This window comes from Paucibacter hankyongi, assembly GCF_037482915.1.
In the GTDB taxonomy this organism is placed as follows: Bacteria; Pseudomonadota; Gammaproteobacteria; order Burkholderiales; family Burkholderiaceae_C; genus Paucibacter_A; species Paucibacter_A hankyongi.
This window is the reverse complement of sequence record NZ_JBBHJX010000012.1, coordinates 1-114,689: the sequence shown is the minus strand read 5'-3', so window position 1 is coordinate 114,689 and position 114,689 is coordinate 1. Positions and strand designations below refer to the sequence as shown.

The window sequence follows — 114,689 nt, the reverse complement described above, 5'->3', positions numbered from 1 at the left end:
TGAGCGACATCAAGGGCAGCGCCCGCGGGCTCGCTTGACCCAGCTCATTGGGTTGGGTCAAGCTTTGCTCAGCGCCGCCAGCTATTGCTTGCAGACACTGCCGCTAGTGAATATTCTGCCGCACAACACTAAATATGGAGTTTTCGTTCATGCAAATCAGCAAACGCTGCGGCCGCCTGGTGGCCTTCGATGCGAGCAAGATCGCGCAGGCCTTGGCCGCTGCCGGGGCCGCCAGCGCCGAGTTGGATCTGCCCGCCGCTCAGCGCTTGTGCGAGCAGGCGGTGCTGCCCAAGCTGTGGGCGCAGTGTGCCGCCTTGGCCGCACAACCAGCTGACGCAGTTCAGGCAGCGCTGAATGTGGAGCAGATCCAGGACGCCGTCGAGCAGGCCTTGTTCGAGGCCGGCCTACGCAGCACCTTGCGCGGCTATGTGGTCTACCGCGAGCAGCACGCCAAATTGCGCGGCGCACGCCAGACCCTGGTCGATGTGCAAGACACCATGGACGAGTACCTGCAGCAGCGCGATTGGCGCATCAAGGCCAATGCCAACCAGGGTTGGAGTCTGGGTGGCCTGATCCTCAACGTCTCGGGCAAGGTGGTGGCCAATTACTGGTTGGACCAGGTCTACCCGCCTGAGGTCGGCCAGGCCCACCGCGCGGCCGACTTGCACATCCATGACCTCGACATGCTGAGCGGCTACTGCGCCGGCTGGTCGCTGCGCACGCTGCTGAACGAGGGGCTCAACGGCGTCGCCGGCAAGGTCGAGTCGGGCCCACCCCAGCACCTGTCCAGCGCGGTCGGCCAGATCGTCAACTTCCTCGGCACGCTGCAAAACGAATGGGCCGGTGCCCAGGCCTTCAGCAGCTTCGACACCTATCTGGCGCCCTATGTGCGCAAAGACGGCCTCGGCTACGCGCAGGTTCGCCAGTGCATGCAGGAGCTGGTCTACAACCTCAATGTGCCGTCGCGCTGGGGCACGCAGACGCCTTTCACCAACCTGACCTTCGACTGGACCTGCCCGGATGATCTGCGCGAGCAGGTGCCGCAGATCGCCGGGCGCGAGATGGGCTTTTGCTACGGCGAGCTGCAGGCCGAGATGGACCTGATCAACCGCGCCTATATCGACGTGATGATGGCCGGCGACGCCAAGGGCCGGGCCTTCACCTTCCCGATTCCGACCTACAACATCACCAAGGATTTCGACTGGCACAGCGCCAATGCCGAGGCATTGTTCGAGATGACCGCGCGTTACGGCCTGCCCTACTTCCAGAACTTTCTCAACTCCGAGCTGACCCCGAATATGGTGCGCTCGATGTGCTGCCGCCTGCAGCTGGACCTGCGCGAGCTGCTCAAGCGTGGCAACGGCCTGTTCGGCTCGGCCGAGCAGACCGGCTCGCTGGGCGTTGTCACCATCAACTGCGCTCGCTTGGGCCATCTGCATGCCGGTGACGAGGCCGGCCTGCTGGCCCGGCTGGATCAGTTGCTGGACTTGGGCCGCGACAGCCTGGAGATCAAGCGCAAGCTGATCCAGCGCCTGATCGACGAGGGATTGTTCCCCTACACCAAGCGCTATCTGGGCACCTTGCGCAACCATTTCTCGACGCTGGGCGTGAACGGCATCAACGAGATGATCCGCAACTTCAGCGCCGACGCGGACGACATCACCACGCCCGCCGGCCACGCGCTGGCGCTGCGCCTGCTCGACCATGTGCGCGCGCGCATGGTCGAGTTCCAGGAACAGACCGGCCACCTCTACAACCTGGAGGCCACGCCGGCTGAAGGCACGACCTACCGCTTCGCCAAGGAAGACAAAAAACGCTACCCCGCCATCCTGCAGGCCGGCACGCTGGAGCAGCCCTACTACACCAACAGCTCGCAGCTGCCGGTCGGCTTCACCGACGACCCATTCGAGGCGCTGGAGCGCCAAGACGAGCTGCAGCGCAAATACACCGGCGGCACCGTGCTGCATCTGTATATGAACGAGGCGCTGAGCAGCGCTAGCGCCTGCCGTGAGCTGGTGCGGCGCTCGCTCTCGCGCTTCAAGCTGCCTTACATCACCATCACGCCGACCTTCTCGATCTGCCCCACGCATGGCTATTTGAGCGGCAAACACGAGTTCTGCCCGCGCTGCGATGCCGAGGCGCTGGCGCGCAAGAGTCAGAGCGCCAAGCCCTTGGAATCAGCTTCCCCTGTCCCTACTCACTGAAAGAAAGACCTCAAGCATGAACAAGCTCACCCGACTCAAGCCAAGCCCGATCGACGGCCAGCCCCTGCTGCGCGAAGACGAACGCCAGCGATGCGAAGTCTGGACCCGCGTGATGGGCTACCACCGCCCCGTCGCCTCCTTCAATACTGGCAAGCAGGGCGAGTTCCAGCAGCGCTTGCATTTTCAGGAAGGCGAACTGGGGCAAGCCGGTCAGCCGCGGGTGCCACTGACGCTTTGCCGGTGAGCCCTGCAGCGCTGGGCGTGGCCGGCCTGACCCCGTTCAGCAGCGTGGACTACCCCGGCCAGCTCGCGGCCGTGGTCTTCATCGCCGGCTGCCCGTGGCGCTGCGGCTATTGCCATAACCCCGATATGCAGCGGCGCAGCGCCGCAGGTCTGAGCTGGCCGGACTTGCTCGCCTGGTTGCAGCGCCGCATCGGCTTGCTGGACGCCGTGGTCTTCAGCGGCGGCGAGGCGACGCTCGACCCGGCGCTGCCTCAGGCGCTGGCCGACACCAGGGCGCTCGGCTTCAAGATCGGCCTGCACACGGCCGGCATGCTGCCACAGCGTCTGCCACCACTGCTGCCTCTGCTGGACTGGGTCGGTTTGGACATCAAGGCGCCGCTGGACGACGCGGCGCTGTTGGGCCGAATTACCGGCCTGCGCAGCGCCGCAGCCGCCCAGCGTGCCGCTGCGGCCGTGCGGGCCAGCCTGACGCTGTTGAGCGGGGCAGGCATCGCCTTCGAGTGCCGTAGCACCGTGCATCCGCTGCTGCACGATGACACGGCACTGCAAGCGATGGCGACTCAGCTCCAGCGCGCCGGCATCCCGCACTGGGCGCTGCAGATCGCCCGGCCCGAGGGCTGCGCAAGGCCGCTGCCGCCGGTGGCAGATAACTACCCGGCTGCGGCACTGCTGGCCGAGCTCAAAAAAGCTTTGCCTGGCCTGGCCTTGCGCCGCAGCTGAATGGCGGCTTGACCCTGGTCACATTTTTTGACGTGAATCAAACAAACGAAAACCCGGCAATTTGGAACCGCCAAAAGGCTAGCAGCACGGGCCCTTCTTGTCCCTGTTCAAGGCCTTGCACCTGCCATCGGTGGTCAACTAGGCGCTCGCGAAACATCGGGGCGCTTGCCCCTCGCGCGCCGGTCCGCACAAGCGGCATCGACGCTGCCCTGGCTCAGTCTCTAGGAGACATTACGCATGACCCCAAGCACCCAAACGCAGCCCAAGCCAAGTTCAGTTCAAGGCCTGCCGACCCACTTGAATCTGGACCTGGACAAGGGCGGTGTATCGCCGCTTTCCAGGACTTTCGCTCCGGCCTCGCTGGCACAGGCCTTGCAGCAGGCTTGGCCAGGTTTGGCCGATGATGGCGACGCGCTGCACGCTATGGCATTTTTAGGCCGCAGCCACCGTATCCGCCAACGCGGACTGCTGTTCAAGGACGGCGTCGGCAATGCAGACGCCAGCCTGTGGCTGCTGGTGCGCGGCAAGTTGAGCCTGGGACGGCGAGATGCCAAAAACACCTGGCGACAGGGGCGATCTTTACAGGGCGGGCAATGGATAGACCTTGCCAGTGCCTGGCCACGCGCCCCCTACCCTGAAACCGCCTTGGCGATAACGCCGGTGCTGGCGCATGAATTCCCGGCACGCGCGGTGCTGAGCCTATGCCTAGTCCATCCGCTGCTGCTGACCCTGCTCACCGACAGCCTGGGGCACATGGCCTGCGAGGCGATGGCATCGCGCCAAGCCATGAGCACGCAGGACTTCCCTACCCGTCTGGCTGAGTGGTTGTTGAAGCAACTCAAACTCAAGGGCGAGGGCGACTGCCTGAATCTGGGCCTGCTCAAACGCGATCTGGCGGCCCAATTGGGCGTGACCCCGGAAACCTTGTCGCGGACCTTGCGTCAGTTCCAGCAGCAAGGCCTGATTGAAATGCACCATCGTGAGCTGCGTTTTCTTGCGCCCGAGCGACTGGCTGCGCTGGGCGCGCGCCAAGGCGCGCAGGTCTAGGAGCGTCGATTTGCTCCCGTTTTGACCAGCCACACCATGGTTAAGCCGAACAGCAGCAAGGACAGCGCATGGCCGACGCCGGCCAGGCTCAGCAGGCCCGGGTGACCGCTCAGCCACGCCAGCGTGCGCAGCAGCAAGCTGAGCCCCATCACGCCCAAGGGCAGCAGTGCCCAGCGGCTGTGACGCGGCGACAGGCCAGCCAAGGCCGGCAACATCAGCGGGGCATGGCCGAACACCATGGCGAAGACAAAGCCCAGCCACAGCAAATGCCAAGCCACACCGCCGGCATGCCCCTGGCCCAGCAGGCCCGCCAGCGCCGCTGCCAGCAGCCAGACATAGCCCAACAACAGGCAGATCGCCGTATGACCCGCCCAGCCGGGCATGCGCCATTGCAGCCTGGCCAGGTCGAAGCGCAAGAGCCACAGAGCCAGCAAACCGAGCACCGACCAGCCCAGGCGGGCCGCCAACTCGGGTTGCGGCCCCATCAACAGGGCCACGCCAAGCAACAGGCCCCAGGCCCACAGAAAAACCTGCGCGGCCCAATGCGGCAGCGGGCGCAAACGCATCAACTCGCGCCGCTCACCCACAATAGTCAGCACCAGGAACAAGCTCCAGCCCCAGCGCGCTTGGCCCGCCTCACCCAAGGCAAAAGCCAGCGCCGCCCACAGCAGGGCGACGGCCCCGCTGGCCTCGACGGCGAGCGGCAACGAGACCGCACGATAACGCGCCGCCCACAGATACAGGCCGAGCAGCCCCAGGGCCGCCAGCACCCAAGCCCAGGCCGCCCAAGTCCACAGACCCAGCGCGGCCAGCAGGCCTGCCGCGCCTGAGCACAGCGGTACCCAGACGCCCCGGCGCAGAGCCACCGCGCGCTCCAGGCTGATCAAGCTGGCGAAGAAGCCTGCCATCATGAAAACGCCATGGCCCCCCAGGGCTTGCCCCCCCAGATCGGTGCTGATGGTGCCGAGGCGTTGCAGGCCGCCGAACAGACCAGCCAGCAGATTCGACAAAGCCAGCAGCAGGCAAAGCAGCAGCCAATACCGTGGCAGGGCCTGAGGCTGCCGCGCCCTCACGGCAACGGCCCGTCGACCCAGCCCAATCGGGCGCGCAGGGCGGGGGCCATGCGCTGAGGCGTCCAGACAATGGACCAGTCCATATCGACCTCGACACGCCAATCCTGAGGCAGCAGGCGTTCGATCGCGCAGCCGGCCTCGTCCATGATCTGGTCGGCCATCGGGCAGGTGGCGCTGGTCGGGATCAGCAGCAGCGAGGCCAGTTGCGGCCCCAGCACAAGCGACTCGACCAAGCCGAGGTCGACGATGTTCTCGCCGATCTCGGGATCGGCCACGCCGCGCAGCGCATGCAGCAGTTGCTCGCGCAGCGCTTGTGGATCATCAGTCATCAGGAGTCACTCCTTGTTTGCGTCTTCATCAAGAACATCATTTGGCCCGCCCGCGCCCGAGCAAGAGCCAAGGCCCATACCGCAGCGCCCAGGCCAGGGCCAGCAGCGCGAAGCCGAGTGCGGCGGCCTGCACCACCGGAGTCAAGGCCTGCAGCCCAGCCGAAACAGCCAGCGCTGCGGCCAAGCGACCCAGCGTCAACAATTGCAACAAGGCCTGCATCAGCCACAAGCCCGCATCGACGGCTACGCTGCGCCCATGCTGTACGGCACTGACACGGCTGACCATGGCCAAGAGCGTCGTGCCCATAAACCCGAGACTCAGCGCATGTAGCGCAGCCATGCCCAGCAGACCCGGTCGGCCCGCCCACGCTGCCAGTTGCGCCAGCGCTTCCAGTAGCAAGCTCAGGCCCAGCCAGAGGTAGCCCATATAGAGCTGAGCGACCAGCGGGGTGCGCCGCGCTGCGGCCAGTTCGGGCCGCAGCGCATCACGAAAAACCAGGGCGGCGAGCAAGGCCAGCGCGCCTGCCGCCAGCAGGCGGACCGGTGCGGGCAACGGCCAGGCGAACAACGCAGCCAGGTCCAGTCCGCAACGCAGCAGCAGGCTCAGCAGCAGGCCTGTCAGCAAGCCTGGCGCGCGCTTGCCCTGCTCATGCACAAAGGGCGTCAACCGCTGCATAGCCAGCAAAAAGATCGCGCCAACACCCAGCCACAAACCGAGGCGGTGCGCGACCTGCAGCCCTAGCGGCTGATTGATCAGCAAGGCCAGCGCCGCCAGCAGTTGGCACAAGCCTATCCAGGTAAGGCCGGCGGCGATGCCCCAGGCATGCAGCGAGTGACGCGCGCCGGGGCGGGCGCAGCGGCGCAGCAGCCCCAAGGCAAGGCCCAACAACAGCAGGCCCGGCAGAGCAGCAGCCAGGCTGGCCAGGCCGCGCCAGCTGTGCGCATCGGCCAGCAGCAGGCTCAGCCAAGCCAGCACGACCATGGCGGCAGGCAGACGCAGCCGCCGACCATCGACCGGCCCCTGGTCCAGCCAGCGCGGCAGGCTGGTGAGGGCAAAGCCGGCGATGAACAAGGGCATGAAGCCCAGGCTCATCAGCCAACCATGCAGGGTCGAGGCCGACAGCAGGCCGGGTGAATGCTGCAAGTGCAAGGGCAACAACTGCGCGACCCACCAAAGTGCACTGAACAGCCACAGCGCCGCTGCGGCGGCAAACAGCGGGCGATGCGGGCTCATCATCAGCGCGGCACGTAGAACACCGCCTTGCTGCGGAAGCGGCTGCCTGGGTGGTCCAGATCTTCCGCCACAAAGTACACCGTATGGATGCCCGGCTGATGGTCGGCCTGTGGCGGCAGGCGCAGCTGTACCGGTAGCGCGCCGATAGCGGCCGGTGCCAGCCGCAGTTCGGAGCCGCCCTTGGCCAGCAAGGCCAGGCCAGGCAGGCCAACGGCCTGCAGGCTCAGGCGCAGCGGCCTCTCGGTGCGGTTGATCAACTGCAGTCGGTAGACGTTCTCGATCAGACCGTCCTCGACCTGCCTAGCCATGGTGTTGCGGTCCTTGACCACATCGATCAGCAAGTCGCTGCGTTGCTGCAAGCTGAAGGCGAAACCAGCGCTGAGCAGCAGCAGGGCCGCGCCGTACAGCAAGACACGCGGGCGCAGCACCCGGGCCAACATCTGCGAGCGCTTCCAGTGATGGGTGATGCCGTTCTCGGTGGCATAGCGGATCAGGCCGCGTGGCGAGCCGACCTTGTCCATCACCTGGTCGCACACGTCGATGCAGGCGGCGCAACCGATGCACTCGTTTTGCAAGCCCTCGCGGATGTCGATACCGGTCGGGCAGACCTGTACGCACAAGCTGCAGTCCACGCAATCTGCGGACTGTCCGGCCAACAAATCGCCCCCCTTGCGCGACCGCGCGCCACGCGGCTCGCCGCGGGCGGCGTCGTAGCTGATGATCAAGGAATCGGCATCGATCAGCGCACCCTGGAAGCGCGCGTACGGGCAAATGTATTTGCACATCTGCTCGCGCAGAAAGCCCGCATTGCCATAGGTGGCACCGGCGTAAAACAAGATCCAGAAGCTGGGCCAGGCGGTCAATTGCCAGTCGAACACTTGTTGACTCATTTCGCGAATCGGCACGAAGTAGCCCACAAAGCTGAAACCGGTCAACAAGGACAGGGCCAGCCAGCCGCCATGCTTGGCCGATTTGCGCGCCAGCTTCGACGCGTTCCAGGGCGCCCGGTCCAGGCGCATGCGGGCCTGACGGTCGCCCTCGGTATGGCGCTCAATCCAAAGAAACAGCTCGGTGTAGACGGTCTGCGGGCAGCTGTAGCCACACCACAGGCGCCCGGCCACGGCGGTGAAGAAGAACAGCGCCAGAGCGCTGAGCACCAGCAAGGCGGCCAGGTAGATGAAGTCCTGCGGGTAGAGCACCAGGCCCAGCACATAAAAGCGCCCTGCTTCCAGATCGAACAACAGCGCTTGGCGGCCGTTCCACTGCAGCCAGGGCATGCCATAAAAGAACAGCTGCGTCAGCGCCACCATCAGCCAGCGCCAGTTGGCAAAGCGCCCGCTGACCGAGCGCGGATAGACCTTGGCCTCGGCGACGTAAAGCGGAATCACTCGCTGGGCTGTGCCGCCACCGGGTGCGGCGGGATGTTCAAAACGGGTCATGAGGCTTGAGTGTAAGTCGGCCAGCTGCGGCAGGCCCGGGCAGGCCCAGCACGGGCAGGCTCGCGGCCAGCCCCGGCGGCACCATCTGGGGAGGACTGAGCAGGTCTGCCAAGCTGTAGCGGTCGAGTTGTTCAAGAAATGCGGCCAAGGCGTCGTTGAAGATGCCGGTGAGCCGACAGCGTCCTGTGAGGCCGCAAGCATTGCCGCTGCCGAGGCACTCCACCAGATAAAAGTCAGGCTCGATCGCGCGCACCAAGTCGCCTAGCATCAGCTCGTCTGGTGCCAGGGCCAGCCGCATGCCACCTCCCTTGCCGCGCACCGTGGTGGTCCAGCCACCCAGACCCAGCTGATGGGTAATCTTGGTCAGATGGGCTTCGGAAATACCGTAGGCCTGGGCGATTTCGGCTGTGGTGCAAAGCCGCTCCGGGCGCTGACCGAGATAGATCAGCATGCGCAGCGCATAGTCGGTCATTGTGGTCAGGCGCATCGTGAGTCCTCAGGCGGCGTCAAGTGTTCGGGATGATGGCAAGCAGGTCTGTGCCACAAGCCGACCTCGGCGCGTGCACTCAACCCGGCAGGCCGTCAGTTCGCGGGCGCATCAGTATCGGGCCGTAACGCCACAAATACAGGGCAAAGGCCAGGGCCCAGAGCGCCGCCGACAGCCACACCGCTTGCAGCAAGGCGGCCGGCACGAGCAGCGGCAAGAACACACGCAGCAAGGCGGCCGCGAGCATGGCCAGATAGGCGGCTTTCTCAATTGGCCCGGCCCTCAAAGGGCGCCCCGTGTGACCCAGCGCGGTGCGCGTGATCATGCCCAGCGTCATCAGGCCGATCAGCCCCACCGTCAGCGCATGGGTGGCCGCAGCCGCGGGCAGCCAATCCAATGCCGCCGCCGCGCGCAGGGCCAGATGTATCAACAGCCAGGCATAGGCCACGTGCAAGACCCAGACCAAGGGGTTGCCCAGCGTCTTCCAAGGTTGCCACAGGGCAAAGCGCCAGCTGTGCGCGAGGAGCGCCGGCAGCAGGGCAAGCAACAGCACAGCACCGCTCAGCCCCGCTGCATCGAACGCGGCCAAGAGCAGCACGCTGCCCAGCGCGGCGCGCTCCACACGCGGGTCACGGCGTGCGTTCATGCCAGGCACGCCGTTATTGGAGAACATCGGCAGCACACGGCCTGCCATAACGGCAATCATGAAAAGCAGCACATCCAGCGCCAAAGGCAAGCCCAGGCCATTGAGCAAGGCGCTCGGCAAAGGCCGCCAAGCCAGCTGCGTCAAGTGCAGCGCGGCCGAGGCAAGACCCATCGCCAGCAACAGTCCGACGAAGAAGTAATTGCGCCGGTTATCACCAGCGGCCAGCGCACGCCACAGCCCCCAGGCCGCCAACCAAGCGAAGACGATGTTAGCGAGCAGCGAAGCCCAGACCCAAGGTGTCAGTACCAGCACACGGGCCAGCACCCAGAGCGCCGCCAAGGCCATCAAGGGCCGTCCGCTGGGCGTGTGCTGCCCCGACCAATTGCGTCCAGCGGTGAAAAGAAAGCCGATCACGATGGCCACGGCGTAGCCAAACACCATTTCGTGGGCGTGCCAGGCGGCGCCGCGCAGGCCCACCTTGCTCAGCAAGCCACTGAATTGCAGGGCCCACAAGGGCACCGACAGCAAAGCCAAGCCGGCCGCCAGCAGATAAAAGGGCCGAAAACCCAGGTCCCAAAGGGCCAGGCCCGCCGGCCCGCGCCGCCGCCGCGGCTCTTGCAATTGCACGAAAACCTTGGCCATCGTCAGCTCCGAATCGGTCTATCTATTTTCTTGATCAATTCGCGCCGCAGCAGCCGCAGCAGCTCTTGGCGGCCGCGCGCCGGGCTATGCGCACGCGCCACTGCTGCGGGCCGGCCTCCAGGGTTTCCCAATCAAACTGGCCGGGCCACTGGGCCTGAAGCTGCTGCTGCAGCGGAAGCGGCTCATGGTCACTGTGCAGCTCGAAGGCGGCCCCCACGATCAGACTTTCAAATTGGCTGAAGATCAAACCGTGGCGTTGTGGCGGCGGAATCAGGCGCACATCAATGACGGTGCAGGCAGGGCTCGAAGCGCTCGAAGCGCCATTCGTCACGGTGTTCATGCAGGGGCTCCCTTAAGTTGCATTTAATATGAAACTTATTATGACGACACCGAAAATTAAAAGCAATATTTAAAATGCATGTTCAACTAGACTTGCGTCGGCCAGCATGTTGGCGCTGACCAGGAACTGAGCCACCGCTCCGACATTTGAGTGAGCCGTCTCTGGTGACCAATACTTCAGTGCCTATGAGGGCCATCAGTCAGTCTGCATGGCTCAACGGAATGTCGGCAGTGGTGCGAAAAGTGGCTTAATTGGACGTCAGCGCCAACAAACGGCGGCTTACGGTCGCCGGCACGGTGCCCATACCCGAGCATGGTGGATTCGTTTGCGTGCGCCAATGCGGAGCTGCCGGATCAGCTGCGCGAATATCTGGGCCGTGCCGGTGCCGAGAGTCTGGCTAAGGCCGGCATGGCCTTGCAAAACTTGAAGGGTCTGGCGGACATGCTCGGCGCCGCGGCCTTGGCGAGCAAGGCTAGCGCGTGCGAAAGCGCCGTGAAACACGGACAACCGCCGAACGTTGTTTGGGTCGATGATTTAGAGTTGGTTATCCAGGCTTGCTGCGCGGCTTTGCAAGCCTGGCCAGCGAAATCGGTGCATTGCCGGGTACACAAGATTTGACGCGCTCACGTTATGCGCACAGCGAATCGGTCTGAGGCTGGCCGATGTCGGCGAAATTCAGTTGAAAGTGGGGCAAACGCCGGCCACCGACTTGTCGCGCCTGGACCAGCAAGTCGGCCAATTGTCGAGCCGAGCCAAGGCTGCCAAAGCGCCGTAAATCGGCCGCTTCTCGTGCCCGCCGGCGCCGCTTGATCCGCTATGCTGACCTCCGGCCGCTTGGCCGCTTGGCCGCTTGGCCGCTTGGCCGCTTGGCCGCTTGGATGACATGACAGGAGACCTCAATGAGCGATGCGACTTTGTTTGAAAAACTCGGCGGTGCGGCGGCAGTGGATGCTGCGGTGGATATTTTCTACCGCAAGGTGCTGATGGATGCCAGCATCTCGGCCTACTTTGAGTCGGTCGATATGGAAAAGCAAAGGGCCAAGCAAAAGGCCTTCCTGACAATGGTTTTTGGCGGTCCCACTGACTATACGGGCAAGGACATGCGAACTGCCCATGCGCCGCTGGTGCAGCGCGGCCTCAACGATGCGCATTTCGATGCGGTGGCCGGTCATTTGCAGGCCACGCTGGAGCAGCTTGGTGTGGCGCCCGAGCTGACCGCGCAGGTGATGGCGCTGGCCGGCAGCACGCGCAACGACGTGCTCGGGCGCTGAAGGGCGCGGAGCCAGATGGTCATGGCCTTGCGTCTTGACGGCGTCGAGTACGCCGTCGCCGCGGGAGAAAAAGTCCTCGACACCTTGCTGCGTCATGGTGTCGAGCTGCCTCATGCCTGCCGGCGCGGGGTCTGCCAGGCCTGCTTGTTGCGCAGTCTGGATGACGTTCCCGGCCTCGCCGAAGCGCAGCAAGGCCTGCGCGACACCTTGCGCCAACAGGGTTTTTTCATGGCCTGCCAATGCCCGGCCGAACAAGCGCTGAACCTGGCCCTGCCGCAAAGCAGCGAGCTGTTTCAGCCGGCCCGCGTCAGCTACAGTGAAGCGCTCAGCGCGAACGTGCAATGTATCCGCCTGCAGCCCTCGTTGGCGCTGCCGCATCAGGCCGGGCAATTTTTGAATTTGCGTCGCCACGATGGGCTGGTACGCAGCTACTCGATCGCCAGCGTGCCGGCGCTTGACCCTTATGTGGAGCTGCATGTGCAGCGGCGCCAGGGCGGGGAGATGTCACAGTGGTTGGCCGATGGCTTGCAAGTCGGGGTGAACATCGAGATCGCCGGCCCCAATGGCAACTGCTTCTATCTGCCCGGCCGGTCGCAGCAGCCCTTGCTGATGATAGGTACCGGCACCGGCGTGGCGCCGCTGCTGGGTATCGCCCGAAGCGCCTTGTCGAGCGGCCACCAGGGGCCGATTGAGCTTTACCATGGCAGCAGCGCAGCGGCCGGCCTTTATTGCCAAGCCCAGCTGTTGGACTTGGCCGCAAGGTATGACAATTTTCGGGTCCACTTTTGTGTTTCCGGCGAGGCCGCACGGCAGCCTTGCGAAAGCGGCCGCGCGCTCGACATCGCGCTGCGCGGCCATCCCGAGTTGAGCGGCTTCCGGGTCTTTTTGTGCGGCGCGCCGGAGATGGTCAACAGCGCCAAGAAAATGGCTTATCTGCATGGTGCCGCGATGCAGGATATTTACGCCGATCCGTTCGAGAACAAGGACCTGCGGCGGCTCGCTCGCCACTGAGAAAATCAGTGATGGAGTTTTTTAGTCGGTGATGACTTTGCCAAGCTTGAGGCTGCCGTGGCGGGCGCGGTGCCGCTTGCCAAGCTGCAGGCTTCGCCGTCCCAATGGCCGCAGGCCGCCCGCTAATGTCTGGGCTTGCTCTTGCTGAAGGCCGAGGCCCGCTGGTTGCACGCCGACCTCGATGTGGCCGAAGCGCAGGCCCGCGAGCTGATACAGCAGGCGCTCAGCCTGTCCGATGGTTGTATGCGTCTGGTGAACCCATCTTGAATGAGCCCGTCCGGTCTGTAAGGATCACGTCCACTTAGCAATAGATGGACATGATGGCAACAGAGAAGATCGTTAGACGGCGGCAATACAGCGCTGAGCTCAAGGCCCGGGTCGTGGCCGAATGCAATGAGGCAGGAGCCTCTGTGGCCAGGGTGGCGATGTCGCACGGCATCAACGCCAACATCGTGCATGGCTGGCGCCAACTACAGCGTGAAGCCAGTCCGTCGGTTCCCTCGAATTCAAGCGGGTTCATTCCGGTGTCGCTTGCCTCTCCGCCGGCGTCCGCTGTCAGTGGCGACATTCGGGTCGAGCTGCGCAGAGGCGCCATTGCCATGACGATAAATTGGCCAACATCGGCCGCAGCCGAGTTCGCCGTCTGGACACGAGAGTTGCTGCGTTGATCCGCATCGACGCTGTGTGGATGGCCGTCGAGCCGATGGACATGCGGGCCGGCACCGAGACTGCATTGGCGCGCGTGGTGAAGGTCTTCGGCGCCGCCCACCCCCACACGGCCTACCTCTTCGCCAACGCCCGTGCCAATCGCATGAAGGTGCTGGTGCACGATGGCGTCGGCGTCTGGTTGGCCGCCCGGCGCCTCAACCGGGGCAAGTTTGTCTGGCCCCATAACGTGGAAGGTATGCTGAGTCTGAGTCGCGTGCAACTGGATGCCTTGGTGCTGGGCCTGCCTTGGCAGATGATGGGCGAGGCTGGGATCATCCGCGTGCTGTAGTGCAATTGCTGTAAATGCCGATGCCTGGGGCCATCGAAGCGGGCAACATCCATTCCCGTGATCCACGAAACCCAGCTTGACACCCTGACACCCGCGCAGTTGCGCGAGTTGACGGCGCGACTGCTGAGCGAATTGCGCTACAAGCAGGCCACCATCGACAAGCTCACCCACGAGAACGCGGTGCTCAAGCGAATGAAGTTCGCCGCCAGCAGCGAGGTGTTCCAGGGCGACCAACGCAGCTTGCTCGAAGACGCGGTCGATGAAGACTTGGAGGCGGTGCAAAGCGAGCTGCAACAGCTCGCCAGCAAGCCCACAACACCTGCCGGCAGAGCTGCCGCGCCGCGAGTTCCGCCACGAACCCGACAGCACCCGCTGCACTTGCGGCTGCCAGATGAAACGCATCGGCGAGGACGTCGCCGAGAAGCTGGACTACGCCCCTGGCGTGTTCACGGTCGAGCGTCACATCCGCGGCAAGTGGGCCTGCGCCCAGTGCGAGCGGCTGGTGCAAGCGCCGGTCGAAGCGCATGTGATCGACAAAGGCATTCCGACCGCCGGCCTACTCGCGCAGGTGCTGGTCGCCAAATACGCTGACCATCAGCCGCTGTACAGGCAAGAAGGCATCTATGCCCGCAGCGGCGTGACACTGCCGCGCTCGACCTTGGCAGCCTGGGTCGGCGCATGCGGTGTGCAGTTGCAGCCGCTGGTGGACGCGCTCAAGGCCGAGATGCTCAGCCACGAGGTGCTGCATGCGGATGAAACGCCGGTGGCCATGCTTGATCCCGGTGCCGGCAAAACGCACCGGGCCTATCTGTGGAGCTACTGCACGGGCCAATTCGAAGACAGTCGCATCGTCGTCTACGACTTCGCCGAGAGCCGGGCCGGCACGCACGCGATGGAGTTCCTGGGGCACCCTGGCGAGAAGGCATGGCGCGGTGCGCTGGTATGTGACAACTACTCGGGCTACAAGGCCCTGCTCGCCAAGGGTGTGACGGAGGTGGGTTGCATGGCCCACGCAAGGCGCAAGTTCTATGAGCTCTGGGCCAACCACCGCAGCGAGATCGCCGAGCAGGCGCTGAGCCACTTCGGCCAGCTGTATGAGATTGAGCGTGAAGTGCGGGCCGCATCGCCCGAACAGCGTTTGCAGACCCGACAAGCCCAAGCCAACCCGGTCGTCGATGCCTTGCACCGCTGGCTTGCGCTGCACCGGCAGAAAGTGCCCGACGGTTCAGCCACAGCCAAGGCCATCGACTACAGCCTCAAACGCTGGGTGGCGCTAACGCGTTACCTTGATGACGCCATGCTGCCCATTGACAACAATTGGGTCGAGAACCGAATCCGGCCAGTGGCGCTTGGGCGCTCGAACTGGCTCTTCGCCGGCAGCCTGCGAGCGGGGAAGAGAGCGGCGGCCGTGATGAGTTTGATCCAGTCAGCAAAGCTCAATGGTGTGGAGCCGTGGGCATACCTGAAGGACGTGCTGACCAGGTTGCCAACACAGCCGGCCAGTCGAGTCGCGGAGCTGCTGCCGCATCGCTGGATTCAGCCCAAGTAATTCGGGCGCCCACCTGCTGGGCGGCCCGTCAAGATGACTTGCCTGGACGCATACCGATGGTTTGCTGATGACCGACGCCCATCTGCTGCTGGCGCATATCGCGGGTGATCGCGGTGACCCGGCGGGGCGATGCGCCGAGCTGGACATCACGGCGGCCATGAGCGTCGGCAGCGGGCACCGTGCTGGCGCCCACTCTGCGCATCCGAATGACAAGAACTGGCCGGGACCGTGAGGCCGCATCATCGCCCGTAAGGCGACGTTGACCAAAACGGTCGGCGAACCGAACGTCAGTGTTGCGGCGCCTGTTTGAACTGTCGGTCTGGAGCAGGCCCGGACATTTCGAGGGCACTGACTGCGTGGCAACTCGCCCAAAGCGGGCATTGCCAATTAATCAACGTATCTAAGCGACTTGTCACAAGCGGTCGCTCGCGACCGGCAGCTAACCGACATCGCCAGCGGCGGCATCGAATTCAGTCTTTGCCACTGCATTTCTACCCGGTCCAGCGCGAAAATATGAGCCGTATCTAAGTCCGCATCCTCCACCGCGCGCAGCTCTGCAAGCTTTACATCAAACTCGCGCACAGCATTTTCAAACTGCTTGAGTTCCACTGACCCATCCCGGCTTGCACGGTGCGCAAGTAGCGCCACGTGCTGCGAAAGCATGCGCAGCCGCCCAGCCGCCTCGACTTGCCGGGTCACCTCCGCCAAGGCATTGAACTCACGCGATACAACCCATATCAATGAGACCGTGGAGATAGCGAACCCTCCCACGATGACTAGCAGCAGCGTTCGCAGACTGGTACGCGGAAGATGTGACAACGGAGCGGGTTATGGCCCCGGATCTTCAGTGGTGTCGGTTGTCAACGCCTGCCCCTAAGGAGGCATAACGCCAGATCGCTTGGTCTTTTTTTGGAGAAAGACCTTGATCTCCTTGTCGGACCGCCGAATATGTAGCGACAACCAGTCCCGCAAGACCGCAGACAACTGCGAAGCGACAGTGATACTGCCAGATTCATATTTTGCGCGAAGTACACGCAGCTGGTCGGCAAATTTCGCATGACCAACTTTGTGCCGTTCTAGGTTTGGAAAGCGCAGTGCCTCCATGATCTGCTCTTCGCGTTGTAGATGCTCTTTGGTATAGGTGATCAGTTCATTCATCAATTTCTCAACCACCTCTTGTCCACGCCCCTCGCTGGTTGCCGTGTGCAACTCATTTACCAAATTGACCAACTTCATGTGGTCGTCGTCGATCGGCCCCTCATCAATGACCATGTCATCGGCCCACTCAAAATAAGCCATTCCAGTCTCCCTTCAAACGATTGGTAGAGACGGAGAAACGTGCTACCGACCTATCGCAGCGCGCTGTCCGAGTCTGAACACGCTGACCGCCTGCACCAGCGTTTTGGCCTGATGATCCAGAGACTGCGCCGCAGCGGCAGCCTCTTCCACCAACGCAGCATTTTGTTGTGTGACGGTGTCCATTTGGCCAATGGCCTGGTTAACTTGTTCAATACCCAATGTTTGGTCCTGACTGGCGCTGGTGACTTCGCCCATCAGGTCCGCCACACGCCTGACGTGAACAACAATTTCATCCATGGTGCTACCAGCTTGCTCGACAAGCTTGCAACCTTCACTGACATTGCCTACCGATGTGGTGATAAGGATTTTTATCTCTTTCGCCGCCTCAGCAGAGCGGCCAGCCAAAGAGCGCACTTCGGCCGCGACCACGGCAAAACCGCGCCCCTGCTCGCCCGCTCGTGCAGCCTCAACCGCCGCGTTGAGCGCCAGAATATTGGTTTGGAACGCGATGCTGTCTATCACACCGATGATATCGGCAATCTTTTTAGAAGAGACGTTGATGGCCTCCATCGTGTGGACCACCTGCCCTACAACCGTTCCACCCCTTGCAGCTACCTGGGCTGCAGATTCCGCCAGTTGGTTGGCGTGCTTTCCTGATTCAAAGTTCTGTTTGACCGTAGAGGCCAGTTCATGCATAGACGCTGCAGTTTGCTCCAGTGCGCTGGCCTGTTCTTCGGTGCGAGACGAAAGGTCCATATTGCCGCCTGCAATTTCGTAGGTGGCGGTAGCCATCGATTCCGTACCGCTGCGCACCTGGTTCACAATATTGATCAGGCTGTCGTTCATATCCTGCAGGGACTGCAGCAACTGACCGCATTCATCCTTTGAATAGACCTGTACTTCGGTCGTGAGATCTCCGGACGCCACTGTGCGCGCAATATGCACCGCTTCCTGAATTGGTTGTGTAATGGAGCGCGTGGTGAACCAAGCAAAGCCAACCCCCACCACTAAACCAGAGAAACACAGCATGCTCAGCAGAACAGTGGCCGAGTCGATTCGATCGCGGACCTCGGTGCTACTGTTAACTACAATTTTCTTTTGCAACTCGGTAAGTGCAACGATGGGCTGTTGCATTGCGTCCAATGCCGGCAGAGTTTCGCTGTTCATGGTCGCGATGGCAGCCTCTCTTTGCCCATCTTCAATTTGCTTTGCAACTTTGGAAAATGATGTCTCGTACCACTTGCGCTGCTCGACCAGCGTCGCCAGCAAAGCCTTGCCCTCGGGCAAATAGACAAGCTGCGTTAAGGTTTCGAGTGCAGCGCTGATGGTTTTCTTGTTGACATCAATGGACTGCTTGATCTTCGCAGTCTGGGCAGGGTCACTGGCAATCAGCAACTCCATCGTATTGCGCGCATTCGCTCGTGTCGTTGCATTGATGACATTGGCTGCCTCTGACTTAACCCAGTCCTTTTCAATGATGCGACTGTTGACTGTGTTGACTTCGGCGAAGCGCAGCAGGCTCACTCCCGCTATAGCGACCATCATCAAGAGCAGTACACCAAAGCCAATGGCCAAGCGGAAGCCGATTTTAAGGTTCGTGAAAGAACGCATTGCAGATTCCCTTGGTTGGGCCGCCTGATAGGGCGGTTCCGTTGTGCAGCAATTCAAGGCTACGGGGTTCAACCTAGTTGGGGTTAGATCTTTAGAGCTACCGCTAACACCCGCGACAACTATCCCATCCTCACTCGACTTGCGGTTGTCCTGCATCAATATGGCCGCATTCCTTGCGTCATGGGGGGATCAGTGCCGGCAGCAACGAACAAAACCTGGGGGTCAGCCAGATCGGTGAGGCATTGGCTCAAATAGACTAAGCAACCCAGCACAACGCAGAAGTTGAAGAAGAAACGGCGACAGTAGCGCCCAGCTTGAAAGGCTATCTGCTTAAAACGGTCAGCGTTGAAAGACTGCTCACAAGTTGTGAGCGTGGGGTTGCCAAAGACCGCATTTGGGTTGAACGCGCGAATTCAATGAGTCGGAATGAATACCCGCAACGGGCACAGAGCTGCCTAACAGCTCTGTGCCGTGCACAAGAGGGACTTTGTGCGGTCGACCAGCTTCTAAGCACGCAACAAAGCTGTCACTCGGCGGGCGGGTGGTTACCTGCCTAGTTCTGCTTTCTGGCATATCGTTGAATTCACACTGCCGGCCATTTGCGGTCGCTCCCGAAAGTCCCCTTTGCGGTTGCCCCGCGCTGTGGAGCAAAGGGCTCGGACGAGCCGCCGGGCGCCCATAGGACTGTGCGCGGCGCCGCCGCCCAGCTTGTGCATCCGAGCGAAATCCGCGGCCGTGGGGGATGCTCACTTGGCTCATTAGTTACCAACGGTGTGAAGACCGTCGCCCGCTTACATCTGGCCTGGCGAAACAATGGCACAGAGGTGCTCGGCGCACTGCCCAAAACTCCTGTCGTTGAATGGATCGGCAGGTCGCGAGCGCTGGCGACCTGCCTTCGCGAGCAACGGCTGGTTCAGGCAGCTCGCCGTCGGATTGACATTGCTGCGTCTGCGCCGCGGCCGAAAACCTCACAGATGGGACAAGCCGGCCTGTGGGTCTTCAAAATCTGGCGCGACATCGCGCCACCCTTTGGCTTCAAAAAGCTGCGTTGCTCGTAGGAGTCACGTGGCTGTGCAAATAGGCCAGTGAGATATCCGATCAGCACCTGGATGCCTCGACCCACCACTTCCATGTTGAAGGCAAGCATGGATGGCTGTGGGTCGTCGAAGCCCCGCAGATAGCTGCCGTTGCGTTCACGCTCATCGCGTGGCACCGACTCGGCCGCGAGTCTGTCAGGGCTGATGTGCGCGCTGCACCATAGGCACGGCGTTCCCGGCCGCACGAGATTGATCCTACCGATCTCGTTTGCAACGGCCCCTGTAGCGGCCACCGAGAACTGAACACCCAGGTCCAGCAGCGGGATCATGTACTGTTGGCAAAGCTGATTTAGGTAGGCGCGAGAGGTTGTGTTGTCTGTGCAAACGACGATGACATCGCAGCCAATGAGATAGGCCAGCGCTTCATCGTGCTCGACATGTTGCAGCAGGGCATCGACCTTCGCGTCCGGCGCGTGAGCGAGCACATAGTCGCGCGCAATATGGACCTTAGGTCGTCTTTGCGCATCTGCCGGCACGGCGAAGGGGATGCGCGGAAGATTGGTGTCGTCCAGCAGTTCATCGTCAACCAAGGTGAGCCGCCGCACACCATGATGGACGAGCGCCAGTGACGCGAGGCTGCCGGTCCCGCCGAGTCCAATAACAGCGCACGAAACCGCGCTGACCATGCGCTGACCTTGGGCGCCTAGAAGCAGCGCCTGGCGTGCAAAACGGCGTTCGTCCAGAAGCCGACTCGGGACAAACTCACGCCAATGAACGTCGTCAACGACTACGACAGAGCCTAGCTCAACCGCCGCACCTTGCCTCGGGTAGACCAAACCAACGCATTCGTTAACACCGGCATTCCACACGAGCGCGAGATGTTCGGCTTGTGATGCTCGCCGGTGGAAGAAGGCGAAGGACCGCCGGTTGCCCATGTGATCTGCTTGAGAGAACCCGACACCCGCTTCGGTCATAGGGTGCAAGTGCGCCATCACGATCACCCGGTTTGCTTCTCTTGCCCTTTGTGCAACGCGTGCCATGGCTAGCGGCGTCACCGATGCGATGTCCTCGCCTTGGGCGGCATAGTCGGCACGATCAACATCGACGATTTCGTCGACAAGGTAAATCACTGCGTCTCGTGCCTGCACCCGACGGCAGGTAAGAAACGCGACACTTTCGGCTGGCATTGCCGCCCGCAGCAAGGCTGCGAGGCGGCGATGATGGTCAGCGCGCATACGAAGCACGTAGTTCATCATCGCCTCCGCTTAGTTTGCCTGGCCCAGGCGCATGCGCGCGAACCGCAAGTGGGACAACAGCCCGTCAGTGGCCGGGTTCCACCGGTGACCCGGCGGGTAGTGCCAAGAGAAGCGCTGCCAGGTTTCTCCCGCATACATCTCAATCTGGTCGGCGTTTTGCGGCGAGCGCCCGTCAGCAAGCGCCAGTCCCGGCGTCACCCAGAACATGTCCATCGCCGCAAGCGGGTACCCCTGAGGCGCGTGGAACAGAATGTCCGTGACGGTGCGGTTCCAGTGCGACGGCAGCTCCAAAGCCCTGACAATGACGAGCGACCGAGTGCCGTCGTCAATGCGCTCGACCGTGCCGCAGCGTTCGCGCAGCAGGTCGAGGTCGGCTTCGAGCTTTGTGTCGAAGCCGACATTGCCGCAAGGGCTGGTGTAGAAGCGATCGTCTTCCTGCACAAGAACCCTCATGCCCGGCGTGATCTGCGCATCCGGGACATCCTTCAGCTCGACGAACACACCGTCCCCGGACTCGAAGTCGGGGTCCAGCGCAGCAAGCTGCTCGAACGTCAGTTTTGCTTGATGCAGGAGTTTGTCGGGAGCCAACTCTTGCTCGTTGACCACCGGCGAGAGTGGCTTGCGCAGGCACGGGTTGTCGTCTGCGGGGCAGGGACCTTCACCGATGGAGAAGCGTTCGCGTCCATTGATGATGATCTGGTCGTCGACGCGCAACGGGATGTCGCGGTCGTCTGCCAGTTCCAGCAGCAGGTGCTGCCGTGCCGAATCGACATCGGCCAGGTTGTAGATTGCGGCTCCGGCAACGAGGCCACGCGAGGTATCAAAGCGGTTTCCCGCCACATGAATAACGGTGTGCATAGGGTTTCCTATAGCGCGAGTTCATACCGGCACCCTTATGGATGCCAAGGATTTCGCTTGACGCTTGGGGCCAAGTGCCGCACACTTTTGGCTCTCACACCGGCGTGGCAACATGTCGACCCCAAGGCAAGCATTCGTGCTTGCCTTTTTCTTTATGGGCTCATAGCTGTACTCCTTCAGTCGAAGAGTCCGAAGCCGGACGCTTTGGGTGGGATGACGCCGTCTTTGACCAGACGGTCGAGGCGGTACGTTGCGGCCTGGACGCTGGTTCCGCACAGTTGTGCAAGGTCAGACGCCGATGCGACGGAACTACAGGCCTCGACCGGCATCATGATTGCCGCGGTAAGCGCCTTGGCCTGCCATTCGCTGTCCTCGCAGAACTTGTGCTGGCCGACTGGCCCGCGCTGCAGAGTTACTGCGTGCTCCAACACGATGTGGGACAACTCGTGGACGACCGTGCTGCGCGAAAAGACCTTCTCCTCGGTCACACCGTCATAGACATCCTCTCGCAGAACGATCAGGCGCCTCTCTGGAATGGTGAACGCGGCACAGTCTTCAAGGCTGCCGGTTTCTTCCGACCGGTATTCATAGCCCGCCTTCCGCAGCGTGATCTCGAGCGTTCGCCAAGCGTCAATGCGGAACCCGCCCGACCCCTGGACAGTCGGCAGGAGCGACCGCAATCGCACGGCCACATCCTCGAGCTTGGCGTAGCTCATGGGCGCCACCTTGTACCCGGAAGGGGTCCGGGATTGGCTTTCGTTACCGAGGATCATTTGCGTTTGCCCTCTGGATATTTCGAGTCCAACCAGTCGTTGATCTCCTTGCTCGGCTGCGACCCTGACTGCAGGCGTCGCGCGAACGCGGCAACGAGGCTGCGGGCATCTGGCTGCAGGTCTGCCACATTGACAACTTCCTTGGACCGCTCCGCCGCTTGCCGCAGGCTCTGCAGATCCGCATCGGACGCGACGCCCCGGAAAAACTGGAGGGCCGCGTCCACGTACTTGTCGGCGAGGGTCTTCTCGCCATATTCGATGCCGCTGAGGTACGACGAACTTATGCCCATTGCCTCAGCCATGGACTTCATTGAGACGTCGTGACGCATCCTCAGCAAGCGGACTGTTTCTCCGAACGGGGTGAGTTTCATGTGCGAGTGCTCCTTCGTGTGTGCCGGCAATCCGGCCGTGGTGCGTTCGCCCTATTTGGCGAACTATTTCACCGGAGTGTACACGACTTCCCTAAAAAGTAAACTCTTCGCGGCGGCGTTTGGCCGTTTGCCTCACAGGCCATCGTCATCCTCGTCCAAGTCCGTCGCCCTGATTTCCTGCGCGCGCTGGTAGAGCGCGGTGTAGCGGGCCTGCTGGACCCACCCCTTATCAAGCAGCGCCTTAGTGGCGTGATACGGGTTCAGCAGCAGCACGAACTGGCAGGGGCCGGCTAGACCGGGCGCGAAGTCGATGAAGCCCAAGTCTTTGAGCACGCGCAGGTGCTCGCGCCAGGTTGTTACATTGCGCTCGCCGACGTAGCCTGCCTCCGTGGCCGCAGCAGCTTCGACCTCGATCTTCACCATTCCCTCGTCGAACACGCGGCACCACAAGACCAGGTACGCCTTTCCTGCTGGAACCGACTTGCCGGTGGTCACGCGTTTGGAGGCATCGGCTATCAGCTCCATGAACAGGGGCATCGTCCTCGGAATGGTCGTAAACCCATCACGGTCCGCCCGAAGCCATAAGTGTTCGTCGGTGATATGCGGCCAAAGCTGCTTGCGCATGGCGAGCGTCGCCTTCTGCGCCTTGGAGAGGCGTTTCTTTGCTGCGCGTTCTGTGAGAACAGGGGCGATCCGCTTGATCGGCGTGGGCGCTGCGGTCAGCGCGACCGCTGCCCTCTTGGCACGTGGAGTTGGCGCCGTAGCCTTGGTGATTGTCGGCATGATGATTTCCTGCTGTTCGAAGTCTGTTGACGTGTCGTTGTGACTCGCCGATGGATAAACTTTGACAGAAATTCCTTTCAAATCAAATACTTACGCTTCAATAATCCGGTAGTCACTTGCCCTCCGGCACGCAAGCCGCGCCGTGTATTTCGCGAGAACATTACAACTCACATTCTGAGTTGTCGAAGATGCCGACACCGATCGCCTGCAAGGCCAGCAATCACGCCACTTTCCAGAAAACCGTGGTGCTCACGGTGCTCAGCGTACTCGCCGTGCTCAGCGTGCTCTCGGTGCTCCTGGGTATTGCCAAAGGGGCCGCCGTCCCGAAGAGTGGTGGCTGATTTCTGGCTCAGCAAAATCATCTCCGTAGGCCGGGACGGCGCATCCACGAAGCGAGACTAGGATCAAGTCTTCTCAGTGGGTGCCACTAGCCAACCTTGGTAAATCAGGCTCGCAAGGCCAAGGTCAGGCCTTTGGCCGCGATCTGCAGCGAAACTGCCCTCCCTGCCGCAAGCTGGCGTACGCGAAGGCCTGCTAGCTAGCCGTGCTCCGCGCTTCATCGCCTTGAGCGCTGCCCGCCGATGTGGCGAGGTGCCTCCAACGGGTGACTAGGTTTGGGCCCGACCGGCAGCTTTGTTACGGCGGGATCAGGACAGTGGATGTCTCTTCAGGGTCGCTAGCGCGAGTTCAGTGCATCAAGCAGCAGTCATTCAACAGGCTTGACCGGTCGATCTGTCGCCCGTACGGCTGTATGACTGCAACGACTTCGACACCGGACATTCAATCCGCTGAGTTGCTAAGTTTGCCGATGACTGCTTTGTGCAGCGCATCGTGAAGCCGTTTACCGGCAGCGTATGACTGCAAACGCTGCAAAGCTGCCGCCCACTCGCGTCGACCTGATTGCCTGCAGCTGGATCAGCTCCTAGCAGGCGTGAGCGTTTGGCTCGCAGACCAAATGACAAGACGGCGGGCGCCGCGCGTCATCGCGACATACAGATTCGCGGGTGTCATCTGCTCCGGGCTCACCAGGCGGGCCAGGCCGCGCTACTGATTTGGTCTTGATCTGGAAAACCACCGGCCGTCACAGCGGCTTCAGCAGCTCAGCGATGTCCAAGTCCAAAGCGGCGGCCAGTTGTTCGATGTTGTCTATGCTGATGTTGCGCTCTTGCCGCTCAACTGAACCCAGGTAGGTGCGGTGGACCCCGGCCAGGTCGGCCAGTTCTTCTTGGGAGAGCCCCCGTTGAGCACGCTCGGCGCGCAGGCGAAGTGCCAAGCGTTCCCGTGCCGATTGATGTGGGTGTCCTCGCCGATCCATGGGCGAGGAGCTTGCTTGGTGTGAATACTTTGAGTCTACAGACTTTGAGTAGCATTTGCGTTTACACTTCTGGCCATTTTGATGGCTGCCATGAAGCCTCTATGGTCGAAAGCTCAATAACAACATCTACAGCAAGAAATCCAACCGAACGAGTCAAATCCAGGCAGCCCATTGGTACTCGTATTCGTGGCTTGGCTTTCGATATTTTGCTCACCAATCCCCAAGGACTGCGCTACTCAGAGTTGCATCGGAACATCTGCCAGATTGCGCCGGACTTGAAGCACAGCACGGTGAACTCTTCAATCTGGAACTTGGATGTTGTCCATCCAGAAAAAGTTTACAAGCCCATCAAGGGTGTTTTCAGACACCTTGCGTTCATAGACCTCGAAGCTGTGACGCCTCATTTTGAATCACCAACCCAATCTCAACAGAGAATCAGGGAGGATGTTTTCTATCCGCTCTTTGCGCATTGGCTCAAAAATGAGCTGGAGGAGGTTACGCACGCGATCAGTCTTGGGGGTAATGCCTTCAGGGACAGATGGGGTACGCCAGATGTGATCGGAAAATCTGAAAGCCGCAGGAGTGACGTGATCAAAGGCCCGACGAGCATTGTTTCTGCCGAAATAAAAGTGGATGCCACCGGCTTGGTGATCGGCTTCGGCCAAGCTTGCGCGTATAAGCTTTTTAGCCACAAGAGTTATTTGGTCATTCCACAGGACGTCTCGCCTGATGAACTGGCTCGCCTTGAGTCTTTGTGTCAAATGTTCGGGATCGGGCTGGTTACCTTTAATGCAAAAATGCCAGCATCACCAGATTTTCGCCTGATCATTCGCCCCGTCCGGCATGAGCCCGATCTTTTTTATACAAACCGATATGTGGCGCATGTGGAGAAGGATCTATTCCAATAGTGGATAGCAGCCCGCCCCACCCATGGTCAGGTAACTGCTCCACTTGTCCAGGGCAAATTGAACCAGTGAATTCGATAAGTCAGGCGCCTCTGCTCTGACGAGCAGGACGTAACTTCCCTCACCCTTGATCATGAGGGGGAGATTTACGAGGTGAACGTCTTGAAGCAACATCGGCAAACCACGATCCGGACGCTCCCGCGTACCGGCAACAGCCAGCCTGTGCTGGTCAAGTTTTTTCGGACACAGCGATAGGTTGTTTGATTGCCGATTGCTGCTCGAAGGCATTGGGTGGCAAGTTGCCCAGTTTGGAATGCAGTCGCACGCTGTTGTAGAAGCCAACGATGTAGTCGGCGATGTCCGTCATGGCCTCGGCGTGGTTGGCGTAGTCGCGCTGCCAAACGCGCTCCGTCTTGAGGCTCAGGAAGAATCGCTCCATCACCGCGTTGTCCCAGCAATTGCCTTTGCGGCTCATGCTTCCGACCAGGCCGTGACGGGCCAGCAGCGCCTGATGAAGGGCGCTTGCGTACTGGCTGCCCCTGTCGGAATGAACAATCAGCCCTGGCGCAGGTTGGCGCTGCGCGATGGCCAGTTGCAGCGCCGCACACACCAGTTCGGCGTGCATGGTCGGCGCCATCGCCCAGCCCACGACCTTGCGTGCGTACAGGTCCAGCACCACCGCCAGGTACAGCCAGCCGCTGCGCGTGCGGATGTAGGTGATGTCGCTCACCCAGGCCTGGTTGGGGCCGCTCGGGTTGAAGCGCCGCGCCAGCACGTTGTCTGAGACCGGCAGCGCATGCCCGCTGTCAGTGGTGTGAACGAACTTGCGCCGCCACAGGGCCCGCAGCCGGTTCTCGCGCATCAAACGTCGAACTCGGTGGCGCCCGATGCGCAGCCCCTGAGCGCGCAGCACCGCGCCAAGGCGACGGCTGCCATAGACGCGGCCGCTGGCTGCGAACTCAGCCTTCAACTGCGTGCTGACCAAACAGGCCTTGGGCGCGCGCTTGGTGCGCTGACGGGCACCGTAGTAGCCCGAACGACTGACGCCCAGCACGCGGCAGAGCCGCTCGACGGTGACGGCCTTCTTGCGCAACTGCTCGACGAACTGGTAGCTCATCGAAGCTCGCTGGCAAAGAAGGCCGATGCTTTTTTTAGGATATCGACGTCACCGCGCAATTGCTTGTTCTCGGCCTCAAGCTGGCGGATGCGTTGCTGCTCGGCGGTCAGCGGTTTGCCGATGCCGGGGCGGCCTGCAGCCTCTTCATCGGCCTGCGTCAGCCATCGCCGCACGGCCGTCTCGCCGAGCTTCATGTCGCGACAAACATCACCCACGCTCAAGCCCTGCTCGCGAATCATCTGCACGACTTGCAGCTTGAACTCGGCAGTGAATGTCCTTCGTTCTCTCTTACTCATGGCTCCCGTCCAGGTGGATTCCACCTATCGAGGTGTCCGGGGAAATTAGACCAGCACAGCCCGAGATCGAGTGCCGTACTGGGTCAGCGGACCTCCACCAACCTGCCCATCTTCAACAGTCGGATGTTTTCCTCAAGCTGGCGATTCTTCTCGCGCAGGTCATACACCTCCTCAAGAAGGCACAACTCGCGCTCCAGGGCTTGGTCGAGCCGACGGGTCAGGGACTCAACGTCCTGCCTTAGCCCAGGCACCGGGTCAGCGGCAAGCTTGGCCTCTGACTGCGACTTTGCAGCGGCGTCGATGGCAGCGATCAACTCTGCGTAGGCTGGCCGTGACTTTTTGATGCTGCCCCGCCCGCTGCCCGCCTCAATCGCAACGGTGTCGTTGTTGATTGGGTCCCCGCGAGCCACCAACCGCTCAAGGGCGGCGTAGTACTTGTCCACCTGGACTTTGGCGCTCATGCTGCTTTCTCCTTCAGCTTTTGGCGGGCTTGAAGCAAGATCTTGAGGTGATTGACTTCCAGTCGGTGTTCGACACTGCCCTCTTGCGTTGACTGCAGGCTGGAGACCACCGATTCCTGAGAGTCAATGATTCGGTCCAGCCGCCTGGCGTGAGCAACGATGTTGATGCAGTTGCTCTCTAGGCAGTCGAAGGGGATGGGCTCCAGCGGTGGTGTCTTGCACTCTCCGGTGGCGACGCAACCTCCCAGCACCGTTTCTTTGTAGGCCAAGGTGCCATCACGGAAGAGCTTCAGCGTCTCTTGCGGGGTGCGGCTGGTCACGGTCTGAACCATGAGCTCGGCTCCTCGTCCTAGCAAGGACTCGTCGGAGAACAGCATACCCATGACATAACCAAAGTAGCTGCTTTCTTCTTTGGCGGCATTCCACTCGTGGCTGAAGTGATCGGGATCGAACACCAGGTTCACAGCCTTTGAGTAGCCGTCCGAATAGTACCGGCGCATCTCATCGGTGATGTGCTGCAGTTGGGCCTTCAAGGCAGGCAGACTCACCATGCCGCTGCGGTGGGCATAGACTGACAGGCTGCGCCGCAGTTGGTGGAAGGCCAAGGGCCAGGTTTGGCCTACGACGATGCCCTCACGATCCCAACCGCGCTGGAGTTCCAGACGATCCAACTCTTCGATGTCCTCTTGCGTGACCAAGATCTGGTCGCGCTCAACGAGGCGGGATTGGTGCTCATAGAGGGTTAAGTTGTTTTTGGCTCGATAGGGGTTCTCGGTCGAGGGGAACAGGAGCGCCTTGGTATCGGTGGCCGGATCGCCTGTGGACACTTCTTCCAGGATGACGCCAGCAATGCGCTGGGCCAAGCGGATAGCCCGAGCCCCATCGGGGCTTGTGACCCAAGAGGTGGGCTTCTTAACCCCTTTGTTCAGCTTGTGGGTGTAGCCGTTCACCCAGTGGACTTGTCTAGCACCGTCCTCGATTGGTTCGATGGCATTGCGCAAGGGCAAGATTTTGGCCTCTCCCACCCGCATTCCGGTGAAGGCGATGACCACGTGCATGAGTTGGGACTGGTGGGTGTTAAGTCGGCCGGCAATGAAATTATCAAGGGCGCCCATTGAAGTTGGCTCGTAGCCGAGGAGCTTCATGCGCTCAACGACAACTTGCAGAACTTGTGCGCGGAAGTACGATCGCTGCATGAGACTCCCGTCCTCAGGCGCCGCGCGGGACGCGGCCATGCTTTGTCGGTAGGCATCGAGCAAGACGTCCAACTCGCCTTCGATGAGGTCGAGCCTGGCAAGCCACTGGCCGAGCATGGCGCAATAGATGCGCGAGGGGATTAGGGGCGTTTGCCGTTCGTCGCGGTCTCGATCCGACCGATCGAGCGCAATCGCGGCCTTGAGTTCGGCCAAGCGAATGTGCGCCTCGACCCCCAAGGTGGCTTTGTTGCGCCACAAGGTTTGGATCAAGGCACTGCTTGAATTGGCATAGGTTTGGTTCAAGTCCACCACATGCTCAGCCACCAAGCGAGGGTCTGTTAGCAGATCGAAGAGCGTGAGGCCCAGCGCATGGGCTTTAGTGCACCATTGGCCCAAGGCCAAGCAGGCTCGCACGCAGGTTGCAGGCGCTCGGAGGCGTCCCGCGTCCATATAGAGCCAGATCAGGGCTTTGTGCTGCTCCCGGATCACAAGAGCAAGGTCGCCGGATGCCTCAGTCACCACCAGCGTCGGATCGAGTTCGAAGAAGCCTATTGAGCACCCCGTCACGCCGTCGGTGCTCTGTGCACTGAGGTTCCAGCGGGGGTCGCCGTAGCGCGAGCACGGGTTGCCTTCGGCGTCGCGGGTGACGACCAGATCCGCATTGAAGAACGCATGGGGCCCTGGGCTATTCCTCGCCCGGCCGGGCTCCGATAGCAGCTTGTCAGAGCGATTCATTGGGAGTTCCATAGGGCGCTTTCAGGACAGGTTCTGGGACGAGGGGGTGGGAGCCAGAACGTCCAAGAGATGGAGTTGCTGGAGCTTGGTGGACCAATACCTAGACAGTTCGCCCCGCTGCACTTGTACCAACGCAGCGGCATGCGCCTGCGGAGCCATGCGCTGGATCTCGGCCAGCAAGGCATCGATGCGGTCGGTCACCGCGCCGTAAATACGGTCTGCAGTGAGGGAGTCACCTTGCAGGTGCAGCAGGCGAGAGAGGACATGCCGGCAAGACATCAGCTTGAGGGCGTCAGCTTCATGAGCGTGGACGAGGAACTTGTTGCAGAAGAAGCAACCCTCGGTCTTCTTGCAGTCGGGCTCCACCAAGGGGTTGGCTTGCATGGGTTCGGGATGGAGGTGCCCGCTGCATTCGCCGGCTGGGATCTGAACGATCTGAAGGTTCGGACGGGGGTTGGCGGCGGACAAGACCCGGTCGGTCAAGGATGACAAGAAACCACTTAAGTCAGAACGGCGAACATCCTCCTGAGCGTTCGAATAGGCTCGGACGGCAGTCTGGACGGAGTGCCCCATCATGTCCGCGGCCACCTTGAGGTCATGGTGACGGACCAAGTACTGCTGCTTGTAGGCACGCAGTTGACGCAGCGTAAGCTTTGGAAGCTCAATGCCGTAAGCAGCAAAGCGACTCCTCAATATGTACAGGAATTGACCATGCAAGCCGCGCAGACTGACGACGGCGAGCGCCCGGCCACCCTCGAACTGCCCTTGAACAAACAGGTTGGCGAGGTCAGGGCAGCCTAGGCGTGCCAGCAGGGCCTGGCGCAGGCCTAGGTAGCTGCGCAGCCGAGTGAATGTCGTGCTGCTCAAATGAACTGACACGGGCTTGCCGCCCGCGCGGAACTTGAACTCGCGCTTCGTCAAGCTGACTCGGTCAGGATCATCGAGCTGACCGTCAAGATCCTCGGGCTCCTCGAAGGCTTGAATCTGGGCCAAGTTCGCACCAGAGTCGCCAATGCAAAGCGCGGCGAAGCCCAAGCAGGCCAGTTCCATGAGGTGGGTCGAACCATAGGCTGCAGGGACAGCAACTTGGCAGCTGTCGTCGGTGGCGGATGTGCGCAAAAACCTCAATCCCTGGTTCTGCACTGTCGCCTCCTGTTGTTCAGTGCCCAAGTCCATGGCCACCACCGAGTCGAACACCGCCTGAAGGGTAGACATGAAGGCCCCTACCAGGGCATCTGGGGGAGGTTTTGTGCCGTTGCCTTTGACCTCTTGCAGAGGCTCAATCTCATTCAAGTAAACGCGGTCGTGGATCTCCGACATCAGTTTGATGGCCACTTGGTCAAGTGCCGCCGCTGTCTTGTGACCAATCTGGTGGGCTTGAAGCCGGTGCCTGAGGTGCCGGTGGTAGCCCTTGAGCGCTTCAAGGGCGAGCTTGTCATCGCTCAGAACCGTCTCATACCGGCCCTGATGTTCGGCTCGGTCGGCCCAGGTCAGCAAGGCCGCCAAGCGCCGGAGGTTGGTATGGATCGTCACAATTCGTGTGCCCTCGAAGCGGAATTGTTTGGCGAGGCGATCAATGACCTTGGGCAGCGCATCGACTCTGGCCTGTGAGAGCAAGGCGGGGTTGAAGGCCGCTGAGTTTCCTTTCTGCCTTCTGTCCAAGTAGCACCATAGGAAGGCATGGCATCGCTTGTCAGTATCGATCTTAAGAACCGTGGACTCAGGCACATAGACATCGGGCAGGCGCTCGAAGGGGTAGACCAGCTCTGGCAGGCGCTTGGTGTAGTTTCGGTTTGCTGAGATCCACGAACTCGCAGCCTCCCCCCGCGGGAACTCGTTTCCTACCGGCTTGTCTTGCATCACCTCTCCACCATGGCGCGAAGGGTCGAACTTCACAAGTTTTGCCGTCAGTCCGGATTCATCAGGTCTCGTAGAGGGGTCAGTAGGTTTCATGCGCTGGTTACGTTTTTGATCGACTACGAGAAGTTAGCAAATTGAGGTCGGCAACTAAGTCGCCGACTGGACCAAGGCCAGCAACACACGGTCCCAATCCGCTTTCGCCTTTTCCAGATGGTGCATGTGCTCGTGGTACTCCAAGTAGCGATCCGTGGTGGTCGGATGCTTGTGCCACATGAGCCGCCTCAACTGCTCGCGGGCCAACATGTACTTTTGTTTGGCGTCTTCTTTGCCGACGCAGTGAAGGACCCAGTTCACACCGAACGTGGCGCGGAGGTCATGGAACCGGTACTTGAAGCCAGGGATGGTCTTGCGAACCTCGGGGATGACTCGGTCGGTGATGAAGGAGCGAAGGTTCTGTCCCGTGGGCGAGGAACGGCGCAGGACCTCATCCGCACCTCGCATGGCGTTCCGATCGTCCTTGGACTCGTAGTACGGCCCGCCCTGGTTGCTCAAGAACAGGTAGTTCACCGGGTGTTGACCCAACTGGGACTTGTCTCGACGTGAACGAGCACGTTCTGAGCAGGCATATTGATGAAGCCACCAGTAGAGAAACTCAGGAATTACCAGAAAGACATTGGGCACGTCCCTCTTGGTATCGATGCCTGTCCCAGGTCCACAAGGAAGCTTGAAGGGCCACTGCGTGATGCTGGACGGTGGAGCTTTGAAGTGTCCCCATCGCAGTGTCAATACCGTCTGCTCGCGGGCGCCGGTGAACAGGGCCACGTAGTGCATCAGTTCAAAGTCCCGATTGCCCAACTTTTTGAGTGCTGCGACCAAGGCACGCTGCTCCTCAGAGGGCAGAGGACGGAGCTTGCCGCCATCATCAATGGTCGCGTCCCAAGGGTCATCACGCGTTGGAACATGAATGGAGATGTCGGTGGAAGCGACCGTGTGGACCTGACCGAAGCCCTTGTTGTCGCGGTAGTGAAGACCGATCTCCTTGTCGATCCAGGGTGGGTTCATTGGCTGAAACCCCATCTTTCTTTCGCTCATCAAGAAGCGGTACATGCCGATGACGGCGCTCATCTTTCGGCTTGCAGTGGATGCTTTCGTTTCACCTTTATTGATCAATTCCTGAAGGTGCGTCTTGTAGAGGTAGGTGGGACGAAGGTACTTGTCGACCGAAGAAAAGTCATCCCATGCAAGCCCCATGTCTTCGAGGAAACCCAGGTAATCGCGAAGTCCCTGAGCCACGGAGGGCAACGAAGAGAGATGCAGCGGACGAGCGCGTGCCCGGTCAAGCAGCCAGAGGCAGGCTGGGCCCCAGGGGGAGCCGTCTCCGCTTAGGACGAGTGGGAATTGGGGGAAGGCGGACCACTTCCGCTCTTTTTCACCGGGCGCCAATTCACGCCAGTACTTGACGTGCCGACCCTGGACGTGGTGGTCAACAGGGATGAAACCAGGGCCAGGCTTGGCACTGACTTTGCTGCGCCGAAGGATGGGCAGGGTGTAGACAGTAGGCTTAGGAACGGACATGCATAGGCGGTGTCCGTGGTGCCGGCGGCGGGACTTGAACCCGCATCTCCGTGAGGAGGAGGGATTTTAAGTCCCTTGCGTATACCGATTTCGCCACGCCGGCAGCGGGCACATCAGTGATGATGTGTCCACATTAACAGAATTTGTTAAGTCAATAAAATTTAAGCAAGTCTGCCAGTAGCGGATTTTAAGTCCGCTGCGTCTACCAATTTCACCACCCGGGCTGCGGGTCAAAGTTGCGGGATTATCGCTCCGCAACCGCGGGCCATTCAGGCCCCTACACCACAAACAAGAAAGGGAAGCCTTTGGGCTTCCCTTCTAATTTGGAGCGGGAAACGAGACTCGAACTCGCGACCTCAACCTTGGCAAGGTTGCGCTCTACCAACTGAGCTATTCCCGCATTGCTTGCCGCCAGACCATTCGGCCTCAGCGCCATGCTTGGTATGTTTTCCAGATTTCTCTGGAGCGGGAAACGAGACTCGAACTCGCGACCTCAACCTTGGCAAGGTTGCGCTCTACCAACTGAGCTATTCCCGCAGTGATTTCTTGGAGGCGCGATCCAGAGTCGAACTGGACTAACCGGATTTGCAATCCGGGGCATAACCGCTTTGCTATCGCGCCTTAAGAATCTTCTTAACCTTTGCCCGAGTCTTTGGTGAGACTCTGACAAAAAAGGAAGCCTGAGCTTCCTTTCAAATTTTGGAGCGGGAAACGAGACTCGAACTCGCGACCTCAACCTTGGCAAGGTTGCGCTCTACCAACTGAGCTATTCCCGCATTGCTTGACTTCTCCGATTTCAAACTCTTTTCAAAGCTTGTTGCCGCTGAAGCAAGACAATGATTGTATGCTGAATTTGAAGTGCTTTGCAATAGTTTGCGAAGTTTTTTCCTAAAAATTCAGCGGGCCGCCTTCAATGCGTGGCCGCCGGCTTGGCTGCCGCTTCTTCTGGCTTCGCCGCAACTGCCGGCTCATCGTCAGGCAGCGGCACGGGCATCGATTCGAGAGCAACTTCCAGGACTCGATCAATCCAGCGCACCGGCACGATTTCGAGCTGGTTCTTGACGTTCTCAGGGATGTCCTGCAAGTCCTTGACGTTCTCCTCAGGGATCATCACCGTCTTGATGCCGCCGCGATGGGCTGCCAACAGCTTTTCCTTCAGGCCGCCGATCGCCGTGACCTCACCGCGCAGGGTGATTTCACCGGTCATGGCCACATCGGCGCGCACCGGGATTCCAGTCAATGCCGACACAAAGGCTGTGGTCATCGCCGCACCCGCGCTCGGGCCGTCCTTCGGCGTAGCGCCATCGGGCACGTGAACGTGCACATCGCGCTTCTCGAACAGTTCGTCCTTGATGCCTAAGCGGCGAGCACGCGAACGCACCACGGTACGCGCAGCCTCGACGGACTCCTTCATCACGTCGCCGAGCGAGCCGGTGCGGATGATATTGCCCTTACCTGGCATGGCGGTGGCCTCGATGGTGAGCAGATCACCGCCCACCTCGGTCCATGCCAAACCGACCACCTGGCCGACTTGATTCTTCTTTTCGGCACGGCCAAAGTCGTACTTACGCACGCCCAGGAAATCATTGAGATTTTCCTCGGTGACAACGGCCTTGCCTTCGAAGGTCTTGAGAGCCAAGCCCTTCACCACCTTGCGGCAGATCTTAGACACTTCACGCTCGAGCGAGCGAACGCCGGCTTCACGCGTGTAGTAGCGAATGATGCCGCGAATGCCGGACTCGGTGACTTCCATCTCCTCGTCCTTCACGCCATTGTTCTTGCACTGCTTGGGCAGCAAATAGCGCTGAGCGATATTGACCTTTTCGTCCTCGGTGTAACCCGACAAGCGAATCACTTCCATCCGGTCCAACAAGGCCGGCGGAATGTTCATCGAGTTAGACGTCGCAATGAACATCACATCCGACAAGTCGAAGTCGACTTCGACATAGTGGTCACCGAAGGTGTGGTTCTGCTCTGGATCAAGCACTTCCAGCAGCGCCGACGATGGGTCACCACGGAAGTCCATGCCGAGTTTATCGATCTCATCGAGCAGGAACAGCGGGTTGCGAGTACCCACCTTGGATAGGCTCTGCAACACCTTGCCCGGCATCGAGCCGATGTAAGTGCGACGATGGCCACGAATCTCAGCTTCGTCACGCACGCCACCCAAGGCCATACGAACAAACTTGCGACCGGTGGCGCGAGCCACAGATTGACCCAGCGAGGTCTTGCCCACGCCTGGAGGGCCGACCAAACACAGAATCGGCGCCTTGACCTTGTCCACGCGCTGTTGCACCGCGAGGTACTCGAGGATGCGATCCTTGACCTTGTCGAGACCGTAATGGTCTTCATTCAGCACCACCTCGGCATTGACCAGGTCGTGCTTGATCTTGGTCTTCTTGCTCCAAGGCAGATTAACCAAGGTCTCGATGTAGTTGCGCACCACGGTGGCTTCGGCCGACATCGGTGACATCAGCTTGAGCTTCTTCAGCTCGCCATCGGCCTTTTTCTTGGCCTCTTTGGGCATGCGGGCAGCCTGGATCTTTTTGTCCAGCTCTTCAAGGTCTGCGCCCTCTTCGCCATCGCCCAATTCCTTCTGGATGGCCTTGACCTGCTCGTTCAGGTAGTACTCGCGCTGACTCTTTTCCATCTGGCGCTTGACGCGGCCACGGATGCGCTTTTCGACCTGAAGAATGTCGACTTCATGTTCCAACAGGTCCAGCAAAGTCTCCAGGCGCTTGCCCACTTCAGACAGGTTCAGGACCGACTGCTTCGCGTCGAGCTTGAGCGGCAAATGCGCAGCGATGGTGTCTGCCAAACGACCGGCATCATCAATGCCTGCGATCGAGGTCAGGATCTCAGGAGGTATCTTCTTGTTCAGTTTGACGTATTGGTCGAACTGCTGAGTCACCGCGCGACGCAGGGCCTCCACCTCGGGCTTCAAGTCGGCCTCAGGCGGAATCGGCATCACCTCGGCAATAAAATGCTCTTCACCGTCGGTGATGGTTTGAGTAGTGGCGCGCTGCAAGCCCTCCACCAGCACCTTGACGGTGCCATCCGGCAGCTTGAGCATCTGCAGGATGCTGGAGACGCACCCCACCTCAAACATATCGTCCGACTTAGGCTCGTCTTTGCCGGCGGCCTTTTGCGCGACCAGCATGATCTGGCGCCCGGCTTCCATGGCGGCTTCCAAAGCCTTGATCGACTTGGGACGCCCCACGAACAAGGGGATCACCATATGCGGAAAGACAACCACATCACGCAGCGGCAGCAGCGGCAAAGTGATGAGCTCTGCGGGCAAAACAGGATGACCGGACATGAAAACCTCTCTTTCTCAGACCCAGGTGCGGCCTGAGAGGTGAATTGCAAGACGCCGCAGCGATCGAATCAGCCGGTGAAACCCGGCCTATCAAAACAGTTTAGGCGCTGGCTTTCGCTTGTTCGCGGTAGACCAGCAGGGGCTTGGCGTTTTCGTCAATGGTGTGCTCGTCGAGCACCACCTTGGCCACACCATCCAGGGCGGGCAATTCGAACATCGTGTCGATCAAGGCTAACTCCATGATGGAGCGCAATCCACGTGCCCCGATCTTGCGCGCCAGGGCCTTGCGGGCGATGGCGGATAGCGCCGAGGGACGAACTTCGAGTTCGACGCCATCCATCGAGAACAATTGCTGATACTGCTTCAACAAAGCGTTCTTGGGCTCGGTCAAGATTTGCACCAAGGCGTCTTCGGTCAACTCACCCAAGGTGGCAACCACCGGCAAGCGGCCCACCAATTCGGGGATGATGCCGAACTTGATCAGATCGTCGGGTTCCACCTCGCGGAAGACCTCAGACACGCGCTTCTCGGACTTGGTCTTGACGCTGGCGCCAAAGCCGATGCCGGACTTTTCCGAGCGGTTCTGGATGACCTTTTCCAGGCCATCAAAAGCACCGCCGCAGATGAACAAGATATTGGTCGTATCGATCTGTAGGAAGTCTTGATTCGGGTGCTTACGGCCGCCCTGTGGGGGGACCGACGCCATCGTGCCTTCGACCAACTTCAACAGCGCCTGTTGCACGCCCTCGCCCGACACGTCACGGGTGATGGAAGGGTTGTCCGCCTTGCGAGAAATCTTGTCGATTTCGTCGATGTAGACGATGCCGCGCTGCGCACGCTCCACGTCGTAATTGCAGTTCTGCAGCAGTTTTTGAATGATGTTTTCGACGTCCTCACCCACATAGCCGGCTTCGGTCAAGGTGGTGGCGTCGGCGATCACAAAGGGCACGTTCAACAGTCGCGCCAAGGTTTGAGCCAGCAAGGTCTTGCCGGAACCGGTCGGGCCGATCAGCAAGATATTGCTCTTCGACAACTCAACCGTATCCTTGGTCCCGGCCATATGGCGCAGACGCTTGTAGTGGTTGTACACAGCCACCGACAGCGTGCGCTTAGCCACGTCTTGGCCGATCACATATTGATCCAGGCTGGCTTTGATTTCACTCGGCACAGGCAAGTCGGACTTGCTGGCGCGCGCTTGAGGCGTTTCAGCCGGCACTTCATCGCGGACGATGTCATTGCAGAGCTCGATGCACTCGTCGCAAATAAACACCGACGGGCCAGCGATCAGCTTCTTCACCTCATGCTGACTCTTGCCGCAAAAGGAGCAGTACAAAACTTTTTCGCTGGAATTGCCTTTTTTCTCGGCCATGGATCTGCTTGTCTTTCAGGCGTTAATGCCTGCTTGGATGATAGTTCAAACGCACGCAGGGGCTTTCACTCAAAAAAGCCCCCCTTACGGCATCAGTTGCAAGCCCATTGGGGCATAGCCCCAACAGGGTCAACACTCACGGACGCGTTTCGATTACCTGATCGATCAGACCATAGGTCTGAGCTTCGGCCGAGGACATGTAGTAGTCGCGCTCGGTATCGGCCTGAATCTTTTCCAGACTCTGTCCGCAGCGATCGGCCAGGATGCGATTGAGTTGCTCGCGAGTCTTGAGGATTTCGCGGGCATGGATCTCAATATCGGTGGCCTGACCTTGCGTCCCGCCCAAAGGTTGGTGAATCATGATCTTGGCGTTGGGCAAGGCGATGCGTTTGCCCTTCTCACCTGCGGCCAACAGGAAGGCGCCCATGCTGGCAGCCATGCCCATGCACAGAGTGGAGACTTGCGGCTTGATGAACTGCATGGTGTCGTAGATCGACATGCCAGCCGAAACGCTGCCACCGGGAGAGTTGATGTAGAGGAAGATGTCCTTCTCAGGATTTTCACTCTCCAAGAACAACATCTGTGCCACCACCAGATTGGCCACCGCGTCGTTGACCGGGCCGACCAAAAAGATGATGCGTTCGCGCAGCAGTCGGCTATAGATGTCGTACGCACGTTCACCACGGCCCGACTGCTCGATGACGATAGGCACCATGCCCAAATTATTGATTTCCAGCGCGCTCATGAAGAATCCTCTGAAAGTTGCTCTCTAACCCGCAAACCGACCGGTGACCGACTCGCCCCAAAAGGCTGACGCGTCGACCCCAATATTCAGGTATGGGGGCTGATTATGTCGTGACAAGCCCGGCCGCACAGAAAGGGGCAACAAATGAAAAAGGCGCCGGCCTCGCGGCACGGCGCCCTTGGCTCACGGCGAAACGCCGGATCAGTTGGCTTGCGCCATCAACTCATCAAACGGCAATTGCTTTTCGCTGACCTTGGCCTTGGCCAAGACAAAGTCGGTGACGTTGTTTTCAACCACAACGGCTTCCACTTCGGCCAGACGAGCCCGGTCGCTCAGGTACCAACGCACCACTTCGGCGGGCTTCTCATAGCTCTGAGCCAACTCTTCGATATGCGCTTGCAGTTGCTCAGGCTTGGCTTGCAGATTGTTGGAGCGAACCAACTCGGCAACCACTAGGCCCAGGCGCACGCGGCGCTCGGCTTGTGGTTTGAAGATCTCGGCTGGGATCGGGGCCTTCTCTGCATCCTTCACGCCGCGCTTCTTCAGGTCTTCGCGAGCGGCAGCGATCATGCGCTCGGACTCGCCTTCAACCAATGCGTTCGGCACGTCCAGTTCAGCAGCAGCCACCAGCGCGTCCATCACGGCGCCCTTGTTGCGAGCCAGCACGCGGAACTTCACTTCGCGCTCCAAGTTCTTCTTGATGTCGGCGCGCAAGGCTTCGATGCTGGCATCGGCAATACCCAGCGACTTGGCAAAAGCCTCATTCACTTCGGGCAGATGCTGAGCTTCGATCTTCTTCAGCGTCACCAGGAAGTCGGCTTCCTTGCCGGCCACGTCCTTGCCGTGGTAATCCTCAGGGAATGCCAAGGGGAAGGTCTTGGAGTCGCCGGCCTTCATGCCGCGCACAGCCTTCTCGAAAGCTTCCAGCATCTGGCCTTCGCCGATGATGAATTGGAAGCCATCGGCCTTGCCGCCCTGGAAGGGCTCGCCGTCCAGCTTGCCTTCGAAGTCGATCGTCACGCGGTCACCATCGGCAGCCACCTCGGCAGCGCCGCGCTGAGCGAAGCTGCGACGCTGCTTACGCAGGATGTCGACGGTCTTGTCGATGGCCTCTTCGGTCACATCGCTACCCACCTTCTCAACATCAGCGGCCGACAGGTCGCCAATTTTGACTTCAGGGTAGACCTCGAAGGTTGCATCAAAAGCCATTTGACCTTCGGGCGACTCATCCTTTTGAGCGATCTTCGGAGCGCCAGCAACACGCAATTGCGCTTCGTTGGCGGCAACAGAGAAAGCCTCACCCAGCTTGTCGTTCATGACTTCGTACTGGACGGAGTAACCATAACGCTGAGTGACCACGCTCATCGGCACCTTGCCGGGGCGGAAGCCATCGGCCTTGACGGTGCGGGCCAACTTCTTGAGACGGGTCTCGACTTCGCTGTTGATGTCAGCGGCCGCCAGTGTGAGCGTGATGCGGCGTTCGAGCTTTTCGAGGGTTTCGACGGTGACAGCCATTTTTGACTCAGTACTAAGTTATCTGGTGCGCGGGGCCGGACTCGAACCGGCACGCCGGTGAAGGCGTCAGGACCTAAACCTGGTGCGTCTACCAATTTCGCCACCCGCGCTGAGTGGAATCAAGTTTGCAGGAGCGGATTTCAAGAAACCTGCCCCGACAAACCCGTGGTAATTCGGAGAACCGTGGATTGTAGCCAATTGCCGAAGCAAAAATCAGCCAAGGGGAAAACCCCTGGGCTCAGCGCCAATTGTTGCCGCTGCTTAAGACAACTGGCGACGCGAGCGACGCCAGTGGTTATCGGTCAAAACCGTGAGGAGGCCTCCGGTCGTTGGACCCGGAACCAAGCCGCATACATTGCAGGCAGGGCCAGCAATGTCAGCGCCGTGGCAACGATCAAACCGCCCATGATGGCCACGGCCATCGGTCCCCAGAAGACGCTACGCGACAGAGGCACCATCGCCAGAACGGCTGCAGCCGCCGTCAGCACGATGGGGCGGAAACGCCGCACCGCCGACTCCACGATGGCCGACCAAGCCGGCACGCCGCGCGAACGGTCTTGCTCGATCTGGTCGATCAAAATCACCGAATTGCGCATGATCATGCCCATCAAAGCGATCACGCCGAGCAACGCAACAAAGCCAAAGGGCTTGTTGAACAAGATCAATGCGCCGGCCACACCCGCAATACCCAAGGGGCCAGTCAAAAACACCAGCATCGAGCGCGAGAAGCTCTGCAGTTGCAGCATCAGCAGGGTGAAGGTGATGAACAGCATGACCGGCACTCCGGCGGCAATCGAGCCCTGCCCCTTGCTGCTTTCTTCAACGGCGCCGGCCACCGAGATGGTGTAGCCCGGAGGCATTTTGGCCTGCAGTTCTTGCAGTTTCGGCCACACCTGTGCCGTGACGGTGGCGCCCTGTAAGCCCTCTGCCACATCGCCCTGGACGGTCACTGCATAACTGCGACCCTCGCGCCAAAGCACACCCGGCTCCCAATCAAAGCCAACCTTGGCAATTTGAGTCAACGGGATAGAGCGGCCGCTGGCCGTCGGGACATAGGCATTGCCAATATCGGTGATCGCATTGCGCTCATCCAAGGGCTGGCGCAACACGATATCAACAAGCTTATCGGCCTCGCGGTACTGCCCGACGATGCGCCCGGACAGCAAAGTCTGCGCGGCCTGAGCCAAACTCTGGCTACTCACGCCAAGCGCACGCGCCTTGTCTTGATCGATCTCGAGTTTGAGCACCTTGATCGGCTCGTTCCAGTTGTCGTTGACGCCGCGCATATTCGGACTCGCGGCAAGAATGGTCTTGGCTTGATCACCCCAATACCGGACCACCTCGACCTTCTCGCCCGCAACCCGGAACTGCACCGGATAGGGCACCGGCGGGCCATTTGGCAACAGCTTGATACGTGCACGCACCTCCGGGAACTCGGCCGCCATCAGGCCAGGCAGACGCTTTCTCAGGGCTTCGCGCTCCTGCAAGCTCTTCGGCAACACGATGGCCTGACTGACGCTGGACTGCTGGAACACGACGTCGAGCGGCAGATAGAACCGAGGCACCCCGGTGCCAATCCAGGTGCTGACGGTTGAGACGCCAGCCTCTTGCATCATGCGAGCCTCAAACCGCTTGGCGATCGCTTCGCTTTGCTGAATCGTCGAGCCCTCGGGCAACCACAAGTCGACCAAAATCTCCGGCCGACTGGAGTCGGGGAAGAACTGCTGCTGCACTCGGCCCATTCCGAACAAACCCAAACCAAAAAGGAGCAAGGTCATCAAAATAGTCTTCCAGCGGTTCTCCACGCACCAACGCACCATGGCCCGAAAGCGGTTATAGAACGGCGTATCGAACATCTCATGTGCCTCACCCTCATTGGCCTTGTGCGTTCGCAGCAGCAAAGACCCCAGGTAGGGCACGAAAAAGACCGAGGCCACCCAGGAAATAAGCAGGGCCGCTGCCGTCACGGCGAAGATGGCAAAGGTGTACTCGCCGGTCGACGACCTCGCCAAGCCAATCGGCAAAAAGCCGACCGCAGTAATCAAGGTGCCGGTCAACATTGGCATGGCTGTGGCGTCATAGGCGAAGGTGGCGGCATGCATCTTGTCATAGCCCTCCTCCAACTTACGCACCATCATCTCGACGGCGATGATCGCATCATCAACCAACAGACCGAGCGCGATGATCAGCGAGCCCAGCGAGATTTTGTGCAGCCCCACGCCCCAGTAAAACATCGTCACAAAGGTGATCGCCAAAACCAAAGGAATGGTGATACCCACGACCAAGCCGGGCCAAATATCGATTCGCAAGGGCCGCGTGTGCAAGCCCAGGGAAATGAAGCTGACCAGAAGCACAATCACCACCGCCTCGATCAACACCTGCACAAACTCGTTGACCGAGCGCGTCACGGCCTGCGGCTGATCCTGGATTTGCGCCAACTCGATACCGGCCGGCAGACTTTTGCGGATATCCGCCACAGCTTTTTGCAGGCCTTTGCCCATCGCAATGATGTCGCCTCCCTTAGTCATAGAGACCCCCAAAGCGATCACCTCTTTGCCCTGGTGGCGTACTTTGGTTGACGGCGGATCGACATAGTCACGCTTGATCTCGGCAATGTCTGCCAAGCGCAAAGAGCTGGCCTGCCCCGTCACCGGATTGACCGCCCGGATGGGAAAGTCCCTCAAGGCTTGCACCGAGTTGAACTGGCCGGCCACACGAACCTGCAGATTGCCGCTGCCAGCGTTGAGCACACCGGCGCCTTCCACGGCGTTCTGTGCCCCCAATTGATTGATGACCTGAGTGAAGTCGAGGCCAAGATTTGCAAGCCGTTTCTGAGAAATCTCGACAAAGACTTTTTCTGCCTGTGCGCCAAAGGTTTCCACCTTGGCCACATCGGGCAATTTCAGAAGCAATGACCGCACGCGATCGGCATGCTCACGCAACTCCTCACGTGTAAAGCCATCGGCCGACAAGGCAAAGATTGAACCGTAAACATCGCCGAACTGGTCATTGAAGACCGGCCCAATAACGCCTTGGGGCAGCGTATACCGCATATCGCCAATGCGTTTACGCACCTGATACCAGACTTCGCCCACTTCCTTTGGCGGGGCACTGTCCTTTAACTGAAAAATAGTCAGCGACTCGCCCGGCTTGGTGTAGCTGCGGATCTTGTCGGAATACGGCACTTCCTGCAGCGTTCTCTCGATCTTGTCTGTCACCTGCTCGGCCATCTGCTGGGCGGTGGCACCCGGCCAAAACGCCTGTACCACCATCAAGCGGAAAGTAAACGGCGGATCCTCATCCTGTCCCAGCTGGAAATAGGCTGCAAAGCCCATCAGCATCAGAACCACCATCAAATAGCGCGTCAGCGCGGGATGCTCCAGGGCCCAGCGCGACACATTGAATCGACTGCCGCCGTGGCCCTTGCCTTGATTGATGCTCATGCTCGTCCTGCCCTCAGTGGGACGCCGCTGCAGCCACCGGCTTGGCCGCTGCCAAGCCCTCTTGGTAGCGCTTCACCCGCTGCCCGGCCTTAAGCACATGCACGCCAGCGACCACAACTTCCTGGCCAGGGCTTAGGCCGCCCGAGATCAACACCTCGTTGCCGTCTGCTCCACCTACTTGTACCGCCTGCATCTTCAGCGTCATCTGGCTCGGGTCCAAGACCCACACCGTACTCTGTCCCTGTTGTTGCAAGATCGCAGCCAGCGGCAACTTGATGACCTGGGCCTGGCGCGGAGCTTCAATCAACACGGTCGCGGTTTGCCCGAGCTTGGCGTGCAAACGGCCAGCATCGGCCTTGAGCAAGAACGTGCGCGTGATCGGGTCGGCTGCGGCAGGAACTTCGCGCAGGCTGACCGGCCGCGCCGATGCGGAGGCTTCACCCCAGAGTTTGGCCTTGAGGGCGCCGGGCTTGGCCGCAAACGACTGCACGGCCCCGAGCTGATCTTCTGGCACCGAAAACACCACGTCGCGCGGGCCGTCATGAGCCAATCGCACGATCGGTGTGCCTGCACCAACCACCATGCCGGGCTCAGCATCCACGCCGGTCACAACACCGGCCACATCGGCCAGCAACTGCGCATAGCCGGCTTGATTCACTTGCGAACTGGCTTGTGCCTTGGCCTGGTCGAGTTGCGCCTGCGCCGTTTTAAAGGCGCTTTCACGCCGCTCAAGTTCGGCGGCACTGATGAAGCCTTGCTCACGCAGTTCAATAAAGCGCTTGAAATCGGCGCCCAATTGATCGCGGTTGGTGCGCGCTGCCAGCACGCCAGCACGCGCCGCCTCTTGCGCCAGCATCAAATCCTGCGGGTCTAGCTGAGCCAGCAACTGACCAGGCTTGACCAAGTCACCGACATTGACCTTGCGGACCAGAATCTTGCCGCCAACACGGAAAGACAAGCGTGATTCGGTACGCGCGCGCACCTCGGCGGCATATTCGTGCGTCATTCCTGCCGAGTCTGCTTTCAAAACGAGGGTTCGCACAGCGCGCTCGGGCTCGGGCGCAGCCTCCTGACGACCACAAGCCGCCAGCAAGACCAGCAAAGGAGCCATTACGAAGGCTCGGTATAGGTTTTGATGCATGAGGAACCTTGAAAATATCTACGCCGCCGACAAGCCCAACCGCTCAAATCTCAGCTGAGCAGCCGCCTAGGTCGTTTCTCAACTCGTTACTGACCGATTGGTCAGTAATGTATGCAAGGCAGTTAGGGCTGTCAAATCTTGCCACCCGCCGAAGAATCGCATGTTCAACGCCTGCCGGCGCCAGAAAAACAAGCCTGAATCACAGCAAGTTCAAGCACTCCATCGCAGTGCGCCAGAAAAGCAACAAAGACCACCCACAATGCCGCCCGTGAGTATCGATCATTACGAAAATTTCCCCGTCGCATCTTGGCTGTGCCCCAAGCACTTGCGCCCCGCCGTGGCGGCCATCTATCACTTTGCCCGCACGGCCGATGATTTGGCCGACGAAGGCGACGCCTCCACCGAGCAGCGGCTGCTCGATTTACAAGCCTACCGAGATGACTTGAGGGCCATCGCGTCCGGAGGCCAAAGTTCACAGCGATGGTCGGATCGCGTATTCAAACCGCTGGCGGTCGTCATACAGCGCCATCAACTACCGCTGCAATTGCTACATGACCTGCTCGATGCCTTTGAACAGGACCTGCGCAAAAAGAACTACGCAGACCGCCAAGAGTTGCTCGACTACTGCAGACGCTCCGCCAATCCTGTGGGTCGTTCGCTCTTGCACCTGTACGGCATTGATGACGCCCTGGCGCTGCGCCGGTCCGACGCCATTTGCAGCGCCTTACAGTTGATTAATTTTTGGCAGGACTTTACGCGTGACGGCCCGAACGGCCGCGTCTACGCCCCCCAAACAGATCTGACCCGCCATGCGGTGGCCCCTGCCGACTTGCTGGCTTGCCGAGACAGCGCGGCCGCACGCGCCTTGATCCGAGATCTGTGCGATTGGGCCGAGGCGATGATGCGAGCTGGTGCGCCTCTGGTGCACCAGATCCCCGGTCGCGCCGGCTGGGAATTGCGTCTGGTGGTGCAGGGAGGGTTGCGAATTATTGAGAGAATCCGCGCAATGCACTATGCAAGCCTCATCCAACGCCCCCGCATCAGCGCCGCCGATATGCCGGCCATGTTGTGGGGGGCGCTGCGCATGAAGGCCAACCAGACCCAAGAGGAGAGTTTGTGAGTCCCGAGCAGTATGTGCAGGACAAGGCGGCCAAGAGTGGCTCGAGTTTTTATTACGCCTTTTTGTTCCTGCCGGCGCCGCGGCGTGCCGCCATCACCGCCTTTTACGCCTTTTGCCGCGAGGTTGATGACGTGGTGGATGAGATTGCCGACCTCGGCGTTGCCTCGACCAAACTGGCATGGTGGCGCAAGGAAGCCGCTTCGGCCTTTGCGGGCCAGCCGCAGCACCCCGTGATGCAAGCCTTGATGCCGCATGTCAGTCACTACGATATTCGCTTGGAACACTTGCATGCCGTGATTGACGGCTGCCAAATGGATCTGGAGCAGACTCGCTTTTTGGACTACCCCGGTCTGCAGCGCTACTGCCATCTGGTGGCCGGCGTGGTAGGCGAAGTGGCCTCCGCCATCTTTGGCCGCACCGAAGCCGACACCGTTCGCTACGCCCACACATTGGGCCAAGCGATGCAGTTGACCAACATCATTCGGGATGTGGGCGACGACGCCCGGCGTGGGCGTATTTACCTGCCCATCTCAGAGCTGCAGCAGTTTGACGTCAAAGCCCACGAAATTCTGCGCCGCCAAGACCCCTGGGGCTATAGCGAGCGTTTCACGGCACTGATGAAGTTCCAGGCCGAGCGCGCGCATCGTTTGTATGACGAAGCCTTCGCCTTGCTGCCCGAGGCCGACCGGGTCACCCAGAAGCCAGGCCTGATGATGGCAAACATCTATCGCGCCTTGCTGCGCGAAATCGAAGCCGAAGGCTTTCGAGTGCTGGAGCAGCGCATCGCGCTGACGCCGGTCCGTAAACTTTGGATCGCGATGCGCACCAACTGGGCCGGTCGTTGAACCCAGCAGCTCGCCGAGTGGCCGTGATCGGCGGCGGCTGGGCCGGGCTGGCGGCCGCCGTCGATTTGTGCGCTGCCGGCCATGCCGTCACGGTGTATGAAATGGCGCCCCATCTCGGCGGCCGCGCCCGCAGCCTGCATGAGGGGCCAAACAATTACCGACTGGACAACGGCCAGCACATCCTGATTGGCGCCTACACCGCATGCCTAGGCCTGATGCGCAGGGTCGGGCTCGACATCGATCGCGCCTTCTTGCGACAACCCTTGCGCCTGCGCTACCCGCAGCACGAAGGCCTGCAATTAAAAGCCGGCCAGCCCTTGCTGAGCTTCGCCCGCGCCATCCTGGGCTACAAGGCCTGGCCCATGTCAGCCCGCTTGCAGTTGATGGCCGTGGCCACGGTCTGGCTGGCAAAAGGCTTCCGCTGCGAGCCGGGACTCAGTGTGGCGCAACTGTGCGCCGGCTTGCCCGACATCGTGCGGCAGGAGCTGATGGACCCACTGTGCGTCGCCGCCTTGAATACGCCCGCCCCCCAAGCCAGCGCCGAAGTCTTTTTGCGCGTGCTGCACGACGCCTTGCTGAGCGGACCAGGCAGCGCCGATTTGCTGCTGCCCCGAAAAGGCCTGTCTCAACTGCTGGCCGAGCCCGCTCAGCACTGGCTGTTGGCCCACGGCGCAAACATTGAGCTTGGCGCGCGCGTCCAATCGGTACAGCACGGCGACCAAGGCTGGCGACTCGATATCCACGCCGCGCGCCCGGCTTCGCCCCTGCATTTCGACCAAGTGGTCATGGCCTGCCCCGCCACGCAAGCGGCCCAGCTATGCGCCGACATTGCGCCAACGTGGGCGCAGACGGCGCAGGCGCTGCGCTTTGAACCCATCATTACCGTCTATCTACACGCACCCGGGAGCAGCCTGCCGGCAGCCATGGTGGCGTTGATTGAAGGGCCACAGGCGCCGGCGCAATTCGCGTTTGACCTCGGCCAACTCGGACACGCACCCGGCCTGTTTGCCTTTGTGGTCAGTGGCGCAGCCCCATGGGTGGAACAAGGCCTTGAGGCCACTGGCGCCTGCACCCTGCAGCAAGCGCGCCGTGAGTTCAGCTGGCACAGCGAGCCGAGCGTTTACCGTGTACTGGCTGAAAAGCGCGCCACCTTTGCCTGCACACCCGGGCTGCAACGCCCCGCTGCCCAAATTGCCGAAGGCTTGTGGGCGGCCGGCGACTATATTGCCGGCCCCTACCCTGCCACGCTGGAAGGCGCGGTGCGCTCCGGGCAGGCTGCCGCGCTGGCCTGCATCACCGCGGCCCGCAATTAAGGCACGGCAAGACCGGCCATTTGAGCGGGGCGAGTCAAGGCTGACCGAACTTCGGAGCAAACGGAGCCGCCAAGGGCTCGCCAATGAAGACCCCCTGCCCCGGCCAAGCTACGCTGTGCCAATACGCCTCCAAAGCCGTAACGCCCTGAACATAGCTGAGCAGAAGAATCTGCGGATGCGGAAACTTCTGTCGATGATTGCAGGGCTCGCTGACCGTGCCATAGCTGGCCGTGGCGCCGGCCTCCAGCCAATCCAGGGCACTCATCTGGCCCTCGTTGGAACTGGCCTCGAGCAAGCCCCCGAAGGAGGTCAAGTGATCGGCCAAGGCGCCAGGCACCCAATCGACCGCAGACAAACCTTCCACACGGATCAGGCCCGTTTGGTAAACCAAGGTGCGCTGCAGCGCCGGCAAGGCCTGACTCGAGGCCCTCTTGACCTCTATGCCCCAGGGCCGCAGCGCTGTCGCCGGAGGAAACAGACTTGACCGCACATTGCGAGCCGCGTCGGGGGTGCTGACAAAGTAGGCATTGACCGGGGTGAAGGCTGGCAAGCTCTGATCGGCCGCAATGCCCCGATCAATCAGGGCCTGGCCGGCTTCTATGCTGCGCGCGGCCAGCATCATGGCAGGCCGCATACCCAAATCACTGAACGGTCGCGAGCCTTGATATGAGATATACGGCGACAGTTTGGATGGGACACAGCTCTGCGCGCAAATCTCGGGCTGAAAGCCCATGCCCAAGGCGGCCGTGATGGCATTGCACTCAACCGCGTAGGGCTGTCGCCACGCCAAGGCCAAAGCTTGCACCTGGGGGCCCATCTGACTCTGAATCTGCGCCTGCAGGCTGGAGAATTCATCCGCACTCAAACTGGCGCGCAGCGGCAGCTTGACCCGCACAATGTTTTGCTCTGGGATGGCTCTCCGCTCGGCATAGTACGCACCGATCGCCACCGAATAGGGGTCGGCCGTATTGATCAGCAAGCCCAGGTCCGCGGCGCTGAGACGCCCCTGGAGCCGCGGCATGCGCAACCAACTGGACGATACCGGCGCAGATGCAGATGCCGCCGGCGCCGAGGCGGCGGTCGCAGCTTGCGCTTGCGCCTGCGCGTACACCGCCTGCTGCATCCCCAACACCAGACCCAGCACGGCCCAAACGCTATTCGCCCGGGCTGTTGCAAGATGGCGACCCTCTCGAGGGGCGAATCTATTTTTCACGATGCAAAACAAAACAATCTCCAGCACAATGAAGGCATGAAAAACAAAGAGGGTCAAACGCCTGCCATCCAGGTTCTGGAGCGCATGTTTTCATTGCTGGATGTCTTGGCCAGCCATCAGGATCCCGTCTCGCTGAAAGACATCAGCGCCAGCACAGGCCTGCACCCGTCCACCGCCCACCGCATTCTGAACGATCTTGCCTTGGGTCGATTCGTCGATCGACCGGAAGCCGGAAGCTATCGCTTGGGCATGCGCATGCTGGAGTTAGGCAATTTGGTCAAAGCCCGACTCGATGTTCGTGATGCAGCGCTGGCGCCGATGCGAGAGTTGCACAAATTCACCCACCAACCGGTCAATCTATCGGTGCGCCAGGGCGATGAGATCGTGTACATCGAGCGTACTTACAGCGAGCGTTCGGGCATGCAGGTCGTGCGTGCCGTTGGCGGCCGCGCGCCCTTGCACCTCACCTCGGTTGGCAAGCTCTTTTTGGCCAGCGACGATCCGCTGCGCGTGCGCGCCTACGCGACCCGCACCGGCCTGGCCGGCCACACCCGCAACAGCCTGACCGACATCACCGCGCTGGAGCGCGAAATGGCGCTGGTTCGCCAGCGGGGCGTGGCTCGAGATGACGAAGAGCTCGAGCTCGGCGTGCGGTGTATGGCGGCCGGTATTTATGACGATCAGGCCAAGCTGATCGCCGGACTTTCAATTTCGGCACCAGCCGATCGTTTGGAGGAGTCCTGGCTGCAAAAATTGAAGGACACGGTGGCGCAGATTTCAGCCGCGCTCGGCTACCGAGGTTGAACGGGAGACCCCAACAAAAAACGCGCTCATCGAGCGCGTTTTTTGTTCAGTCAGTCAAAGAGCTGATCTCTTTGGCGGCTTGCCTTAACTAGCGACCTTCAGCGGCTGCGCCAGGGCCGAAGGATTGCTGCTGATCCACTTACGAATCCGTTCGGCATCGCCAATCCGCGAGTATTTACCGGTCGAATCCAAGAAAACCATGATGAGCTTGCGCCCGGCCATCCGGGCCTGCATCACCAAGCAACGACCGGCCTCATTGATGAAGCCGGTCTTCTGCAAGCCAATGTCCCAGGACGGGCTGCTCAACAAGCCATTGGTACTGTGAAACGCCACCTGGCGGCGACCCAGAGCAACTTGATATTCCCGTGAGGTGGACAGCTCTCGCAACAGCGGGAAACCATGCGCCACCTTGACCAGTGCGGCCAAATCTTTGGCGCTGGACTGATTGCGGCTCGACAAGCCCGTTGGCTCCACATAGTGCGTGTCATGCATGCCCAGGGCTTGCGCCTTGCGGTTCATGGCCGGCACAAAGACCTCCAGGCCACCAGGATAGTGGCGACCTAAGGCATTGGCCGCGCGATTCTCTGACGACATCAGGGCCAGATGCATCATCTCTCCGCGTGTCAGCGTGGTGCCGACGGTCAGACGCGAGCGAGTGCCCTTTTCGGAGTCGATGTCTTCATCGCTGATGGTGAGCTTCTCGTCCATCGACTGGTTCGCTTCCACCACCACCAGTGCTGTCATCAGCTTGGTGATCGACGCAATGGGCAGCACCGCTTGCGAATTTTTGGCAAACAAGACTTCGTTGGTATCTTGATCAACGACCAAGGCAACACTGGACTTCAAATCCAAGGGGTCTTTTTCGTCGTGCAAGCCGTAGAGCTGCCCAAAGGTGGGCTTGGCGGCCACGGTCACCGCGCCGGCAGACGCTGCAAGCACCACAGACTTGCGTGTCGTACGCGCCGCCGGTTTGGCACTACGAACAGTCTTGGCCGACGCCTGCTTGGCGGCAGTTGTCTTGGCCTGCTTAGACGACTTAGAGGGTGCAGCCGCGGCAGAAGCCGCCTGCGTCGATGCGAGCGAGCCCATCACCACGAGCGCGGCGCCCAAAACAATCGACGTCAAATGAGATGAGAAAGTCTTCAATCCGGGCCCCAGCTACTGATCAACAGTGTAGGTGAAATGGAAAATACTAGCAAGATCAAATGCTTAGATGAGGCTCTTCAAGCTGAACTTCGAATACCGCCTCATCACCTTCAGTCCACTCGGATCAACGCTTGCAGCCTCGATCCGCGCACAAAGTTCGCAAGGACCGAGGCAGCCCAAGCATTCATCCTTGCGCCGCCACCCGCTCAATCTTGCTTTGCAGCTTGTTCAAGGCACTCAAATATGCCTTGGCCGAGGCCACCACAATATCCGGATCAGCCCCGACACCGTTGACCACCCGGCCCGCCTGCTGCAATCGAACCGTCACTTCGCCTTGTGATTCTGTGCTGCCGCTGGTGATGGCATTGACCGAATAAAGCAACATCTCGGCGCCACTTTGAACGGCCAACTCGATGGCCCTTAGAACTGCATCCACGGGGCCATTGCCGTCACTCTCCATGCGATGCTCAACCGCGCCGGCCGCGAAGACTACGCTGGCATGGGGACGCTCGCCCATCTCCGATCGCTGAGCCAAGGCCACCAAGCGGAAATGCTCTTGCTCGGCGGTGACGGACTCATCCATCACCAAGGCGATGATGTCTTCATCGAAGATTTCGTTCTTGCGGTCGGCCAGATCCTTGAAACGGACGAAAGCCGCGTTGACTTCGGCCTCCGACTCCAAGGCAATCCCCAGTTCTTGCAAGCGCTGTTTGAAGGCATTGCGGCCGCTGAGTTTGCCCAGCACGATCTTGTTGGCGCTCCAACCCACATCTTCGGCGCGCATGATCTCGTAGGTGTCACGCGCCTTCAGCACGCCGTCTTGATGGATGCCCGAGGCATGGGCGAAAGCATTGGCCCCTACCACCGCCTTGTTGGGCTGCACCACAAAGCCGGTGGTCTGTGAAACCAGGCGCGATGCCGGCACGATTTGCGAGGCATCGATCCGGCAATCGAGACCGAAGTAGTCGCGACGGGTCTTGACCGCCATCACCACCTCTTCCAAGGAGCAGTTGCCTGCGCGCTCACCCAAGCCATTGATGGTGCACTCGATCTGACGGGCGCCACCAATCTGCACGCCTGCCAGCGAATTGGCCACTGCCATGCCCAAGTCGTTATGGCAGTGCACCGACCAGATGGCTTGGTCAGAGTTAGGCACGCGCTCACGCAAGGTCTTGATGAAGTTGCCGTACAACTCGGGGATCGCATAGCCGACGGTGTCGGGAATATTGATCGTGCGCGCACCTTCTTTGATCACCGCCTCGACAACACGCGCCAAGAATTCGGGGTCGGAGCGGTAGCCGTCTTCGGGCGAGAACTCGATATCATCGGTCAAGTTACGCGCAAACCGTACGGCTTGAATCGCCTGTTCCAACACCTGCTCACGCGTCATGCGCAGCTTCTTCTCCATATGGAGTTCGCTGGTGGCAATGAAGGTGTGAATCCGTGAGCGCGCCGCGCCCTTCAGCGCTTCGGCCGCACGCGCGATATCACGATCATTGGCGCGAGCCAGCGAGCAGATCGTGCTTTCACGCACGGCGTCCGCGATCGCTTTCACCGCCTCAAAATCGCCATTGCTGGAGGCCGCGAAACCGGCCTCGATCACGTCCACGCGCAGTCGCTCCAACTGGCGCGCAATGCGCAGTTTTTCGTCCTTCGTCATCGAGGCGCCGGGCGACTGCTCGCCGTCGCGCAAAGTGGTGTCGAAGATGATCAACTGATCAGCCATGGGGTTCTCCAAAAAGGCCAGGTTGAAAAACAAAAAGGCCCGCGAAGCATTTGCTCGGCGGGCCTGTGATGCAGAAATCTTTTGACGTGTGCGATCAGCGGGCCCGAGGCTCGATGGCTAGTAGCAGCAGCGCGGATGCGGTTGAAAACGTCATGGGGTCAATATAGCACGGCACACCACTGAACTTCAGTGGTGCAAGCCCTTTTCATCGGGCTCATCGGTTGATGTGGCAATCATGCTGACCGGACGCCCCTTGGCTTTGCGCCAGCCATAGATGACATAACCCGACAAGGCATAAGCACAGAAAATTGCAAACAAGCCCAGCGGCGGGTTTTGGCTGATCAGCACGATGGCGAGAGCGATTGCGACCAAGACCACAAAGGGCACGGTCCGACGGGCGCCCACCACTTTGAAGCTATAAAACGGCGCGTTAGTCACCATCGACAGGCCCGCAAACAAGGTCAGGCCGAAGGCAGTCCAGACCACCCAGGGCAACTGGGTCACTTGCTTGAAGCCAGCATCATCAAAAGCCCAAATCATGCCGATCACCACGGCAGCCGCCGCGGGGCTGGGCAAGCCCTGGAAGAAGCGTTTATCGACGACGCCAATATTGACGTTGAAGCGCGCCAGCCGAAGGGCCGCGCCCGAAATGTAGACAAAGGATGGGATCCAGCCCAGCTTGCCCATGTCTTTGAAGGCCCAGATATAGACGATCAAGGCCGGCGCTGCGCCAAAACTGACCATATCGGACAGGCTGTCCATCTGCTCGCCAAATGCGCTTTGCGCATTGGTCATGCGCGCCACGCGGCCGTCCAAGCTGTCCAGCACAGCAGCGCAAAAGATCGCGATACAGGCCACTTCAAAGCGGCCATTCATCGCCATCACGATGGCATAGAAGCCCGAAAACAGCGCCGCCAGCGTGATCGCATTGGGCAGCACATAAATACCTTTACGACGAGGGCGCGGCGTCTCAAGCGCGCCATCCTCGTCGTCATCCAGCAAGTCGGGGCGGGTCTTGGTTTTGGAATCACTCATGGGGCGGGAGGATACAACAGGCCGGCAAGAAAAAAGCCGCGCAGCTGCTGGCTGCGCGGCTTTGGAGGCTCAGTTCAAAAATCAGTTCTTGGACTGGTCTACCAGACGGTTCTTCTTGATCCAAGGCATCATCGCGCGCAGCTTCTCACCCACTTGCTCGATCGGGTGCTCAGCGGTCAGGCGACGGCGGCTCAGCAGTGTCGGTGCGCCGGCCTTGTTTTCCAGGATGAAGCTCTTGGCGTATTCGCCGGTCTGGATGTCCTTCAGGCACTGACGCATCGCGTTCTTGGTGGCTTCGGTGACGACGCGCGGGCCGGTCACATACTCACCATACTCGGCGTTATTCGAGATCGAGTAGTTCATGTTGGCGATGCCGCCTTCATAGATCAGGTCCACGATCAGCTTCAGCTCGTGCAGGCACTCGAAGTAGGCCATTTCAGGCGCATAGCCGGCTTCGGTCAGGGTTTCGAAACCTGCCTTGATCAGCTCCACCGCGCCACCGCAAAGAACTGCCTGCTCGCCGAACAAGTCGGTTTCAGTTTCTTCGCGGAAGTTGGTTTCGATGATGCCGGCCTTGCCGCCGCCATTCGCCGAGGCGTAGCTCAGGGCCAGATCACGCGCCTTGCCCGACTTGTCGGCATAGACAGCGATCAGGTGAGGCACACCGCCGCCCTGGGCGTAGGTGCCACGCACGGTGTGACCGGGGGCCTTAGGCGCCACCATCCAAACGTCCAAATCGGCGCGGGGCGTGACTTGACCGTAGTGCACGTTGAAGCCGTGCGCGAAGGCCAGCGAAGCGCCTTGCTTGATATTGGGTTCAACTTCGTTCTTGTAGACATCGGCGATCTGCTCGTCCGGCAGCAAGATCATGACTACGTCGGCAGCCTTCACGGCTTCGGCGATCTCGGCCACTTTCAGGCCGGCGTTTTCGGCCTTGGCCCAGGAAGCGCCGTTACGGCGCAGACCGACGGTGACCTTGACGCCGCTGTCGTTCAGGTTTTGTGCGTGGGCATGGCCTTGTGAGCCGTAGCCGATGATGGTGACGTTCTTGCCCTTGATCAGGCTCAGGTCAGCGTCCTTGTCGTAAAAAACGTTCATATCGTGCTCCAGGAAAAAACTAGTGGGTTGGTATGTGATGCGGCTTCGTCACGCGACACGGTCAATCCAAGCGGAGCCCGTGGAACCGGCTTTGCCGGGCCACAGGGCTCGCCCCCTCGAGGGGGAGCGCGAAGCGCTTCGGGGGTGATTCATCAGGCTCGAAGAATGCGCTCGCCACGGCCGATGCCGCTGGTGCCGGTGCGCACCGTCTCGAGAATCGAGGCGCGATCAATCGCGTCGATAAAGGCGTCGAGCTTGGAGGAATCACCGGTCAACTCGATGGTGTAGGTCTTCTCGGTCACATCGATGATGCGGCCACGGAAGATGTCGGCGGTGCGCTTCATTTCTTCGCGCTCCTTGCCGACCGCACGCACCTTGATGAGCATCAGCTCACGCTCGGTGTAGTTGCCCTCGGTGAGGTCCACCACCTTGACCACTTCAATCAATCGATTCAAGTGCTTGGTGATTTGCTCGATCACTTCGTCCGAGCCGGTGGTGACGATGGTCATGCGCGACAGCGAGGGGTCCTCGGTCGGCGCCACGGTCAGGCTCTCAATGTTGTAGCCACGGGCCGAGAACAGCGCCACCACGCGCGACAGCGCGCCCGGCTCGTTCTCGATCAGCAATGCAATGATGTGCTTCATGGGGGTCTCGTCCTTCGCGCTCTTCAAGCCGGCAGCGGTAACTGCAGACTCTTGGCCACGCTATTCGATGGGAGGGATGTCTGGACTATGGTCAAGGCTGAACAAAGCGAATCCGCCAAACCCATCACCCGGCGCGGTAACGCTCGGGCAACAGGCTTGACTTCCTCACCTCACAGGTCCTCGGACCCCAGACGCATTTCCGAAATACCCTTGCCCGCCTGGACCATGGGCCAGACGTTCTCGGTCGGATCGGTGCGGATGTCGAGAAAGACCGTGCGATCTTTCAGTCGGATCGCCTCTTTCAAGGCGCCCTCGACATCACCGGGCTTCTCCACCAGCAAGCCCACATGGCCGTAGGCCTCGGCCAGCTTGACGAAGTCTGGCAGCGCTTCCATATAGCTGTGCGAGTAGCGTTTGCCGTAGTCCAGCTCTTGCCACTGCCGCACCATGCCCAGGTAGCGATTGTTCAAGGAGACGATCTTGACCGGCGTCTTGTACTGCAAGCAGGTCGAGAGTTCCTGGATGCACATCTGGATGGAGCCTTCGCCGGTGACGCAGAACACGTCCGACTCAGGCTTGGCCAGCTTGATGCCCATGGCATAGGGCAAGCCCACGCCCATAGTGCCCAGTCCGCCGGAATTGATCCAGCGGCGCGGTTCTTCAAAGCGGTAGAACTGAGCCGCCCACATCTGGTGCTGCCCCACATCCGAGGTGATGTAGGTGTCGCGATCCTTGGTCAGATTCCACAGGGTCTCGACCACCATCTGCGGCTTGATGACATCACTGGAGGTCTTGTAGGCCAGGCATTCACGGCGGCGCCATTCATTGATCTGGCTCCACCAGGCATTGATGGAGGCCGAGTCGGGCTTGGCTTGCGCTTCCTTGATTTGGAAGATCAATTCCTGTAGCACGTCCTTGACGTCACCGACGATGGGGATATCCACCCGCACCCGCTTGGAGATCGACGAGGGGTCGATGTCCACATGGATGATCTTGCGCTCCACCTGGGCGAAGTGCTTGGGGTTGCCGATCACGCGGTCATCAAAACGAGCGCCCACAGCCAACAGCACGTCGCAGTGCTGCATGGTCATATTGGCTTCGTAGGTGCCGTGCATGCCCAACATGCCGAGGAACTTGGGGTCGCTGGAGGCGATGGCCCCCAGACCCATCAAGGTGTTGGTGCAGGGGTAGCCCAGCAAATTGGCCAACTCGCGCAACTCGGCCGATGCCTCGCCAAGGATGACGCCGCCACCCGAATAGATATAGGGGCGCTTGGCTTGCAAGAGCAGCTGCACCGCCTTGCGAATCTGACCCGAGTGGCCCTTGCGCGCCGGGTTGTAGGAGCGCATCTCGACATGACGGGGATACTCGAAAGCAGTACCCAGCTTGGCCATCGAGACATCCTTGGGGATGTCCACCACCACCGGACCGGGACGGCCGGTGCGGGCGATGTGGAAGGCCTTTTTCATCGTCATCGCCAGATCGCGCACATCCTTCACCAGGAAGTTGTGCTTGACGATAGGACGGGTGATGCCAACGGTGTCGCATTCCTGGAAGGCATCCAGGCCGATGGCGGGCGTCGGCACTTGGCCAGTCACGATCACCATGGGGATGGAGTCCATATAGGCGGTGGCAATGCCGGTGATGGCATTGGTCACACCTGGACCCGAGGTCACCAGCGCCACGCCCACATCGCCGGTGGCGCGGGCATAGCCGTCGGCCGCATGAACAGCAGCCTGCTCGTGCCGAACCAAAACGTGTTGGATGGTTTCCTGTTTGTACAGCGCGTCGTAGATATAGAGCACTGCGCCGCCTGGATAGCCCCAAAGGTATTGAACACCTTCGGCCTGCAGGCAACGAACCAAGATCTCGGAGCCGTTCAGCTCAGAGGGAGAAGAATTATTTTGGGAATGAGGCTGTGCCGCGTGGGCACGCTTGACTTCCGCGCTAGACATGTCCATTTCGAACCTTTGTGAATTTCTCTAACGAAAAACCATTGGTGCTCCTACTCGCACCCTTGTGAGGTGGACTCGGAACCTGCGCGATCAAAGAGATGGTGCCCCGGTCGGGCGGCCAAACTGAGACCAGATGTTCATTGTGCGAAGCAACATTATGCACTGGACTTGGACTGTTTTCGGAGACGCCGACTAGAGTCCGCTCCCACAATGCAATAATTCGCGCTGTTTTGCCTGCATCGGGCCCGTCCCGCACCCTCCTTGGCCACCGACAAAGAACTCAACGATTTTCTACGCACGGTCGACCGACGGGCCTTCAAACGCACCGCCTATATGGTTCGCGACGACGATGCGGCCCTGGACATCGTGCAAGACGCCATGATCAAACTGGCGGAAAAATACTTCGACCGTCCGGCGTCCGAGCTACCACTGTTGTTCCAGCGCATCCTTTCCAACGCGACGATGGACTGGTTCCGGCGCAAAAAGGTGCGCAGCGCCGTCATGCAGAACATGTCGGACTTCGAATCGAGCGATCCGGACGGCGACTTCAATCTCTTGGAGATGCTGGAAAGCCAAGACGGCGCACTGGGCGCACTCAGCGCGGCCGACGAAGTTTCCCGGGCACAGATATTGCAAGTCATCGAATCAGAAGTTGCCGAATTGCCCGCACGTCAACGCGAAGCCTTCCTGCTGCGTTACTGGGAGGAAATGGACGTCGCGGAGACGGCAATTGTCATGGGTTGCTCCGAAGGCAGTGTGAAAACGCACTGCTCACGAGCGACTCACACATTGGCAAAATCACTGAAGGCCAAGGGGATCACGCTATGAATCAGCCATACAAAGCGCAGTTTGCACAAGATGAACAAACACGCCTGAACACGCAAGTGACCCGCTTTGGCCTGCGCGTGGCCGCCAGCTTGAGCGAACAGAGCGAAGAATTGCCCTCGGGCGTCTCCGAGCGTTTGCGTTTCGCCCGCGAACAAGCGCTGCTGAAGGCGCGCAGCGCCCGCACCTCACAAGTGCAAGCGGCACCAAATACGGTTGCGATGGGCTCGGGTCCGTCGCTGGTCTTGGGCCGGAGCGGCTCGCCGCGCTGGCAAAAGTTCAGCACCATCTTGCCCCTGCTCCTCTTGGTGCTGGGCATGTGGCTGATTCAACAAAGCCACTGGTATGAGCAGATTCTGGCCGCTGCAGAACTGGACACGGGCCTCTTGTCCGACAAATTGCCGCCCGCCGCGTACAGCGATCCGGGCTTCAAGGAATACCTCAGCGATGAGCAAGAGTGACCGGGTGTCCATGCCGCCAAAGAACACAAGTTTGAACCTCAAGGGAGCAGACATCCGGCGCAGCCCTCGCTTGGCCTACGGCTTGATCGCCGCGCTCGGCCTTGGCTTCGCGACGATCGCCCTGTCTCAGCAAGACCCACCGCAAGCTGCCGACGCCTCGGCCAGTAGCGCCGTCGGCAGCGCGCCCGTCGCGGCACCCTTGGCTGAGCAGGCGCGCGCAAAAGTTCCCGCACCAGCGCCCGCCCCCAACGCCGCCGCGCGACTGCTGCCCGCTCCTAATTGGCCAGCACTGAGCCCCGGACAACGCCAGGCACTGGCGCCGCTTGAGCATGACTGGAACGAACTGGATGCCGCCCGCAAAAGCCAATGGCTAGAGGTTGCCGCACGCTTTGGGTCCCTCGATCCGCAAGACCAGGCTCGTATGCAGGAACGTATGCGCGACTGGGCGCGACTGAGCCCTGTGCAGCGGCAGGAAGCCCGGATTGGTTTCCAGGTTGCCAAGAAGATCGATGCCGACGCGCGACAAGCCAAGTGGGAGGCCTATCAGGCGCTCCCCCCCGAACAACGCCAGCAACTGGCCGACAAGGCTGCACTGAAGCAAGAAAAACAAGCCGGCAAGCTCAACAGCGCCAGCAGCATCAGCCCAGCCTCGGTCGCAAGAACCAAATCGAATTTGGTACCCGAGGTCAACAATGCCTTGCCGCCCAAGCCCGTCGCGGCCTCCTTGCTGCAAGCCAAACCCGGCGCCACCACGGTCCTGATGACCACGGACCGGGCCGTGCCCGGCCATCTGCAAGCGGGTGACACCAAAATCATGGCGCATCCGGAGCTGGTTGACGGCAAAACTTTGCTGCCGAAGAAGCGCAGCGCCGACACAAAGACCGCCAGTTAATGTCCTTGATCAACGCTCCGGCGGATCAGCCGCCCTCTTCGACTCCCGCAAGCGCACCCGAACTCCCCGGCCTAGCTCGCCGCATGGCTTCATTTCTGTATGAAGGCGTGCTGCTGTTCGGCATTGTTTTTGTCGCGGGCTATCTGTTCTCCGCCTTGACGCAGCAGCGCCACGCCTTGCAAGGCCAACATGCGCTGCAAGCCTTCTTGTTCATTGTGCTGGCCGTCTATTTTTGCTGGTTCTGGACCCACGGCGGTCAGACCGTGGCGATGAAGGCCTGGCATATTCGCGTCGTAGACACCCAGGGACAAGCGCTCAGCCAGGGGCGTGCCTTGGCGCGCTATGCGCTCAGCTGGCTATGGTTCCTGCCGGCACTGCTGTTTGCCTGGGTCATGGGCCTGCATGGCACCGGGGCCATTTTTGGCAGTCTGATTGCTGGCGTGCTGCTGTACGCGGCCGCGGCCCGGCTTCATCCAAAGCGGCAATTCCTGCATGATGCGCTGTGCGCCACACAACTGATCACGCAATTACCTCAGAAACGATGAGCAATCCTTACAAGGGCCGCACCGGCTTGGACAGGATTTTGAGAGCCACCGGCTATTCGATTGCCGGTTTGCGCGCCGCCTACACGGGCGAAAGCGCCTTTCGCCAGGAAATCTGGCTGCTGATCGTGGCAACTCCGCTGGCTTTTTGGATCGGCCAGGATTGGGTTCAGATCGCGCTGCTATTGGGCTCGCTGATGTTGGTCCTGATCGTGGAACTGTTGAATTCCGGCATTGAAGCGGCCATCGACCGTGTGTCGTTCGAGTTGCACGATCTATCAAAGCGCGCCAAGGACTTGGCCAGCGCCGCCGTCCTGCTGTCCCTGCTGCTCAGCGCTGGGATCTGGGCCACGGCGCTTTGGCAGCGTCTGTCCCAATAGATTACACAGGTGATTTGGCTAGATTGAGTTGATCGAGCCAACGGCTGAGGGGCCGAGCCGCCGCTGAAGCCGCCCCGCCCTCCTCCCACTCGCCTTAAACCGCCTCTTCGTCCGTCTCGCCGGTACGAATCCGCACCACCTGCTCAACCGGCGTGACGAAGATCTTGCCGTCACCAATCTTGCCGGTCTTGGCGGCCTTCAAGATGGCGTCGATGCAGCGCTCCACATCGTCATCCTTGACCACCACCTCGACCTTCACCTTGGGCAGAAAGTCGACCACGTACTCGGCGCCGCGATACAGCTCGGTATGGCCTTTTTGACGGCCAAAGCCCTTCACCTCGGTGACGGTCAAGCCAGAAGCACCCACCTCGGCCAAGGATTCGCGGACTTCGTCCAGCTTGAAGGGCTTGATGATGGCGGTGATCTGCTTCATTGAAAAAGGCTCCGAATAAGGACAAGGGTTGGCTGTAATTTAAGCACGGAACTTCGATGTAATCGGATAACGCCAATCGCGCCCGAAGGCCCGGTGCGTGATGCGAATGCCGATGGGCGCCTGGCGCCGCTTGTATTCATTGATCTTGATCAGTCGCGTAACCCGCTCAACATCGGCCGCATCAAAGCCAGCCGCCACGATCTCGGCCAGCGACTGATCCTCCTCCATATAGCGGGCCAGAATGGCGTCCAGCACCTCATAGGGCGGCAAGCTGTCCTGATCCTTCTGGTCGGGTCGCAACTCGGCCGATGGGGGGCGGGTGATGATGCGCTCCGGGATGATGGGACCCGTCGTCAACACCGTGCCGTCCAACCGCAACGTTGGCTGCTCATTGCGCCAGCGTGCCAAGCGGAACACCAAGGTCTTGGCCACGTCCTTGATAACGGCAAATCCCCCGGCCATATCGCCGTACAGCGTGCAGTAGCCCGTCGCCATCTCGCTCTTATTGCCGGTGGTCAGGACGATGGAGCCGAATTTGTTCGACAAAGCCATCAACAGCGTGCCACGAATGCGCGCCTGGATATTCTCTTCGGTGGCATCCAGCGCCAGGCCCTTGAACTCATCGGCCAAGCTGGCATTGAAGGCTTCGAACATCGGCACGATGGATTTTTCGTCGTAGCGCACGCCCAGCCGCTCCGCCATATCGCGCGCGTCGATCCAGGAGATGTCCGCGGTATAGGGCGAAGGCATCATCACCGTGCGCACCTTGTCGGCCCCCAGGGCATCCACTGCGACGGCCAGCACCAGGGCGGAATCGATACCGCCGGACAGGCCGATCAAGGCCCCGGGAAATCCGTTCTTGCCGATGTAGTCCCGCACGCCGGTCACCAGCGCCGCCCAGGCCTGCGCCTCAAGCCCCGGCAAGGGCTGGACCTGGCCCTTGACCGAGCCATCAGCGCCCAGCTCGATCAAGCTCAAGTCCTCTTCAAAAATGGGCGCTCTGGCGGCCAATTCGCCGCGCGCATCCAGTGCGAAAGAGGCGCCGTCAAACACCACCTCATCCTGCCCGCCGACCAGATGGGCGTAGAGCAGCGGCAACTCAACATCCCGCGCACGCTCAGCCATGCGCTGCTCGCGCTCTTGCACCTTGCCCAAATGGAAGGGCGAGGCGTTCAAGACACACAGCACTTGGGCACCAGCCGCCTTGGCCGCGCGCGCCGGTTCATCGAACCAAGCATCCTCACAGATCGTCAGACCAAAGCGCAGGCCCTCAATCTCAAACACAACCGGGCCCTCGCCCGCGTCGCGGCCGGATACGAAGTAACGTCGCTCATCAAAGACCTGGTAGTTGGGCAACTCGCGCTTGCAATAGGTCTGCAAGACCTGACCCCCTGCCAGCACCGAGGCCGCATTGAAGCGCGCCGGCACGGCCCAACTCTTGGACCTAAGATCGCGCTGCCCCTGCCCTTGATGCGGGTGACCGACCACCACATGCAAGCCCTCGCAATCCGCCAAATCCGCTGCAATACCCCGCAAGGCCTCATCACAGGCTTGCATGAAAGCCGGCCGCAACAACAAGTCTTCCGGCGGATAGCCGCACAGACTCAACTCGGGCGTCAACAGCAGCCGGGCTCCGGCCGCATGGGCCCGTCGACCGTAATCGACAATTTTTTTCGCATTGCCTGCGAGATCACCGACGGTGACATTGATTTGGGCAAGTGCGGCGATCACGGACATGGCGGTCAGGGGAAGAATCAGGAATGAAAAACAGCTCGGCTGATTATGTCATTCGGGTTCATCCCGAGCCGTCCGAGCTGCCGCTGCCGGCCTGGAATGCCCTGCTGGCGCAGCAACAACTTCCGTCGCCGTTTATGCGACTGGAGTATCTGCAGGCCCTGCACGACTCCGGCAGCGCCGTCAGTGAAACCGGCTGGCAACCGCAATTCCTCAGTGTCAGTCGGGGTGATGAATTAGTGGCCGCCTGCCCCGCCTACCTCAAGTCGCACTCCTACGGGGAATATGTATTTGACTGGGCCTGGGCCGGCGCCTACCGCCGCCACGGCCTAGCCTATTACCCTAAATTGCTGGTCGCCGTGCCCTTCACGCCGGTGCCCGGCAGCCGTTTGCTGGCCCGAGACGCCGAGGCCCGCGGCCTGTTGATGCAGGGCCTGCAGGCTCTGGCGCAGCGGCAAGGCCTGTCGTCGGCGCATCTGCTGTTCGGCGACGAGGCCGACCACCTTGCGGCCGATGCACAGCATTGGCTGCAGCGCAGCGGCGTGCAGTTTCATTGGCAAAACCGTCAACCACAGGGGTTTGAGTCCTTCGACGCATTCTTGGCCGCCCTGCAGCGCGAAAAGCGCAAAAAGATCCAACAAGAGCAGCGCCGCGTGCGCGAGGCTGGCATTCGCTTCGAAGTCCTGGAGGGAGCTCACATCAGCGCAGCCGATTGGGACTTTTTCTACCACTGCTATCAATTGACCTACCGGGCGCACCACAGCACGCCCTATCTTTCACGCGACTTCTTTCGGCTGATGGCGGAACGGATGACGGCCAACTGGCTGCTCTTCATCGCCATACGGGGCGAGCAGCGCGTGGCCGCCTCGCTGATTGCGATGGACCCGGAACGGCGACTCGCCTTCGGCCGCTACTGGGGCGCGACCGAGCCCATCTCCTGCCTGCACTTCGACGCCTGCTACTACCAACCGCTGGCCTGGTGCATCGACCACCACTACTTGCGTTTCGAGGGTGGCGCACAAGGTGAACACAAGATGGCACGCGGCCTCTTGCCGGTGTCCACTCATTCCAGCCATTGGCTGGCGCACCCCGACTTCAGTCAGGCGGTGGCTGACTTTCTGGCCCAGGAGGGTCAGGCCATGCGCGGCTATGTGAACGAGTTGGAAGAGCATCAACCCTTCAAGCCGGCAAGCTAAGTTGCCGACAAGGGCGTGCCCCATCAAGGCAGTTTGAACCGCGCGACCAGCCCCGACAGCTTGCTCGCTTGCTCGGCGAGTTGGCCGGCCTCGGCGGAGGCCTCCTGCACCAAGCCGGCGTTTTGCTGCGTCATCTGATTGAGCTGACCCAAGGCCACACCCAGTTGACCGACATCCTTGGTTTGCTCGGTGTTGGCCGCGCTAATCTCATTGATCAACTGACTGACCTGCTGAACCTCGTCAACCAAACTCTCAATCGATTTGCCCGCGTCGCCAACCAGGCTGCTGCCGGCCTCGACCTTGGCGACACTGCCGCCGATCAGGGACTTGATTTCCTTGGCCGCCTCGGCGCTACGCTTGGCCAGGCTGCGCACCTCACTGGCGACCACCGCAAAACCGCGCCCTTGCTCGCCGGCGCGCGCCGCCTCCACCGCCGCATTCAAGGCCAAGATATTGGTCTGGAAGGCAATCCCGTCAATCACGCCAATGATGTCGCCGATCTGATGCGAGCTGGCCGAGATCTCGCCCATCGTCGTCACGATCTGGCCGAAGACTTCGCCACTTCGCGTCGCCACGCCGGCGGCACTGCTGGCCAAGAGCGCGGCGCGCTGGGCCGTATCGGCATTGGTTCTGATCGTCTCGCTCAAGTGTTCCATCGAGGCCGCGTTTTGCTGTAGGCTGCTCGCCTGCTCCTCGGTGCGCCGACTCAGATTGACATTGCCATCGGCAATCTCGTGCGAAACCGCCGCAATGGCCTCGGCGCTGCCCCGCACTTCACCGACGATGTCGGCCAGCACATCATTCATATGCTGCAGCGCCGCCATCAAGCGGCCGGTTTCGTCGTCGGACCCGACCTCGACCTGAGCACGCAGATCGCCGCCGGCCACCTGCTGGGTGAGCCGAACGGCCTGGGCCAGCGCGCCGATGATGCCGCGTCCGACCACGGTGTTCACCATGAGCAAAATCACCGCCGCCAAGGCCGCACTCACGAGCATGGCCAAGCGGGCCCGCTCGGCGCCGGCCTTGCTGGCCTCCTGCACCCGCAGGGACTCGCGCTCGATCTCATCACTCAAGGCACTCATCTGCTCCTCGAGCGCCTTGAAACTATCCGTAAAGCCGGGCAATTTCGCGTCCGCCGCCGCGGCATCGACAAAGGCCAGATCCACCATGGCGGCAGCACTCTCGATATAGGCATTCAAGGGCCCCTGCGTCTTGGCCACCGACGCGTCCACCTGCGCATTCAGAGGACTGGTCTTCAGCTCCGCCATAGGCTCGCGGAATTGTTTGACATGGGCCTCGAGCTCGGACTTGACGGGGCCTTTATCGGCGGCATTGCCCTTGGTGCTGGACAGCAGTGCTCGCAACACGTCGCCACGCAAGGCATCGTGCATCATGTCCGCCTCAAGCTGCGAGCGCAGCGCGGAGGCACTGCGCGTCAAGGCCTGGTGGTCCTCGCTCAAACCCGCCACGGCGAAGAAACCGACCCCGCCCACAATCAGTACAAAGGCCAAGCCAATGAAACTAAGACCGAGCATTTTTTGCCGGATCGTCAGTGCAAGTTTCGCCATCGACTCACTCCTGGTCTGGCCGGAAACGGCGGAGCTTGGGCCAAGGCATGGCCCTGCAGCGGGCAATCCTATCCAGTATCGGAAGCCAGCAACAGCAATTTAGTGCTATTGACGTCGCCAAAAACAAGCAGAAAAAAAGCGCCCGGCTCACGCGGGGCGCTTTTCTATGCAAAGGCGAGAACTCAGCCCTTTTGTGCCTTGGCGTAAGCCGCGATGCCCGACTCAATTTCGGCGCGCGCGGCTTCGGGGCCTTCCCAGCCCTGGACCTTGACCCACTTGCCGGGTTCCAGGTCTTTGTAGTGCTCGAAGAAGTGCTGGATCGCGTTCAGGCGCATCGGGTTGACATCTTCAGGCTTTTGCCAGTGTTGGTACATCGGCAGGATCTTGTCGATGGGCACCGCCAGCAGCTTGGCATCGCCACCCGCCTCATCGTCCATCTTCAACACGCCAACGGCGCGGCAAGTCACCACCACACCCGGCGTCAGGGCGAACGGAGTAACCACCAGCACGTCGACCGGATCACCATCGTCCGACAGTGTCTGGGGGATGTAGCCGTAGTTGCAGGGGTAGTGCATCGCGGTCGTCATGAAACGATCGACGAACATTGCGCCGGTTTCCTTGTCGACCTCGTACTTGATCGGATCGGCATTCATCGGGATTTCGATGATGACGTTGAACTGTTCGGGCGCTTTGGCGCCAGGGGTGACGTTATGCAGGCTCATGTTTATCCGTAGGTCGGCCGAGGGGAAACCCGGATTCTAAGGGCAGGACTTGCCCAAAACTGACGGGCGAATGGCGCGCACAGCAATCGAGCGCTTTGTCCTAGCGCATCGTTTACCCGCATTCACTGGGTAAACACTCAGGAATCTCAATTGCCTAGGAGGCGTGCCTTCTCGTAGCATCGATTCCAGCGACCCGTGTCTCGGGGCCAGCCCTGCAAACCGTGGGCTGACCGCGTTAGCCGGACGCATCCGCAATTTACCAACGGCAGATAAAACAAGAGGAGACATGTACATGTCGACGAGTTTGGCGCTGTATTTCGCCCTGGCCTGTGGCCTGGCAGCTGTCTTGTACGGCTTCATTCAGAGAAGTTGGATCTTGAGTCAGGACGCGGGCAACGCCCGCATGCAGGAAATCGCCGCGGCCATTCAGCAAGGTGCTGCCGCTTATCTGGCCCGTCAGTACAAAACCATCGCCGCCGTCGGCGTGCTGCTGGCCATTCTCATTGCGGTCTTTTTGGACACCATGTCCGCAGTTGGCTTTGTCTTGGGCGCGGTGCTCTCGGGCGCCTGCGGCTTCATCGGCATGAATGTCTCGGTGCGCGCCAATGTGCGCACCGCGCAAGCCGCCACCAAGGGGATTGGCCCAGCCTTGGACGTGGCCTTCAAGGGCGGCGCCATCACCGGCATGTTGGTGGTGGGCCTGGGGCTTTTGGGCGTTAGCCTGTTTTTCTGGTTCTTGAGCGGCGGCGAAAAAATTGACGCCGTCACCTTGAAGCCCCTGCTCGGTTTCGCCTTCGGCTCCTCGCTGATTTCGATCTTCGCCCGCCTCGGCGGCGGCATCTTCACCAAGGGCGCCGACGTCGGCGCTGACTTGGTCGGCAAGGTGGAGGCCGGCATCCCCGAGGATGACCCACGCAACCCGGCGGTGATCGCCGACAACGTCGGTGACAACGTCGGTGACTGCGCCGGCATGGCGGCCGACCTGTTCGAGACCTACGCCGTCACCCTGATCGCCACCATGGCGCTGGGCGCGCTGGTCGTGACGGCCGCCCCGATGGCCGCCATCCTCTACCCGCTGATGCTGGGCGGTGTGTCCATCATCGCCTCCATCATTGGCTGCTACTTCGTCAAGGCCTCGCCAGGCATGAAGAACGTGATGCCGGCGCTCTACAAGGGCCTGGCCGTTGCCGGTGTACTGTCCCTGATCGCCTTCTACTTCGTCACCAATGCCGTCGTGCCCGATGACGCCCTCGGTGCCGGCACCCGCATGCGCCTGTTCGGCGCCTGCGCCGTCGGTCTGGTGCTCACCGCTGCCCTGGTCTGGGTGACCGAGTTCTACACCGGCACGCAGTACTCGCCGGTCAAGCACATCGCGCAGGCCTCCACCACCGGCCACGGCACCAACATCATTGCCGGCCTAGGCGTGTCGATGCGCTCCACCGCTTGGCCGGTGCTGTTCGTCTGCTTCGCCATCCTGACCGCTTATCAGCTCGGCGGCCTCTACGGCATCGCCATCGCCGCCACCTCGATGTTGAGCATGGCCGGCATCGTGGTCGCCCTGGACGCCTACGGCCCCATCACCGACAACGCCGGCGGCATCGCCGAGATGTCCGAATTGCCCGCCAGCGTGCGTGATGTGACCGACCCGCTGGACGCCGTGGGCAACACCACCAAGGCCGTCACCAAGGGCTATGCGATTGGCTCGGCCGGCCTGGCCGCCCTGGTGCTGTTCGCCGACTACACCCACTCGCTGGAGGCGCGCGGCATGCATGTCGCCTTTGACCTGAGCGACCCCAAGGTGATCGTCGGCCTCTTCATCGGTGGCCTGATCCCCTATCTGTTCGGCGCCATGGCCATGGAAGCCGTGGGCCGCGCCGCCGGGGCCGTGGTGGTGGAAGTGCGCCGCCAGTTCCGCGACATCAAGGGCATCATGGACGGCAGCGGCAAGCCCGAGTACGGCACCGCGGTGGACATGCTGACCACCGCCGCCATCAAGGAAATGATCATCCCCTCGCTGCTGCCCGTGGTGGTGCCGGTGATCGTTGGCCTCTTGCTCGGCCCCGCCGCTTTGGGCGGCCTTTTGATGGGCACCATCGTGACCGGCCTGTTCGTGGCCATCTCGATGTGTACCGGCGGCGGCGCCTGGGACAACGCCAAGAAGTACATCGAAGACGGCCACCATGGTGGCAAGGGCTCCGAAGCGCACAAGGCCGCCGTTACCGGCGACACCGTCGGCGACCCCTACAAGGACACCGCCGGCCCGGCCGTCAACCCGCTGATCAAGATCATCAACATCGTCGCCCTGCTGATCGTGCCCTTGCTGCCCATGCAGACCGGCGCGCACAAGCCGGCCGAGCCGGTACCAGTGGTGACGCCCATGACGGACGCTGCCAGCATGCCCGCAGCCGCGCCCACGCTGACCGATGCGGCCAGCGCAGCCGGCGTGACCGCCCCCGCTGTCCCGGCCTCGCAACCCTGAGGCGGGAAGCACCTCAAGCCCTGATGTTTCAGGGTCAGCCCTAGGAAAAACAGCCCGCTTGCGGGCTGTTTCTACTTTCGCAGACGCCAGCGTCAAGCCACAATAGCGCCCAGACAAGGGAGACTCGAAGGGTCATGACAAATACGGTGATTGCGAGGCTCGGGCTGGAACGCCGCCGCTCGCAACTGGGCGAGTTGCAGCGCTACCTGCTGGTACAGGAGCAAGGCTTCGTGGATCTGCGCGCGCAGGTTCAGGGCTTCTGTGACCGCTACGTCGAGACATTGGGCTCCGCTTATATGGAGCTGGACGCGCTCGAGTCGCAACTGCACTCCGCCACCAGTTGTCTGGCCGAGGCCTTGCGTCGCAATGGCTTCAGCACACGCTCTCCGCTGGCGCCACAGGCCACCGCCATGCCGGTGCTGCCGCAACTGCCCAGCGGCATACCCCTGCCCCCCGAACCTCCGGGCGGCTGGACCGAAATTGCCCCGCCCAGCCTGAAGACACTGTACCGCCGCGCCGCCATGCGCTTGCACCCAGACTTTGCCGCCGACGACAGCGATCGGCGCGCTCGCGAGCAGCGCATGATGCAAGTCAACGAAGCCTATGCGGTGGAGAACCGGGCGCAACTGGAGATGTTGCTGCTGGCCGCCGGCGAAGACCCGGTACGCGTGACCGGTGGCAATGCCGATGCGCTACGCACCTGGCTGAGCCGCTGCGAACATGTCGTGCAAGGGCGTCTGCGGGTGGTGCAAGCCCACTCGGTGGCCCTGACGGCGCACCCCATGCACCAACTCTGGCAGGCCATTGTGAAAGCCGAAGCCAAAGGCCTGGACCCGTTCAGCGTGATGGTCAATCGACTGCACACCCAGATCGGCGAGCGCCGCAAAGAGCTCTATATCGGCCAACGCCTGCAGCCCGAGTCAGAACTGGCCGAGGCCTTTGTGCTGCGCCGCATCGAGCGGATGGGTGCCGCTGCAGCGGCCAATTAGGCCGGGGCACCGTGCCGCGCCTTGCCGCGTCACAAAGGCTAACGCGGCAGTTGCGCCAGCCAGTCCAGCATTTGCTCAATCAGCCGCTCACTGGCCTGATTCAGCGCCCGCACCGCACCGGGTGCATCGGCAGACTCCGCCGGCCCTTGCACATCAAACACCTGTAGCCGGGCATTTGCCCCCTCACCCAGCCGGGCGCGCAGCCGAATGCGCACCTGCGACTGGTTCGGGGTGGCGAAGCTCTGTCCAAACTCCTCCAACTCCAGGCGCAGGGGCAAGGGCAAGGGCAAGGGCAAGGTCGCACCGCCCTGAACTTGCGCCTGCGAATTCTGCTCGGCGGCCAGACGCTGGCGCAGGCGTTCGGCCAGCAGCGCTGCGGGCGGCGCCGCCCAGCGGCTGTCGCGATAGATCTCGCGGCGCAAGGGGTCGGCATAGTCCAGCCGGTAGGCAATGCCGGCGCTGGCCAACCAGCTGGGCGCGCTCACATCGATCAGCTGAACCGGGGGCAAGGCGCGGCTCGGCGTGCGGCCCTGCGCCGGGGCCGGGGCCGGCCCCAGGTCATACAAGGCCATCGGTTCGGCCTTGTTGAAGGCACAGGCGCCCAGCGCCAGCAGGACAAGCAAGGCCACCCTGGATGCCCAGCGCGACAAGGGACGCGAATCATGGGAGCGAAGAAAGGCTGCTTCGATCGAAGGGCTTGCTGGGCTCATCTCAAGGTCTCCGCTTGGCGTTTGCATCAAAGCCGGCCTCGCCGGGGCCGGGGGGGGGCGCCGCGCGCCCGAAGATCAGGCTTTGCGGTTGCTCGCCCAGATCATTGGCGGCCCGTTCCACCGCCCTCGCCCCTTGGCTGAAATCATCGAACAAGGGTTGCGTGCGGACCCGATTCGGGCCGACCAGCGCCAGCTCCAGGCGCTGCATCGTGGTTTGGACCTGGTTTGCCGCCAGACCCAGGCGTTGCAATTCCTGGCTGCGTTCACGCAGATCCTGCACCAAGAGTGTCGATTGGGCGCTCAAGGCCTCGAAGCTCTTCATGGCCGACCCGGCGTCCTTCAACAAGGCCTGGGTCTGCTGGGTCAGCGCCGGCAAGGCATGAGCGGTCGGTTGCAGCGTCTGACTCAATCGAGCGGCGCCAGCGGAAGCGTCCGCAATGCCGGCCAGCGCGCGGCCAAAATTCTGCTGGTTTTCGTCTCCAAGCAAGCCGTTCAGACGCAGCGTCACCTCCCCGATACGTTCCATCAGCTGCGGGCCAGAGTTGCTGAGCCGATCAAACAGCGAAGGAGTCAGCTGCAAGGGCGGCGAGGCTTCGGTCAAACGGGGGGCAAGGTCTTGCCCTTCCGGCTCCGACAGGTCCACATACGACAGCCCGGTGATGCCCTGGTAGCCCAGACGCGCCTGCGTGGCGCTGGTCAAGGGTGCTGCCTTGGCGACCTGGATGGTGATCAGAATCTGGCGCGAGTCTGCCGGGTCGAAATCAATCTTTTCAACCTTGCCGATCAGCACGCCACGCAGCTTGACCGGGGCCTTGACGTTCAGACCCGGCACACCGCCCCGCGACACGATGGTGTAGCTGCTTCGCTCGCTCTGATCGCCCTGAAACCAGGCCACCACCACCGCCAGCGCCGCCCCCAAGAGCAGGATGAAAACGCCGGTGGCCAGGGCATGTGCGCGGTTTTCCATGATGGCGGCTCCTTTGCTTTTTTCAGCGGATGACGGTGTGCGTCACGACGAGCTTCACGGCGAGCCGGCTCGGCTCACGCCTCCAAAGGCGCTTGCCGCAGGCTGGCCCGGTATTTGCGGATATGTTCTTCATCACACTCCTCCAGATGCCCGAGGAAAAACTCCCGGATAAAGGGATGCGGCTGCCGCACCACTTCTTGCAGGCTGCCCAGCGCCACCAGATGCCGCTCAGACAAGACCGCCACCCGGTCGACCAAAGCAAACAAGGTGTCCACATCATGCGTCACCATCACCACGGTCAGCTTCATTTCACTGCGCAAATCTTCGATCAGATTGACAAAGCGCTTGCTACTGGCGGGGTCCAGGCCGGCCGTGGGCTCATCCAGAAACAACAGCGTCGGGTCCAGAATCAGCGCACGCGCCAGCGCGACCCGTTTGATCATGCCGCCGGACAATTCGGCCGGCATCTTCAAGGCATCGGCAGCGCTCAAGCCCACTTGATGAATTTTCAACATCACCAACTCGCTGAGCAAGCGTTTGGGCACCGACTTCAACTCGCGCAAGGGCAGCGCAATATTGTCAAAAACGCTCAGCGCCGAAAACAGCGCCCCTTGCTGAAACAAAACGCCCCAGCGGTTGCGCACCTCGGCCAGCGCCTCGGCATCGCAGTCGTTCAACTCGTGGCCAAAAATCTTCACCTTGCCGGCCGCCGGCCGCAGCAAGCCCAACATCAGGCGCAGCAAGGTGGTCTTGCCACTGCCGGAGCCGCCGATGATGGCCAAGACCTCGCCGGCCCGCACCTCCAGGCTGAGATTGCGATGAATGACGGTGCGCCCCAGCACGGAGGTGAGTTGCTGCACCTCGATGACCGGTGCCTCCTGTCCTGTGTTCAGACCTGACCCCATCTAGAGACCCAGCTCCTGAAAGATGATCGCGAAGGCCGCGTCCGCGATGATGACCACCGTGATCGAGCTGACCACCGAGCTGGTGGTGCCGATGGCCAGACTCTCGCTATTGGGCTTGATGCGCAGCCCGAAATGGCAGGCCACAAAGGCGATCAACAAACCAAAGACATGGGCCTTGCCCAGGCCCAACCACAAATTCGCTTCCGGCACCACCGCCGGAATGCCCTCGATGAACTGCTGATACTCCAGGCCCAGCGTGGCCCGCGCCGCCACCATGCCGCCGGCCAAAATCATGCCGCTGGTCCACAGCGCCACCAGGGGCATGGCGATCGACAAGGCCGCCATCTTCGGCAGCACCAGCCGAATCGTGTGCGAGATACCCATCACCGACAAGGCATCCAACTCCTGCGTGACCCGCATAACGCCCAGCTGCGCCGTCATCGATGAACCGCTGCGCCCCGCTACCAAGATGGCCGCCAGCAAGGGCCCGAGCTCGCGCCACACACTCAGGCCCAGGATATTGATCACATAGATGTCGGCGCCAAAAACGCGCAACTGACGCGAGGTCAAGTAGGACAGGGTCACCCCGACCAAAAAGCCGACCAAGGCCGTGATGCCAAGCGCCTGCGCACCGGTGCGGTAGACATGGGCCGAGGTGTCGCGCCAGGCGATCTGCCCCGGATGGCGCAGCAGATGCTGACAGTCCAGCGCCAACTGGCCGAGCAGGCGGGTGGCCCCGAGTAGGTGCTCGGCCAAGAGCAGCAGGTCGCGACCAAAGGCATCGACACCGGGCGGCAGGCGCCGTTTCGGCAGGCGCGGCGGCAGCGGCACGACCAGCTTGGAGAACATGGCCTGATGCTCAGGCCGCCAAACGGTGTCGGGAGGCAAGGTCTGACCCCAGGCGTCCCAGAGCAACAAGGCGCCGGCATTGTCCAGCCGCGCTAAGCCACTCAAGTCCCAGCGCGTGGCCGGGTCAGCCAGAGCGGCGGCCTGTTCGGCCAAACTCTCAAAATGCTCGCGCAGCGGCAACAGGCTCCAATCGCCCGTCAGACACACCAGGGCACGGCCCTCGGCGTCGCGACTCACGCTGAGCGCGGGTGCAGTCCTGCTCTTGTTGTCTGCGCCGCCCTCGGGCGCCGGATCGACTTGCGTCATCCACTGCTCCATCTTGATGACATGGAGCATAGCGTCGATGCAGCGCTTTGATCTGCCCTTGAGCCCCCTTCTTGAACCGGTTCAAGGATTTTTCTTCGCCGGACTCCTAGGCTATCGCCCATCACATCGATGGTTCAAACAAAGGCCAAGGAGTCCGTATGGGCAATGGAGCAGGTTTTACCAAACAGATGGCGCGCAATATCTTCTGGGGCGGGACGGTGTTCTTCGTCCTGGTCTTTGCCGCCATCGTTTTTGACAGCGAGCAGCGCATCCCGCAACGCTCGAACGCACAAGCGATCACGCCCGCCGTCGTCGCCGGCAAGAAGATCTGGGAAACGCGCAATTGCATCGGCTGCCACACGCTGCTGGGCGAAGGCGCCTACTTCGCGCCCGAGTTGGGCAATGTCTACAAGCGCCGCGGCGGTGAGTTCATCAAGGCCTGGATGAAGATCCAACCGACCCACACCCCGGGCCGCCGCCAGATGCCGCAGTTCAATCTGAACGAACAGCAATTGGGTGATTTGGTTGAGTTCCTGAAATGGACCGGCGAGATCAACACCGAGAACTGGCCGCCGAACATCGAAGGCTGACAGGAGCACAGCAGATGACAACACTCAAATACAAATCACAGTCGGTTGCGAAGTACTACTTCATTGCCGCGCTGGCCTTGTTCACGGCGCAGATCGTGTTCGGCCTCGGGCTTGGCCTGCAGTACGTGATCGGGGACTTCCTGTTCCCCTACATCCCCTTCAACCAAGCCCGCATGGTGCACACGAATCTCTTGATCGTGTGGCTGCTGTTCGGCTTCATGGGCTCGGCCTATTACCTGGTGCCCGAAGAGGCTGAGACCGAGTTGTACTCACCCAAGTTCGCCATGGTCCTGTTCTGGGTCTTCCTGGTGGCGGGTGCCTTGACCATCGTCGGCTACCTGGCCGTGCCCTATGCCAAGCTGGCGGAGTTGACCGGCAATGACCTGCTGCAGACGATGGGGCGCGAGTTCCTGGAGCAGCCGCTGCCGACCAAACTCGGCATCGTCGTGGTGGCGCTGGGCTTTTTGTTCAACATCAGCATGACGGTCTTGAAGGGCCGCAAGACCAGCATTTCACTGGTGCTGCTGTTGGGCCTGTGGGGCCTGGCCATCATGTTTTTGTTCAGCTTCGTCAATCCGCACAATCTGGTGCGCGACAAGATGTACTGGTGGTTCGTCGTCCACCTCTGGGTGGAAGGCACGTGGGAGTTGATCCTCGGCGCCCTGCTGGCTTTCGTGCTGATCAAGACCACCGGCGTCGACCGTGAGGTGATCGACAAGTGGCTCTACGTCATCATCGCCTTCGCCCTGATGACTGGCATCCTCGGCACCGGCCACCACTTCTACTTCATCGGTTTGCCCGGCTACTGGCACTGGGTGGGCAGCATCTTCTCCGCCTTGGAGCCGATTCCCTTCTTCATGATGACTGTGTTCGCCTTCAATATGGTGCAGCGTCGCCGCCGTGAGCATCCGAACCAGGCCGCCCTGCTGTGGGCCATCGGCACCTCGGTGATGGGTTTCCTGGGCGCCGGTCTGTGGGGCTTCATCCACACGCTGAGCTCGGTCAACTATTACACCCACGGCACCCAAGTCACAGCCGCCCACGGCCACCTGGCCTTCTACGGCGCCTATGTGCTGGTGGTCATTGCGATGATCAGTTATGCCATGCCGACGCTGCGCGGCCGCATTGCCAACAGCCGCAAGGCCCAGAGTTTCGAGATGTGGAGCTTCTGGATCATGACCATCGGGATGGGCGTGATGGTGCTGGCCCTGACAGGCGCCGGCATCCTGCAGGTCTGGCTGCAACGCATGCCGACCGAAGGCGCGATGGGCTTCATGGCCACCCAGGATCAGCTGCGCTTCTTCTACTGGACCCGCATGGCCGGCGGCGTGATGTTCCTAATCGGTTTGCTGACCTATCTGAGCAGCTTCTTCATCGGCGGCGAGCCGGTCAGTGAAGCCAGCATGTCGGGCGTACCCGGTGGCACAGGCAATCTGCGCGCCCAGCCGGCCCAACGCCTGCGCGCTGACTGAAGGATCGCATGATGGAGATGCAAAGCGCACGGCATTTGAGTCCGCCTTGGCCCGAGGGGCGAGGCCCAGCGGCCGCGCAGGGTCTCTCGCAAGAGCTGCCTTTTTATGCCCCGCAAGGGGATGAATGCCGGCTCTTCGAGCATGCCCATGCCAACGCCCTGCCGCTGCTGATCAAGGGGCCGACCGGCTGCGGCAAGACGCGCTTTGTCGAACATATGGCGGCCCGCCTGGACCGGCCCTTGATCACGGTCAGCTGCCACGACGATCTGAGTGCTTCCGACCTGGTCGGGCGCTTTCTGATCAGCGAGGGCAACACGCAGTGGTGCGACGGCCCGCTGACCCGCGCGGTGCGCCAGGGTGCCATCTGTTATCTGGATGAGGTGGTGGAGGCAAGGCGCGACACCACCGTCGTCCTGCATCCGCTGGCCGATGACCGGCGCATGCTGCCGATCGAGCGCACCGGAGAGCAATTGCAGGCGGCCCCCGGTTTCATGCTGGTGATCTCCTACAACCCCGGCTATCAAAACCTGTTGAAGAGCCTCAAGCCCAGCACCCGCCAGCGCTTTGTGGCGCTCTGCATGGGCTACCCGAACGCGACGGTCGAGCAGGCCATCATCGAAGCCGAGGCCGGTGTTGCGCCGGCCGTGGCGGCCCAACTGGTCAAGCTGGCCACCGCCTTGCGGCGCCTCAGTGACCATGATCTGGAAGAAACAGTCAGCACCCGTTTGCTGGTGGTAGCCGCCCGCTTGGTGGGCTCGGGCCTGGGCTTGCGGCACGCGGTGCAGGCGGCCATTGTTGACGCGCTGACCGATGACGCAGACACCGCCGCCGCTCTCGATGAGTTGGTCCAGGCGGTCTGCAGTGAAGCCCGCTGACCCAAACCAGGTCGCCCTGGCCCATGTCCGCCAGAACGGCGCCAGCGCTTTGCGCCAGGCACGCCGGCAACGACTGCGGCGCGCCCTGCAACTGGGCTTCTTCCTGCTCTTTGTGCTGGCCCCGGCCCTCAATCTGCTGCGCTTCGACCTCAACGAAACGCAACTCTGGTTTCTGGGCCAGCGCTGGTCGCTGGGCCTGGATGCCTTCCGCGCCGGCCAGGCCAGCGCGGCGCAAACGGCGCTGAACATCTTTGGCCGCGCCTTCTTGCCGGCCATCCTGTTGATCGTCGGCTTTCTCTTCATCGCCTGGCGCTACGGCCGGCTCTACTGTGGTTGGCTGTGCCCGCATTTCTCGGCGGTCGAGTTGTTGAACGACCTGCTGCACCGCGCCATCGGCAAGCTGAGCCTGTGGGACCGGGTGCGCGTCAATCGGCATGGCCGCCAGCCGCAGGCGCGTTGGTGGCCGGTGTTTGCTTTCTCCTGCCTCTTCATGGGCGCGTTGTGGGCCATCACGCTCTTGAGCTATCTGCTGCCGCCGACCGAAATCTGGGGCAATCTGCTGCACGGCAGCCTGACGCCCAACCAGGCCCGCTTTCTGGGCATTGCCACGCTGATCTTCACGGCCGAGTTCGCTTTCGCGCGCCATCTGTTCTGCCGTTTTGGCTGTGCGGTGGGCCTGTTCCAAAGCCTGGCCTGGATGGCCAATCCGCGCGGCATGGTGGTCGCCTTCGATCGCGACAACGCGCGCGACTGCCGATCCTGCGACCAGCCTCGCGGTTCCGCCTGCGACTCGATCTGCCCGATGCGCCTGCACCCGCGCAATATCAAACGAATGATGTTTTCCTGCGTGCAGTGCGGCCAATGCATCGAGTCCTGTGAAAGCTCGCAGGGCGCGCAAGGCCGCGAACAACTGCTGGAGTGGCAGGTCGGACTGGACGCGGTGCGGGAGACCTTGCGACAAAGAAAAATCGATCGGCAGGCCGACAGCGGCGCCCGGCCCGAGAAGGACCAAGAAGGCGCGTGATGCCCATCAATAAACCGCTTGAGCGCAGAGGCGAGGACTGATATGGAAGAGTGGATTGGCCAAGTCTGGCATCGCCTGATCAGCCGCGCCGCCGACCCTCGGCACCTGGCCGCGGCGGTCAATTTGAAGCAGATGCAACGACCCATCGGCCTACTGTTCCGCGCCGCGGGCGGCAGCCCGGCCATCCGTGTCGGCGAGGCGCAGGCCGCCCAGACCGGCGGGCCGCGCGGCTGGCTACAACGCGTGGCCGGCGTCGACGGCCGGGTGGCGCTGGCCCGGTTGGAAACGGATGTGCTGTCGCTGCCGGCCCAGATCGCCGTCTTTGATCAAGCGGCATTGAATCGCACGCTCTACCTCTGGCTGGCCGCCTTGTCGGCGGTGTTCGAGGACAGTGGCGACTGGGTCAGCGACAACCTCGATGCCAGCGCGCGTGCGCTGGAAGTTTTCCCGGGCCTGCGCGAGCGCTATCAGCAATTGCTGACCGCTCATCTGGCCCAGCGCCCCGATCCCGCCGGCATGCGCGAACCCGCTCGCACGGCCGAACTCCGGCTGCAAGCGATCCTGAGGCGGGAGCAGCTGCCGCCGCCACAGGATCAGCCGGCCGCAGGGTTCGGCACAGAGGGTCAGGTCTTGCCTCGGCTGAGCCCGGAGCAGCTGGCCCCGCTATGGCTGTGGTTGCTGCCCTGCGATGGCGTCGCCGCGCCGCTGGGCAAGCGGGGGGGCGCCGCCAATGACGCGGGCTCGCGCAGCAAGCCGGCCGAACAAGACCGCACCCGGCGCCACGCCAAGCAGCAAAGCGAGGCCGGCCGCAAGGACGGCTTGATGATGTTCTTCCGCACCGAGTCGCTGCTGAGTTGGTCCGAGTACGTCAAGGTCAACCGGGCCAACGATGACGACGAAGACGGCAATGCCGTCGCTGCCGCCAACGATATGCAGACCCTCACCGTCACCGAGGGCGGACAAACGCTGGCGGCGCGGGTCAAGTTCGACCTCGATCTACCCAGCGCCGCCGCCGACGACACGCCGCTCGGGCCCGGCGAGCGCCTGCCCGAATGGGACTGGAAACGCCAGCTGCTGCAACCCGAACATTGCGCGCTGCAGCGCTATGTCAATGCCGAAGCACCGCCCTTCGCCGCACCGCCCGCCTTGCGCCAGACGGCTCGCCGCGTACGCCGACGCTTGGAGACGCTGCGCGCCGCCCCGCACTGGCAGCGCGGCATGGAGGCCGGCGAAGAAATTGATCTCGACGCCTGGGTGCGGCACGCCACCAGCGGCGCGCACAGCGACTCACCGGCCGTCTACGCCCGCACGCTCAAGACCGAACGCAGCATGGCGGCCCTGGTGATGGCCGACCTGAGCCTGTCCACCGACGCCTATGCCAACAACACGCAGCGGGTGATCGACGTGATTCGCGAGGCCTTGTTTGTCTTCGGCGAAGCGCTGGACGGCGTCGGCGACGCCTTCGAGATGCTGGGCTTCTCGTCGGTACGGCGACAACATGTGCGCATCCAGCACCTGAAGGGCTTCGACGAAAGCTGGGGGCCACGGCCCAAGGCCCGCGTCGGCGCCATCAAACCGGCCTATTACACCCGCATGGGCGCGGCCATCCGCCACGCGACGGCGCGGCTGAGCCAGCGACCCGAAAGGCAACGACTCTTGCTGATCTTGACCGATGGGAAACCGAACGACCTCGATCATTACGAGGGCCGATTTGGCCTCGAGGACACCCGCCACGCGGTGCAGGCGGCGCGGGCGGCCGGCCTGACGCCGTTTTGCGTCACCATCGACGAAACCGCCCACGACTACCTGCCCCATCTGTTCGGCAGCCAGGGCTATGCCCTGGTGCATCGCCCGCAAGATTTGGTGCTGCGCCTGCCCAAGCTGTACGCCTCGCTGACTCGGAATTGACGCACATCAAGGGGATCATCCTTTCGGCCCTCGGTCGCAAGAACTACCGAGGGACTAGTCTTCCGCTCGCCCCATCGTTCTGAAGAACTAGGCGCTGGCTGGACTTGATCTAACACAAGTTCGCCACTGACCGCCTCCGCAGAATCGCGCTCCAACAAGCCCACTCGGCCTTTCTTCGGAGCCTTCGCAATGTCCGCCACCTCGTTCGATTTGCCGCGCTACCTGTCCGTCCTGCCGCTGTTCGCCGACATGCAAACCACTGAATTGCAACGCCTGGCCAACCGGGGCTGTCGGCTGCAAAGACTGAGTCGCGGTGACACGATTTTTCGAGTCGGCGAGTGCTGCGAAGAATTCCATGTGGTGGTGACCGGCCAGGTCAAACTGTTCGCCCTCTCCTCCAGCGGCGCCGAAAAGGTCATCGAGCTGGTCGGCCCCGGCAACACCTTCGGCGAGGCGCTGATGTTTTCCGGCCGCGCCCACATCGTCAACGCGCAAGCCCTCAGCGAAACCTTTTTGCTGACCATCAGCAAGGATGCGGTGATGGACGAGATCGCCCGCGACCCACGCTTCTCGCTGCGCATGCTGGCCGGCGTCTCCAAACGCCTGCACGGCCTGATCAGCGATGTCGAGTCCTATTGCCTGCACAGCGGCATCCAGCGTGTCATCGGCTATCTGCTGCGCGACCATATGGTGGAAGACAACGTCAGCGGCACCACCATCACCGTCTCGCTGCCGGTCAGCAAGGCCACCATCGCCTCGCGCCTGTCGCTGACGCCGGAGTACTTCTCACGTGTCTTGCATGAGTTGGAGGCCGAGGGCCTGATCAAGATCGACCGACGCGACATCTGCATCCTCAATACCCGCGGCTTGGCCAGCTACCAACTGCAATAACTCGCATCCAGCCCAGAAAGCCAAGCCCCTCATGGCCCGCGACCGCGACCATCTGCCCCTCGTCTACAGCTGCTCGGGCTGCTCCAGCGCCGCCCAACTGGCCAACCATCTGGCCCTTAGACTCGACCGAGCCGGATTGGCCGAAATGAGTTGCATCGCCGGGGTGGGCGGCGGCGTACCCAGTTTGGTGCGCAAGGCCACCGAGGCGCAAGCCCAGGGGCGCCCCATCATGGCGTTGGACGGCTGCGTGCTAGCCTGCGTCAAGCACAGCCTAGCCGGCCGTGAGGTGCAGGCAACGGCCCATATCGAATTGCATCGCCTCGGCGTCAAAAAAGTCTACCAAGCCGACTTCGCCCCCGAGCAGGCCAATCAATTGTTCGAGCAACTCAGCAAGCGCCTGTTGACCCTGCAAGTAGGCGACGCCGCGCCAGCGAAGGTCGATGACTGTGGCCGCGCCGGCGACAGCGAAACCAGGACGGCCCGCGCAAGTGCATCGAGCTGACCGACAATCCCGTCCATTCGTTCGCTGACAAGCCCCCTGCCCATGCAAATCACCCACTTCCAAGACCTGCTCAGCGCGGCAGCGCAGCAGATCGACGCACAGCGCCTGTTGATGGTGTTTGCCGGCGCCACGCTGCCGGAGAATGCCAGCCCACAACAGCGGGCCGACTTTGAGGCCGGCCATGGCGGCGAGCTGACGCCGATGATGTGCGTGGACAAACTCCCCCAGGACTTGGCCAACTTCGAGGCCCTGGCGGCCGAGGCCGACCGGCTGACGACAAACTGGCAGATCGTGTTTGCCACCAGCCTATCGGGCAGCCCAGGCCAAGCGCCCAGCACCACCGAAGCCGAGGCCGCCTTGCATCAGATGGTCGAATCCATCAAGGCCGGACGCCTCGACGCCTTCATCCCCTTCAACCGGGCCGGCGAACCGGTGCGACTGCACGCTGCTTGACGAGGCGGGCCGGCCTTTTCACCGTTTCGTCGGCACGGCAAAGCCGCTGACCTTCCGCGGCGTCAGCGTGCAAAAGCTGCTGACCCAAGGCGGCAGCTTCAATCTGAAGACCTGGGCCATGTCCACGCCCTACCTACTGTCGGTTGAAACGGGCGTGCTGACCTCCTCACAGCTGGGCGGCTCGGTTAACTGAGCCGAGCTGCGGCGACAATAGTGCAGCGCGGACCGGCACGGTACGCGACACCGCCGCAAGTCAAGGCCGCCGCTTCGGCGGCTTTGTCCGTTCAGCCGGGCCAGAAACTACTTGAAAGTCTTCAAAAGCCCACAAAACAGGGGAAAGTCCGCATGCCTGACTTTCGGCACGGCAAACCCGGGCCGCTAGGCTGACGCCCTGCGCTATAGGCCCCGCCCGCATCAGTCCTCGAAACCCGACGACGCCGGCCGCCACTCCCAATCTCTCTTTTCATCTCCGCCCATGAAATCCAACAAACTCTGCACCCTGGTCCTGCTGCTTCAACTCGCCGGCCTCAGCCATGCGGGCGCCGCGGGCTACCCCGGCCCCAGCGGCAGTACCGGTCACGCCTTGAGCAAGGCCAGCAGCCAAATCGGCAGCAACGCAGCCGCCCCCGGCCTCGACTTGGCCCACTATGACCCCCAGGTGCGGGTGCAGGATGACCTGTTCCGCGCGGTCAATGGCGGTTGGCTGAAGACGGCGCAGATCCCCGCGTCCAAGGGTTCGCACGGCAGCTTCGAGATCCTGCGCGACCAGTCCGACGCGCATGTGCGCGCCATCGTCGAGAAGCTGGCTGCACAACCCCAGCAGGCCGGCAGCAACGAGCAAAAGATCGGTGACTTCTACGCCGGCTTCATGGACACGGACGCCATCGACCAGGCCGGACTGAAGACCCTACGGCCGCTGCTGGACGAGATCGCCGCAATCCAAGACCGCCAGCAACTGGCCGCCTGGCTGGGCCGCTCGCAAGGCGTTTTGAACCTGCCGCTGAACCTGATCGTGGCCCCCGACGCCAAGGAGCCGCTGTTGAACCGCGTGCGCGCCTACCAAGGTGGCCTGGGCCTGCCCGAGCGCGACTACTTCGTCAACCGCGACGACAAGCGCATGGCCAAGGCTCGCGCCGACTACCTGCATTACCTGAGCACCTTGGCACGCCTGACCGGCGAGGCCAAGCCCGCCGAGGCGGCGCGTCGCGTGCTGGCGCTGGAGCAAAAGATCGCCGAACTGCACTGGGACGCGGTGGCCAACCGCGATGTACAAAAGACCTATAACCCGATGACACCGGCCGAATTGGCCGCGCAAGCGCCTGGTTTTGACTGGGCCGGCTTCTTCGCCGGTGCGCAGCTGAGCAAGATCGACAAGCTCTCGGTGACCCAGCCCAGCGCCGCCATCGGCATTGCCAAGCTGTTCGAGACCGCGCCCTTGGCCGACTGGAAGCTCTACGCCAAGCTGCACACCGGCAACGCCTATGCCGCGGTGCTGCCGAAGGCCTTCCGCGATGCGTCCTTTGCCTTCCACGGCAAGGCCATGACGGGCACCAAGACACCGCTGCCACGCTGGCAACAAGGCACCGGCGAGGTCAACGAGGCGCTGGGCGAGGCCGTCGGCAAGATCTATGTGGCCGAGCATTTCACGCCCGCCCACAAGGCCCGCATGCAAGAGTTGGTGGCAAACCTGATGGCCGCCTTCGGGGAGTCGATCCAGGGCCTGTCCTGGATGAGCCCGGCGACGCAAAAGGCCGCGCAAGAAAAGCTGTCCAAGTACATGGTCAAGATCGGCTACCCGGACAAGTGGCGCGACTACAGCGCGCTGCAAGTGCGCGCCGGCGACGCCTTGGGCAATCGCCAGCGAGCCAGCCACTTTGCCTGGGCCCGCGAGGTTGCCAAGGCCGGCCAACCAGTAGACCGCAGCGAATGGGGCATGACGCCGCAAACCGTCAACGCCTATTACGACGAAACCGTCAACGAGATCGTCTTCCCGGCCGCCATCCTGCAGCCGCCGTTCTTTGACATGAACGCCGATGACGCGGTCAATTACGGCGCCATCGGCGCGGTCATCGGCCACGAAATCAGCCACGGTTTTGACGACCAGGGCGCCCAGTACGACGGCGACGGCATGCTGCGCAACTGGTGGACCGAGGCCGACGCCAAGGCCTTCAGCATGCTGGGTGAACGCCTGGCCGCGCAGTTTGACGGCTACCAGGCCCTGCCCGGCAAGCGCGTCAACGGCAAGCTGACGCTGGGCGAGAACATTGCCGACCTGTCGGGCCTGCAGATCGCCTACAAGGCCTACCAGCGCTCACTCGGCGGCAAGCCCGCGCCGGTGCAGGCGGGCTACAGCGGCGAGCAGCGTTTCTTCCTCGGCTTCGGTCAAATCTGGCGCGAAAAAGCGCGTGAGCAACAGATGCTGCGACAGCTGACCGCCGACCCGCATTCGCCCGGCGAATTCCGCGCCAATGGCGGCGTCGTCAACCACGATGCCTTCCACCAAGCCTTCGGCACCAAGCCGGGCGACAAGCTCTTCAAGGCCACCGAAGAGCGCATCCGCTTCTGGTAAGGCATCCGGCAATGCATCTGCCGAGCAACTGCACAGCATTGGCCGGGCCACAAGCCCGCCGATGCCTCCCCTGAGTTCAAAAATCCACCGAACAATGAAGAACATCAAACAGATTTCCACCCTGGCCTTGCTGACCCAACTCGCCTGCGCCAGCATGGCCAGCACGCCGATGCCGCAAGCCGGCCTTGACCTGCCCGGCTTTGACAAGAGCGTGCGGGTGCAAGACGACCTGTTCAAGGCCGTCAACGGCGGCTGGATCAAGCAAACCGAGATCCCCGCTGACAAATCGCGTTATGGCAGCTTCGAGCTGCTGCGCGATCAGTCCGATGCCCATGTGCGCAAGCTGATCGACGAGCTGACAGCCAAGCCGCAAGCCAGGGGCAGCAATGGGCAAAAGATTGCTGACTTCTACGCTGCCTATCTGGATACCGCCAGCATCGACAAGCTGGGCCTGGCGCCGATTCAGCCGCTGTTGGCCGAGATCGCCGCGCTGAAGTCCAAGGCCGAACTGGCCGCTTGGCTGGGCGCCAACCAGACACGTAGCCACTCGCCGGTGCGCGTGTTCGTGATGGCAGACGCCAAGAATCCGCTGGTCAATGGCGTTCGCCTGGTGCAAAGCGGCCTGGGCATGCCCGACCGCGACTACTACCTCAAGCAAGACGACGCGCGCATGGCCAAGGCGCGCGAGGCCTACCGCAACTACCTCACCACGCTGGCCGGCCAACTCGGCGACAAGGCCCCGGCCGCGACGGCCGAGCGCGTCATGGCGCTGGAGCAGCGCATGGCCGGTATGCACTGGGACAAGGTCGAGAACCGCGACCCGGTGAAGACCTACAACCCGATGAGCCGCGGTGAGCTGAGCGCCAAGGCACCCGGATTCGACTGGGCCCGTTTCATGCAAAGCGCCGGCCTGGGCGAGACGACCAGCATCACGGTGTCGCAGCCCAGCGCGATCAGCGCGCTGGCGCAATTGGTGGACGAGGTGCCATTGGCAGACTGGCAGCAATACCTGAGCCTGCATGCGCTGAACAATGCCGCCGAACTGCTGCCACAGGTGCTGCGCGACGCCAAATTCGCCTTCCAAGGCCAGGCCCTGACCGGCGCCAAGGCCGAGCTGCCACGCTGGCAGAAGGCCACCGCCGAGACCAATGCCGCGCTCGGCGAGGCGATCGGCGAGTTGTATGTGGCGCGCCACTTCCCGCCGGCCTACAAGGCCCGCATGCAGACGCTGGTGAACAATCTGCTGGCGGCCTACAAGGACTCGATCGACAAGCTCGACTGGATGAGCGCCGCCACCAAGGCCGAGGCCCAGGACAAGCTGTCCAAATACGTCACCAAGATCGGCTACCCCGACAACTGGCGCGACTACAGCAAGCTAGAAGTTCGCCCCGGCGACGCCTACGGCAATAGCGTGCGCGCTGCCGGTTTCCAATGGGCGCGCATGGTCGCCAAGGCCGGCAAACCGGTGGACCGGGCCGAATGGTGGTTGACGCCGCAGACGGTGAATGCTTACTACAGCCCCAACAACAACGAGATCGTCTTCCCCGCAGCCATCCTGCAGCCGCCCTTCTTCGACATGAACGCCGATGACGCGGTCAATTACGGTGCCATTGGCGCGGTGATCGGCCATGAGATCAGCCATGGCTTCGACGACAAGGGCAGCCAGTACGACGGCAACGGCGTGCTGCGCAACTGGTGGACGCCGGCCGACCGCAAGGCCTTCGACGGCATCGCCGACCGTCTGGTGGCGCAGTTCGCGGCCTACGAGCCGATTCCGGGCAAGACCTTGAACGGCCGTCTGACGCTGGGCGAAAACATTGCCGACTTGTCGGGTCTGCAGATCGCCTACAAGGCCTATCAACGCTCACTGGCCGGCAAGCCGGCGGCGGTGATCGGCGGCCACACCGGCGCGCAGCGCTTCTTCCTCGGCTTCTCGCAGATCTGGCGCGAAAAGGCCCGCGAGGAGCGCGCGCTGCAGATGCTGACCACCGACCCGCACTCGCCCGGCGAGTTCCGCGCCAACGGCACGGCCATCAATCACGACGGCTTCCACCAGGCCTTTGACACCAAGCCCGGCGACAAGCTGCATAAGCCCGAGTCCGAGCGGATCAGGATCTGGTAAGTCCCGCCGCTTGCTGGGCCATGCCTGCGGCCAATTCGGTCTGCAGGCTGACCACGGTGCCAATCACGATCAAGGCCGGCGCCTTGATCGCGTGCAGCAAGGCCAGCGACGGCAAGCTCTGCACCTGCCCGACCACGCAACGCTGCTCGGGCAGGCTGGCCTTCTCAATCAAGGCGGCCGGCATGTCGGGAGACACGCCGTGCGCCATCAGCTGATCGCAGATGATGGGCAGCGCCCCCAAACCCATATAGATCACGACCGTTTGGTTCGGACGCGCCAGCATCGGCCAGTCCAGATCCACGCTGCGCTCCCCACCATGAGCGCCCTCGGCGGCACCGCGTAAATGCCCGGTGGCAAACACCAGTGAGCAGGCATGGTCGCGGTGTGTCAGTGGAATGCCGGCGTAAGCCCCGGCGCCCTGTGCGGCGCTGATGCCGGGAATGGTTTCAAAAGGAATCCCCGCCGCGGCCAAGGCCTGCGCCTCCTCGCCGCCCCGGCCAAAGATGAACGGGTCGCCGCCCTTCAGGCGCAGCACTGCCTTGCCGCTCTTGGCCAGACGCACCATCAGCTCGATGATGGCCTCTTGCGGCAAGGTGTGCTGGCCGCTTTCCTTGCCCACATAGATCAGGTCGGCGTCGGCAGGCAAGAGCTTCAACACATCTTTGGACACCAGATGGTCATACAGCACCAGACTGGCCTGCCCGAGCGCGCGCGCGGCCTTCACCGTCAACAAGTCCGGGTCCCCCGGACCCGCGCCCACCAGAGTGACGCGCGCCGGCCGGCCCGCGGTGGCATTGGGTACGCCCAGCTTGCGCAAAGTGCCAAAGTACAGCGGTTCATCCAGCATGCTCATGCAGCGCTCCAAGGTCAATTTGATGCAGCTCATTTGAAAAGCAGCGGCCGACCCTGTCCTTGAACCAGTTCAAGGACTTGAACGCCGACGCGCGAGAGGATGCCTCTGCTCGCAACAGGAAACGCAGCCCCTCGCGAGCCCATGAAAAACATGGCCGTCACGCTGCTGGCCTCGACGCAAGTCAGGCCCCTCTGATGGAGTAGAGCAATGAGAAGAACATCGCATCTGTACCGGTTTGCGGCGCTGACGCTGGCATCGCTGGCCGCTCTGGCTTCCTCCGGCGCACAGGCGCAGGAGAAGAAGAACGTCACACCGGCCGAGATGAACTACCAGGCCGGCTCCTCGCCGCTGGGAGACGTGCCGATGTACCAAAGCGCCAACCCCAAGGCGCCGCCGATGACACAGGCGGAGTTCGAGCTGGGTCGCAAGATCTACTTCGAGCGCTGTGCCGGCTGCCACGGGGTGCTGCGCAAGGGCGCCACCGGCAAGCCGCTGACCCCCGACATCACCATCGGTAAAGGCACCGACTACCTGAAGGTCTTCATCGCCTACGGCTCGGCCGCCGGCATGCCGAACTGGCTGACCTCGGGTGAGATGGACGAGAAGACCGTCGACGTGATGGCCCGCTACATCCAGCAAGACGCCCCGGTGCCGCCCGAGTTCGGCATGGCGCAGATGAAGTCGACCTGGAAGGTCATTGTTCCGCCGGAACAGCGCCCGACCAAGAAGATGAACAACTACAACATCGAGAACATCTTCTCGACCACCTTGCGCGACACCGGCGAAGTGGCGCTGATCGACGGCGACACCAAGAAGATCATCAATATCGTCAAGACCGGCTACGCGGTGCACATCTCGCGCACCTCCGCCTCAGGCCGCTATCTGTTTGTGATTGGCCGCGATGCCAAGATCAATATGATCGACCTGTGGATGCCCACGCCCGATAACGTCGCCGAAGTACGGATTGGTCTGGAAGCCCGTTCGGTGGACACCAGCAAGTACAAGGGCAAGGAAGGCGACTTCACCGACAAGCTGGCCATCGCCGGCGCCTACTGGCCGCCCCAGTACGTGATCATGAAGGGCGACACGCTGGAGCCGATGAAGATCGTCAGCACCCGCGGCATGGTGGTCGGCACGCAGGAGTACCACCCCGAGCCCCGCGTGGCCTCGATCGTGGCCTCGCACTTCAAACCCGAGTTTGTGGTCAACGTCAAGGAAACTGGCAAGACGTTGATGGTGGACTACTCCAACATCGACGCGCTCAAGGTCACCGAAATCGGCTCGGCGCCGTTCCTGCATGACGGCGGCTGGGACGCCAGCAAGCGCTACTTCATGGTGGCCGCCAACCAGAGCAACAAGATCTCGGTGATTGACGCCAAAGACGGCAAGCTGACCGCCCTGATCGATGTCGGCAAGATCCCGCACCCCGGACGTGGCGCCAATTTTGTGCACCCGACCTATGGTCCGGTGTGGTCGACCGGTCACCTGGGCGATGACTCGATCTCCCTGATCGGCACCGACCCCAAGGGCCACAAGGCGCAAGCCTTCAAGAAGGTGGCTGAGCTGAAGGGCCAAGGCGGCGGCGCCTTGTTCATCAAGAGCCACCCGAAGAGCAGCCACCTGTACTCGGACTCACCACTGAACCCGGATCCGAAGATCTCGCAATCGGTGGCGGTCTATGACATCAAAAACCTGGACAAGGGCTACACCGTGCTGCCGATCGCCGAATGGGCGGGCTTGAGCGATGACGGCGCCAAACGCGTCGTTCAACCGGAGTTCAACAAGGCCGGTGATGAAGTCTGGTTCTCGGTCTGGTCGGCCAAGAACAAGCAAAGCGCCATGGTGATCGTGGATGACAAGACCTTGAAGCTGAAGGCCGTGATCAAGGACCCGCGCCTGATCACACCGACCGGCCACTTTAACGTCTACAACACCCAGCACGACGTCTATTGATGTGAGCCAGCCAGGCGCCCGCCCCGTGCGGGCGCTGAACTTTCAATCCGAGGAGAACTCATCATGAAGAAAACGCTGTTGATGCCATTGGCGCTGCTGCTTGCCTTCGGCGCTCAGGCGGCCGAGGTCGATGACGCCATGAACAAGGCCGGCTGCATGGCCTGCCACTCGAAAGACAAAAAGATTGTCGGCCCATCGTTCAAGGACATCGCCGCCAAGTACAAAGGTCAGGACGTGGTCGCCAAGCTGAGCGAGAAGGTACGCAAGGGCGGCGCGGGCTCCTTCGGCCCGGTGCCCATGGCCCCAACCGGTCCGGACAAGATCAGCGACGCCGACCTGAAGTCGGCGGTGGAACTGATCCTGAAGAGCTGATCCGATGTGGCGACTGCCCATGCTCTTGTGCGGAGCGGCCCTTGGCCTGACTGCACAAGCCGCCGAGCCCCCGAGCAATGCGCGCCAGCAGGAGTTGGTGCGCATGGTCAGGCAGGACTGCGGCAGTTGCCACGGCATGAAGTTGACCGGCGGCCTCGGCCCCGCGCTGACCCGCGAGGCCTTGGCGGAAACGCCAGTGCTGGCCCTCAAATCGACTATCTACCACGGTCGCCCGGGCACACCGATGCCCCCCTGGCGCAGCATGATTTCAGAAAGCGAAGCCGAATGGATCGCCACCAAGCTGCGGCAAGGTTTCCCGACCGAAGCGCTGGCCAAGGACAAATCATGAGGCCAAGCCTTGTTTACCGGCTGCTGTGCAGCCTCTCGCTGAGCGCCGGTCTGATCGGCTGCGCCGCCACACAGGCGCCGGCCACGATGCCCCAGCCCCACCCTCAGCCCGTAGCCGCCCCAATGCTTTCGACCGGCAGCGGTGATCTGGGTCTGGTGATCGAACGCGCCAGTGGCAGCCTGCAGGTCGTCAACAACAGCCGACTTGAAAGCCTGGGCAAGATCGAAGGTCTGGGCGATCTCTCGCACGCCTCGGTGGTCTATGGCCGAGACGGCGCCACCGCCTATGTGTTTGGGCGCGACGGCGCGCTCAGCAAGGTCAATCTGCTGAGCCGCAAGATCGAGGCCCGGGTTCAACAAAGCGGCAATTCGATCGGCGGCGCCATCTCGCAAGACGGCAGCCTGGTGGCGGCGCAGAACTACCAACCCGGCGGCATCAAGGTCTTTGATGCCAAGACCTTGGCCCTGGTGGCCGACATCCCGGCCACTTACTCGCCCAAGGACAGCCCGGCGAACGCGCCGCAGCAGCTGTCCCGCGTTGTGGGCCTGGCCGACCTGCCCGGTCGGCGTTTCATCTATTCACTCTTTGATGCCGGCGAGATCTGGATCGCAGACCTGAGCCAACCGGCTACGCCAGCGCTGAAGAAGTTCAAGAACGTGGGCAGCCAACCCTATGACGCCCTGGTGACGCCGAATGGCCGCCACTACATCGCCGGACTGTTCGGCGAAGACGGACTGGCGATGATCGACCTGTGGGCCGCTGAGCCCAAAGTAAGGCGTATTCTGAACGGCTATGGCCGCGGTCAGGAGCCGCTGCCGGTCTTCAAGATGCCGCATCTGCGCGGCTGGGCGGTAGCCGGCCGGCACGCCTATCTACCCGCCATCGGCCGCCACGAGGTGCTGGTGGTGGACACCGAAACCTGGACCGAGGTCGACCGCATCAAGGTCGCCGGCCAGCCCGTCTTCGTGATCGCGCGGCCCGATGGGCGCCAGGTCTGGGTCAACTTCGCCGTGCCGGACTACCACCGTGTGCAAGTCATCGACACCCCGACCCGGCAGATCGTCAAGACGCTGGAGCCCGGCAAGGCCGTGCTGCATATGGAGTTCACACCCCGCGGCGAGGCGGTGTGGATTTCCTCGCGCGATGACAACCGCGTCTCGGTGATTGCCACAGACAGTTTTGCCACGCTGGCGCGCCTCGACGCTGCCGCGCCCAGTGGCATCTTCTTCAGCAGCCGCGCCGGCCGCATGGGGTTTTGAATGAGCGACATCGCCGCACGACTGATCAATGACTGGCAGCAACGCTTCCCGCTCTGCAGCGAGCCGCTGAAGGCACTGGGCGAGGCCTGCGGCGTTGATGCCCTCCGGGTCCAGGCCGAACTGAAGAAATTGCATCTGGCCGGCAGCCTCGGCCGCATCGGCGGCATTTGGGGTTCGGGGGCCGGCGGCGCAGCGCTGCTGTGCGCATTCGCGGTGCCGCCGCAGCGACTCGAGGCGGTGGCGGCCTTGGTCAGCGCGCACCCGGGCGTCAACCATAACTACGAACGTGAGCATGCCTACAACCTCTGGTTCGTGATCACCGGGGGCGACGCGACACAGGTGGAGGCCGGCGTCAGCCTGCTGGAGCAGCAAAGCGGCCTGCCCGCACTGCGCCTACCGATGCAGCGCGCCTACCGCATCAACCTCGGCTTTGACCTGCAGCGTCCGCATGGGCGCGACTGCGCCGCGCGCGGCCGCGGCCTCGAGTCGGCACGCGACCCGCAAGGGGCGGCGCATGCGGTGCAGTCCGAAGACCGCGCCTTGGCGGCCCTGGTGGAGGACGGCTTGCCGCTGATCCAGCGCCCCTATGCCGCCTGGGCCCAGGCCCTGGCCTGCAGCGAGGCCCAGATCTTCGCCAAGATCGAGCAATGGCTGGCGCAAGGCACCCTGCGTCGCTTCGGCGTGGTGGTGCGGCACCATGAACTGGGCTTTGCCGCCAACGCGATGTGCGTATTCAATGTGCCGGATGCCGAGGTCGATGCCCACGCTGCCCTGCTCGCGCAACAAGAAGGCGTCACGCTGTGCTACCGACGCGCCCGTGCGGGCGACTGGCCCTACAACCTTTACTGCATGCTGCACGGTCGCGAACGCGGCGAGGTCTTGGCCTGGCTAGAGCAGGCCCGCGCTGCCGCCGGGCTGGAGCAGGTGGAGCAAACCGTGCTCTTCAGTCGGCGTCGCTTCAAGCAATGTGGCGCCCGCTACTTCCGCCACGATCCATCCATGCCCTTGGCCTTGCCCACGTCGCCTCAGGAGCTCAGCCATGCATGAATCCCACAACGCCGGCAACAAAAAGAGCCTGGCCCAACTCGACACGCTCGACGCCGCCCTGATCAATCGCCTGCAAGACGAGTTGCCGCTGGTGTCGCGCCCCTTTGCCGCCATCGCCGAAGAACTCGACAGCAGCGAGGACGAGGTCATGGAGCGCCTGCAACGCCTGCTCGCCAAGGGGGTGTTGAGCCGCTTTGGCCCGCTGTTCCAAATCGAGCGGGCCGGCGGCCTGTTCGTGCTGGCGGCGATGCAGGTGCCGGAAGAGCGCTTCGAAGCCGTCACCGCCCAGGTCAACGCCCTGCCCGAGATCGCCCACAACTACCGCCGCGAGCACACGCTGAACATGTGGTTTGTGATCGCCACCGAAACCCCGGCCGAGGCCGATCAGGTCTGCGCCCGCATCGAGGCGCTGACCGGGTTGAGCGTGCTGGCCTTCCCCAAGGAGCGCGAGTTCTTTGTCGGCCTGCGCCTGCCGGCCACGGCCAATGTCTTCCCCGGAGTGCCCCATGGCCTTGAATCCGTTTGAACGGCAGTTGGTCGCCGCAACCCAGGCCGGCCTGCCACTGGTGCGCGAGCCCTTTGAGGCGCTGGGCGCGGTGCTCGGCGCCAGCGAGGCCGAGGTGCTGGCCGAACTGGGGCGAATGAAGAGCGAGGGCCTGATCCGCCGCATCGGCGCCGTGCCCAACCATTACCGGCTCGGCTATCTGGCCAACGGCATGACCGTCTGGGACGTCAGTGACGCCGAAGTCGACGCGCTCGGCGAGCGCATCGGCACCCTGCCCTTTGTCAGCCACTGCTACCGGCGCCCGCGCCGCCTGCCGCAGTGGCGCTACAACCTGTTCGCGATGGTGCATGGCCATGCGCGCGACGAGGTCGAGGCCCAGGCCGAGCAGATCCGCACGCTGCTGGGCCCGGCCTGCCAGGCCAGCGAAATTCTCTACAGCAGCGCCATTCTGAAAAAGACCGGCCTGCGACTGAAGGAGTAAGCCCGATGCTGCGCATCAGTCAATATCTGCGCGAGGTGGCCCAGGCCGAGCGCAACGGCGAATACCCGGCGCCTACCCGCCGCCATCAGGCCCAGGGCCACGGCGGCCCGGTGGTGATCTGGAACCTGACCCGCCGCTGCAACCTGACCTGCAAGCATTGCTACGCGCTCTCGGCCGACCACGACTACCCCGGTGAGTTGAGCTTCGACGAGGTCTGCACCGCCATGGACGATCTGCGCGCCTACGGCGTGCCGGTGCTGATCCTGTCCGGCGGCGAGCCGCTGCTGCGACCCGACTTGTTCGAGATCGCCGCGCGCGCGCAGTCGCAGGGTTTCTACACCGCCCTCTCCACCAACGGCACCTTGATCGATGCGCCGATGGCGAGCCGCATTGCCGCACAAAATTTTGATTATGTCGGCATCAGCATCGACGGCACCCGCGATACCCACGACAAATTTCGCCGCCTCAGCGGCGCCTATGACGCCTCACTGAATGCGATTCGCCTGTTGCACCAGCGCGGCGTCAAGACCGGGCTGCGCTACACCTTCACGGACCTGAATGGCCAGGACTTCCCGGCCCTGTTGGAGCTGATGAAGACCGAGCAGGTCGACAAGTTTTACTTCTCGCACCTGAACTATGCCGGTCGCGGCAATATCCACCGCGGCCGCGATGCCCATTTCACCGCCACCCGCGAGGCCCTGGACCTGTTGTTCGAAACCGCCTGGGCCGACGCCCAGGCCGGCAGCAGCCGCGACTATGTGACCGGCAATAACGACGCCGACGCCGCCTATCTGCTGCGCTGGGTACAGCAACGTTTTCCGCAATGGGCGGCGCCACTGCAGGCCCGCCTAGTGGCATGGGGCGGCAATGCCTCGGGCGTCGGGGTGGCCAATATCGACAACCTCGGCGAGGTGCACCCGGACACGATGTGGTGGCACTACCCACTTGGCAACCTGCGCCAGCGGCCCTTCTCGGCGATCTGGAGCGACCGCAGCGATCCGCTGATGGACGGCCTGAAGACCCGGCCTCGCCCGGTCAAAGGGCGCTGTGCCGAGTGCGAGCATTTCGCGCTCTGCGGGGGCAACACCCGGGTGCGCGCGCAGCAGGTCAGCGGCGATCTGTGGGCCGAGGACCCCGGCTGCTATCTGGACGACGCCGAAATCGGCCTCTCCGCTGCCGCCTCGGCGCGTTTGAGCGCCGCGGGCCGCTTGCAGACCACGCCGTTCAGCCATCAGGCCCATGCCGCGAACACGAGCAAGAACAAGACCATTGCCATCCATAGCGCATGAAGCACCTCGACCTCTTCAATAGCGGCACATTCAAGCTGCTGACGCATCTTGGCCTGGCGGTCGGCCTGTTCTGGCTCGGCATCGACTTTGCACGGGCTGCAGACCCCTCCGCAGCGCCCGCCGCAGCACCGCCCATCAACGCGGCGCAACTGTTCCAGCAGCATTGCGCCACCTGCCACGGGGCGCAACGGCTCGGTTCGATGGGACCGGCCCTGCTGCCCGAAAGCCTGGAGCGGCTGCGCAAGCCCGAGGCCTTGAAGGTGATTCAACAAGGCCGCACCGCCACCCAGATGCCCGGTTTTGCGGCCAGCCTGAAGCCGGATGAGATCGACGCCCTGGCGGCCTTGATCTACAGCCCGGTGAGCCCCGCGCCGCAATGGAGCGAGGCCGATATGCGCGCCTCACGCAGCTTCGACGCCGGCAGCAAGAGCTGGCCGGCCAAGCCGCAGTGGAAGGCCGACCCGATGAATCTGTTCGTCGTCGTCGAGGGCGGCGACCACCACATCAGCCTGCTCGACGGTGACCGCTTCGAGCTCATCCATCGTTTCGCTTCGCGCTTTGCGCTGCATGGCGGACCAAAGTTCACGCCCGATGGCCGCTATGTCTATTTCGGCTCGCGAGACGGCTGGATCAGCAAGTTCGACCTGTGGAACTTGAAGATGGTGGCCGAGGTGCGGGCCGGCTTGAATATGCGCAATATCGCCGTCAGCGGCGACGGCAAGCTGGTGATGGCGGCCAACTACCTGCCGCACACGCTGGCCGTCTTTGATGCCGACCTGAACCCGATCAAGCAGATTGACGCCAACACCTTGGACGGCAAACAAAGCTCGCGCGTCTCGGCGGTCTACGACGCCAGCCCACGCCACAGCTTTGTGGTGGCCTTGAAGGACATTGCCGAGATCTGGGAAATCTCCTACGACCCCAAGGCCGAGCCTATTTACGACGGCCTGGTGCATGACTACCGCTTGCGCGAGGGCGTGGCCAAACCGGGCTACCTGAACCCGCGCCGGACCCCGCTGGCCGAGCCGCTGGATGACTTCTTCTTCGACCCAAGCTATGCCCATGTGCTGGGCGCCGCGCGGCCAAAAAGCAGCAGCAGCGCAGCCGGCGACGAAGGCAGCCCCGGCCTCGGTCAGGTGGTCAATCTGGATGTACGCCGGCGCATCGCCACCCTGCCCATCCCCGGCATGCCGCATCTGGGCTCGGGCATCACCTTTGACTGGCAGGGCCGCCGCGTATTGGCCAGTCCGAACTTGAAGGACGGTCTGATCAGCGTGATCGATCTGCAGACTTGGGCCGCGGTCAAAAACATCAGCACGCCGGGCCCCGGCTTCTTCATGCGCAGCCACTCGAAGAGCCGCTATGCCTGGACCGACTCGATGATGAGCCCGGCCGGGCGCGACACCCTGACCATCATCGACAAGCAGACGCTAGAGCCGGTGGCGCAGGTGCGCGAACCGGGCAAAACCTTGGCCCACATCGAATTCACCAAAGATGGCCGTTATGCGCTGGCCAGCCTGTGGGAGATGGACGGTGCGCTCATCGTCTACGACGCCAACACCTTCAAGGAAGTGAAGCGTCTGCCGATGAGCAAGCCGGTCGGCAAGTACAACGTCTGGAACAAGATCAGCCGCGAAGAAGGCACCTCGCACTGAGCTGTCCTGCCGACAAGGGCCAAAGCCTCAGCTCAAGCGCCTGCCGGACTGGATCGCGGCAAGCGCAGCTCCCAGACCGGGCCGCCATCGTCAATGCTGACATGCTGCGAAAAGCCGAAGCCCGCCGCGGCCAGGGCCTGCGCCGCCGGTTGGCCCGCCGGGCCGACCTGGCCGACGGCCGCTTGCGCCGCCTCGCTGAGGAAGGACAGGTAGACCGTCTGGCGCGGCAGCAGCGCCGCCAAATGGCTGCGCCAGGCCGCACCCAAGCGGTGGAGCGCCGCATCTGGGTCGCCGGCGTAAAAGTGCGCGCCCAGGCCTTGCCAGAACGGCGCCGCCCCCAGGGACTGCTGATCACGCGGCCCGGCCAATTCAACCATCAAGCGCGTCCCAAACTCGCCAGCGGCAGCTTCGATACGCAGCAAGGCGGCCGCGATCAAGCGTGCCAGCAAGGCTTGCTGGGTGGACGAATCAAGCCCCGGCGCGCAGGCCATGTCGGCCAATTCACTCTCGCCGGTGTGATCATTGCCGAGCAGCAGGGTTGACTGGGCGCGAAACAGACCTAACTCTGCCGCCGCATGCACCACACGCCCGAGGTGGAAGCTGTAGCGTGGCAAATCCAGCCCCAGGCGTGGCAGCAGACGCAGGCAGGCCAAGGGCCGATCGCTAAGCGGGTCGACCAGCATCAACCACTCGCTCGGGTCCTGCTGAGCGCCCTGGGCCGGCAAGGCCAGCGGCGCACCGGCCTGATTGCGCCAAGCCAGCAGTTCCGCAGCGTCATCCTGACGCCAGCCACGCAGCAACAGGCTGCCCGTGTCGATCGGGTCTTGCGCGCTCATGCCAAGCCTCCCTCATTCACCGCGGTCTCCAGCGGAGTCACCAGCAGGCTGCTCATGCCCGCGTCGGCTCGCCCGAGGCGGGCCAACACCTCATGCGCATTCGACACACTCGGCGCCAGCAGCGGCAACTCAGCCAGGGCAGCGCGAAAGCCCGCGCGCGCGCCTCCGGCCACGATGTGCCAAGCCAAAGGACCTTGCGCTTGAGCCAACGCCCGCTCCGCGGTCATAGGTTCCGTCACCAAGCTCAGGCGCCGCGCTTGCCGCACACTGCGCAACAAGCCCAGGCTGCCCTCCACCGTGGGGCCGCCATCGAAGATGTCGACATAGCTGTCGGCATCAAAGCCTTCGTCTTGAAGAATTGAAAACGGCAACTCACCGACCGGATGCAGCTGGCCAATGGCGAACTGCGCGGCCTCGGGCAGAAGCGGCACATAGATCGGTGAATGCGGCATCAGGTCGGCGATAAAGGCTTTGCTGCGCCCGCCGGTCACGCGTTCGGCCTGTGGGTAGTCCATATCAAAGAAGCGCCGGCCCACCGCGTCCCAAAACGGGCTTTGCCCTTCTTCATCGGCCAGGCCGGGGTTCTCGGCCGCGATGCGCTCATTGAAACGCTCGGCATATTGCATGATGAAGAGCAGCCGAGCCCGCGACAAGAGCTGCGGGGCCGGGCCGTGCGCGTACTCGGGGGCGATGAAGAACGAGGTCAGCAAGGTGTAACCCGTCAGGTCATGGCACAGATGCAAGGTGTGCATGCGCTGGCTGACGCCCAAGGCAGCGCTGGCGTGCACAACAAATTCATTGCGGTAGCTGTAGAAGCGGTCATGGAAACCGGCGCTGGCGGCAATGCCGCTGCTGCCCACCACCTCGGCGCGCGCCACATCCTCCAACACAAACAGATAGGTCTCCTCGCCGCTGGCATCGTCGGCGCTGCCGAAGGACTCGACCGAGCGCTCAATACGCTCGCGCAGCTTTTGGCTGTCGCTCGGCAAGGAACCGATGCCATGCGCAGAGGCCGCGGCAATTCGCTCGAGAGCCGGCAAATCGCCGGGCGCCACCGGGCGTAAAACGAGATCGTGAGGATGGGTCATGATGCGGCGGATTCTCCTGCGGGACGGCGCCAGGCGGCTGCGCGTTGGCTGCGCTCATCGCGCGGTGTCTTGTCGAAATGCGCCTTGTAGGCATTGGAAAAATGCGGCCCCGAGGAAAAGCCGCAGGACAGGCCAATCTGCAAAATCGACTGGCTGCTTTGCTGCAACAGCCGGCGCGCCCGGTTCAGGCGCAGCTCCAGGTAGTAGCGCGAAGGCAAGGCATCCAGATGCTGCTTGAACAAGCGCTCCAATTGGCGGCGCGAAACCCCCACCAGACGCGCCACCTCTTCGGTCGGCAAGGGTTCGGCCAGATTGGCTTCCATCAGGCTCAAAGCCTCCGCCAGCTTGGGGCTGCCGCCCACGGGTTCGCTGGAAGGACGGCGCTGGCGCTCATCGCGCCCACGCGGGCGCTCCACCCCGAGGCTGAGGGTCAGGTCTTGCGCCAGGCGTTCACCATGGCTACGCCCCAACCAGGCAATCAACAAGTCCAGGCTTGCGCTGCCGCCGGCACAGCTGAGCCGGGTGGCCGTCGCATTCATCTCCCAGACATTGCTGCTCCAGACCACCGCGGGGAAATCTTCCTGCAAGGCCTCCAGCAAATGGCCATCGACGGTGGCGCGCTCCTGGTTCAACAATCCGGCTGCGGCCAAGATCCCGCTGCCGCCGTCCACCCCGGCCAGCAGCACGCCTGACGCGGCTTGCTCAGTCAACCATTGCAGCAGCGCGGGCGATGCCTCGCTGCCCTCGCCCGCAAAGACAAACAAGATGTGCCAGCCCGAGCTGGCCAGCGCCGCATCGGCGGCCAGCGCCAGCGCACCGCAACGCACCGCCAGGCCGTCCGGGCTGAGCAGCGTGGAGGCATAGCGCGCCTCCCCCTGCAACTCCGAGGCCATTTGCAAGGCCTCCAGCACCCCGGCCAGCGGCAGCAAGCGGCTGCCGGGCAGGAGCAGCAGGCCACAAGGCCGCACAACAGGCGCAGGGATCGGCGCACCAATGGGAACACCCATGGGCACACCCATAGGCGCACCGATCGGCCCCGCCAGCGACGCCGGCGCCAAGGCCGCACCGGCCGCAGTGCTGGCTGCAGTGCTGGCTGCAGAGCCTGTGGCAGTGCCTGAGGAAGGGAGCATGCGATTCACCGCTGCACTTTAATGCAGCCGAACATGCTGCGCGCGGCTGTCCGGCTCACTGCCAGTTGATCAGGGAAGGAATGGCCAGCAAGGCCAGCGCCATCACCAGATACATCAGTTGCAGCGGCAGCATCCAACGCGCCCAGCGGGTCCAGGGAATGCCCGCCAGAGCCAGCACGCCAACGGTGATGCCCGAAGTCGGGATCACCGGCGTTGTCAGTTCCCCGAACTGAAAAGCCAGGATCGCGGTCTGCCGGCTCACACCCACCAGATCAGCCAGCGGCGCCATGATGGGCATGGTCAAGGCCGCTTGACCGGTGCCGGAATGGATGAAGAAATTGATCACCGACTGGATCAAGAACATCTTCTGCGCCGAGAAGATCGGGCTGCTGGACTCGACAAAGGGCACCAGCGCATTCAGCAAGGTGTCGATGATGTGGCCGTCTCGCATCAAGACCACGGTGGCCTTGGCCAGGGCAATCACCAAGGCGGTGCTCACCAGGTCCTTGGCGCCGGCCATAAAGCTGGCGACGAAGTCCTCGGCATTCAAGCGGCCGATCACCCCCACGACGATGGCCATCACCAAGAACAGGGCGGCAATCTCCTCGATGTACCAACCGAACTTCACCACACCGGTGATCATCACGCCGAGGGCGCCGACGAAGGCGGCCAACACCAGCTTGTGGGTGAACGTCATCCCGGCGAAGTTTTCGAAGTCCGCGGTATTGAGGTGTTTGCGCTTTTCCTCATCCATCTCAAAGCACGGACTCAGGCTGGGGCTGCGCTTGATGCGCGCGGCATACAGCATCAAAAATGCGATGGTGATGGCGGTGGCCAGCAACCAGCACACCAAGCGATAGCCAATGCCCGAGAACATCGGCACCCCGGCGATGCCCTGCGCCACGCCGACATTGAATGGATTCAAGAACGCAGTGGCGAAACCGATTTGCGAGCCCACAAAGGGAATCGCCACGCCGACGATGCTGTCGTACTTCAGCGCCAGCGCCAGCGGAATGAAGATCAGCACAAAGGGAATTGCTTCCTCGGCCATGCCGAAGGTGGCGCCGCCCAGCGAAAACAAGCTGACGAAGACCGGGATGATGGCCGCGCGCACCCAGGCCGAGCGCGTGTGCGCCTGGGCCACCGACTTGATCATGGCATCGATCGCCTCGGTCCGCTGCAGCACCGAGAAGGCGCCGCCGACGATCAAAACAAAGCCAATGATCAAGGCCGCTTCAACAAAGCCCTTGATCGGCGCCATCATCAAGGCCGCAAAGCCTTGCGGCTTGCTGGCGACGATGTGGAAGGAGTCGGCAATGATGACTTTTTTGCCGTCGACCAACTGCGTTTCATACTGACCGCCGGGGACCAGCCAGGTCGCCAAGGCAATCAGCGCCAGCAGGCTGAACAAGAGCACAAAGGTATTGGGGAATTTCAGTTTGAACATGGAACTGGGCTCAAGAACACTTCAGGCGTCACAAGGACAACAACTTGCCGCTGCGAAAGGCATGGCTTCCCGCCACCTTGCAAACGCGCATACCGGCGCTGACATAACGTCGACTGACCCTGGCAAACAAGCGCCCCCCGTAGCGGGCGATCAAGGGCGAGCGCTGGTCGGTCAAGGGGTCCACCACCTCGGCCACCTGTTCACCGGCGCAGACCTCGTCGCCCGGCGCCTTGAAGAACAGCAGCACACCGCTGTGCGGCGCGACCAGGGGTTCCGCACCTTCCAAGGGCGTGGGTTCGCACAAAGGCGTGGCCGACAAATCAAGCGGCGGTAAATCGAGGCCAGGACCTTCGGCGATATGGCCCTTGAGACGCAGAAACTGCAAGAGCGCCAGGGCGTCTTGCTGGGCCAGGCCCTCATCGACCTGCTGCTCGCCCCGCAATTCCACTGTGGCGGCAAAGCAGGCCAACGGAATGGGGCGCTCCGGGCCGAAGTGCTGGGCCAGCTCCCACCAGCTGCGCGAAACGGTTTCGTCAAAGGGGTAGTCGCCCGACTCCAGCGACACCAGCAGGGCCTGCGCGCCCAGCAACTGGGCCAAGGGGCGCGCCGCCTCCGCCAGCGGCGTGCCAACGTACACATGCATCACCGCCTGGGTATCGCAGTGCAGGTCCAGCACCAGATCCGCGTCCGTCGCCAGGGTCTGCAGCGTCAGCTTGAGCCGCTCGACTTCACTCAGTTCGGGCAAGGCCGCCCGCGCCCTCAATAGCGACAGACAGGCCTCTCGGACTCGCGCGGTGTTCTGCACCGGGTCCGCGCCAAGAACCGGCTCCAGCAGCGGGATCAGGGCCGCCGTCAGGTGTTGGTAGTTGCGGTTAAAGTTGATGCCGGTGGCCAGATCAAAGCGACCGCACAGCGTGCCCTGCATCTCCTGGGACAGGCCGACCGGATTGGCCATCGGCAGCAGCACGATCTCACCGGCGATCAAACCGGCCGCCTCAAGCCCTTGCAGCGCCGGGATCAGATGTTGGGCCACCAGCATCGGCGGCACCTCATCGGCGTGCAGCGAGGCTTGGATATAGGCCTTGCGGCCACTGCTGGCGTCGCCAAAGTGCAGGCTGCGCAACTGCCGCTGAGTGCCGGCGCTGGCCGGCTGGAGTGGATGAAGCACGGTACGCATGAGGAAGTCCAGTCATGACAAGCCGCATCTCTTGCCCGCAGGCCCAGAGATGGGAGGAAGATCGTTGTTGAATGCAGACTGGGCCGCGAGGCCGGGTCTACGGCAACGCCAGGCTCAGCGCGTCGGCGCCAGCGGGGTGTAAAACGGCCGCTTGATTTCGATGGGGCGCACATCCAGACGCATGCGCAAGACCGTGTAGTCCTCGCCACCTAGCGCCCCGCTGTACCAACCTCGGCTGCCCTCGCCTTTGTAGAGCCGGAACTCAAAGCCCAAATCGGGTTTGGCGTCGGCATTGGGGCTGCGCCCATTGAAAGCCACACCCAGCACTTCGGGGTAAGGACTGTCCAGCAACTGGCCCATGGCATTGACGATGGTGGTGTCGCCCAAGATGTCCATATAGAAGGGTTGATTGTGGTGAAAGGGTTTGAAGTCACTCGCGGCCGGGTTCACGACATGGCCGGCCAGCTTGGCAGCTGACGGCGTGGTCACCGCGGTTTTCAAGTTATGGCTGTCACCACGATCGAGATAGCTGAGCTGCACATTGCGGATATTGAAGGCCGCCTGCTTGGCGTCGCGGCTGGATTGACTCAGATCGACCAAGAGCACGCCCTTGCCGCCCAGCACCTGCAAATCATCGCCGCGCAGTACCGCGGCGCTGTTTTCCTCCACACCGATGCCGAGCTGATAGCCTTCGGCCTGCATCAGGGGCAACAACCGGCCGATGCGGCCCCGCTTGAGGAAATGCTGATCGACAAAGAGTTTGGAGCCCACAAAGCCCAGGCCACGGTCCACTTCTTTGCCGGGGCGCAGTTGGCCCTTCATCACCTGCAAGGCGTCTTGCGCATCGCGGAACATGGTGCTGCTCATGATGGCCGCCCCAGCGCTGGTGCCGGCCACCACACCGCCGCGCTGCAGCACCGACCAAATGGCCGTCAACATCGCAGTGGGCTGACCGCCGGGTTGCAAGGTGTCGACGATCAACTCCTGCGCGCCGCCCGAGAAAAACACACCCTGCGCGGCCGCCACCTTGCTCAACAGGGCGGGATCCGTCAGATTGGCCTGCAGGTCCACGCCCTTCAGGCGCGGCGCGACCGGAATGGCTTCGGCTTGAGCGCCTTGCGCATTCAGGGCCGCAATGATTTGCTCGGCGCTGCGCTCGGGATTGGCCGCGGCGGTCGCGAACACAGCGAAGCGTGCACCGGGACCGCCGGCTTCAGTCACGATGCGCTTCCAGACTTCGGTGTTGTCGTACTTGAGTGCGCCACCAATGATGATGACGGCGCCCGGCGCGGATGTCGTGGCCGTGGTCGTGGCCCAAACCGGGCTGGTCCCCAAGGCCATCACCAAGCCAAGCATCAATGAGCGGCGAAGAGTTTTGCTGAGAACAAACATGAGCTTCAGTTCTTGAAGAGGAGCGGGGAGCGGCTTTGGCGCTGACCTGGAAGTCGTGCCCGAAGCTAAGCAGCGAGCCCGCCATAAAGGGATGCAGCGAGTCTGGCAAAGCCGGCCGGGCTTGACCAGCGGGTAAGGCCCCAAAAAGGCCCGCCATGGACCCGCAGCGCAAGTGCATGTCGCAACGCTGCAAGCGCTGTTGGGCCTGTTCATCGGGGGTTTGCGATCAAGCGACACGGACTTGCGCAAAACGGACCGAGCCACCAAAACCCCATAGGCAAGTCATCAGGGGCGCTTCTAGAGTGATCACAAGCCGGACAAAAGGGGCAATGAAAAGTGTCTATCGACATCGACACCTTGTCCCTCTGGCCCGGCATTCCCAGACTTTTCACTCCCTCCCCAACTCCCAGCCAAGTAGGCCTCGCTATGACAAAACACCTTGCCTCCCGTCGCACGCCGGCGGATCGTTTCTTCAAAATGCAAAGCCTGAGCCAAGCGGCCTTGCTGCTGTTCGGTGCTCAGGCCCTGCAGGTGCAAGCGCAGGACGCCAAGCTGGAGCGGGTTGAAGTCACCGGCACCAGCATCAAGCGACTGGAAGGCGAAACCGCGCTGCCGGTGCAAACGCTGAAGCGCGGCGACATCGACAAGACCGGCGCCACCACCGCGGCCGAGATCATGAAGAGCATCAGCGGCAACGCCGCGGCCTTGACCGACGGCGCCAGCATCACCGACAGCAGCGGCGGGCAGCGCGGCATGAACGGCGCCAATTTGCGCGGCATCGGTGTTTCCAGCACCCTGGTGCTGTTGAATGGCCGACGCATGGCCAACTTTGCTTCGCCGGGCGACAACGCCGGCGTGGACCTGAACAACATCCCGGCCGGCGCGATCGAGCGGGTGGAAATTTTGAAAGACGGCGCCTCGGCCATCTATGGCACCGACGCCATCGGCGGCGTGGTCAACTTCATCACTCGCAAGGACTACCGCGGCGCCGACATCAATGTCTACGCCGCACGCACGCAAGAAGGTGGCGCCGAGAAGACGGCCGCTTCGGTAGGCGGCGGCTTTGGTGATTTGAGCCAGGACCGTTTCAATGTGTTTGGCGTGCTGGATGCGCAAAAGCTCGGTGGCCTGCGGTCGACAGAACGCGACTTCCTGAAGGAACGCCCACTGGCCAGCACCCTGCCCTTCTATATGTCCAGCCGCACCTTCCCCGGCAATATCCGACTGGCCAGCAAGTCGGCCGCTCGCAAGGTGCAGTTGGATGCGCTCAACGCGGCGGGCTTCAGCATCAATGGCAAGCCCTTCAGCCAGCGCACCATCAATCTGTACGCCCCGGCGTGCAATCCACCGGCCACGGTTTACGCCCCGGACAATTTGAGCGAGGCCTGTAGCTTTGACTATATGCAGGACACCGAGCTGTACCCCGAGTCGGACAAACTCGCCTTCCTGGGCCGCGGCGTCTTCCAACTGAACAACACAACGCAGCTGTTCGCCGAGGTGCTGAAGAGCAAGACGCAGACACGCTATGTGGCCAGCCCGAACCCGATCGAAGTGACCGCCGTTCCGACCGCCGTCATCAACCCCTTCTTGCCCAAGCCGCTGCCCTTTGGCGGCACGGTGGACGTACGCCAGCGCGTCACCGAAGGCGGCAATCGCACCAATGAGGTCAGCAGCGATGCCGAGCGCATCGTGGCCGGCATCAGCGGCGTGCTGGGCAGCTGGGACTATGACGTGGCGCTGAACCGCGCCGTCAACCGCAGCACCGACGCTTTGAAGGATGGTTATTTCTTGTACGACAAATTCGTCGACGGCGTGCGCACCGGCAAGATCAATCCCTTTGGCACTTCGCCTCAGGCCGGTAAAGACCTGCTCGCCAGCATAGGGGTGCAAGACGAAGCGCGCGCATCCAAAGGCACCACCACCTCGGTGGATGCCAAGTTCAGCGGCGAGTTGATGCAACTGGCCGGTGGCGCTCTCGGTGCCGCGTTCGGCGCGGAGTTCCGCCGCGAGGAAACCCAGTTCACTCCGTCGGCCCTGCTCTTGAGCAACAACATCCAGGGCGACCGCAGCTCGCGCGGTGACTCACCTCCGGCCAGCAAAAACAGCCGCAATGTGGCCGCCGTCTATGGCGAGTTGAACGCGCCCTTCAGCAAAGAATTGGAGATGCAACTGGCCGCCCGCTATGACAACTACAGCGGCGTCGGCAGCACCTTCAACCCCAAGCTGGGCCTGCGCTGGCAGCCGAGCAAGGCCGTGATGCTGCGCGGCTCGGCGGGCACCGGCTTCCGCGCGCCTTCGATCAATGAGCTGACCCGCCCGACCTCGTTCGGCTCCAGCTCGGCCTTCTTGACCGACCCCGGCTGTGTGGCCCAAGGCTTCTCGATTGCAGACTGCACGGACCAATGGCGAGTTGAGCGCCGCAGCAACCCGAACCTGAAGCCCGAGAAATCAAAGCAGTTCTCCTTCGGTCTGGTGCTGGAGCCAACACGCGAGATGAGCGCCAGCATCGACTACTGGGCGATCACCAAGACCGATGTGATCAGCGATCTGTCCGAACAGGTGATCTTGGGCAATTTGGCCAAGTACGAGAAGAACTATGTCAAGCGCGATGAGTTCGGCGAGTTCATCGACACGATTCTGCTGAAGAAGGAGAACCAGGGCGAGCTGCGTACCTCGGGGCTGGATGTGGACTTCAGCGTCCGGATGCAAGCGGGCGAGTGGGGTCGCTTCACCGCCAACGTCAACGGCACCTATGTGCTGAAGTACGAGCGCCAGTTCGGCGCGGGCGAGCCCTTCATGAACAACGCCGGTCAATTTCTCAGCGACCAGGTGATTCAGAAATGGCGCCATCGCCTGTCGCTGGACTGGGACATGGGCCCGGTCGGACTGACCTTGGGCAACACCTACTACTCGGGTTACCGCGATCACAACACCGCTTTCAACCCGAACACCAATCAGCTGCTGCCCGAGCGCAACGTCAGCAGCTATTCGCTGTGGGACCTGTCGGGCTCTTGGAAGATCAGCCAGGCGATGAAGCTGCGTGCCGGCGTGCAGAACCTGTTGAACACGCAACCACCGTTCTCCAACCAGGGCTACTTCTTCCTGGCCACCTATGACCCGACCTATACGGATCCACGTGGCCGAACTTTCTACGCCAGCCTGAGCTACTCGTTCCGCTAAGACAGTTAAGGCAGTTAAGGCAATGTGGCCCCGGTGCTTACACCGGGGCTACACAGGCCCGCAGGCTATTTGCTGCTGTCGCGTTCCAAGACGGGACTGGCCCGCCCCGGTCCCGGCCAAGCGCTGTAGATCGGGTTGGGCATGCGCACCGGTGTGATGTCGAGGTAGACATTGATCACGGTGTAGTCCTCGGGGCCGTTCTCATCGGTGCTCCAGCCATAGGTGCCCTTGCCCTTGTAGATGCGGAACAAAAATCCCAGCTCGGCGACCGGGTCACCGGGCTTGGGTGCCACATCGAAGGTCAGCCCGCGCACCTCAGCCAAGGGGCTGTCGATCAGGTAGTTCATCGAGTTGGAGATGGTCGTATCGCCCAACATATCGAGATGGAACAGGGGCTCGGTGTAATAGGGCTTGTAGTCGGGTGAGCTGGGATCCAGCTTTTCGCCACGCAGCTTGACGGCCGAAGGCATGGTCAGCCGAGTCTTCAGGTTATAGCGATCGCCGTGATCCAGATAGTTCAAACGCGCCTGGGTCAGATTGAAGGCCCCCAGCGTCGGATCGGTCTTCACATCATTCAAGTCCACCAGCATGGCGCCCTTGCCCCCGATGACCTCCACCTCATCGCCATGGATGACGGCAGCTGAATTCTCATCCACGCCCAAGCCCAGCTTGTAGCCCTTGGCCATCATCAGAGGAATCATGCGGCCGAAGCGGCCCCGCTTCAGGAAATGTTGATCGACAAAGAGATCGGGGCCCACAAAGCCAAGGCCGCGGTCAATCTGCTTACCCTCGACCCACTTGCCCTTCATGATGTTGATGACGCTGGGCGCATCGCGGAACATCACCGTGCTCATGATGGCCGCCCCGGCCGACGTACCCGCCACCACGCCGCCCTTGCGGTAAACGTCCCAGATCGCCTCCAACATGGGCGTCGGATGGCCGCCGGGCATCAAGACATCGACAATGCGCTCCTGCGAGCCGCCGGTGAAAAACACCCCGCGGGCATTCTTGACCTTGTTGATCAGGGCCGGGTCGCGCACCACCTTGTTCAGGTCCACCCAACCAAACTTGGGCGCCACCGGCAAGGCCTCGGCGACCGCACCGCGTCGATGCAGCATTTCAATCGCCTGCTTGGCGCTCGCTTCCGGGTCCTCGGAGGCCGTGCCGAAGACCACAAAGCGGGCACCCTTGCCGCCGGCCAATGACACGATGCGCCCCCAGACTTCATCGTTGTCGGCCTTCAACGCTCCGCCGATAGGCACCGCGTAGCCACGCAGCACCGGATCGCCCTTGGGCGCTTCGGCCTTCGCTGGGGCGATCAGATTCGGCGACGGTGGATGTGCGGCTTGAGGCGTGGCGGCCTTGGTCGCCGCAGAGCTTGGCGATGGCGCCGGTGTGGCGGCATGCGGCTGCGCCGTGGCCGGATTGCGAGCCGAGGGCACGCTGGTCTGTGCCTGACTGTGGAGGCTCAACAAGATCAGGGCACCGGCGCCCAGCGCCCGCGAGAAAGTGGGCCAGGTGCTGCAAGTGATAGTCGGCAAGATGGGCATGGTCTCAAGGTTCAGGTGAACTCGCTCCGCCTGCGGATGCGAGACGGCTGAATTGATGGTAGCCCAGCGCGCCGCCAGCGCTCCCCCCCACAAGGGTGATTCAACGCAATGAAGGCCTTGGGCCCCATGACAGCGTGTCATAAAGACCTAACGGCAAGTTGCGCGGATGCGACTTTGCGCGTAAACCCTCAACGATTCCGGCAACTCGTCTTCCTAGACTGATCCGATTGGACGCAATATTTGCGTCGATACCGCTTGAAATGTCATCCATCTTGAGCGACCGGCATGCGCCACCACAGGGAGAAAATCATGAAAGCAGTTCGACAACAAACAGCCTGGGCCTCCATCAGCAAGGGTCAGGTCTTGCGCCACTCTGCGCAGGCTGTGCAAGTCTTGCTGCTGGGCATGGCCGCCTTGCCGGGCTTGGCGCAAGAAACAGAGCCTGCGGCCAAAAAGCTTGAGCGGGTCGAAATCACCGGCTCGGCCATCAAGCGACTCGACAACGAAACTGCCCTGCCGGTGCAGGTCATCACGCGCGCCGAGATCGTCAAGCAAGGACTGACCACCGCGGCCGAGATCGTGGGCCGCATCAGCGCCGCCACCAACAATATGACCGACGGCGGCAGCATCGCCTACGGTGGCTTCCGCGACCAAATGGGCATGAATGGCGCGAACCTGCGCGGCATCGGGGTGTCCAGCACCTTGGTGCTTTTGAACGGCCGGCGCATGGCCAACTTTGCTTCGCCGGGCGACTCTTCCGGCGTGGACTTGAACAGCATCCCGGCCGCGGCGATACAGCGCGTCGAAATTTTGCTTGATGGCGCCTCGGCCATCTACGGCAGCGACGCCATCGGCGGCGTGATCAACTTCATCACCCGCAAGGACTTCTCTGGCGTCGAACTCAATGCCAGCGTTGGCAACACCAGTGAAGGCGGCGCCGGCAAACAGACGGCCTCGGTCAGTGGCGGCTTCGGCGATTTCGAACGCCATGGCTTCAACCTCTTCGGTGTGCTGGACTTCCAAAAGACCAGCAGCATGAATGCCAAGCAGCGCAAGTTCATCACCGACCTGGACATTCCAGGCCGCCTGCCCGACCTGCTGTCCAGCGCGTCCTTTCCCGGCAATATGAAGCTCAGCAGCAGCCAGCGCGATGCCTTGATCGCGGATGGCTTCTCCAGCAATGGCAAAACGGTGATTGACAGCAAGACCATCAATCCGGCTGCGGCCAAGGGTTGCAACCCGCCGGCGTCGCTGTACTTGCCCGACGGCATTGGTGGCGTGGACGGCTGCACCTACGACTACATGCGCGACATCGAGCTCTACCCCAAGTCAGACAAGACCAGCTTGTTCGGCCGCGGCGTACTCAATTTGGGGGCCGGCCATCAGCTCTTTGGCGAAGCCGCGCTGAGCCGCTCGCGCACCTTGTTCTCCGGCACACCAAATCGGGTGGATGCGGACATTGATGTAGCCAGAATCGCCAGCTTGGCCGGAACCAGCCTGAGCAAGCTCGACGCGGACAACGAAGACCGACTGATCACCGTGCGCACCCGACTCGGCGAAGCCGGGCTGCGCACCAGCGAGCTGATTGCCGACAACCAACGCTATGTTGTCGGCCTCACCGGCACGCTGGCGAAATGGGACTATGAGCTGGCCTACAACCACAGCATCAGCAGCGTGTCCGACCGCGATCATCAAGGTTATCTGAACGAAAAGATGATTCTCGACGGCTTCGCGAACGGCACGCTCAACCCCTTTGGCCCCTCCAGTGCTGCCGGCCTGGCCTTGTACGACAAGGCCCAAATCCGGGGTGAAGTGCGCCGCGCCGAGGGCACCATGGACAGCGTGGACTTCAAGGCCTCGCGCGCCTTGTGGACGCTTGCCGGGGGCGACCTAGCGCTGGCCCTTGGCGGGGAATTTCGACGCGAAAAACAGAACTACCACCAGTCCGAGGCCTTGGCCCAAGACCTGATCCTGGGAGAAACCTCGCAAGGCCCGGATGCCGATTTCGGCCATTCGCGCAAGGTTGCCGCCGCCTTCGCCGAAATCAGCGCGCCCATCACCAAAGAATTGGAGTTGCAGGCCGCCTTGCGCTATGAGCGCTACCAGGTCACCGGCAGCGCAACCAGCCCCAAGGTGGGCCTGAAGTATGTGCCGATGAAAGAACTGCTGCTGCGCGCCTCGGCGGGCACGGGCTTTCGTGCGCCCAGCCTGTCGGACCTGTACCGCCCGGTCACGCAAGGTACCGCGGCCACCTTGGTGGACCCGGTGTGCATGGCCGCCGACCCCACCAACACGGTCACCGATTGCTCGGACACCTGGGCAACATTCAACTTCAGCAACCCCAAGCTCAAGCCGGAGCGTTCCAGCCAGTTCTCCTTGGGCGCGGTCCTTGAGGCCCGCCCCGGCATGACCTTCAGCCTGGACTATTGGAATATTGAAAAGCGCGATCTGATCAGCACCCTGGGCGTGGACTCCATCCTGGCCAACCTGGACAAGTACGGCCAACTGGTTCATCGCAACGAGGACAACGAAATCGATCACATCGACTTGGTGAAAGAAAACCGCGGACGGCTGCGAATTTCTGGCCTCGATTTGGGTGCGTCGATCTCGGGCTTGAAGACCGCCATCGGCAGCTTCGGCCTGCGCTTGAATGGCACCTTGACCCTGAACTCCGAGCAACAGACCGGCAATGACGATCCGTTCTACAGCAATCTCGGCCACTTTGTGAACGACGGCGTGGTGCAACGCTGGCGCCACACCATGAGCTTGGACTGGGAGCAAGGGGCTTGGGCCGCCTCGCTGACCAACAGCTATCTGTCGGGCTACACGGATCAGACCATCGTCGGCAAGGTCGATCGCCGGGTGGGTCAGTATTCGCTGTGGGACTTGACGGCCAGTTGGTCGGTCAACTCGGCATTGACGCTGCGCGCGGGGGTGAAGAATATGTTCAACACCGCCCCGCCGTTCTCGCAGCAGGCCTGGTTCTTCCTGTCGGGCTACGACCCCAGCTACACCGACCCACGTGGCCGCTTTGCCTATCTCAGTGCGCAGTATCAATTCCGCTGATCAGCGCGAGCGCCGCCGGGTTCTGGCCTGGCTGAGCGCCAGCCTATTGAGCCAATTGGCAGCTGCGGCGGGCTTGGCAACCGTTGCGACCGCCAATGCGGCGGAGTCCGGCGACTTGCCTGACTTGATTGGCCGACTGACCGAGTCGGTCCCGTCGTTGCTGCGAGACCTACACGTCCCCGGTGCCGCCCTGGCCTTGCTGCAGCACGGCCAGGTAGTTTGGCACGGGCAATTCGGCCTCCGCGAGGCCGGCGGCGACCAGGCAATAGGACCCGATACGGTCTTTGAAGCGGCCTCGATGAGCAAGCCGTTGTTCGCCTATCTGGTCCTGCAGCAAGTGCAGGCCGGCCGACTCGAACTAGACCGGCCGGTGCTGCAATACCTTCCCCAGGAACGTTTCAAGCCCCGGCAAAGTTGGCAGGGGCTGATCACTGCCCGCATGCTGCTGACGCATCGTTCGGGCCTGCCCAACTGGCGCAGCGCCGCGGATGAAAAGACTCACTCGTTACGCATCGGCAGCAAGCCGGGTCAGGCCTTCAACTATTCGGGGGAGGGCTACTTCTATTTGCAGCGGGTGCTAGAACACATCACCGGCCAAGCCTTGCAAGACTTGGCGGAACGGATGCTCTTCAGCCCGCTGGGCATGCGCCACAGCGCCTTTCAATGGACGCCGGATCTGGACGAATTGAGGGCGCGCGGCCACAACGACCGGGTTCAGGTCTTGCCGCGCCAAGACTACCGCGCGGCCAATGCTGCGTACACGCTCTACACCACCGCCGCCGACTACGCGCTCTTTTTGGCCGAGATCTTGAACCCAGACCGCAGTGGTGCCCAGTCCTTGCAAGCGCCAGCCTTGCGGGCGATGCTCGCTCACGCCACGCCCGCTACCGACCGCGAGCCACTTGACCGGCCCGGCTTGGCCAAAGGGCTGGCGGTGTTTTGGGGCCTCGGATGGGCCATCAACACAAGTGCGCAGGGCGATATCGCCTATCACACCGGCACCAACAGCACCGGCTTTCGCAACTACTGCCAGTTCTCGCCCAGCAGGGGCAGCGGCTTCGTGCTGATGAGCAATGGACTCAATGGCAAGCAACTCTGGATGCGGCTGATGGCCCTACTGGGCGACCGTTAAGCGGCTGCAAGAGTCGCTCAAGCATCGATGCCCAATTCGGCGGCCATGCGCTGCACCAGTGCCTTCAACGCCTCCAACTCGGTATTCATGCGCTGCTGCTCGGCACGCAAGAAGGCCAGCTCATCGTCACGCGGCATGGCGCTGGCAACACTCTCTTGCAGCACCTCCCCGCACAAAAGATGGGCCCAGCGTGACTCGCGCGCACCCGGTGCCCGGGCGAGCTTGGTGACGAAAGCCGGCCGCCGGTCGTTCGCCTGCGCCAATTCATCAAGAAAGCCTTCCACCGAAGACAGGTCCGCAAAGCGATGCAAGCGTTCGGTGTTCATGCGCAGTTCGGCCGTGGTCTGTGGCCCGCGCAGCATCAGCAAGGTCAGAATTGCCAAGCCGGCGCCGGGTACGCCCAAACCACGGGCGGCATTGTGCTCAAAGCGCACCACCCGGCTGCCGCTGACGGTGTTGATCAGGTGCATGGCCTTGAGCTCATCCAGCGCCGACAAGACATCGGATTCGCTCGCGTTCATGACCGGGTCCCGCGCAGTCTTTTGGTTACAGCCCAGAGTCAGGGCATTCAAGGACAGGGGATAACTGTCAGGGACCGTGGATTCCTTTTCCACCAACACGGCCAACACACGCGCTTCCAGCGCCGTCAAAGTACGCTGCGTCATCGTCCTTACACCCCAAATCCGTCATCGGCCTGAATCACCGCGCCATTGATGAAATGACTTTCGTTGGCACACAGCATCAGCAAAGAAGTATCCAGATCCTGCGGTTGCCCCAGGCGTTTCCGCGGCAGCAAGTCGACCAATTTACGGCCCTGCTCGGTGGACCAGTGGTGATGGTTGATTTCGGTGTCGATATAGCCGGGGCAGATCGCGTTGACGTTGATGCCGTACTTGCCCCATTCCAGCGCCATCGCACGTGTCATGTGAATGACCGAGGCCTTGCTCATCGAGTAGACGCCTATTTGGCTCAGCACCCGCAAGCCAGCCATGGACGCAATATTGACGATTCGGCCGCCAATAAAGGTGCCCGGCGCAGATCCACTGGCACGCCCCAACATACGTTTGCCGACTTCTTGCGCGACGAAGAAGGCGCCGCGAACATTGGTGTCCATCACGAAGTCGTAGTCATCCGCCGTCACCTCGGTGAGCTTTTGCGTCCGACTAACGCCGGAATTATTGATGAGGATGTCGATCGTGCCGACCTCGGTCTCGGCATGCGCCACGGCCGATTTGATGCTGTCCAGATCGGTCACATCCAATGCCACCACATGGGCGTCACCGCCCTTACCTTCAATCTCGCTGCGCAGCGTCTTCAAGCGCTCAATCCGGCGCCCTGCCAACACCACGCAAGCACCGGCTTGTGCCAAGGTCTTGGCGAATTGCGCACCTAGGCCGCTGGACGCGCCCGTCACCAGAGCCACTCGGCCCGACAAATCAATGCTGTAACTCATGATCTAGCCCCTCTGAAAGCTGCCGGGAAGATTAGCACGCTGATCCTGCGACTCGAGCAATGACCAAGCCGATCACCGCGCCATTTATCGAACCAATGACCTATGCGAACAGCCAGGCAAACGCACTTACGCAGGCTTGCCGCTGCGGGTACTTAGACTGATCTCCCCAAGCAGAAAAGCACGATCGTTCGTTTTTCAAATGACACCAGTAGAATGCGCCCCAACTCTTCATCAGCGGGCCCCGAAAAGCCCGCGGAAAACAAGCCTAAAGGATGCCCATGACCAGCGCTGAACTGATCGCTCAATACGGCCCACGCGAAAGCATGGAATACGACGTGGTGGTAGTGGGCGCGGGCCCCGGCGGCCTGTCCACGGCGATTCGGCTCAAGCAACTGGCGGCCGAGAAAGGTCATGAGATCTCCGTCGTGGTGCTGGAAAAGGGCTCTGAGCCTGGCGCCCACATCCTCTCGGGGGCGGTGATGGACCCACGAGCCCTGACCGAATTGCTGCCGAACTGGCGCGAATTGGGCGCGCCACTGAACCAAGCAGTGAGCGCCGACGAGGTGCTGTTCCTGAGCGAAACCGGCGCCAACAGCACACCACAGTGGCTCATCCCCGATTGCTTCCACAACCATGGCAACTATGTTGTCTCGCTGGGCGCCGTGACCAAGTGGCTTGGCGAACAAGCCGAGGCCATGGGCGTCGAGATCTTCCCTGGCTTCAGCGCCGCCGAGGTCGTCTATGGTGACGATGGTTCGGTGCGCGGCGTGGCGACCGGCAATCTGGGTGTGAGCAAGGAAGGCGAACCCCATGAGGGCTTCCAACTGGGCATGGAATTGCTCGGCAAATACACGGTTTTCGCCGAAGGCGCGCGAGGCCATCTAGGCAAGCAATTGATCGCCAAATTCCAGCTCGACGCGGGCCGTGATCCGCAGAGTTATGCCATCGGCATCAAGGAGTTGTGGGAAGTCCCCGCCGACAAGGCCAAGCCCGGGCTGGTCGTCCACACCGCCGGCTGGCCCATGGACGGCGACACCTATGGCGGAGGCTTCCTCTATCACCTAGAGGACAACAAGGTCACGCTCGGCTATGTCGTCGGCTTGGACTACAAGAACCCCTGGCTGAGTCCTTTTGAAGAGATGCAGCGCTGGAAGACACACCCGAACATCCGAGCCCACCTGGAAGGCGGCAAGCGTCTGGGCTATGGCGCACGCGCCATCACCGCGGGAGGCCTGCTCTCCTTGCCGAAAACAGTCTTCCCAGGCGGCGCCCTGGTCGGCTGTGATGCGGGCTATCTGAATGCAGCTCGCATCAAGGGTAGCCACGCGGCCGTCAAGACCGGCATGTTGGCCGCTGAAGCCGCTTTTGAGGCGCTGGCTGCAGGTCGTCAACACGATGAGCTGAGCGCCTATCCCGCGGCCTTTGAGCAAAGCTGGTTGCACGCTGAATTGAACCGTTCTCGCAACTTCAAACAATGGTTCAAGAAGGGCAATGCCGTCGGTACCCTGATGACCGGTATCGAGCAATGGCTGCTGCCCAAGCTAGGCATCCAGAGCCCGCCGTGGACCATTCATCGCCCACTACCGGACCATCTCTACCTGAAACCCGCGGCCGAGTGCAGCAAGATCGACTATCCAAAACCAGACGGCAAGCTGACCTTTGATCGCCTCTCATCGGTCTTCGTCTCGAACACCAACCACGAAGAGAACCAACCGGCCCATCTAACCTTGAAAAACGCCGAGGTTCCGGTGGCCGTCAATCTTGCTAAATTCGCCGGCCCAGAGAGTCGCTACTGCCCGGCCGGTGTCTATGAGTTCATCAAGACCGACGCCGGCCAAGACAAATTACAAATCAACGCGCAAAACTGCGTGCACTGCAAAACCTGCGATATCAAAGACCCAACCCAGAACATCGTCTGGGTCACCCCCGAAGGTGGAGGTGGGCCGAATTACGCGGGGATGTAAAGCTGGGATAAGCCCAAAAACTAGGCCAGAATAAAT

At 62.0% G+C, this 114,689-nt stretch carries 102 protein-coding genes, 6 tRNA genes and 1 pseudogene; 51 read left to right on the top strand and 58 right to left on the bottom strand.

The features are described from left to right. Nucleotides 1–149: 149 nt before the first annotated feature. The 4 genes from WG899_RS16785 (at nt 150) to WG899_RS16770 (ending at nt 4,214) form a co-directional block, all read left to right on the top strand. Nucleotides 150–2,204, top strand: a complete 2,055-nt coding sequence (locus tag WG899_RS16785; RefSeq protein WP_339596799.1) for a ribonucleoside triphosphate reductase — start codon at nt 150–152, stop codon at nt 2,202–2,204. 16 nt (nt 2,205–2,220) lie between these two features. Then, a complete protein-coding gene (gene nrdD, locus WG899_RS16780) occupies nt 2,221–2,448 on the top strand; it encodes an anaerobic ribonucleoside-triphosphate reductase (protein ID WP_339596798.1) in 228 nt (75 codons plus the stop codon). Beyond that, the gene (locus tag WG899_RS16775; protein WP_339596797.1) at nt 2,445–3,167 is read left to right on the top strand and encodes an anaerobic ribonucleoside-triphosphate reductase activating protein; all 723 of its coding nucleotides are present in this window, start codon (nt 2,445–2,447) and stop codon (nt 3,165–3,167) included. The genes nrdD and WG899_RS16775 overlap by 4 nt, the downstream gene beginning before the upstream one ends. A gap of 237 nt (nt 3,168–3,404) precedes the next feature. After that, on the top strand, nt 3,405–4,214 hold the full coding sequence (locus WG899_RS16770) for a Crp/Fnr family transcriptional regulator (protein ID WP_339596796.1): 810 nt from the start codon (nt 3,405–3,407) through the stop codon (nt 4,212–4,214). Here WG899_RS16770 and WG899_RS16765 read toward each other — a convergent pair. The 7 genes from WG899_RS16765 to WG899_RS16735 all read right to left on the bottom strand — a co-directional run bounded on the left by WG899_RS16765 (nt 4,211) and on the right by WG899_RS16735 (nt 10,404). Beyond that, the gene (locus WG899_RS16765; protein WP_339596795.1) at nt 4,211–5,287 is read right to left on the bottom strand and encodes a DUF8744 domain-containing protein; all 1,077 of its coding nucleotides are present in this window, start codon (nt 5,285–5,287) and stop codon (nt 4,211–4,213) included. The genes WG899_RS16770 and WG899_RS16765 overlap by 4 nt on opposite strands. Next, nucleotides 5,284–5,616 carry a metal-sulfur cluster assembly factor gene (locus WG899_RS16760; RefSeq protein ID WP_339596794.1) on the bottom strand — a complete coding sequence of 111 codons (333 nt, stop codon included), beginning with the start codon at nt 5,614–5,616 and terminating at the stop codon, nt 5,284–5,286. The genes WG899_RS16765 and WG899_RS16760 overlap by 4 nt, the downstream gene beginning before the upstream one ends. Nucleotides 5,617–5,653: 37 nt before the next feature. After that, on the bottom strand, nt 5,654–6,850 hold the full coding sequence (locus WG899_RS16755; protein ID WP_339596793.1) for an NnrS family protein: 1,197 nt from the start codon (nt 6,848–6,850) through the stop codon (nt 5,654–5,656). Nucleotides 6,851–6,852: 2 nt separating this feature from the next. Further along, nucleotides 6,853–8,289, bottom strand: a complete 1,437-nt coding sequence (ccoG, locus tag WG899_RS16750) for a cytochrome c oxidase accessory protein CcoG (protein ID WP_339596792.1) — start codon at nt 8,287–8,289, stop codon at nt 6,853–6,855. Then, a complete protein-coding gene (locus WG899_RS16745) occupies nt 8,276–8,776 on the bottom strand; it encodes an RrF2 family transcriptional regulator (protein ID WP_339596791.1) in 501 nt (166 codons plus the stop codon). The genes ccoG and WG899_RS16745 overlap by 14 nt, the downstream gene beginning before the upstream one ends. Nucleotides 8,777–8,855: 79 nt before the next feature. After that, nucleotides 8,856–10,064 (bottom strand): NnrS family protein, encoded by a 1,209-nt coding sequence (locus tag WG899_RS16740; protein WP_339596790.1) that lies wholly within the window; start codon nt 10,062–10,064, stop codon nt 8,856–8,858. A 34-nt stretch (nt 10,065–10,098) separates the two neighbouring features. Further along, nucleotides 10,099–10,404, bottom strand: coding sequence for a DUF2249 domain-containing protein (locus WG899_RS16735; RefSeq protein WP_339596789.1), 306 nt, complete (start codon nt 10,402–10,404; stop codon nt 10,099–10,101). Nucleotides 10,405–10,719: 315 nt separating this feature from the next. Here WG899_RS16735 and WG899_RS16730 point away from each other — a divergent pair, with 315 nt between their 5' ends. From WG899_RS16730 to WG899_RS16695, 8 genes and pseudogenes are all read left to right on the top strand, one after another. Continuing rightward, nucleotides 10,720–11,022 carry a hypothetical protein gene (locus tag WG899_RS16730; protein WP_339596788.1) on the top strand — a complete coding sequence of 101 codons (303 nt, stop codon included), beginning with the start codon at nt 10,720–10,722 and terminating at the stop codon, nt 11,020–11,022. 281 nt (nt 11,023–11,303) lie between these two features. Then, nucleotides 11,304–11,675 carry a group I truncated hemoglobin gene (locus WG899_RS16725; protein ID WP_339596787.1) on the top strand — a complete coding sequence of 124 codons (372 nt, stop codon included), beginning with the start codon at nt 11,304–11,306 and terminating at the stop codon, nt 11,673–11,675. A gap of 21 nt (nt 11,676–11,696) precedes the next feature. Further along, nucleotides 11,697–12,686, top strand: a complete 990-nt coding sequence (locus WG899_RS16720; protein WP_339596786.1) for an FAD-binding oxidoreductase — start codon at nt 11,697–11,699, stop codon at nt 12,684–12,686. Between the two features lie 135 nt (nt 12,687–12,821). Further along, nucleotides 12,822–12,953 carry a hypothetical protein gene (locus WG899_RS16715; protein ID WP_339596785.1) on the top strand — a complete coding sequence of 44 codons (132 nt, stop codon included), beginning with the start codon at nt 12,822–12,824 and terminating at the stop codon, nt 12,951–12,953. Nucleotides 12,954–13,006: 53 nt separating this feature from the next. Beyond that, nucleotides 13,007–13,354 carry an IS66-like element accessory protein TnpA gene (gene tnpA, locus WG899_RS16710; protein ID WP_339596784.1) on the top strand — a complete coding sequence of 116 codons (348 nt, stop codon included), beginning with the start codon at nt 13,007–13,009 and terminating at the stop codon, nt 13,352–13,354. Then, nucleotides 13,351–13,683, top strand: a complete 333-nt coding sequence (tnpB, locus tag WG899_RS16705; RefSeq protein WP_339596783.1) for an IS66 family insertion sequence element accessory protein TnpB — start codon at nt 13,351–13,353, stop codon at nt 13,681–13,683. The genes tnpA and tnpB overlap by 4 nt, the downstream gene beginning before the upstream one ends. A gap of 57 nt (nt 13,684–13,740) precedes the next feature. After that, a pseudogene (gene tnpC / locus WG899_RS16700) lies at nt 13,741–15,232 on the top strand (IS66 family transposase). 67 nt (nt 15,233–15,299) lie between these two features. Continuing rightward, the gene (locus tag WG899_RS16695) at nt 15,300–15,464 is read left to right on the top strand and encodes a hypothetical protein (protein ID WP_339596782.1); all 165 of its coding nucleotides are present in this window, start codon (nt 15,300–15,302) and stop codon (nt 15,462–15,464) included. A 155-nt stretch (nt 15,465–15,619) separates the two neighbouring features. Here WG899_RS16695 and WG899_RS16690 read toward each other — a convergent pair whose 3' ends face one another. The 8 genes from WG899_RS16690 to WG899_RS16655 all read right to left on the bottom strand — a co-directional run bounded on the left by WG899_RS16690 (nt 15,620) and on the right by WG899_RS16655 (nt 23,301). Beyond that, nucleotides 15,620–15,931 carry a type IV pili methyl-accepting chemotaxis transducer N-terminal domain-containing protein gene (locus WG899_RS16690; RefSeq protein WP_339596834.1) on the bottom strand — a complete coding sequence of 104 codons (312 nt, stop codon included), beginning with the start codon at nt 15,929–15,931 and terminating at the stop codon, nt 15,620–15,622. 174 nt (nt 15,932–16,105) lie between these two features. Next, complete coding sequence (locus WG899_RS16685) at nt 16,106–16,531, bottom strand: bacteriohemerythrin (protein WP_339596781.1); 426 nt, start codon at nt 16,529–16,531, stop codon at nt 16,106–16,108. Nucleotides 16,532–16,573: 42 nt separating this feature from the next. Then, nucleotides 16,574–18,142, bottom strand: a complete 1,569-nt coding sequence (locus WG899_RS16680) for a methyl-accepting chemotaxis protein (protein ID WP_339596780.1) — start codon at nt 18,140–18,142, stop codon at nt 16,574–16,576. A gap of 913 nt (nt 18,143–19,055) precedes the next feature. Beyond that, nucleotides 19,056–20,432, bottom strand: a complete 1,377-nt coding sequence (locus tag WG899_RS16675; protein WP_339596779.1) for a HesA/MoeB/ThiF family protein — start codon at nt 20,430–20,432, stop codon at nt 19,056–19,058. Nucleotides 20,433–20,444: 12 nt separating this feature from the next. Beyond that, on the bottom strand, nt 20,445–21,293 hold the full coding sequence (locus WG899_RS16670; RefSeq protein WP_339596778.1) for an E2/UBC family protein: 849 nt from the start codon (nt 21,291–21,293) through the stop codon (nt 20,445–20,447). 176 nt (nt 21,294–21,469) lie between these two features. After that, nucleotides 21,470–22,009: an ImmA/IrrE family metallo-endopeptidase gene (locus tag WG899_RS16665; RefSeq protein WP_339596777.1), complete on the bottom strand. Its 540-nt coding sequence runs from the start codon at nt 22,007–22,009 to the stop codon at nt 21,470–21,472. Nucleotides 22,010–22,062: 53 nt separating this feature from the next. After that, nucleotides 22,063–22,437: a helix-turn-helix domain-containing protein gene (locus tag WG899_RS16660; RefSeq protein ID WP_339596776.1), complete on the bottom strand. Its 375-nt coding sequence runs from the start codon at nt 22,435–22,437 to the stop codon at nt 22,063–22,065. Between the two features lie 132 nt (nt 22,438–22,569). After that, nucleotides 22,570–23,301 carry a hypothetical protein gene (locus tag WG899_RS16655; RefSeq protein WP_339596775.1) on the bottom strand — a complete coding sequence of 244 codons (732 nt, stop codon included), beginning with the start codon at nt 23,299–23,301 and terminating at the stop codon, nt 22,570–22,572. A 107-nt stretch (nt 23,302–23,408) separates the two neighbouring features. Between WG899_RS16655 and WG899_RS16650 the strand changes: the two genes are divergently transcribed. After that, nucleotides 23,409–23,561, top strand: coding sequence for a hypothetical protein (locus WG899_RS16650; RefSeq protein WP_339596774.1), 153 nt, complete (start codon nt 23,409–23,411; stop codon nt 23,559–23,561). A 740-nt stretch (nt 23,562–24,301) separates the two neighbouring features. Here the strand turns inward: WG899_RS16650 and WG899_RS16645 are convergent. Next, nucleotides 24,302–24,535, bottom strand: a complete 234-nt coding sequence (locus tag WG899_RS16645) for a helix-turn-helix domain-containing protein (protein ID WP_263539822.1) — start codon at nt 24,533–24,535, stop codon at nt 24,302–24,304. 101 nt (nt 24,536–24,636) lie between these two features. Between WG899_RS16645 and WG899_RS16640 the strand changes: the two genes are divergently transcribed. Next, nucleotides 24,637–25,443: a hypothetical protein gene (locus WG899_RS16640; RefSeq protein ID WP_339596773.1), complete on the top strand. Its 807-nt coding sequence runs from the start codon at nt 24,637–24,639 to the stop codon at nt 25,441–25,443. Nucleotides 25,444–25,669: 226 nt separating this feature from the next. Here WG899_RS16640 and WG899_RS16635 read toward each other — a convergent pair. The 17 genes from WG899_RS16635 to WG899_RS16555 form a co-directional block, all read right to left on the bottom strand. Then, nucleotides 25,670–26,853 (bottom strand): IS3 family transposase gene (locus tag WG899_RS16635; protein ID WP_339596772.1). Its coding sequence is split into 2 segments (ribosomal slippage): nt 25,670–26,583 and nt 26,583–26,853, totalling 1,185 coding nucleotides; the frame shifts between segments, so codons are not numbered across the junction. Between the two features lie 83 nt (nt 26,854–26,936). Further along, a complete protein-coding gene (locus WG899_RS16630; RefSeq protein WP_339596771.1) occupies nt 26,937–27,314 on the bottom strand; it encodes a hypothetical protein in 378 nt (125 codons plus the stop codon). Continuing rightward, nucleotides 27,311–29,245, bottom strand: coding sequence for a hypothetical protein (locus tag WG899_RS16625; protein WP_339596770.1), 1,935 nt, complete (start codon nt 29,243–29,245; stop codon nt 27,311–27,313). The genes WG899_RS16630 and WG899_RS16625 overlap by 4 nt, the downstream gene beginning before the upstream one ends. A 21-nt stretch (nt 29,246–29,266) precedes the next feature. Further along, a complete protein-coding gene (locus tag WG899_RS16620; RefSeq protein ID WP_339596769.1) occupies nt 29,267–31,105 on the bottom strand; it encodes a hypothetical protein in 1,839 nt (612 codons plus the stop codon). Nucleotides 31,106–31,252: 147 nt separating this feature from the next. Then, entirely contained in the window at nt 31,253–32,680 is a 1,428-nt protein-coding gene (locus WG899_RS16615; protein ID WP_339596768.1) for a site-specific integrase, read from the bottom strand. Nucleotides 32,681–32,696: 16 nt separating this feature from the next. Next, nucleotides 32,697–32,783 (bottom strand) — tRNA-Leu (locus tag WG899_RS16610). 221 nt (nt 32,784–33,004) lie between these two features. Further along, nucleotides 33,005–33,080 (bottom strand) — tRNA-Gly (locus WG899_RS16605). A gap of 61 nt (nt 33,081–33,141) precedes the next feature. Continuing rightward, nucleotides 33,142–33,217, bottom strand: a tRNA-Gly gene (locus WG899_RS16600). Between the two features lie 10 nt (nt 33,218–33,227). Continuing rightward, nucleotides 33,228–33,301 (bottom strand) — tRNA-Cys (locus WG899_RS16595). 79 nt (nt 33,302–33,380) lie between these two features. Next, nucleotides 33,381–33,456, bottom strand: a tRNA-Gly gene (locus WG899_RS16590). 134 nt (nt 33,457–33,590) lie between these two features. Next, nucleotides 33,591–35,999, bottom strand: coding sequence for an endopeptidase La (gene lon, locus WG899_RS16585; protein ID WP_339596767.1), 2,409 nt, complete (start codon nt 35,997–35,999; stop codon nt 33,591–33,593). A 100-nt stretch (nt 36,000–36,099) separates the two neighbouring features. Next, a complete protein-coding gene (clpX, locus tag WG899_RS16580; RefSeq protein ID WP_339596766.1) occupies nt 36,100–37,368 on the bottom strand; it encodes an ATP-dependent Clp protease ATP-binding subunit ClpX in 1,269 nt (422 codons plus the stop codon). A 136-nt stretch (nt 37,369–37,504) separates the two neighbouring features. After that, a complete protein-coding gene (gene clpP, locus WG899_RS16575) occupies nt 37,505–38,113 on the bottom strand; it encodes an ATP-dependent Clp endopeptidase proteolytic subunit ClpP (RefSeq protein ID WP_339596765.1) in 609 nt (202 codons plus the stop codon). Between the two features lie 201 nt (nt 38,114–38,314). Beyond that, entirely contained in the window at nt 38,315–39,628 is a 1,314-nt protein-coding gene (gene tig, locus WG899_RS16570; protein ID WP_339596764.1) for a trigger factor, read from the bottom strand. Nucleotides 39,629–39,651: 23 nt separating this feature from the next. Then, nucleotides 39,652–39,738, bottom strand: a tRNA-Leu gene (locus WG899_RS16565). Nucleotides 39,739–39,930: 192 nt separating this feature from the next. Then, nucleotides 39,931–43,071, bottom strand: coding sequence for an efflux RND transporter permease subunit (locus WG899_RS16560; RefSeq protein ID WP_339596763.1), 3,141 nt, complete (start codon nt 43,069–43,071; stop codon nt 39,931–39,933). A gap of 13 nt (nt 43,072–43,084) precedes the next feature. After that, nucleotides 43,085–44,182, bottom strand: coding sequence for an efflux RND transporter periplasmic adaptor subunit (locus WG899_RS16555; RefSeq protein ID WP_339596762.1), 1,098 nt, complete (start codon nt 44,180–44,182; stop codon nt 43,085–43,087). 289 nt (nt 44,183–44,471) lie between these two features. On the opposite strand from WG899_RS16555, the gene hpnC reads away from it, so the two are divergent. From hpnC to hpnE, 3 genes are read left to right on the top strand one after another with little or no spacing between them, the layout of a single operon-like run. Next, entirely contained in the window at nt 44,472–45,332 is an 861-nt protein-coding gene (hpnC, locus tag WG899_RS16550) for a squalene synthase HpnC (RefSeq protein ID WP_339596761.1), read from the top strand. Continuing rightward, nucleotides 45,329–46,177, top strand: a complete 849-nt coding sequence (gene hpnD, locus WG899_RS16545; RefSeq protein ID WP_339596760.1) for a presqualene diphosphate synthase HpnD — start codon at nt 45,329–45,331, stop codon at nt 46,175–46,177. Before hpnC ends, hpnD begins: the two co-directional genes overlap by 4 nt. Continuing rightward, entirely contained in the window at nt 46,174–47,490 is a 1,317-nt protein-coding gene (gene hpnE / locus WG899_RS16540; RefSeq protein WP_339596759.1) for a hydroxysqualene dehydroxylase HpnE, read from the top strand. Before hpnD ends, hpnE begins: the two co-directional genes overlap by 4 nt. A 34-nt stretch (nt 47,491–47,524) precedes the next feature. On the opposite strand, the gene WG899_RS16535 is transcribed toward hpnE, so the two are convergent. Beyond that, nucleotides 47,525–48,703 carry a TIGR03790 family protein gene (locus WG899_RS16535; RefSeq protein WP_339596758.1) on the bottom strand — a complete coding sequence of 393 codons (1,179 nt, stop codon included), beginning with the start codon at nt 48,701–48,703 and terminating at the stop codon, nt 47,525–47,527. A gap of 36 nt (nt 48,704–48,739) precedes the next feature. On the opposite strand from WG899_RS16535, the gene WG899_RS16530 reads away from it, so the two are divergent. After that, entirely contained in the window at nt 48,740–49,507 is a 768-nt protein-coding gene (locus WG899_RS16530) for an IclR family transcriptional regulator (RefSeq protein WP_339596757.1), read from the top strand. Between the two features lie 84 nt (nt 49,508–49,591). Here the strand turns inward: WG899_RS16530 and pbpG are convergent, their stop codons facing one another. The 6 genes from pbpG to WG899_RS16500 form a co-directional block, all read right to left on the bottom strand. Then, a complete protein-coding gene (gene pbpG / locus WG899_RS16525) occupies nt 49,592–50,596 on the bottom strand; it encodes a D-alanyl-D-alanine endopeptidase (RefSeq protein ID WP_339596833.1) in 1,005 nt (334 codons plus the stop codon). Between the two features lie 241 nt (nt 50,597–50,837). Further along, nucleotides 50,838–52,379 carry a 2-isopropylmalate synthase gene (locus tag WG899_RS16520; protein ID WP_339596756.1) on the bottom strand — a complete coding sequence of 514 codons (1,542 nt, stop codon included), beginning with the start codon at nt 52,377–52,379 and terminating at the stop codon, nt 50,838–50,840. A gap of 186 nt (nt 52,380–52,565) precedes the next feature. Beyond that, nucleotides 52,566–53,414, bottom strand: coding sequence for a CDP-diacylglycerol--serine O-phosphatidyltransferase (gene pssA, locus WG899_RS16515; RefSeq protein WP_339596755.1), 849 nt, complete (start codon nt 53,412–53,414; stop codon nt 52,566–52,568). Nucleotides 53,415–53,495: 81 nt separating this feature from the next. Then, nucleotides 53,496–54,512: a ketol-acid reductoisomerase gene (gene ilvC / locus WG899_RS16510; protein ID WP_263539804.1), complete on the bottom strand. Its 1,017-nt coding sequence runs from the start codon at nt 54,510–54,512 to the stop codon at nt 53,496–53,498. Between the two features lie 152 nt (nt 54,513–54,664). After that, on the bottom strand, nt 54,665–55,156 hold the full coding sequence (gene ilvN / locus WG899_RS16505; protein WP_263539803.1) for an acetolactate synthase small subunit: 492 nt from the start codon (nt 55,154–55,156) through the stop codon (nt 54,665–54,667). A gap of 170 nt (nt 55,157–55,326) precedes the next feature. Further along, entirely contained in the window at nt 55,327–57,117 is a 1,791-nt protein-coding gene (locus WG899_RS16500) for an acetolactate synthase 3 catalytic subunit (RefSeq protein ID WP_339596754.1), read from the bottom strand. A 255-nt stretch (nt 57,118–57,372) separates the two neighbouring features. Here WG899_RS16500 and WG899_RS16495 point away from each other — a divergent pair, with 255 nt between their 5' ends. From WG899_RS16495 to WG899_RS16475, 5 genes are all read left to right on the top strand, one after another. After that, nucleotides 57,373–57,939 carry an RNA polymerase sigma factor gene (locus WG899_RS16495; RefSeq protein WP_339596753.1) on the top strand — a complete coding sequence of 189 codons (567 nt, stop codon included), beginning with the start codon at nt 57,373–57,375 and terminating at the stop codon, nt 57,937–57,939. Then, nucleotides 57,936–58,397 carry a DUF3619 family protein gene (locus WG899_RS16490; RefSeq protein ID WP_339596752.1) on the top strand — a complete coding sequence of 154 codons (462 nt, stop codon included), beginning with the start codon at nt 57,936–57,938 and terminating at the stop codon, nt 58,395–58,397. The genes WG899_RS16495 and WG899_RS16490 overlap by 4 nt, the downstream gene beginning before the upstream one ends. Beyond that, nucleotides 58,384–59,289: a DUF3106 domain-containing protein gene (locus WG899_RS16485; RefSeq protein ID WP_339596751.1), complete on the top strand. Its 906-nt coding sequence runs from the start codon at nt 58,384–58,386 to the stop codon at nt 59,287–59,289. The genes WG899_RS16490 and WG899_RS16485 overlap by 14 nt, the downstream gene beginning before the upstream one ends. A gap of 83 nt (nt 59,290–59,372) precedes the next feature. Continuing rightward, nucleotides 59,373–59,834, top strand: coding sequence for an RDD family protein (locus tag WG899_RS16480; protein WP_444718861.1), 462 nt, complete (start codon nt 59,373–59,375; stop codon nt 59,832–59,834). Then, nucleotides 59,831–60,211 (top strand): diacylglycerol kinase, encoded by a 381-nt coding sequence (locus WG899_RS16475; RefSeq protein ID WP_339596749.1) that lies wholly within the window; start codon nt 59,831–59,833, stop codon nt 60,209–60,211. The genes WG899_RS16480 and WG899_RS16475 overlap by 4 nt, the downstream gene beginning before the upstream one ends. A gap of 94 nt (nt 60,212–60,305) precedes the next feature. Here the strand turns inward: WG899_RS16475 and WG899_RS16470 are convergent, their stop codons facing one another. Together WG899_RS16470 and WG899_RS16465 are read right to left on the bottom strand one after the other, a co-directional pair. After that, nucleotides 60,306–60,644 carry a P-II family nitrogen regulator gene (locus WG899_RS16470; RefSeq protein WP_263539796.1) on the bottom strand — a complete coding sequence of 113 codons (339 nt, stop codon included), beginning with the start codon at nt 60,642–60,644 and terminating at the stop codon, nt 60,306–60,308. 39 nt (nt 60,645–60,683) lie between these two features. Further along, a complete protein-coding gene (locus WG899_RS16465) occupies nt 60,684–62,381 on the bottom strand; it encodes an NAD+ synthase (RefSeq protein ID WP_339596748.1) in 1,698 nt (565 codons plus the stop codon). A 23-nt stretch (nt 62,382–62,404) separates the two neighbouring features. Between WG899_RS16465 and WG899_RS16460 the strand changes: the two genes are divergently transcribed. After that, nucleotides 62,405–63,574: a GNAT family N-acetyltransferase gene (locus tag WG899_RS16460; RefSeq protein WP_339596747.1), complete on the top strand. Its 1,170-nt coding sequence runs from the start codon at nt 62,405–62,407 to the stop codon at nt 63,572–63,574. A 23-nt stretch (nt 63,575–63,597) separates the two neighbouring features. Here WG899_RS16460 and WG899_RS16455 read toward each other — a convergent pair whose 3' ends face one another. Beyond that, nucleotides 63,598–65,142, bottom strand: a complete 1,545-nt coding sequence (locus WG899_RS16455; RefSeq protein ID WP_339596746.1) for a methyl-accepting chemotaxis protein — start codon at nt 65,140–65,142, stop codon at nt 63,598–63,600. 182 nt (nt 65,143–65,324) lie between these two features. Next, nucleotides 65,325–65,864 (bottom strand): inorganic diphosphatase, encoded by a 540-nt coding sequence (ppa, locus tag WG899_RS16450; RefSeq protein ID WP_339596745.1) that lies wholly within the window; start codon nt 65,862–65,864, stop codon nt 65,325–65,327. Between the two features lie 292 nt (nt 65,865–66,156). Here ppa and WG899_RS16445 point away from each other — a divergent pair, with 292 nt between their 5' ends. Together WG899_RS16445 and WG899_RS16440 are read left to right on the top strand one after the other, a co-directional pair. Next, nucleotides 66,157–68,343, top strand: a complete 2,187-nt coding sequence (locus WG899_RS16445; RefSeq protein ID WP_339596744.1) for a sodium-translocating pyrophosphatase — start codon at nt 66,157–66,159, stop codon at nt 68,341–68,343. 134 nt (nt 68,344–68,477) lie between these two features. Next, entirely contained in the window at nt 68,478–69,332 is an 855-nt protein-coding gene (locus WG899_RS16440; RefSeq protein ID WP_339596743.1) for a J domain-containing protein, read from the top strand. Between the two features lie 38 nt (nt 69,333–69,370). Here the strand turns inward: WG899_RS16440 and WG899_RS16435 are convergent, their stop codons facing one another. The 4 genes from WG899_RS16435 to WG899_RS16420 form a co-directional block, all read right to left on the bottom strand. Beyond that, a complete protein-coding gene (locus tag WG899_RS16435) occupies nt 69,371–70,042 on the bottom strand; it encodes an ABC-type transport auxiliary lipoprotein family protein (protein ID WP_339596742.1) in 672 nt (223 codons plus the stop codon). 1 nt (nt 70,043) lies between these two features. After that, nucleotides 70,044–71,009 (bottom strand): MlaD family protein, encoded by a 966-nt coding sequence (locus WG899_RS16430; protein WP_339596741.1) that lies wholly within the window; start codon nt 71,007–71,009, stop codon nt 70,044–70,046. 74 nt (nt 71,010–71,083) lie between these two features. Further along, nucleotides 71,084–71,914: an ABC transporter ATP-binding protein gene (locus WG899_RS16425; RefSeq protein WP_339596740.1), complete on the bottom strand. Its 831-nt coding sequence runs from the start codon at nt 71,912–71,914 to the stop codon at nt 71,084–71,086. After that, nucleotides 71,915–73,069, bottom strand: coding sequence for an MlaE family ABC transporter permease (locus WG899_RS16420; RefSeq protein WP_444718862.1), 1,155 nt, complete (start codon nt 73,067–73,069; stop codon nt 71,915–71,917). Nucleotides 73,070–73,227: 158 nt separating this feature from the next. Here WG899_RS16420 and WG899_RS16415 point away from each other — a divergent pair, with 158 nt between their 5' ends. The 11 genes from WG899_RS16415 to WG899_RS16365 all read left to right on the top strand — a co-directional run bounded on the left by WG899_RS16415 (nt 73,228) and on the right by WG899_RS16365 (nt 85,475). Then, complete coding sequence (locus tag WG899_RS16415; protein ID WP_339596738.1) at nt 73,228–73,659, top strand: c-type cytochrome; 432 nt, start codon at nt 73,228–73,230, stop codon at nt 73,657–73,659. A gap of 14 nt (nt 73,660–73,673) precedes the next feature. After that, nucleotides 73,674–75,131, top strand: coding sequence for a cbb3-type cytochrome c oxidase subunit I (locus WG899_RS16410; RefSeq protein WP_339596737.1), 1,458 nt, complete (start codon nt 73,674–73,676; stop codon nt 75,129–75,131). 11 nt (nt 75,132–75,142) lie between these two features. Beyond that, on the top strand, nt 75,143–76,006 hold the full coding sequence (locus WG899_RS16405; RefSeq protein WP_339596736.1) for a CbbQ/NirQ/NorQ/GpvN family protein: 864 nt from the start codon (nt 75,143–75,145) through the stop codon (nt 76,004–76,006). Beyond that, nucleotides 75,993–77,030 (top strand): 4Fe-4S binding protein, encoded by a 1,038-nt coding sequence (locus WG899_RS16400; RefSeq protein WP_339596735.1) that lies wholly within the window; start codon nt 75,993–75,995, stop codon nt 77,028–77,030. Before WG899_RS16405 ends, WG899_RS16400 begins: the two co-directional genes overlap by 14 nt. A gap of 42 nt (nt 77,031–77,072) precedes the next feature. Next, complete coding sequence (locus WG899_RS16395) at nt 77,073–78,938, top strand: nitric oxide reductase activation protein NorD (protein ID WP_339596734.1); 1,866 nt, start codon at nt 77,073–77,075, stop codon at nt 78,936–78,938. Between the two features lie 189 nt (nt 78,939–79,127). Then, nucleotides 79,128–79,829: a Crp/Fnr family transcriptional regulator gene (locus tag WG899_RS16390; RefSeq protein ID WP_339596733.1), complete on the top strand. Its 702-nt coding sequence runs from the start codon at nt 79,128–79,130 to the stop codon at nt 79,827–79,829. Nucleotides 79,830–79,860: 31 nt separating this feature from the next. Continuing rightward, nucleotides 79,861–80,331 carry a putative zinc-binding protein gene (locus tag WG899_RS16385; protein WP_339596732.1) on the top strand — a complete coding sequence of 157 codons (471 nt, stop codon included), beginning with the start codon at nt 79,861–79,863 and terminating at the stop codon, nt 80,329–80,331. Nucleotides 80,332–80,373: 42 nt separating this feature from the next. Next, complete coding sequence (locus WG899_RS16380) at nt 80,374–80,784, top strand: ribonucleotide reductase subunit alpha (RefSeq protein WP_339596731.1); 411 nt, start codon at nt 80,374–80,376, stop codon at nt 80,782–80,784. A 67-nt stretch (nt 80,785–80,851) separates the two neighbouring features. Continuing rightward, nucleotides 80,852–80,977, top strand: coding sequence for a hypothetical protein (locus WG899_RS16375; protein ID WP_339596730.1), 126 nt, complete (start codon nt 80,852–80,854; stop codon nt 80,975–80,977). 282 nt (nt 80,978–81,259) lie between these two features. Continuing rightward, the gene (locus tag WG899_RS16370) at nt 81,260–83,353 is read left to right on the top strand and encodes a M13 family metallopeptidase (RefSeq protein ID WP_339596729.1); all 2,094 of its coding nucleotides are present in this window, start codon (nt 81,260–81,262) and stop codon (nt 83,351–83,353) included. 94 nt (nt 83,354–83,447) lie between these two features. Then, complete coding sequence (locus WG899_RS16365; protein WP_339596728.1) at nt 83,448–85,475, top strand: M13 family metallopeptidase; 2,028 nt, start codon at nt 83,448–83,450, stop codon at nt 85,473–85,475. Here WG899_RS16365 and cobA read toward each other — a convergent pair. Continuing rightward, nucleotides 85,462–86,361 carry a uroporphyrinogen-III C-methyltransferase gene (gene cobA, locus WG899_RS16360; RefSeq protein ID WP_339596727.1) on the bottom strand — a complete coding sequence of 300 codons (900 nt, stop codon included), beginning with the start codon at nt 86,359–86,361 and terminating at the stop codon, nt 85,462–85,464. The genes WG899_RS16365 and cobA overlap by 14 nt on opposite strands. 174 nt (nt 86,362–86,535) lie before the next feature. Here cobA and WG899_RS16355 point away from each other — a divergent pair, with 174 nt between their 5' ends. From WG899_RS16355 to WG899_RS16315, 9 genes are all read left to right on the top strand, one after another. Beyond that, a complete protein-coding gene (locus WG899_RS16355; protein ID WP_339596726.1) occupies nt 86,536–88,281 on the top strand; it encodes a cytochrome D1 domain-containing protein in 1,746 nt (581 codons plus the stop codon). Nucleotides 88,282–88,344: 63 nt separating this feature from the next. Continuing rightward, entirely contained in the window at nt 88,345–88,653 is a 309-nt protein-coding gene (locus WG899_RS16350) for a c-type cytochrome (protein WP_339596725.1), read from the top strand. A 4-nt stretch (nt 88,654–88,657) separates the two neighbouring features. Continuing rightward, nucleotides 88,658–89,002, top strand: a complete 345-nt coding sequence (locus WG899_RS16345) for a c-type cytochrome (RefSeq protein WP_339596724.1) — start codon at nt 88,658–88,660, stop codon at nt 89,000–89,002. Next, complete coding sequence (locus WG899_RS16340; RefSeq protein ID WP_339596723.1) at nt 88,999–90,261, top strand: cytochrome D1 domain-containing protein; 1,263 nt, start codon at nt 88,999–89,001, stop codon at nt 90,259–90,261. Before WG899_RS16345 ends, WG899_RS16340 begins: the two co-directional genes overlap by 4 nt. Continuing rightward, a complete protein-coding gene (ahbB, locus tag WG899_RS16335) occupies nt 90,262–91,308 on the top strand; it encodes a siroheme decarboxylase subunit beta (protein WP_339596722.1) in 1,047 nt (348 codons plus the stop codon). Continuing rightward, a complete protein-coding gene (locus WG899_RS16330) occupies nt 91,301–91,834 on the top strand; it encodes an Lrp/AsnC family transcriptional regulator (protein WP_339596721.1) in 534 nt (177 codons plus the stop codon). Before ahbB (WG899_RS16335) ends, WG899_RS16330 begins: the two co-directional genes overlap by 8 nt. After that, nucleotides 91,815–92,294 (top strand): siroheme decarboxylase subunit beta, encoded by a 480-nt coding sequence (ahbB, locus tag WG899_RS16325; RefSeq protein WP_339596720.1) that lies wholly within the window; start codon nt 91,815–91,817, stop codon nt 92,292–92,294. Before WG899_RS16330 ends, ahbB (WG899_RS16325) begins: the two co-directional genes overlap by 20 nt. A gap of 5 nt (nt 92,295–92,299) precedes the next feature. Beyond that, on the top strand, nt 92,300–93,583 hold the full coding sequence (gene nirJ, locus WG899_RS16320) for a heme d1 biosynthesis radical SAM protein NirJ (protein WP_339596719.1): 1,284 nt from the start codon (nt 92,300–92,302) through the stop codon (nt 93,581–93,583). Further along, complete coding sequence (locus WG899_RS16315) at nt 93,580–95,238, top strand: cytochrome D1 domain-containing protein (protein ID WP_339596718.1); 1,659 nt, start codon at nt 93,580–93,582, stop codon at nt 95,236–95,238. The genes nirJ and WG899_RS16315 overlap by 4 nt, the downstream gene beginning before the upstream one ends. 32 nt (nt 95,239–95,270) lie before the next feature. On the opposite strand, the gene WG899_RS16310 is transcribed toward WG899_RS16315, so the two are convergent. Genes WG899_RS16310 through WG899_RS16300 form a run of 3 tightly spaced genes read right to left on the bottom strand, consistent with a single transcriptional unit; the run spans nt 95,271 to nt 98,169 of the window. Beyond that, nucleotides 95,271–96,074, bottom strand: a complete 804-nt coding sequence (locus tag WG899_RS16310; RefSeq protein ID WP_339596717.1) for an arginine N-succinyltransferase — start codon at nt 96,072–96,074, stop codon at nt 95,271–95,273. Next, nucleotides 96,071–97,162 carry an arginine N-succinyltransferase gene (gene astA, locus WG899_RS16305; RefSeq protein WP_339596716.1) on the bottom strand — a complete coding sequence of 364 codons (1,092 nt, stop codon included), beginning with the start codon at nt 97,160–97,162 and terminating at the stop codon, nt 96,071–96,073. The genes WG899_RS16310 and astA overlap by 4 nt, the downstream gene beginning before the upstream one ends. After that, the gene (locus tag WG899_RS16300) at nt 97,159–98,169 is read right to left on the bottom strand and encodes a GlxA family transcriptional regulator (RefSeq protein ID WP_339596715.1); all 1,011 of its coding nucleotides are present in this window, start codon (nt 98,167–98,169) and stop codon (nt 97,159–97,161) included. Before WG899_RS16300 ends, astA begins: the two co-directional genes overlap by 4 nt. Here WG899_RS16300 and WG899_RS16295 point away from each other — a divergent pair. Beyond that, complete coding sequence (locus WG899_RS16295) at nt 98,168–98,314, top strand: hypothetical protein (protein WP_339596714.1); 147 nt, start codon at nt 98,168–98,170, stop codon at nt 98,312–98,314. The two genes, WG899_RS16300 and WG899_RS16295, sit on opposite strands and share 2 nt — an antisense overlap. Before the next feature lie 33 nt (nt 98,315–98,347). Here WG899_RS16295 and WG899_RS16290 read toward each other — a convergent pair whose 3' ends face one another. The 3 genes from WG899_RS16290 to WG899_RS16280 form a co-directional block, all read right to left on the bottom strand. Next, entirely contained in the window at nt 98,348–99,739 is a 1,392-nt protein-coding gene (locus WG899_RS16290) for a YfcC family protein (RefSeq protein ID WP_339596713.1), read from the bottom strand. Nucleotides 99,740–99,767: 28 nt separating this feature from the next. Continuing rightward, nucleotides 99,768–100,916, bottom strand: a complete 1,149-nt coding sequence (locus tag WG899_RS16285; protein ID WP_339596712.1) for a succinylglutamate desuccinylase/aspartoacylase family protein — start codon at nt 100,914–100,916, stop codon at nt 99,768–99,770. 114 nt (nt 100,917–101,030) lie between these two features. Next, the gene (locus WG899_RS16280; RefSeq protein ID WP_339596711.1) at nt 101,031–102,308 is read right to left on the bottom strand and encodes a cyanophycinase; all 1,278 of its coding nucleotides are present in this window, start codon (nt 102,306–102,308) and stop codon (nt 101,031–101,033) included. 426 nt (nt 102,309–102,734) lie between these two features. Between WG899_RS16280 and WG899_RS16275 the strand changes: the two genes are divergently transcribed. Beyond that, nucleotides 102,735–105,488, top strand: a complete 2,754-nt coding sequence (locus WG899_RS16275; protein WP_339596710.1) for a TonB-dependent receptor — start codon at nt 102,735–102,737, stop codon at nt 105,486–105,488. Between the two features lie 65 nt (nt 105,489–105,553). On the opposite strand, the gene WG899_RS16270 is transcribed toward WG899_RS16275, so the two are convergent. Further along, nucleotides 105,554–107,029 carry a cyanophycinase gene (locus WG899_RS16270; protein ID WP_339596709.1) on the bottom strand — a complete coding sequence of 492 codons (1,476 nt, stop codon included), beginning with the start codon at nt 107,027–107,029 and terminating at the stop codon, nt 105,554–105,556. A gap of 318 nt (nt 107,030–107,347) precedes the next feature. Between WG899_RS16270 and WG899_RS16265 the strand changes: the two genes are divergently transcribed. Together WG899_RS16265 and WG899_RS16260 are read left to right on the top strand one after the other, a co-directional pair. Next, on the top strand, nt 107,348–110,104 hold the full coding sequence (locus tag WG899_RS16265; RefSeq protein ID WP_339596708.1) for a TonB-dependent receptor: 2,757 nt from the start codon (nt 107,348–107,350) through the stop codon (nt 110,102–110,104). Next, nucleotides 110,061–111,236 (top strand): serine hydrolase domain-containing protein, encoded by a 1,176-nt coding sequence (locus WG899_RS16260; protein WP_339596707.1) that lies wholly within the window; start codon nt 110,061–110,063, stop codon nt 111,234–111,236. The genes WG899_RS16265 and WG899_RS16260 overlap by 44 nt, the downstream gene beginning before the upstream one ends. 17 nt (nt 111,237–111,253) lie before the next feature. Here WG899_RS16260 and WG899_RS16255 read toward each other — a convergent pair whose 3' ends face one another. Together WG899_RS16255 and WG899_RS16250 are read right to left on the bottom strand one after the other, a co-directional pair. Further along, the gene (locus tag WG899_RS16255; protein WP_339596706.1) at nt 111,254–111,901 is read right to left on the bottom strand and encodes a YceH family protein; all 648 of its coding nucleotides are present in this window, start codon (nt 111,899–111,901) and stop codon (nt 111,254–111,256) included. Nucleotides 111,902–111,906: 5 nt separating this feature from the next. Continuing rightward, nucleotides 111,907–112,689 (bottom strand): SDR family oxidoreductase, encoded by a 783-nt coding sequence (locus WG899_RS16250; protein WP_339596705.1) that lies wholly within the window; start codon nt 112,687–112,689, stop codon nt 111,907–111,909. 278 nt (nt 112,690–112,967) lie between these two features. Here WG899_RS16250 and WG899_RS16245 point away from each other — a divergent pair, with 278 nt between their 5' ends. Then, nucleotides 112,968–114,653 carry an electron transfer flavoprotein-ubiquinone oxidoreductase gene (locus tag WG899_RS16245; protein ID WP_339596704.1) on the top strand — a complete coding sequence of 562 codons (1,686 nt, stop codon included), beginning with the start codon at nt 112,968–112,970 and terminating at the stop codon, nt 114,651–114,653. The last annotated feature ends 36 nt before the right edge of the window (nt 114,654–114,689 follow it).

Bases quoted from the DNA above. Each gene is read 5' to 3' on its own strand.
- WG899_RS16385 (WP_339596732.1), top strand. From the start codon at position 79,861: ATGGCCCGCGACCGCGACCATCTGCCCCTCGTCTACAGCTGCTCGGGC.
- clpP (WP_339596765.1), bottom strand. From the start codon at position 38,113: ATGAGCGCGCTGGAAATCAATAATTTGGGCATGGTGCCTATCGTCATC.
- WG899_RS16670 (WP_339596778.1), bottom strand. From the start codon at position 21,293: ATGCACACCGTTATTCATGTGGCGGGAAACCGCTTTGATACCTCGCGT.
- WG899_RS16650 (WP_339596774.1), top strand. From the start codon at position 23,409: ATGCCGACACCGATCGCCTGCAAGGCCAGCAATCACGCCACTTTCCAG.
- WG899_RS16745 (WP_339596791.1), bottom strand. From the start codon at position 8,776: ATGCGCCTGACCACAATGACCGACTATGCGCTGCGCATGCTGATCTAT.
- WG899_RS16275 (WP_339596710.1), top strand. From the start codon at position 102,735: ATGACAAAACACCTTGCCTCCCGTCGCACGCCGGCGGATCGTTTCTTC.
- ppa (WP_339596745.1), bottom strand. From the start codon at position 65,864: ATGAGCCTGCATAACGTCACCCCTGGCGCCAAAGCGCCCGAACAGTTC.
- WG899_RS16435 (WP_339596742.1), bottom strand. From the start codon at position 70,042: ATGAGCCCAGCAAGCCCTTCGATCGAAGCAGCCTTTCTTCGCTCCCAT.
- WG899_RS16675 (WP_339596779.1), bottom strand. From the start codon at position 20,432: ATGAACTACGTGCTTCGTATGCGCGCTGACCATCATCGCCGCCTCGCA.
- WG899_RS16370 (WP_339596729.1), top strand. From the start codon at position 81,260: ATGAAATCCAACAAACTCTGCACCCTGGTCCTGCTGCTTCAACTCGCC.
- clpX (WP_339596766.1), bottom strand. From the start codon at position 37,368: ATGGCCGAGAAAAAAGGCAATTCCAGCGAAAAAGTTTTGTACTGCTCC.
- tig (WP_339596764.1), bottom strand. From the start codon at position 39,628: ATGGCTGTCACCGTCGAAACCCTCGAAAAGCTCGAACGCCGCATCACG.
- WG899_RS16770 (WP_339596796.1), top strand. From the start codon at position 3,405: ATGACCCCAAGCACCCAAACGCAGCCCAAGCCAAGTTCAGTTCAAGGC.
- cobA (WP_339596727.1), bottom strand. From the start codon at position 86,361: ATGAGCTGCATCAAATTGACCTTGGAGCGCTGCATGAGCATGCTGGAT.
- WG899_RS16285 (WP_339596712.1), bottom strand. From the start codon at position 100,916: ATGCGTACCGTGCTTCATCCACTCCAGCCGGCCAGCGCCGGCACTCAG.
- ccoG (WP_339596792.1), bottom strand. From the start codon at position 8,289: ATGACCCGTTTTGAACATCCCGCCGCACCCGGTGGCGGCACAGCCCAG.
- WG899_RS16345 (WP_339596724.1), top strand. From the start codon at position 88,658: ATGTGGCGACTGCCCATGCTCTTGTGCGGAGCGGCCCTTGGCCTGACT.
- WG899_RS16485 (WP_339596751.1), top strand. From the start codon at position 58,384: ATGAGCAAGAGTGACCGGGTGTCCATGCCGCCAAAGAACACAAGTTTG.
- WG899_RS16300 (WP_339596715.1), bottom strand. From the start codon at position 98,169: ATGGGTGTTCCCATTGGTGCGCCGATCCCTGCGCCTGTTGTGCGGCCT.
- WG899_RS16350 (WP_339596725.1), top strand. From the start codon at position 88,345: ATGAAGAAAACGCTGTTGATGCCATTGGCGCTGCTGCTTGCCTTCGGC.
- WG899_RS16430 (WP_339596741.1), bottom strand. From the start codon at position 71,009: ATGGAAAACCGCGCACATGCCCTGGCCACCGGCGTTTTCATCCTGCTC.
- WG899_RS16470 (WP_263539796.1), bottom strand. From the start codon at position 60,644: ATGAAGCAGATCACCGCCATCATCAAGCCCTTCAAGCTGGACGAAGTC.
- WG899_RS16555 (WP_339596762.1), bottom strand. From the start codon at position 44,182: ATGGCTCCTTTGCTGGTCTTGCTGGCGGCTTGTGGTCGTCAGGAGGCT.
- WG899_RS16340 (WP_339596723.1), top strand. From the start codon at position 88,999: ATGAGGCCAAGCCTTGTTTACCGGCTGCTGTGCAGCCTCTCGCTGAGC.
- WG899_RS16280 (WP_339596711.1), bottom strand. From the start codon at position 102,308: ATGTTTGTTCTCAGCAAAACTCTTCGCCGCTCATTGATGCTTGGCTTG.
- WG899_RS16490 (WP_339596752.1), top strand. From the start codon at position 57,936: ATGAATCAGCCATACAAAGCGCAGTTTGCACAAGATGAACAAACACGC.
- tnpA (WP_339596784.1), top strand. From the start codon at position 13,007: ATGGCAACAGAGAAGATCGTTAGACGGCGGCAATACAGCGCTGAGCTC.
- WG899_RS16720 (WP_339596786.1), top strand. From the start codon at position 11,697: ATGGCCTTGCGTCTTGACGGCGTCGAGTACGCCGTCGCCGCGGGAGAA.
- WG899_RS16390 (WP_339596733.1), top strand. From the start codon at position 79,128: ATGTCCGCCACCTCGTTCGATTTGCCGCGCTACCTGTCCGTCCTGCCG.
- WG899_RS16630 (WP_339596771.1), bottom strand. From the start codon at position 27,314: ATGAGCGCCAAAGTCCAGGTGGACAAGTACTACGCCGCCCTTGAGCGG.
- WG899_RS16365 (WP_339596728.1), top strand. From the start codon at position 83,448: ATGAAGAACATCAAACAGATTTCCACCCTGGCCTTGCTGACCCAACTC.
- WG899_RS16500 (WP_339596754.1), bottom strand. From the start codon at position 57,117: ATGGACATGTCTAGCGCGGAAGTCAAGCGTGCCCACGCGGCACAGCCT.
- WG899_RS16480 (WP_444718861.1), top strand. From the start codon at position 59,373: ATGGCTTCATTTCTGTATGAAGGCGTGCTGCTGTTCGGCATTGTTTTT.
- pssA (WP_339596755.1), bottom strand. From the start codon at position 53,414: ATGAGTGATTCCAAAACCAAGACCCGCCCCGACTTGCTGGATGACGAC.
- WG899_RS16735 (WP_339596789.1), bottom strand. From the start codon at position 10,404: ATGAACACCGTGACGAATGGCGCTTCGAGCGCTTCGAGCCCTGCCTGC.
- nrdD (WP_339596798.1), top strand. From the start codon at position 2,221: ATGAACAAGCTCACCCGACTCAAGCCAAGCCCGATCGACGGCCAGCCC.
- WG899_RS16665 (WP_339596777.1), bottom strand. From the start codon at position 22,009: ATGAGCTACGCCAAGCTCGAGGATGTGGCCGTGCGATTGCGGTCGCTC.
- WG899_RS16740 (WP_339596790.1), bottom strand. From the start codon at position 10,064: ATGGCCAAGGTTTTCGTGCAATTGCAAGAGCCGCGGCGGCGGCGCGGG.
- WG899_RS16760 (WP_339596794.1), bottom strand. From the start codon at position 5,616: ATGACTGATGATCCACAAGCGCTGCGCGAGCAACTGCTGCATGCGCTG.
- WG899_RS16755 (WP_339596793.1), bottom strand. From the start codon at position 6,850: ATGAGCCCGCATCGCCCGCTGTTTGCCGCCGCAGCGGCGCTGTGGCTG.
- WG899_RS16330 (WP_339596721.1), top strand. From the start codon at position 91,301: ATGCATGAATCCCACAACGCCGGCAACAAAAAGAGCCTGGCCCAACTC.
- WG899_RS16255 (WP_339596706.1), bottom strand. From the start codon at position 111,901: ATGACGCAGCGTACTTTGACGGCGCTGGAAGCGCGTGTGTTGGCCGTG.
- WG899_RS16615 (WP_339596768.1), bottom strand. From the start codon at position 32,680: ATGTCCGTTCCTAAGCCTACTGTCTACACCCTGCCCATCCTTCGGCGC.
- WG899_RS16455 (WP_339596746.1), bottom strand. From the start codon at position 65,142: ATGGCGAAACTTGCACTGACGATCCGGCAAAAAATGCTCGGTCTTAGT.
- WG899_RS16445 (WP_339596744.1), top strand. From the start codon at position 66,157: ATGTCGACGAGTTTGGCGCTGTATTTCGCCCTGGCCTGTGGCCTGGCA.
- WG899_RS16685 (WP_339596781.1), bottom strand. From the start codon at position 16,531: ATGGCTTATTTTGAGTGGGCCGATGACATGGTCATTGATGAGGGGCCG.
- ahbB (WP_339596720.1), top strand. From the start codon at position 91,815: ATGGCCTTGAATCCGTTTGAACGGCAGTTGGTCGCCGCAACCCAGGCC.
- WG899_RS16695 (WP_339596782.1), top strand. From the start codon at position 15,300: ATGACCGACGCCCATCTGCTGCTGGCGCATATCGCGGGTGATCGCGGT.
- WG899_RS16265 (WP_339596708.1), top strand. From the start codon at position 107,348: ATGAAAGCAGTTCGACAACAAACAGCCTGGGCCTCCATCAGCAAGGGT.
- WG899_RS16620 (WP_339596769.1), bottom strand. From the start codon at position 31,105: ATGCAAGACAAGCCGGTAGGAAACGAGTTCCCGCGGGGGGAGGCTGCG.
- WG899_RS16725 (WP_339596787.1), top strand. From the start codon at position 11,304: ATGAGCGATGCGACTTTGTTTGAAAAACTCGGCGGTGCGGCGGCAGTG.
- nirJ (WP_339596719.1), top strand. From the start codon at position 92,300: ATGCTGCGCATCAGTCAATATCTGCGCGAGGTGGCCCAGGCCGAGCGC.
- WG899_RS16410 (WP_339596737.1), top strand. From the start codon at position 73,674: ATGACAACACTCAAATACAAATCACAGTCGGTTGCGAAGTACTACTTC.
- ilvC (WP_263539804.1), bottom strand. From the start codon at position 54,512: ATGAACGTTTTTTACGACAAGGACGCTGACCTGAGCCTGATCAAGGGC.
- WG899_RS16250 (WP_339596705.1), bottom strand. From the start codon at position 112,689: ATGAGTTACAGCATTGATTTGTCGGGCCGAGTGGCTCTGGTGACGGGC.
- WG899_RS16645 (WP_263539822.1), bottom strand. From the start codon at position 24,535: ATGGATCGGCGAGGACACCCACATCAATCGGCACGGGAACGCTTGGCA.
- WG899_RS16475 (WP_339596749.1), top strand. From the start codon at position 59,831: ATGAGCAATCCTTACAAGGGCCGCACCGGCTTGGACAGGATTTTGAGA.
- WG899_RS16245 (WP_339596704.1), top strand. From the start codon at position 112,968: ATGACCAGCGCTGAACTGATCGCTCAATACGGCCCACGCGAAAGCATG.
- WG899_RS16530 (WP_339596757.1), top strand. From the start codon at position 48,740: ATGAAAAACAAAGAGGGTCAAACGCCTGCCATCCAGGTTCTGGAGCGC.
- WG899_RS16425 (WP_339596740.1), bottom strand. From the start codon at position 71,914: ATGGGGTCAGGTCTGAACACAGGACAGGAGGCACCGGTCATCGAGGTG.
- WG899_RS16560 (WP_339596763.1), bottom strand. From the start codon at position 43,071: ATGAGCATCAATCAAGGCAAGGGCCACGGCGGCAGTCGATTCAATGTG.
- ilvN (WP_263539803.1), bottom strand. From the start codon at position 55,156: ATGAAGCACATCATTGCATTGCTGATCGAGAACGAGCCGGGCGCGCTG.
- WG899_RS16310 (WP_339596717.1), bottom strand. From the start codon at position 96,074: ATGAGCGCGCAAGACCCGATCGACACGGGCAGCCTGTTGCTGCGTGGC.
- WG899_RS16405 (WP_339596736.1), top strand. From the start codon at position 75,143: ATGGAGATGCAAAGCGCACGGCATTTGAGTCCGCCTTGGCCCGAGGGG.
- WG899_RS16440 (WP_339596743.1), top strand. From the start codon at position 68,478: ATGACAAATACGGTGATTGCGAGGCTCGGGCTGGAACGCCGCCGCTCG.
- WG899_RS16420 (WP_444718862.1), bottom strand. From the start codon at position 73,069: ATGACGCAAGTCGATCCGGCGCCCGAGGGCGGCGCAGACAACAAGAGC.
- lon (WP_339596767.1), bottom strand. From the start codon at position 35,999: ATGTCCGGTCATCCTGTTTTGCCCGCAGAGCTCATCACTTTGCCGCTG.
- WG899_RS16660 (WP_339596776.1), bottom strand. From the start codon at position 22,437: ATGAAACTCACCCCGTTCGGAGAAACAGTCCGCTTGCTGAGGATGCGT.
- WG899_RS16315 (WP_339596718.1), top strand. From the start codon at position 93,580: ATGAAGCACCTCGACCTCTTCAATAGCGGCACATTCAAGCTGCTGACG.
- WG899_RS16625 (WP_339596770.1), bottom strand. From the start codon at position 29,245: ATGAATCGCTCTGACAAGCTGCTATCGGAGCCCGGCCGGGCGAGGAAT.
- ahbB (WP_339596722.1), top strand. From the start codon at position 90,262: ATGAGCGACATCGCCGCACGACTGATCAATGACTGGCAGCAACGCTTC.
- WG899_RS16395 (WP_339596734.1), top strand. From the start codon at position 77,073: ATGGAAGAGTGGATTGGCCAAGTCTGGCATCGCCTGATCAGCCGCGCC.
- WG899_RS16290 (WP_339596713.1), bottom strand. From the start codon at position 99,739: ATGTTCAAACTGAAATTCCCCAATACCTTTGTGCTCTTGTTCAGCCTG.
- WG899_RS16415 (WP_339596738.1), top strand. From the start codon at position 73,228: ATGGGCAATGGAGCAGGTTTTACCAAACAGATGGCGCGCAATATCTTC.
- WG899_RS16460 (WP_339596747.1), top strand. From the start codon at position 62,405: ATGAAAAACAGCTCGGCTGATTATGTCATTCGGGTTCATCCCGAGCCG.
- pbpG (WP_339596833.1), bottom strand. From the start codon at position 50,596: ATGGGCTCGCTCGCATCGACGCAGGCGGCTTCTGCCGCGGCTGCACCC.
- WG899_RS16680 (WP_339596780.1), bottom strand. From the start codon at position 18,142: ATGCGTTCTTTCACGAACCTTAAAATCGGCTTCCGCTTGGCCATTGGC.
- WG899_RS16465 (WP_339596748.1), bottom strand. From the start codon at position 62,381: ATGTCCGTGATCGCCGCACTTGCCCAAATCAATGTCACCGTCGGTGAT.
- WG899_RS16640 (WP_339596773.1), top strand. From the start codon at position 24,637: ATGGTCGAAAGCTCAATAACAACATCTACAGCAAGAAATCCAACCGAA.
- WG899_RS16520 (WP_339596756.1), bottom strand. From the start codon at position 52,379: ATGGCTGATCAGTTGATCATCTTCGACACCACTTTGCGCGACGGCGAG.
- astA (WP_339596716.1), bottom strand. From the start codon at position 97,162: ATGACCCATCCTCACGATCTCGTTTTACGCCCGGTGGCGCCCGGCGAT.
- hpnC (WP_339596761.1), top strand. From the start codon at position 44,472: ATGCCGCCCGTGAGTATCGATCATTACGAAAATTTCCCCGTCGCATCT.
- WG899_RS16380 (WP_339596731.1), top strand. From the start codon at position 80,374: ATGCAAATCACCCACTTCCAAGACCTGCTCAGCGCGGCAGCGCAGCAG.
- WG899_RS16785 (WP_339596799.1), top strand. From the start codon at position 150: ATGCAAATCAGCAAACGCTGCGGCCGCCTGGTGGCCTTCGATGCGAGC.
- WG899_RS16355 (WP_339596726.1), top strand. From the start codon at position 86,536: ATGAGAAGAACATCGCATCTGTACCGGTTTGCGGCGCTGACGCTGGCA.
- WG899_RS16295 (WP_339596714.1), top strand. From the start codon at position 98,168: ATGGGCACACCCATAGGCGCACCGATCGGCCCCGCCAGCGACGCCGGC.